The organism is Rhizobium sp. 01T437 (genome assembly GCF_056398505.1).
In genome coordinates this window covers 1-107983 of sequence record NZ_JBFTPM010000009.1, presented here as the reverse complement: position 1 = coordinate 107983, position 107983 = coordinate 1, and the positions used below count along the sequence as shown (strand labels likewise).

Below are 107983 nucleotides of genomic sequence, written 5' to 3'. Positions count from 1 at the left end.
CGTCGCGTATCTCAACGGCCATAACCATGTCGGCAATTACGGCAAGGCCGGTGGCTGCCACTTCGTCAATTTCAAGGGCGTGGTCGATACCGAGAGCGAAAACACCTTCGCCATCGTTGATGTTCATGCCGACCGGATGGAGATCCGCGGTTTCGGCCGCGAGGATAGCCGCACGCTCAACTACTAAGCCACTTCCGCTGCGATTGCCGCCGGCTGCGCCCGGTGCTCCAGCGCGTCCTTTTTCGGCGGCGTGCCGAACATGCGCGAATATTCGCGGCTGAACTGCGAGGCGCTTTCATAGCCCACCTGATAGGCGGCATTGGCGGCATTGATGCCATCGGCCACCATGAGCCGCCGCGCTTCCAAAAGCCGCAACTGTTTCTGATATTGCAGGGGGCTCATAGAGGTCAGCATCCTGAAATGCTGGTGAAAGGAGGATGGGCTCATCCTGGCTGCCGCCGCCAACTGCTCCACTCGCACCGGCGCCGTGAAATTGTCGCGCAGCAGGTGAATGGCATCTGCCACACGCCGCGTCTGGCTGCCGGGCAGCGCCAGCTTGCAGACCTCGCTGCCATTCTCGCCTGACAGCAGCCAGAAGCTGATCTCGCGCAGGATCGCCTGTCGCAGGATCGGGATAGATTTCGGTGTGTTGAGCATGCGCATCAGCCGCAGGATGCAATCCTGCAGCTCCGCCCCGAAATGCTGCACGAAAACGCCGGGACCGCCTTCACCCGAAGGCTTCGGCGGAGTTTCCATTGCCTCCAGAACGTCGCGCAGAATGGTGACATCGAGTTCCAGCGTCAGCGCGATCATCGGCCGTTCCACGCTTGCCTCGATCACTTGGCCGAAGGCCGGCATTTCCACGCTGATAACCAGCGCCTGCATGGCTGTATAGGTATAGAGCCGCTCTCCGAACATGATCTGCTTGGCGCCGTCGATGATGATGCAGAGCGCCGGCCGATAGATCRCAGGCTTCGGCATGGTCAGCGTGGAAGAACGCATCAGGTAGAAGCCGGGCAGGGCAGTTGCAAACAGCCCGTCGCCGCCACCATGGCTGTCCATGTACTGGTTGAGTACAGTCTTGATTTCATTGGACATCGTCATTCTCCGGGTAGCGGTCTTTGCCCGCCATCTTACTCCGTAGACCGGAGGCGACAACCTGTCTGGAGGAATAGGCAAGAAGTTCGAGGCTTTCGGCATTCAAGAAAAGGGGTGTCAGGACCTAGATTCCAGTCATCCGAACAAGGAGCAACCGAGATGACCGATCAGAACGCAAATTCAAAAATCGCAATCGTCACCGGCGGCAGCCGCGGCCTCGGCCGCAACACCGTCGTCAGCCTCGCCCGTGATGGCGTGGACGTGATCTTCACCTATAATTCCAACCGCGAAGAGGCCGACAAGGTCGTCGCCGAAATCGAAGCGCTCGGCCGCAAGGCCGCCGCCCTGCAGCTCGATACCGGCAATGTCGCCACCTTCGATGCTTTCGCGAACAATGTCCGCTCGGTGCTGAAGGGCTGGGGCCGCGAGCGCTTCAACTTTCTCGTCAACAATGCCGGCACCAGCTACCACGCCTCGATCCTGGAGACGACCGAAGAGGAAATGGACAGGCTCTACAACATCCATTTCAAGGGCGTCTTCTTCCTGACCCAGAAGCTCCTGCCCGTAATCGCCGACGGCGGCCGCATCGTCAATCTTTCCAGCGGCCTTGCCCGCGTCGCCGTGCCAGGCTCCTCGGCCTACGGCTCGCTCAAGGGCGCCGTCGAGGTGCTGACGCGCTACATGGCGAATGAGCTCGGCGCCCGCGGGATCGCCGTCAACACGGTCGCACCCGGCGCCATCGCCACTGATTTCAGCGGCGGCATGGTGCGTGACAATCCGGAAATCAACCGCAGGGTGGCCGCCATGACGGCGCTTGGCCGTGCCGGCGTGCCCGATGATATCGGCCCCATGATCGCCTCGCTGCTGACGGAAGCCAACCGCTGGGTCAACGCCCAGCGCATCGAAGTCTCCGGCGGCATGGCGCTCTGAGGTCTTGCTGGGTGGGGGAGAGCTTGGCTCACGCGTTGGCGGCCAATGGCTTCTCCGTCCAGCTCTCGGTCCACAGCGTGCGCAGACCGTCGCCTTCACCCTTGAAGAAGACGTCGGCTTCGGCACAGGCCTCCACCCGGTCACCGCGGAAATTGCGGATCGCCTGCCTGAGTTCGCACCAGGCGACGATGTTGGCGGTCTGGGAGTAATAGATCAGCGCGATCGGGCGGATCATCCGCTCGGTCGCGCGTCCCATTTCGTCGCGATAGTTGAGCGTGAGTTTGCGTTCGTCGCGGATCGCACGGCGCACAATGGCAAGGTCGACGCCTGCGGGCGCCTGGGCGACCGTGCCCCAGGCAAACAGCGCCTTGTTCTCCATCGCCTGGCGTAGCGGTGCGGGTACTGCGCCGGCAAGCTTCTGGTTGACGCGCCGGGCGGCAAGCTTCAGCTCTTCGTCGCCGGTACGCTCTAGGAGCGCCAGGGACAGCACGATCGCTTCCGTCTCTTCGATCGAAAACATCAACGGCGGCAGATCGAAGCCCGGCCGCATGATATAGCCAATGCCGCGCCCGCCCTCGATCGGCACGCGCATCGCCTGCAGGGCGGCGATATCGCGGTAGATCGAGCGCACCGTCACCTCCAGCCTCTCGGCCATGACGGCTGCGGTCATCGGCTTCTTTGCCAGCCGCAATATCTGGATGATCTCGAAAAGCCTGGAGGCCTTGCGCATTTGTCGCCCTTTCTCCAACGCTCCTGACAATACACTGTCAGTTGGCTTCCCGTATAGAGCCATCTATCGGATTGAAATTGATGCACTTCCTGAAAAAGCGCACAGAAATACGGGATGGACAACTGACATGGATTACCACGAAAGCCTCTGGCTCTACTTCACCCTTCTCTTCGGCATCATCATCGTGCCCGGCATGGACATGCTCTTCGTGCTCGCCAACTCGCTGACGGGCGGCACGAAGCGCGGGCTGGCCGCCACCAGCGGCATCATGCTCGGTGGGGCGGTACATTCGGCCTATGGTGCGGCGGGCGTCGGCATTCTCGTCGCCATGCTGCCGCAGACCTTCAACGTGCTGCTCTTTGCCGGCGTCGCCTATATGATCTGGATCGGCATTTCGCTGATGCGCAGCTCGATCAAGGTCGAGGCGGTCGGCCCCGGCACGGCGCGCTCCACCTGGAAGGCGTTCCGGCAGGGTGCGGTCACCTGCCTCGTCAATCCCAAGGCCTATATCTTCGTGCTCGCCGTCTATCCGCAATTCATAAAGCCGGAATTTGGGCCGATCTGGCTGCAGGGGTTGATCATGGGCATCATGACCGTGCTCACGCAGCTCGCCGTCTACGGCACGCTCGCGATGACGGCCGGTCGCAGCCGCGATCTCCTGATTTCCAACCCGAGGACGACTGCCGTCATCGGCCGTCTCGCCGGCCTGCTTCTGGTCGTCATCTCCGCGATCAGCCTCTGGCAAGGGTGGAAGACAGCCTGATCTTGCCTATTCTTATCACATTGTTTTTATGAGGATCCGGCTAAACGTGACTATGCGACCACATGGATTTTGTCATGATCCCGGTGCAGATTGCCCTCGACCGGCTTCGCCGGTGGAACAATGGAGAGAGAATCATGAATTGGAAAACAGTTGCGGCGGCTGTTGCGTTGGCCGGCATTGCCCTCGGTTCGGCCATGGCCGTCGACGGCACGCATGACGCACGTATTGGAATGATGAAGCAGATCGGTGGCGCAGCAGGCGCGCTGTCCGCCATCGCCAAGGGCACCAAGCCCTATGATGCGGATGCCGTGAAGACGGCGCTGACGACGATCGCCACCACGGCGAAGGCCTTCCCGGACCAGTTCAAGCCGGGCACCGAGACGGGCGACGAGGAAGCAAGCCCGAAGATCTGGGAAAACATGGATGACTTCAAGGCACGCGCCGCGAAGCTGTCTACCGACGCCGAAACCGTGCTCGCCCAGCTTCCGGCTGATGCTGCCGGCGTCGGCGCGGCGCTGAACACGCTCGGCGGCAATTGTGGTGGCTGTCATCAGCTCTATCGCATCAAGAAGGACTAGGCGATAGAGCTATTCCCGTATGATCTCGCGATCCGCATCGGCCCTTGCCGCCGGTGCGGATCGCCTTATTCTCCCCGGCAGCGGGGCCGGGGCCAGCGAACCCGGGAATGCCCCTTGATATCGACAGTAAGGAGAGGCGGCGCATGGTCCGCAGGTTCATCCGCTTTGTGCTCTGTCTCATCGGCGTCGTCGTGATCGGCGGCGCAGCCTTCTACTTTGTCACCGCGCCCGATCCGCTGCCGGAAAGCCACTGGGCCAATCTCGGCGCGCCCGACATTGCGAACGGCGAGAAGGTGTTCTGGGCCGGCGGCTGCGTCAGCTGTCATGCTGCGCCCGGTGCGAAAGACGATGCGAAGCTGACGCTGACCGGCGGTCTCGCTCTGACGAGCCCCTTCGGAACCTTCCATGTGCCCAACATTTCTCCGGATGAACAGGCCGGGATCGGCCGCTGGACGCTGGCCCAGTTCGGCAATGCCATGAAGCGCGGCGTCGGCGCCAATGGGCAGCATCTCTACCCGTCCTTCCCCTACGGCTCCTATACGCGCATGAGCGACAAGGACGTCAACGATCTCTTCGCCTATCTGAAAACGCTGCCGAAGAGCAGCAACGTCGCGCCGCCGCACGAACTGCCATTCCCCTTCAACATTCGCCTTGCGCTTGGTGGCTGGAAATTCCTCTATTTCAACGACCAGCCGCGCGTCGTGCTCGCCAATGCCGACGACAAGCTCAAGCGCGGCCAGTATCTGGTCGAGGGCCTCGGCCATTGCGGCGAATGCCACACCCCACGCGATTTCCTCGGCGGCTTCGTCCGCGACCAGTGGCTCGCCGGCGCGCCGAACCCGGAAGGCAAGGGCCGCATACCCGATATCACGCCGGGCTCGAAGAGCGTTGGCTCGTGGAGCGAGGCCGACATAACCAACTACCTGCAGACCGGCTTCACCCCGGATTTCGACTCCGCCGGCGGCCAGATGGTCGACGTGCAGCAGAACATCGCCCATCTGCCGCAGTCCGATATCGAAGCGATCTCAGCCTATTTGAAGGCCGTGCCGAGCAAGTAGCGTCTGCCTGGGGCAAGCGCCGCAGGCCACACTGCCACCATGAAGCACCCGACCCTTGAGGAAACAGACGCTGCGATTGCTCGCATGCAGGATCGGCTTGCCGCGCGCAATGCCGTTCTTGCGCGCTGGTTTTCCGATACGCTTGCCGTCATGGAGGCAAAAATCGCAAGCCGTCTCGATGATCCCGGCGATCTGGCGCAGGCAAGGGCTGCAGCCTTCCTGTTTGTGAAGAGAGCGCTTCACCAATGGGCAAGCCGCCCGGTGCATGAGGTGGTGCCCGGAGACAGCCTGCCGAAAGTGGCTCGACGGCTCAAATGATTGGCATGCTTGCTGGCGCTCAGGCCGCCTTCGGCTGATGCTCCGCACCAAAGATCTGCACATAGGTGTCGAGCTCTTCGCTGCCGAAGCCGAGCGCCCGGTAGATCTCTGCCGTAAAGGTAATCGGCGCCGAACCCGGCGCAGTGACGATCATGCCGGAGCGAACCGCCTGCGGTCCCTCACGGTAGTGCGCCTGGCCATGATAGCCCTCGGCGCCGGCGAGGAAATCGGGGGCGTTGCTGGTATGGGCAACCTGGTCAAGAGCACCGGCACGCGCCAGCGCCAGCGTTCCGCCGCAGATCGCAGCGGTGAGCTTGCCGCGTGCGATGAAGTCGTTGATCACGGGCGAAAGGTCCGGCGTCTTTTCTGTCTCCCAGATCGTGCCTCCGCAGATGACCAGTGCATCGAAGGCATCGCCATGCAGGTTCTCGGCTACCGCATCGGGTGCCACTCGCATGCCGCCCATGGAGCGCACTTCCGCGCCGCCGGGACTTGCCGTCACCACATCGAAACCGAAATGGGTGCGGGCGGAGGCAGCAAGCTGCCCCACTTCCCAGTCCGCGAAGCCTTCGGTCAGAACCACCGCCAGTCGGGTCATGCTTTCCTCCCTTACAAGATGACCGAGCGGCTGGAGCCACTCACGAAAGAGCCTGCATATAGCGCATGCCGGTGACCGGGCGAGGGGTGAAATCCATCTGTTCGTAGAAACGGTGAGCCTTGAGATTGCCGGTCGCAGCGCTGACGGAGAGGTAGTCGCAGCCCGCAATGCGTGCGGTTTCCCGGGCGCGGTCGACGAGAAGCTGGCCTGTGCCATGGCCGCGATGACCATCGCGTACGAAAAGGTGGTGCAGATCCATGCCGCGCTTGCCCTCCTGCGCCCTGTAAAGTGGAACGAGGATGGCGTAGCCGATCAGCCCGTCGCTACCGTCAGCGACGAGGGCCGAAATCCACGGCGTCGGGCCGAAGAGATCGCGTTCAAGCTGTTCAGGTGTCGAAGCCGAGATGTCGCCGTGATGGGCGGCAAGCAGGCCGATCATTTGGTGGAGTTCAGATATGTCGCGGGGTTTGGCGGCGCGGATCGTCACGACCGGCGGTCGCATGAGCGATATTTCGCTGTCTTCGATTTCAAGCATGGTCTTCGCGTCCTTTTTGAGTTTATGCCGCCAGGACGCTGCTGATACAACAAAGCCGCCTGACGGCGGCTTGTTGACATTATGATCTGTCTCGGCCGCCCTTTACAGGTACAGCCAAAAATACGAGCGATTATGGTGCGCGTTCTTGATCATGCACCATACATTCTCCGAAACCGCCCGTTTGTCAATGACAGATACAGGCCAATCAGGCCGCACCGGCGGGTATGGCACAGACACCTGTCGCGCAGCCTTCAGCCTTATCACCGGGCATCGCCGCTGGAATGGGTGCCGCCAGCGCCATGCCGATGCGCGCGCCGAGAGCGATATCGTCTTCGACCCCGAAGGCATGATGCAGGATAGCACCATCGCGGCCGATCAGTACGGAGGAGGGCGTTCCCTTGAAACCATAGCGGCGCATCGTCACCGGTATGTCGGAACGCCCGTCGGCCTGATCGACACCGATTGGCGAGGTCAGCCGATATTCATGGATGAAAGCCTTGAGCACGGTCGGTGTCATCGCTTCGTGATGCTCGAAGACCGTGTGCAGGCCGATGACCTGAAGATCCGTGTTGGCGAAGATGCGCTCGATGCGGCGCACCTGCGGCAGGCTTTCGGCCACGCAGCCGGGGCAGAGCAGCTGGAAGCTGTGCAGGTAAATCACCTTGCCACGCAATCCGGCGATGGAGAGCGGTTGCGGCGTGTTGAACCATTCGCTGACGGAAAGTTCCGGTGCAAGTGTCAGATCGGACATGTCGAAATCCTTGGTCGTTGGGCAGGCGCTTGCTTCGCCCGTTGCATCCGGGGCGCAATGGGATAATCCTGCGTGGTGTTTTCTCTTCTCTATTTGCCTGGAGAGAGGAAAGAGCCGGTCCGGCGATGGCAGTCGACGGACCGGCGACCCGCTCACTTTGCAGGCATGACCTTGCCCGGCAGGCTGAGATTGCCGGATGCGACCTTGAAGACATTGTCGACGCAGAGCAGCGGTGCATGCAGGTTGCCGTTGATCTTCAGCCCTGCCGTCACGCCGTCGTAGGAGGCGCCGGTGATGCCGCCGATGAGCGACAGCGGGATGGCGACATCGACACGATCGCCCTTGAGTACCGTCGGATAATCCGGGCTGTCGATCAGCAATGGAACGCCCGGCCAGGTGGCGGGAAGCTTCGGCTTGGCGCCGTCAGGAATGTCGGTCACTTTCAGACCGCCGGCGCAGGCCTTGTCCTCGTTGAGCACGACCCAATGCGGATGCCAGACGTCGCGGTTCTTGCCCTTGTAGGCAGCGTCGTCGAAATCCGGATGGAAGGTGACGGCAAGTGCGACGATGCCCTGATCCTTGTCGAAGCCGATATCGCCGCTGTTGAGCGAGGTCGGCCAGACATAGGCATAGACGCCGGAGCCCTCGAACTTGCCCGACGCCGCGGGCTTCTCAGTGCCGGCCTCGCCGCGCACGCGGGTCGAGAAGATCGCCTTGTCGCCCTTGGTGACGATTTTGGTTTCGATGATGTCGAACGGAGCCTTCACGGCGTCAGACGGTTCGGCCGTGACGGGATGGGCTACGGCTGAGCCGAGCCAAAGCGATAGCGTTCCGGCGATGGCTGCGCCGGTGATCAACTGCCTTAACATTTTGAACGTCCTTCTCTTTTTAGGTTGCCTGGAGAGTGCGCCTATCCTCTTTCAAAGGCGTCCCAGGTGGCAGCCCGGGTTGCCGGATCGGCGGTTTCATGGTCACGGCAGTCGATGCGCAGTTCATTCCTGCCGAAAGCCGCGTTCACGAAATTGCAGTGGTGCGGTTTGGCAGCACCAGAATGCTGGTAGGGGCGGAAGTAACGACAGCTCGTGCACATCCGCTGGATCGGTATGGCGTCTGCCTCCTGCAGATGCCGGATCATCTTGACGAGTGACAGCAGCAGGCCCTCCTGCTCGCCGGGAGAAAGCGAGCGGGCGGCCTCCATCGCCGCCGTTTCGATCGGCGAAACGGAGCTGAGTGCCGCCGTTCCCTCGACCGTGATACGGATCGCGGTGGCGCGCTTGTCGTCAGGAGCGCTCGCCTTGGCGACGAGCCCCTTGCGCTCCAATGCCGCAATCGAATCCGTCGCCGTCGGCTGCGAGACGCCGAGATGCGCCGCGATCTCCTTGACCCGCGCGCCATCGCGACCGGCGAGAAATTCGAGGATCGCAAGCTGCGTCGGCTTCAGCCCGGCCCTTTCGGCCTTCGACCATTCGTCGCTGCGCATTGCGATCGCGATGCGCGACAGGCCTTCGCCGATGCGGTTGTCGATCGATGTGGGGTCTTTAGGCGTTTCCATGCGCTTGATATATAGGACTCCTATGTAATTTCAAGGACTGCTGCGCTGTATTGCCGCTTTTGTTTCTCGAGTGAGTAATATAGGGTACCCCCCTATCCTACATTAGAGACTGCCATGTCCCATACGACCCATCAGAAGAAGAAACTCATCGCCCGTGTCAGTCGCATCCGCGGGCAGCTCGAGGCGGTCGAACGCGCGCTGGAGGGCGAGCGTCCCTGTGGCGAGATCCTCCAGCTTCTCGCCTCCGTGCGCGGCGCGCTGACGGGTCTCACGGGCGAGGTGCTGGACGACCATTTGCACGAACACGTGCTGCATGCCGCCGACGAGAAGGCGAGGGCGGAGGCGGTCGAGGAAATATCGGAAGTCTTGCGAACCTATATCCGCTGAACCGGATCGATAAGGAGCTGGCAATGAGTGCTGGAACGAATAGCTATGGGCATGACCATGTCTTCCTGGGGCAGGACCATGCCCGGAACGAACGCCGCATCTGGCTGGTGATTGCGTTGACGGCGGTCATGATGGTCGTCGAAATCGCCGCCGGCACCATTTACGGCTCGATGGCCCTGGTGGCTGATGGCTGGCATATGTCCACCCATGCCAGCGCGCTGCTCATTTCTGCGCTCGCTTATCTCTTCGCCCGCAAGCAGGCCCGCAACCCGCGCTTCACTTTCGGCACCGGCAAGCTCGGCGATCTCGCAGGTTTCGCGAGTGCCATCATTCTGGCGATGATCGCGCTGCTGATGGGCTGGGAAAGTTTCCTGCGCATCACATCGCCCGTGCCGATCAGCTTCAGCCAGGCGATTGCCGTCGCCGTCATCGGCCTTGCCGTCAACCTCGTCAGTGCCTGGCTCCTCAGCGGTAGCGGCGACCACCATCACGATCATCATCATGCCCATGGCCATAATCACCATGGCCATGCGGATAACAATATCCGCTCTGCCTATATGCACGTCATCGCCGACGCGCTGACCTCGGTGCTCGCCATCGCCGCGCTCACCTTCGGCAGCCTCTATGGCTGGCTTTGGCTTGATCCGCTGATGGGCATTGTCGGCGCTCTGATCATCGCCCAATGGTCCTGGGGGCTGATGAAGTCGTCAGGCGCGGTGCTGCTCGATGTGCTCTCGGAAGCGGAAACACTGCCGGATGAGATCCGCGGCGCGATCGAAGGCGACGGCGACCGCATCACCGATCTGCATGTCTGGCAGGTCGGTCCCGGCCACCATGCAGCGATCGTCGCCGTACTGACGCCGCAGCCGCGCGATACCGCCTTCTACAAGGAGAGGCTCGCGAGCCTGGACGAGTTGTCGCATGTGACGGTGGAGGTCACGCGCGCTGCCTGATCTCGCCAAAAAGCCGAGATGCCGCCGCAATCGGGCCTTACGCCTGTGATCCTGATTCCCCGGAGGTCTTCATGAATCACAGCCTCACCCGCCGCAGCTTCATGGGCTCCGCCTTGCTGCTGCCTGCGCTGGGCTTTGCCCCTCTCGCACGCGCCCAGCAGCAGGACGGCGATATCGACAAGCGGCTTGCGGCACTTGAAGCGCGCATCGGCGGGCGTCTCGGGGTTTCCGTTCTCGACAGCGACACGAATGTTTCCTTTGGCTATCGCGGCAGCGAGCCCTTCGCCATGTGCAGCACCTTCAAGGTTCTGGCCGCCGGCCTCGTTCTTGCCCGTGTCGACAAGGGCGATGAGAGCCTCGATCGGCGCGTCAAATACGGCAAGGAAAAGCTCGTCACCTATTCACCCGAGACCGAAAAGCATGCGGGCGGCGACGGCATGACGATGGCCGAGATCTGCAAGGCCGGCATTACACTGAGCGACAACACCGCCGGCAACCTCATGCTGGAGAGCTTCGGCGGCCCGGCCGCACTCACCGACTGGCTGCGCTCGATCGGCGACGGCACGACAAGGCTCGACCGCATGGAAACCGCGCTGAACGAGGCCGCGAAAGGCGATCCGCGCGACACCACGACGCCGGATGCAATGCTCGATTCGCTCGGCAATATCGCTCTCGGCTCGGTTCTGGCAGAAACCTCTGCAAATCAGCTGGTCGACTGGATGATTGCAAACACGACCGGCGGCGCGCGCCTGCGCGCAGGCCTGCCCAGCGACTGGAAGATCGGCGACAAGACCGGAACAGGCGATAACGGTTCGGCCGGCGATATCGCCATCATCTGGCCGCCGAAGCGCGGCCCCATCGTCGCCGCCGTCTATATGGCGGAAACGACGGTCAAGATGGACGAATTCAATCCCGTCTTCGCCGAAATCGGCAAGATGATCACCGAGATGGTGTAGGCCGCCAACAGCGTCGCGGTCGGTCGGACTCAACGAAAAAGCCGCAGCCCGGTTCGCGGCCTGCGGCTTTCGAAGATTTAGGTGATCGATCGGGGACGATCAGCCGTTTTCGGCCTGGTCGGTGGACTTCGTATTGCTTGCCTGCGCAGTCGTAGGATCAGTGGTGCCGTCTCCACCGCCTTCGATGCCGGCGAGCTCGCGCTTGATCTGCTCGGCGATTTCCTTCTCGATCGCCGCGCGCTCGTCGGCAGGCATCGCTTTCAGATCGTCTTCGGTGAGATTATGGGCTGCCAGATAGCGGGCGCGGATGAATTCTTCCGGCGTCATACTGCTCCATTCGGAGAATTCGTCGACTAGGCTCTTATGTGCTGCCTTGGCCTCCATTTCGGCATCAGAGGGCTGGTTGATATAGGTCTCGTTGCCGGCCTGCACCGCCCACATCGTATTGGCGATGGACGGCGGGGTGGTGCTCGGCTGCAGGCCGGCGCCGGACTGGTTGCGCGTGCTGCCGCCAAATTCTTCGGTCTGCCTGTTCTTGGATTTGCCCTGCTCGAAGAGCGAGCCGAGGCCAGAGTAAATTGAGAGGTTGCTACCGATTTCCATAAAAAATCCCCCTGAAAAATCGGTAGCAACATGACCGGGCAAGCCTGCTCGGAACTTGTGTCTTCCTTCGTGCTGCTACGGTAGCGTGTAGGCGATCACATAATCGCCCGGCTTGGTGCCAACAGAACCATGCCCGCCGGCGACCATGACGACATATTGCTTGTTGTCATCGGTCGTATAGGTCATCGGCGTTGCCTGTCCGCCGGCCGGAAGACGTGCTTCCCAGAGCTGGTGTCCGTTCGTCACGTCATAGGCGCGCAGATAGTTGTCGACGGCAGCACCCAGGAAGGCGACGCCGCCCTTGGTCACCATCGGCCCGCCGATGCCGGGCACGCCAACCTTGAAGGGAAGGGGCAGCGGCGTCATGTCGTGCACCGTCCCGTTCTTGTGCATATAGGCGATGCGGCCGGTGCGGAGATCCACGCCGGCGACATAGCCCCATGGCGGCGCCTGGCAGGGGATCTGCAGCGGCCCGAGGAACGGACCCATGAACACGCCATAGGGAGCACCGTCATTGCGGTTGAGGCCCTGTTCGCTTCCCTTCTCATCCTGTCCGCGCGGCGGAATATCGGCCGCCGGCACCAGGCGCGAGGTGAAGGCGAGGTAGGTCGGCATGCCGAACATCACCTGCCGCTCCGGGTCGACAGCGACCGAGCCCCAGTTGAAGGTGCCGAAATTGCCGGGATAGACGATGGTCCCCTGCAGCGACGGCGGCGTGTAGCGGCCCTCATATTTGTGGCGGTGGAATTCGATGCGGCAGGCAAGCTGGTCGAACAGCGAGACACCCCACATATCCTTTTCCTGCAGTGGCTCCGGCGAGAAGGTGAGATCGGAGATTGGCTGCGTCGGCGCCGTGTGATCCTCCGGGATCGCGCCATCAGGCGCCGGGATTTCCTTGAAGGGAATGATCGGCTGGCCGGTGCGCCGGTCGAGCACGTAGATATCGCCCTGCTTGGTGGATGCCACCAGCGCCGGCACCGCCGTTCCGTCCTGTTTCGTCAGATCAAGCAGCACCGGCTGGGCAGGGACGTCCATGTCCCAGAGATCGTGGTGGACGAATTGCTGCACCCAGCGCAGCTGGCCCGTATTGATGTCGAGCGCCACGACCGAAGAGGAGAACTTCTCGACATCGGCGCTGCGGTTCATGCCGAGCTGGTCCGGCACCTGATTGCCGAGCGGGATATAGACCATGCCGAGCTGGTCATCGACGCTGAAGACCGACCAGCTGTTCGGCGAATTCGTCGTGTAGTGCTGCCCCTCCGGCAGCGGCGTCGTCTGGTTCGGATTGCCCGAATCCCAGTTCCAGATCAGCGCGCCGCTGTTGATGTCATAGGCGCGAATGACGCCGGACTGTTCCTGCGTCGAATAATTGTCGTTGACCGCCCCGCCGATGATGATTTTTCCCGCAACAGCGACTGGCGGTGAGGTGGAGTAGTAATAACCGGCCGGATTGTACTGCATGCCGGCCTGCAGCTGCAGCACGCCCTGTTCTGCAAAGCCCGTGCAGACCTGTCCGTTGGTCGCATCGAGCGCGATCAGCCGCGCATCCGAAGTTGGCAGGTAGACGCGCTCCTTGCAGGGCTGCCCGGCAGGTATCGCCTCATCGCTGAAATAGGTGACACCGCGGCAGGTCTGGTGCTGCCGGTCCGGGTTCATGCCGGAATTGGCGTCATATTTCCATTTCTGCTGGCCGGTCCTAGCATCGAGCGCGATCGCCCAGTTGTGCGGCGTGCAGAGATAGAGCGTGTCGCCCACCTTCAGTGGCGTCACCTGATAGGTCGTTTCCCCGACATCGTCAGGCCGCTTCATGTCGCCGGTCTGGTAGCGCCAGGCCTCTTTCAGGGTGGAGACATTCTGCACAGTGATCTGGTCGAGCGGCGAATAGCGCTGGCCGTAGGGTGTGCGGCCATATTGGTGCCATTCGCCATCGGGCACATTGCCGCCGAAGGCGGGCGTTGTGGAAACCGTCTGTATCGGCAGATCGCCCGCGAGATCATGCGGATCCGTCGTCATCGAATAGGCAGCGACGATGATGGCAGCGATGACCGGAATGGCGAGCGGCCAGGGATTGGCGCCGTAATAAGTGCCGGTCGGGCTGCGAAAGCCGAGCGGCCGGCGGATCCAGGGCGTCAGCAGCCAGATCCCGAAGAGGATGATGAGGCCGCCGCGCGGACCGAGCTGCCACCAGTCGAATCCCACCTCCCAGATCGCCCAGGCGAGTGCAACGACCACGAGCACCGCATAGACCCAGAGCGCCACCGCCTTGCGCATGAGAAGCAGGCCTGCCGTCAGCAGGAACATCAGCCCCGCGAAGAGATAGAAGACGCTGCCGCCGAGCGTGACGAGCCAGAGCCCGCCGGTGCCCAGCGCCAGTCCGAAAATGATGAAGAGGATGGAGGTAATGACGATTGCCATAAGGCAGTCTCCCGCTGGTTAGCCGGATCGGAGAATGGCGAAAAATATACGCCGATCAGACAGATAGAGCGGGAGGCTTGCCTTTCAACCGCCACAATTGGCCGCGGTTGCGGTCGTCGTGTCAGGCTTTCGCAAGCTCGCGGTCGATCGCCGAGATGAGCCGGTTATCGTCAGCCGTCACGTCGGGGGCGAAACGGGCAACGACCTTGCCGTTGCGGCCGACGAGGAATTTTTCGAAGTTCCAGAGGATCTCGTTGTCGTCGGAGGCAAGACCGGCGCCCTTCAGCCGTTCGCGCATCGGTCCTTCGCCGGTCGTTTCCAGGTTGGAGCTCGTCAGGTTCTTATAGAGCGGATGTTTGTCTGGCCCCTTGACGGAAATCTTGGAGTACATCGGGAAATCGACGCCGAAGGTGCTGGTGCAGAAATCGAGGATTTCCGCGTCCGTGCCCGGCTCCTGGCCCTTAAAGTCATTGGCCGGGAAGCCGGCGATGACGAAGCCTCTCTCGCGCTTGTCGGCATAGAGCTTTTCAAGCCCTTCATACTGCACCGTCAGGCCGCATTTGGAGGCGACGTTGACGATGAGCAGCACCTGGCCGCGATATTCGTTGAGCGTCGTCTCGCGCCCCTGAACGGTCTTGACCGGAATGTCGAGAAGGTCGGTCATCATTATCTCCCTTTAGTATGGCCCAGTTGATATCGACTTGTCTGAAATCAGGTTCCGCAGAAGGTTTGGAGTACCCGCTCTTCGGGCTTCGGCGGGTCCATATAAGCCGCAAATGCCGGCTGCTCGTCATAGGGGTGCGAAAGAACTGTCAGCAGCGCCTCGAACAGCGAGAAATCGCCGTCCTGAACGGCTGCCTCGATCGCCTGCTCGACCCGATGGTTGCGCGGAATGAAGGCCGGGTTGACCTGCTTCATCGCGGCAGCCCGATCACCGGGCGTCTGCGGATCGCGCGAAAGCCTGTCACGCCAGCGCGTCAGCCATTCGGCAGTGGCAGTCGGCTCCCGAAAGGTCGAGGCGAAGGCAGCCTCCGCCGTCTCATCGCCTGCCAGAATTGAAAGCCGCCGGAAGGTCAGCGTAAAATCCGCGCCCTCAGCCTGCATCAGCGCCAGCAGCGACTGGATCAGTTCCAGATCTCCATCCTCGGCTGCGCTCAGGCCGATCTTGCAGCGCATGCCCTGCAGCCAGAAGGCGTGGAAGCGCTCGCCATAGGCCTTGATGACGGCGTTCGCGTGCTCGATCGCCTTGTCTTTGTCGGCATCGATCAGCGGCAGCAGCGCTTCGCCGAGCCGCGCCAGGTTCCATTGCCCGATGCCCGGCTGATTGGCATAGGCGTAGCGCCCGTGCTGGTCGATCGACGAGAAGACCTTCATCGGATCGTAGATATCCATGAAGGCGCAGGGACCGAAATCGATCGTCTCGCCCGAGATCGTCATATTGTCGGTATTCATCACACCATGGATGAAGCCGACCTGCAGCCAGCGCGCAATCAGCGCCGCCTGCCGGTCGCAGGCAGATTCGTAAAGCGCGAGATAAGGATTCTCCGCCGCCTTCAGCTCGGGATAGTGCCGTTCGATGACATGATCGGCGAGCGCCTTGACGCCATCCTCGTCACCGGTCGCGGCAAGATATTGGAAGGTGCCGACGCGGATATGGCTTGCCGCGACGCGCGTGAAGACGGCGCCCGGCAGTATCTCCTCACGCCGTACGCCTTCGCCTGTCAGTACGGCTGCAAGCGCCCGCGTGGCGGGAATGCCGAGCGCAAACATCGCCTCGCTGATGATATATTCGCGCAAGACTGGGCCAAGCGCCGCCCGCCCGTCACCCCGGCGGGAAAAGGGCGTCTGTCCCGCACCCTTGAGCTGAATGTCGCGGCGCTGGCCGCTGCGGTCGATCACTTCGCCGAGCAGGATCGCCCGCCCGTCGCCGAGCAGCGGCACGAAGTGGCCGAACTGGTGGCCGGCATAGGCCATCGCCAGCGGTTCGGCGCCTTCGGGCACGAGATTGCCGGAAAAGATCGCAGCGCCATCGCGCTTCAAAATATCGACATCGAGCCCGAGCTCTTTGGCGAGCGGTTCGTTGAGCTTGATCAGCCAGGGCTCCGCCACCTGTGTCGGCACTTGCGTGGCGAAGAAGCGCTGCGGCAACCGCACATAGCTGTTGTCGAAGCCGAAGGCCGTATCCGGCCGTTTTTTCTGCAGGGCGGAGGTCATGACTAATAGGTAGGGCCGCAGGTGCGGTCACGCAAGCCGATTTTGGCCCGAAACCACTCCCTTCACGAAGGCCAAAAAAGTGCAAGGAATAGTGATCTGCCTTTACCTCTCGGCAAAGCAGATGTGCCATAAAAGACATAGCGCCGCCATGATTGCAGGCGTATAGCAAAATCATCTCCTCTTGGCAGTTTTGCCATGTCATCCCCCGCGGCCCTGTCGCCCCGTGTGCTCCGCTGCGCCTTTGCGAGTGATCCCTGACGATGTCGGATCAGATTTATCATGCGCCGATGGTTCGGCGCGCAGCACCCAATTTCCGGGTGATCGCGATGATTGTCGCGAGTGCCATGCTCATGGAAAATGTCGACGCAACCGTGCTGGCGACCGCGCTGCCGACGATGGCGCGCGATTTCGGCGTCGACGCCCCGGCCATGTCGATCGCCCTGACCTCCTATCTGCTCAGCCTGGCGATCTTCATTCCCGCCAGCGGCCGCATGGCAGACAGTTTCGGTTCGCGCACCGTCTTCCGCTCCGCGATCGCCGTCTTCGTGATCGGCTCCATCCTCTGTGCCTTCGCGCCGACCTTGCCGTTCCTCGTGCTCGCCCGCCTGCTGCAGGGCATTGGCGGTGCCATGATGATGCCCGTCGGCCGTCTGGTGCTGATGCGCAGTGTCGACCGCAAGGATATGGTCAGCGCCATGTCCTGGCTTTTGGTGCCGGCGCTGATCGGCCCGATCGTCGGCCCGCCGCTCGGCGGCTTCATCGTCACCTATCTCGACTGGCGCTGGATCTTCTACATCAACGTGCCGATCGGCATCATCGGCATGATCTTCGTGTCGATCTATATCGACGAAGTGAAGGGCAAGGCTGCCGGCCCCTTCGATACGCTCGGCTTCATCCTGTCTGGTATCTCGCTCGGCTCGATGCTTTTCGGCTTCGAATTGTCGAGCCATGAAGGGCAGGGCTCGTTCGCGATCTTCCTGATTGCCATCGGCCTGCTGTTCGGCATTGCTTATCTGCGCCATGCTCGCAAGCATCCGGCCCCGATCATGGATTTCTCGCTGATGAAGGTGCCGAGCTTTGGCACCTCGGTCATCGCCGGTTCGCTGACGCGCATCACGCAGGGCGCACAGCCCTTCCTGCTGCCGCTGCTCTTCCAGATCGGCTTCGGTCTTTCGGCCGCTGCCGCGGGCCAGATCGTCATTTCCACGGCACTCGGTGCGTTGTTCATGAAGCCTCTGGCAAAGGCCGTCTTCCGCCGTGTCGGTTTCCGCCGAAGCCTTATTATCAACGGCATTCTCGGCACGATCGGTTACGGCCTCTGCGCCGCCTTCCGCCCGGACTGGCCGATGCCGCTGATCTTCATCGCCCTGGTGCTCAGCGCCTTCTTCATGTCGTTCCAGTTCAYGGCCTATAACACCATCGCCTATGATGAGATCAGCCAGGATCGGATGAGCTCGGCAACGAGCTTCTACACCACCTTCCAGCAGCTGATGCTCTCGCTCGGCATCTGCATCGGTGCATTGGCGCTGCATGCCTCCATGGCCTTCAACGGTGTCGAAACGCCCGAGCTTGGTGATTTCTCCACCGCCTTCATCGTGGTTGCGATCATTTCGATTAGCGCCACCATCTGGAACCTGCGCTTCTCACCGACCGCAGGCGAAGAGATCAGCGGCTATAAGGCCAAGCAGACGAAAGGCGCCGCAGCCGGAAGCTGAGGCGCCTTCCTCTTCGTTAGAGGCCGATAGGCTCCCGCAATCGCCGGCGCCACAATGGACGCCCCTTGCGTTGGTCCGCCTGAAGCCCATAGGCCATGCGGCTGTCGAGGTCCTCGAAGGCTGCAAGATCCATATCCTGCAATGCCACCTCCATAGCCGCTTCCGGTTCGGCTTGCGTCTGCCGCCCTGTGATCGCAAGCCACAGATCACGCCAGCTGCGCTGGCGCGTCATTGCCCCCCACCATCGTCACAATCATGCCCTCCCGCTTGCCCCGTCACGCCGCCTGCGGCAGGCAGGCCTCGCAGATCGCCGCAACATGGCGGTGGTCGGTGCCGCAGCAGCCGCCGAGCACGCGCACCTGCGGCATGCGGCGAAGGAGTTCGCGGTAGCGTCGGCCGAGATCGGCAGGATCGCCCGCATCCAGCACCTCGCTGTTATCGAGTTGCTCATGGCTCATGGTCGAGGCATTGGCGCGGATGCCGGAAATGCGCTTCACCCAGGCGCTGCCGTGATCGAGCGCCCCTTCGAAATGCGTCGGGTGGGCGCAGTTGATCATGTAATAGGCCGGCGATCCGCCGGTCGCCGCATCCGTCGTCTCGATCGCCTCCTGAATGCTGCGGCCGGTCACCAGCCTGCCGTTAGTCTCCAGCGTGAAGGAGATCGCGCAGGGCATGCCGCGCGTCCTGGCGGCACGGGCGATGCCGATCGCCTCGTCGATGTTGGTCAGCGTAAAGGCGGCGACCATATCGGCCTCCGTGCCGGCGAAGGTCTCGATCTGGAAGGCGTGGTAGTCCTCCGCCTCGTCGGAGCTCATCACGCCCGCCTTGTAGCCGTCGCCGCGCGGGCCGATGGCGCCGCTGACGACGATTGGCTGCTCCGGCCGCTCATAGGCGTGGCGTAAGCCCACGAGAAGCTCGACGGCTTGCTCGTTTGCCGCTTGCAGCGCCTCGGTCGTATAGTTGAGCTTCTGGCCCCAGTCGGGATTGGCACGCCATGTGGCGGTGTCGAGCACGAAACCCGTTCCGTGCCGCCGGGCGATATCAAGATAGCGGCGATAGTAATTCTTCGTGCGCTCTCGTCCGTCCTCGGAAGCCAGCAATACGAAGGAGGCGAAATGCGGAAGCTCGATGCCGTCGTGGAAGATCATCGTGGTTTCCATGCCGCCATCGCTAATGAAGGTGCCGCCCTTTAGCTGCGGCAGCCCATGCCTGTACTTTGCCATTGTGAAACCTCTCCTGTCGCGGCGCCTGTAATGGCTGCCGTCGATGGTGATGTTCTGCCGCTTAATCTGATGCCAAACTAGGCGACTTGCGGTATACTATTGCGGGTTTCGAATTTTGCGGATTGAAATCAATCCCTTGCATGGGCCGATGCTGCCGGGGGCGGAGCCAGGCCCGATCTTGCTGCGCAGAAAACTGTACCGCGGGTACAGGAGGGGAACATGCGAAAGGGCGAGGAAACGCGGAATCGCATCCTTGATGTGGCAGAAGCAGCGGTCTTGCAGAAGGGTTTCGGCGGCACGTCCATTGAGGAACTGATCGTCGAGACGGGCATTACCAAGAGCGGCTTCTTTTACCACTTCAAGGACAAGAACGAGCTCGCGAAAGCGCTGCTCAACCGCTACATCGAGAACGACGAACGCATCTATGACGAGATCTTCAGCCGCGCGCGCGATCTGATGGATGATCCGCTGCAATCCTTTCTGCTCGGCTTGAAGCTGCTCTCCGAACTGGTGGCCGACCTGCCGAACGGCCATCCGGGCTGCCTCGTGGCGACTGTCTGCTACTACGAGCGGCTCTTCGACCGTGAGATCCAGGAGACCAACCGCAATGCCGTACTCGCCTGGCGCCGCCGCTTCGGCCGCATGTTCCGCGAGATCATGGCTGTCTATACGCCACGCGAGCCCGTGGATGTCGACCAGCTCGCCGATATGGTCTCTTCGGTGCTGGAAGGCGGTATCGTTCTCTCAAAGACGCTCAAGGAACCGAATACGCTCGCCGAACAGGTGCTGATGCTGCGCATCTTCGTGAGGATGCTCTTCCTGCCGGCCATCGAGTCGCCGCTGGTTGCAGTCAGGCACGACCAGATCTATGGCACGGTGAGGAGTGGCGGACAGCTTTAGTTAGGCTCTGCCGTCTTCCAGCTCAGCCGCCAAGTCGACGAGCTTGCGCACGGTATTGAGGTTGCGGGAGGTACCCGCCTTCAGCGCCGGCAGCTTCAGCTTCGATCGGCCGGAGCCGATGGGATAGTGCACATAAATCTCGCGCCCGGCGAGTTTCGCTTCCTCGCCATCGGGCGCCACCATCTTGCCCAAGGCATCTTTAGGTGCCGCTTCCGGCAGGAAATAGACCAGCAGAAAATTGGGCTTGGCCTCGGGAAAGGGCGCATGGGCTATGATGCCGTCTAGTTCCTTTCGGCTGCGCACCATCACGCCCGGCCGCTTGCCTAACGTCTTGCCCAGCGCGTCATCGAGCTTCTCCTCGACTGCCTTTTCGGCCTCATCAGAGCGGAACAGGACGTTGCCGCTCTGGATGTAGGTCTTCACATCGGAAAAGCCGAGCCCCTCGCATATCGCCTTAAGCTCCGCCATCGGCAGGGAGCTCGTGCCGCCGACATTCACGGCGCGGAGCAGGGCGACATAGACGGCCATTTCTCCCTCCCTTGACTGCGTGGCGTGCGCAAGGCACGCCACATTCAACTTCTACATCTTGCCTGCCACCTTGACCGCAAACGCATATTCGAATGCGATTTCCTCAAGCCGCTGGAAGCGGCCGGAAGCGCCGCCATGGCCGGCATCCATGTTGGTCTTCAGCAGGATGGGTGCATTGCCCATCGTCTTGTCGCGCAGCTTGGCGACCCACTTCGCCGGCTCCCAATAGGTGACGCGCGGGTCGGTCAGGCCACCGAGCGCCAGGATCGGCGGATAGGGTTTCGCGCCGACATTGTCATAGGGCGAATAGGCGGCGATCTGCTCGTATTCTTCGCGGCTCTCGATCGGGTTGCCCCATTCCGGCCATTCCGGCGGGGTGAGCGGCAGTGTGTCATCGAGCATGGTGTTCAGGACGTCGACGAAGGGAACGGCGGCGATGAGACCGGCGAATTTCTCCGGTGCCATGTTGGCGACCGCGCCCATCAGCATGCCGCCGGCTGATCCGCCCTCGGCGATAATGTTCGCGTAAGACGTGAACTTCTCCTGATTCAGATAATCAGCGGCAGCGATGAAGTCCTTGAAGGTGTTGGTCTTCTTGTCCATCTTGCCGTCTTCGTACCAGGCAAAGCCCTTGTCCTTGCCGCCACGGATATGGGCAATGGCATAGACGAAGCCGCGATCGGCAAGCGACAGGCAGTTGGTGTTGAAGCCGGCGGGAATGGTGATGCCATAGGCGCCGTAGCCGTAGAGCAGGCAGGGCGCGGAGCCGTCAAGCGGCGTATCCTTGCGATAGAGCAGGGTGACCGGCACTTTCTCGCCATCCCATGCCGGCGCGAAGACGCGGCGGGTGACGTAGTCGTCAGGATTATGGCCCGAGGGCACTTCCTGCGTCTTCAGCAGCGTGCGCTCGCGGGTGACCATGTTGTAGTCATAGAGCTGCGAGGGCGTCGTCATAGAGGAATAGGAGAAACGGATGACGTCGGTCTCATATTCGGCCGCCCCCGAAAGGCCGAGCGAATAGGCTTCCTCGTCGAAGGCGATTGCATGCTCCTCGCCGCTCAGGCGGTCGCGGATCATGATCTGCGGCAGGCCGTCCTTGCGTTCCAGCCACAGCAGATGGCGGGCATAGGCCATGTGGCTAATGATCAATGTGCCCGGCTTGTGCGGCACGACCTCGCGCCAGTTTTCCTTGCCCGGCTTTTCAACCGGCGCTTCCATGATCTTGAAATCCTTGGCGCCGCCGTCATTGGTGAGGATGTAGAAGACGTCGCCGCCTTCCGTCAGCGAATATTCGATGCCTTCTTCTCGCACCGCCACCAGCTTCGGCTCGGCCGTCAGATCCTTGGTCGAAAGCAGCCGGTATTCGCTCGTTTCATGGTCGTGGATATCGATATAGATGAAGTCGTCGAGCAGCGAACCGCCGACGCCCATGAAGAAGCCCGCATCCTCCTCCTCGTAGACCAGACGGTCGTCGCTCTGCGGCGTGCCGAGAATGTGGTGGAACACTTTCGAGGGGCGGTGGTTCTCATCAAGCGCCGAATAGAAGAAGCTCCTGCCGTCAGGCGCCCAGACTCCGCCGCCGCCGGTATTCTCGAGCACGTCGGACAGGTCTTCGCCGGTCGCCAGATCACGAACCCTCAGCGTGAAGAATTCCGAGCYCTTGTCGTCGTAGCCCCAGATGCCGCGGCTGTGGTCCGTGCAATGGTCGAGGCCGGCGAGCCGGAAATAGGCCTTGCCCGCCGCTTCCTTGTCGCCGTCGAGAAGGATGGTGCGGATCGCCTCGTCCTTCACGTTGCCGTCGCGCGGAATGCGGAAATAGCGCGGTTGCTCGCCGCCGGTGACAAAGGAGGTGCCGTAGGCATAGGCCCCATCCTTCATCGGTACTGAGCTGTCGTCTTCTTTGATGCGGCCGCGCATCTCGGCAAACAGCGTCTTCTGCAGCGGCTTGGTGTCTTCCATGGCGGCATTCATGTAGCCGTTTTCGGCTTCCAGATGGGCGCGGATATCGGGGTCGAGGATGGAGGGATCCTTGAACATGGCCTGCCAGTTGTCGGCCCGCAGCCAGGCATAATCGTCGGTCCGCGTTATGCCGTGGCGCGTGTTGGAGACCGGTCTTTTTTCAGCGGCGGGCGGGGCAGGCAGGTTCTTGAAAGCGGTCAAGGAAAACTCCGTAAGGGCGGTGTCGGTGGGCAAGAGATAGAGGTGCTGCAGGTCAGGATCAAGCGTCAGCCGGTGAACCTTATTGAGACAAGATGACCGGCGTGTCGCCTTGATGTCACCACATTGTTTAAGAATGTCCGCTGCATTGCGCGAAAATTGCACCCGCGTCAGGTCCCGGCAAGCGGTCGGCGGCAGTGTGACGAGTACATGACAGTAAAGGTTTCCCCGTAATGCCGAAACGTCTGGTCCTGTTTATGTCGCTTGCGGGCCTTGCCGCCTCGTCCGCCGTTGCGGTCGATCCCGCCATCAAGAAGCAGCTCGAAAAGCTCGATCCGGCCACCCGCCTCGAGCAGAGCTGCGATACCGAAGCCATGAGCCGCATCAACAGTGACGGCACGGGCTTCCGGCCGGACAAGGTCATCGCCTATACCTTCAAGGACCCGATCCCGAGCGACGATCGGCTCGAAGCTCCCGGCGCCGTCTTCCGCAGCAAGGGCGACTGGTATCACCTTTCCTACACCTGCATCACCGGCCCGCAGCACATCAATGTGCGCGACCTGAAGTACAAGATCGGCGACAAGGTGCCGAAGGACAATTGGACCAAATATTATCTTTACGATTGAGCCCTTGGCCTCTTCTTGGCTCTTCCGCATTCCCGTGACAGGCACAGGAATGCGGGCAGATTGAGACATGACCCGTCCTCGCCGGGCGGCATCAGGCCACATAGCCGCTTCATTTCTTTGTTTTATACTGGCTGAAACATCAACTGAATCTGATTCTTCATGAAACGCTTTCTTCTTGGTTCTGCGCTGCTGTTCGCTGCCGCCTCATCGGCTTTTGCCGCCGAAGCGCTTCCCGCCGCCGTGCCCGGCCATCCGCCAGGGGCAGTAGGTCCGAAGCTGGTAGAGCCGCACCTGCACATCGCTCGCTCCAACATATCTGGCCACGCGCGCATTGCGCTGACCTTCGATGCCTGCATGGGCGAGGCCGATGAGCGCATTCTCTCGACGCTGGTCAACGAGCGCATCCCGGCGACGATCTTCGTCACTGCCCGCTGGCTGAAGCGCAATCCGAAGGCGGTTGCCGTCTTCCTGCAGAACCCCGATCTCTTCGAATTGGAAAATCACGGCGAGAAGCATATTCCGGCAATCGACAAGCCGGTGCTGGTTTATGGCATCGCATCTGCCGGTTCGCCCGATGCCGTCAGGCAGGAAGTGGAAGGTGGTGCTGCCGCTATGGTCGCGTCGGGCATTCCGGCGCCCCGCTGGTTCCGTGGCTCGACCGCCAAGTATGATCTCTCGGCCATCGCCCAGATCCGCGCCATGGGCTACCGCATCGCCGGCTATTCCGTGAATGGCGACGGCGGTTCGCTGCTCGGTGCCGCGGTCACCGAAAAGCGTATTTCCTCGGCCAAGGATGGCGATGTTGTCATCTCTCACATCAACCAGCCAACCCATGCGGCCGGTGCGGGCGTCGCCAAGGCGCTTGTCGATCTCAAGGCAAAGGGCACGGAGTTCGTCCGTTTGCAGGATGTTGCTGATACGGGCGACGACAAGACGACGGAGTAGAGCAATTCCAGCAAAAGTGTGCAGCGGTGTTGCGTCCGGAATTGCGTGAAAACCCCGAATTGCGTGAAAACAAAGAGATAGAGCATTTTCGTGATTCGAAGAAAAACGGAAATGCTCTGGAACGAAGCTTACCTCAGTTCGTCTCCGGTCCGTATAGTATCCGCCATGAAACTCCGCACAGTCGGCGCATCCCTGTCGAGGGCGAAATCCTCGAACCAGTCGCGATACATGCCGGCGAACATTGCGCCGATCATCTGCGCGGCGAGGTAGGAGAAGGTGATGCCGTTGCCGCCATAGCCGTGGGCGGCATAGACGCCAGCCATGCCGGGCACCGGGCCGATCAGCGGCAGGCCGTCCGCCGTCTCGCCGAATGTGCCGCACCAGGTATGCTCCACCCGCGTATCCGCCCTCGGCCACATCCGTTTCAGCTTTTCCCGGATCGCCATGACCTTCCCCGGCAGCTTGCGGTCGCGCTCTTCGGGCTCGGTGGTGTCGTCGTCCTCGCCGCCGACGATGATACGGTTGTCATCAGTGGTGCGCACATAGAGATAGGGATGGCTGTCTTCCCAGAGCAGCATACCGTCGCGCCAGAGATCATCAGGCTTCTGCGGCACGGTGGCGAGTGCCCAGCTGGAACTGGTGCGATGCAGCTTCGGCATGTCGAGGCCGGGCATGGAATAGCCGGTCGCCAGTACCACATGCCGCGCCTCGATTACATGGGCGCCGTTCGTCTCAGCCGTCACATGTCCGCCTTCGCTGTGAAGCCTGGTCACCGAGGCGTTGATCAACCGCGCACCGCGCGAAAAGGCAATCTGCAGCAGGGCCCAGGTGAGCAGCAGCGGGTCGGCCTCCGCTGAACCCGGCGAGAGGATCGCCGCATCACGGTCGAACTCGTATTGGGTGAGGAGATCGGGATGTTCGAGATAATGGCCCGGCAATCCCGCCCGGCGGCGAAGCTGCCGTTCCTCCATCAACTCGCGCGCACCCTCGTGATTATTGGCGAGATAGAGCGTGTTGCGCGGCTGGAAACCGCAGGTAATGCCGTGGGCCGCAATCAGCTTGGCAAGCCCCGCGACACAGGCAGCACTGCGGCGATAAATGCCGGCCGCCCGCTCGAAGCCGTAAAGGGTTTCCAGCTCACCAAGTGTGCGGTCGATCTCCCATTGCAGCATGGCCGTGCTAGCCGCGGTGCTGCCGAGCCCCGGCTGCTCGCGGTCGATGACGACGACCGAAAAGCCGCGCGCCGTCAGATGCTCGGCGGTGAGCGCACCGGTTATACCCCCGCCGATGATGGCGATATCGATCTTGAAGCTTTGTTCCAGGGGTTGATAGGTCGGCTGCACGCCGTTCCTACCCCAGAGCGAGCGGCCGCTTACGAGCGCATCGTGGCTGGCTTCGTTGAGATGCAGGTCGGATGCCATAGGCCTATCTCCGGTCGCTATCGGTTACTTCGGCAGTTGCGGCTGCGGCCTTTCCTCGATCACCAATTCCTCGATGATGGTCATGACGATGAGCGAAAGCGGCAATGCCAGCATCGCGCCGACCGCACCCCACATCCATGTCCAGAAGATGATCGCCAGGAAGATGATGAACGGGTTGATCTCCAGCCGCCGGCCCATGACCGCGGGGAAGATCAGGTTTTCCATCACAAGGTGAACAGTGAAGAAGGCTGCAGCCGGTATAAGACCGATAATGATACCGTCATGGGCGATGACGCCGGCAATGGCTACCGCAACGGTCATCATCGTGATGCCGAGATAGGGAATGAAGCTTGAAAGAAAGGCAAAGAAACCCCAGAGGACGGGCATGGACAGCCCGCCCGCATAGGCGATAACAGTCATCACGACGCCGAGCGCCACATAGATCAGCGAGGCCGTGGCGAAATAGAAGCCAAGCGCCTGCTCCACGGCATTGATGACGCGGATTGCTGCCAGCCGCTGCGCACGTTCGCGAAAGGTCATGATGATCGTCTTGCGCAGGCTCACGCGGCTTGCCAGAAAGAGCAGCAGCGCCGCAAAGAAGATCAGCCCCTGCACCAGCGCCGGCGTCAGGTTCGTTGTCACGACATGCAGCACGTTTCCGGTGTTTTCGAGCAGCGCATCGATGGACATCGGCCCGCCCTGGAAGGTCGCAGGCGTGATGTGCAGCCATTCGATCCGCTCCAGATAGGGCATGATGCGCTGGGTGGTGCGCTCGATGAAATCAGGCGCTTCATTGGCAAGCATTGCCAAGGGACCGGCAAGCGAATTGATCAGCAGGACGATGACCAGCGCGACAGTGGAGGAAAGGATCGCCGCATTGGCAAGCCGCGGCACGCCCATCTTCGAAAGCTTTTCTGCCGCCATGCCGAGGATCATGCCGACGACCACGGCGAGCGTGACCGGGATCAGGATCAGCGACATCATATAGACGGCAGCAAGCCCAAGGATGCCGAAGATGCCGATGATGGCCCAGGCCATGCTGACATCGAGCCCGTCCTTCTCGACGCGCCGCATCGGTGCCGGTGGAAGTTCTTCGGCAGCTTCCTGAAGTGTTCGTGCCCATGTGCTGGTGTGGCGTTCGCCGAGGCGGATCTTGTTTGCCTGTTTCCGGATACCGTTGGCGATTCCCATGTGCGATGTGTCCCCGAAGCCCTATTGCTCCGGCAATCAACGCGCGGGGTTGCTACAGGTTCCCCACCGGTATCGAGGCGGCTAGGCAGGCCGCCGCCGCCCAACGAAATCCACGAAGGCGCGCAGCGGCGGCGGCATCTGGCGCCGGCTCGGATAATAGAGATGGAAACCGGGGAAGGGCGGCGTCCAGTCATCCAGCATGCTCACGAGGCGGCCGGCGGTGATATGTTCCGCCACGTGATAGTCGAAGAGATAGCCGATGCCGACGCCATCGAGCACGGCCCGCAGCATCAGGTCGTTGTCTGTGGTGCTGAGTGGCCCCGAGACGGCCACTTCGAGCTTCTCGTCGCCGCGTTCGAATTCCCAGTGATAGAGGCTGCCATCCGTCGGCCAGCGGGAGACGACGCAAGAGTGGTCGCGCAGGTCTCGCGGCGTGTCCGGCAGGCCGTGGCGTGCGATGTAGTCGGGCGAGGCGACCACGACGAGCCGCATCTCGCCGCCGAGCTTCACGCTCACCATGTCCTTTTCCACCATTTCGCCCAGCCGGATGCCGGCATCGAAACGATCGGCGACGATATCGGAGAGTTTGTCATCCACGATAATGTCCATGACGATATCGGGATAGGCCGCATGGAAAGGCGCAATCAGCGGCGCCAGCCTGTGTACGATCGCGACCCGCGGCGCGTTGATGCGCAACAGGCCGGCCGGCTTATCGCGCAGCGCCGCAACATCCGCCACTGCCTGGTCGAGATCGGCAAGTGCCGGCAGGAGCCGGGCAAGCAGCCGCTGGCCCGCCTCACTCGGCGCCACGCTGCGCGTCGTGCGGTTGAGCAGTCGGATGCCCATCCGCTCCTCGAGTGTGCGGATCGTCTGGCTGAGTGCAGAGGCCGATATGCCGAGCCGGGCGGCCGCACGGGCAAAATTGCCGTGCTCGGCGACCGCAGCAAAAGCCCTGAGTTCGGCATAGTCGCTGCCGCGCATTATGCTCTCTTTTCTAAAGAAGTCATGCCGATAATGTAGCATTGTTGTCAGTATCAGCAAGGCGCATCTTCTGTCTGCAACACAGGAGATCATCCATGACTGATACATTGTCCCTTGACCGCTACCGTCTCCTCGGCCGTTCCGGCCTGCGCGTTTCGCCGCTGTCGCTCGGCGCCATGACCTTCGGAACAGACTGGGGCTGGGGCGCTGACGAGCAGGAGTCTCGCCGCATGTTCGACGCCTATGTCGATCGCGGCGGCAATTTCATCGATACCGCCAATCAATATACGGGCGGCACGTCCGAAACCCTCGTCGGCCGCTTTGCCGAAGGCCGCCGCGACGAACTGGTGATTGCCACCAAATACACGATCACCTCGCGCCCCAGGGATCCGAACTCCGGCGGCAATCACCGCCGCAGCATGGTCCGTTCGGTGGAAGACAGCCTGAAGCGGCTGAATACCGATTACATCGATCTCTTCTACCTGCACGCCTGGGATTTCACGACCTCGGTCGAAGAGGTCATGCGCGGGCTGGACGATCTCGTCACCGCCGGCAAGATCGTTTATGCCGGCATTTCCGATACGCCGGCCTGGCAGGTCGCGCGCATGCAGACGCTGGCCGACCTTCGTGGTTGGGCGCCGCTGGTGGCTCTGCAGATCGAATACAGCCTGATCGAACGCACGGTGGAGCGCGAACTGATCCCGATGGCCGCTGAACTCGGCCTCGGCGTCATCCCCTGGTCGCCGCTCGGCATGGGTGTCCTCACCGGCAAATATAGTCGTGCCGACCTCGAGATCGGCGGTGGCACCGCAAGTGCCGTCGGCACCCGCAAGAATGTCGCTGCCGGCAACGGTTCGCTGACCGAGCGCAGCCTCGGCATCGCCGRGGTCGTAAAGGAAATCGCTGCCGAGATCGGCAAGACGCCGGCGCAGGTGGCGATCGCCTGGACGCTCACCAATCCGGCAGTGACTTCGCCGATCATGGGCGTAAAGACGATGACCCAGCTCGAAGACAATCTCGGTGCGCTCGATGTTGCGCTGTCGGATGAACATCGCACCCGCCTCGCCGAGGCAAGCGCCATCGTTCTCGGCTTCCCGCATGATTTCCTCGCCAAGCCGCTGACGCGCGGTGTCATGTTCGGCGAGGTGACCATCGAGCCCCGTCATTGAAGTCTGAGGCATACAAATGAGAAAATGGCGCCGGAAACGGCGCCATTTGTCGTCGGGATGTTTTGCTTCGAAAGCGCAGTCCCTGCGCGTTCCAATCGCCGTTCGTGCCGCTCCGAGAAGTCACCGCCCAAGCGCGATCGAGAGCGGGACGGTAATGTAGCCTGACGGCGGTGCCGTCTCCCCTCCGGCCGGTGCGAGTACCGGCGGCGGCAGATTTTCATCTATTTTCGCCGGGCCGATACGGTTCCAGTCGTAGAGGAAGATTTCCTCGTAGAATTTGGCGATTTCGGCATCATAGAAGATCAGGCTCGCATCCCGGTTGAAGCCGGTGCCGGCTGTGGTCCAGTTGTGGCTGCCCATCAGTACGGCTTCGCTGTCGATGATGATTCCCTTGGTATGGCAGTTCTTCTGTTTGCGGATCTTATTGGTATCGAAGCCGTAATCCTTGGCGTTGCTGATGACGTCGCGATCCTCGGAGCCGAAGCTGCGGAAGATGATGCGCACGTCGAGCCCGCCCTTCTGCTTTTCGAGCAGCGCATCCAGCAGCCGGCGATAATTGTCGCCCACCGTTCTGGTGTTGAAGCTCTGGTTCTGGAAGTAGATCCGGCTCTTGGCCGATTGAATGAACGGCAGCACCACGTCGATATAGTTGTCGGGTGTCAGGATCGGCTGCACGTCGATTGTGCGCTCGCCGGTCAGCGGCTGGAAATAGCGCGGCTTTTGAGGCGCTTCGAGCGTGTCCATGGCGAGGTTGGCGGGCAGGAAGACCAGTTGTTCCGACACGATGCCGGCCTCCGTTACCGTCTTGGCCTCTTCGAGATCGCGCAGAATATGATCCTCGTAGAGTTTGCTGAGCTCAGCGTTTTCAAGGATGGCATGCCATTCGCGATTGTAGAGCCGGAGCGCCGATGGAGCGTCATCCTTGTTTGTCAAAGGCGCCACATTGGGCTGGTTGGAGCTCTGCCAGTTGCCGCTCGAAAGCCACATGGCATTGTGGTCGCGCACGGCGACCTTGATATGGTAGGCGGAATCGAAGATGCCGTTCGCCCCGACGCTCGCGGGCGCGAAATCGAACTTGTTACCCTTTGCATCGCGGATCTGCGCGACCGCTTCCGCATCCGTCAGATCGCCGTCATGCACCTTGCCGCCCATCTGCAGCACCATGGAGATGGTTTCGGCCTGGCCCTTGACCGCATCCAGCACGCCATTGGCGACATTCGTCGCTCCGAAATCATACATGGCAACGACCAGCGACTTCCGGGTCTTCGACAGGAATGGACCAAGCTGCGGCCAGCTCGCGTCGGGTCCGGTATGGATGACGAATTTGCCATTGACCGGGCGCCGGGTCAGCGGCAGATCGGGGCGCGGCTTGTAATTCGTATGCCAGCTCGCCGTCGCGGCCTCGTCTATATCAATGCCGAAGAGATCCTCCGCCGAGGCGACGGTGACGTCGGTGCGAACGCCATCGATATAGTCCGGCAGCTTCGTGCGGCCGCGCGATTCCAGGGCACCCAACTCGAGCTTGCGATTGACGGCGATCACGACGGCGCGCTGATCGGTGATCTCGCCATTCTCGAAGCGATAGCCTGGCTTGATTGCAACGACGTCGTCGCGGTTGGCAAACTGGGATCTTGCGCTGCGGACCGCTGCAAATACCTGCTCCTTGGTCGGCATTGCGATCGGCGAGGGGGACGGCGGATTGGGACCGGAACCGGTCGCGCTCACCACGATGGACGGCCCGGAAGGCGCGTTCGCCGGTCCGCCTGCGAGCGAGGCTTGCAATGCTGCAGTGTCCAGTTCGACGGTAATCTTCAGCGGTACCGTGAATGTCACCTTGCCGCCGCCGCTGCTGGTGCCGCTTCCGCTTTCCTCGTTATTGCTCACAATGACCTCCCCGTTCAATGGCTGTAGCAGTCCTCGGGCCCGCTGCAGGCAACGCCGCAGAACGGCTGCCGGCACCGCGTCATTCTCGATGAATTCGGTTCCGCTGTAGTGAAGCCCCATCACCCTGCCGGTGCCGATGTCGAGCAACGGAGAGCCGGAATTGCCGCCGAGGGTGGAGCAGGAATGGGTGACACGGTTCTCGTCGGCGGCCAGCAGGTTGCCGACTGCAAGCCGCTTCTTGGTGAAAACGCCGCCAAAAATCTTTTCGGCAAGTCTCTGATCGGAGAAGCGGGAATCGCTGGCGGGATAGCCGATTGCGGCAACCGGCAGGTTGCGCACCGGCACCTCGGAGGCAAGGTCGAGCTTCAGACGGCCGACCGGCGAGGATTTCTGTTCCAGCTTCAGGAAGGCAACATCGGGTCCGTTTTCAGGCACCACCCAGACGACACGTTCGATCTTCACTTCGTCGCTGGTGGCGTTTCCGAATTCCTCCAGGAAGTCGATATTGACGCCGATCTCGCGGCGCGCGTCGAAGCCGATCTTGAACTTGAAGCCGGTGCCGCTTGCTTCCGCAAAAAGGTTGGCCACGTGGCGGTTGGTGATGACAAGACCGTCATCGATCACCCATGCCGTTCCGGCATAGTCGCGGTCGGCATTGGTGACGTCGACGCGGCCGATCGAAACCATCGCCCGGTCCACGTTCGCAGCGTTGTCCGTGAGGATGCGGCGCCAGGCCTTCGCTTCCTCTCGGGCGCTGTCGATGTCGACGGCATTGTTCCTGACAAGGAAAACCGGCGTACCCACGGCAAAGACGATCGTCTCCAGGTCGCCGACCGGAGGTGGGCCGATATCGACCCCTTCTTCGACTGGCTGATCTCGGTTCATCAATGCGCGCACGCCGCCGTAACGGACGTTCATGGCGCGGCCGGCTTCATCAAGCCAGCCAGGCTTTTGCGCGCTGCTCATCAGCGCGTTGATATCTGCTCGAACATCTGGCGAGCTAGCGGCCGCAACCTGCTCCGCCACCTGCCGGACGCGCTGGGAGTCCTCCACTGTCATTCTGCCTCCTCCGTCCGATGGCGGACATTTCGTCGGTGTACGATGGGGATTGGCTGTGAAATCTATTGAGGGTTGTAAAATGGGAAGATACGTCCAGTTTATTACAGCCGCATGATGGCGTCGAGCCCAGCGCTTGCGCGACCGTTCGGTCGTCCTGAAAGCAAATATCCAGAAATATGCCGCGACTGTTTTGGGAGTTCCCTGAAAACAGAAAGGACCGTTTCGGTGAAATACCAAAACAGTCCTTTCTGATTGCCTTAAAAGATATTCCTTCAGGCCGAAAGCGTAAGCCCGATGCCCCACGGATCCCTAAGGAAGACGCCGCCGTCGCGCTTCTCGCTCTTGATCTCAAGCTCGTCGAGCTTGGAAACGGCCTTGTCGAGCGTTTCCTTGTCATTGAAACGGATCTTGTAGTCGGAAAGGCCGGTCATGTGATCGGCGCGGGTGCCGGCGCCGCGGCTGTTCCAGATATTGGCAGCGAGATGGTGGTGATAGCCGCCGCTCGCAAAGAAGCTCGCGCTCGGATAACGCGCCATTACCTTCAGGCCAAGCACGTCGCGATAGAAGGCATCCGCCTGCGGAATGTCGCCGACCTGCAGATGGATGTGGCCGATCGCGGTGCCGTCAGCCATGCCGGTCCAGGTATCCTCTGGTGCGCTGTTGTAGAGTGCCTGCAGGTCGAGGCGCAGCGTCGCCATTTCTACCATGCCGTCCGGATGGAACTTCCAGCTTTCATGCGGCCGGTCTGCATAGATTTCGATGCCGTTGCCTTCAGGATCGGAAAGGTAGATCGCCTCGCTGACCAGATGGTCGGACGCGCCCTCGAGGGTGACATTGTTGTGCGCGGCATGGCGCAGCCAGCGGGCAAGTTCGATGCGGTTTGGCATCAGGAAAGCGGTGTGGAAGAGGCCGGCGGCATTGCGGGGGGCCTCGCGCGCATTGCTATCCGTCGTCAGCGTCAAGAGCGGCAGGCCGGCAACGCCGAGAACTTCGCCGCTTGTGGTCTTTTCAAGCACCGAAAGGCCAAGCATCTTCTGATAGAAACCGGAGACCGCGGCTAGGTCTTTCACGACCAGATGCGAATGGTCGATATAGGCAGGGCGCGTCAGCGCATAGGATGTTTCTGATGACGTCATGGAATGATCTCCTGCCCTGGAATTGAAAGGCGTACCGGCGGTGGCGGCAAATGTGCCGCCCGTAGCGAGCGCGAGGAATTTTCGCCGGTCCATTCGCCTGTAAGCTCCTCTCGGCTGCTGTACTTGATCCCTATATGGCGCATTCTCATTGTTCACAGAAGGCTCGTTTTTGACGATGAAGCGTTCTGCAAACGTTGACGATGGCTCGCGCCCCACTTGATATCAGTCAATGCGCTTTATCTATCTAGGGAGGAGATCGATGACGAAGATCAACACCTCAAGGAGGATCGCATGTACAAGAAGATCATCGTTCCAGTTGAAATCGGCGGCATCGAAAAAGGCGAGAAGATTTTCCGCAAGGCGGCAAAGCTGCTCGACAATGGCGGTGAGATCATCCTCCTCAATGTCGTCGAGGATATTCCAACCTATGTCGCCATCGAATTGCCGGGAAATGTCGTCGAGGATGCCATGAAGGAAGGCCGCGACCGGCTGAATGAACTCGTCGCCAAGACCGGCATTCCGGCCACCGTCGAAGTCCGCAACGGCCCGCCCGCCAACGGCATTCTTGCCGCTGCGGAAAGCCATGGCGCCGATCTCGTCATGATCGCCTCCCACATTCCCGATATCTACAATTATTTCATCGGTGCCACCGCCGACCGCGTGGTGCGCCACGCCAAGTGCTCGGTGCTGGTGGATCGGTAGGACGTGAAGCCATGGATATGAAACTTCAGGAAAAGATTCTGCGCGACCGCTGGCACGAGCTGACAGCGCGCCTGCGCAAGATCGACACGGACCTTAGCCGCACCAAGGCGGCCGATGACGACGACCGCGCCATCGAGAACGAGAATGACGAAGTGCTGGAAGGTCTCGGCCAGGCCGGCGAGGATGAGTTGCACGCCATCGACGCCGCCCTCGAACGCATCGCCAAGGGCACCTACGGCACCTGCGCCCGCTGTGGTGCCCGGATATCGGAAGCTCGCCTCGCGGTGCTGCCGCAGACGCCGCTCTGCGAAGATTGCGCGGCAGGCAAGTAAGTGTGTCATCAAGAACGAGCATGGCTCGTCACAAAGATTTAACCTGACGCCACCGGGCGTCCGGTTGCGCCTTGGCCAATTCAATGCGACGATCCCTTCTGCTGAGTAGGGGTGCGCGCATGGGCGAAATCAACGGCATTCGCTGGGCCTACGACAGATATGAGCTAATCGCGGACGGCATCGTCCACGGCGTCGGACTGTTCTTTGCCCTGATCGGCGTGACCGTGCTGATCTTCTACGCCACCCTCTGGAGCCCCGCCGGTGCGCTGGTTGCCGCCTGGGTTTACGGCGTCGGGCTGGTGCTGACCCTCGGCATTTCCTTTTCCTATAATATCTGGCCGGTTTCGCGCACCAAATGGTATCTGCGCCGGCTTGACCACTCGGCGATCTTCATCCTGATCGCCGCCACCTATACACCCTTTCTGGAGCGCGGCGCCGACGATCCGCTGCTGTCTGGCATGCTGATCGTCATCTGGCTGATTGCCGCCTTCGGCATCTTCGTCAAATGTGTCTTTCCGGGCAAATATGATCGGCTGGCGATCCTGCTTTATCTCGCCATGGGCTGGAGCGGCGTCTTGGTGGCCGAGCCCGTCGCCTCGCGCATTCCCTATGCTTCCATGCTGCTGATCGTCATCGGCGGTATCATCTATTCGCTGGGCGTCATCTTCCATGTCTGGGAGAGGCTGCGCTTCCAGAACGCCATCTGGCACGGCTTCGTGGTGGCCGCCGCCGCCGTGCATTATTCGGCCGTGTTGACCTGCGTCAGCCTCTCGGTCCCCGCCTTCTGATATCTGGCGTTTACATCGGCCCGCGCCCGGCGTATGCCCCGGCGGAAGACCATTCCGAACCGGGCCTGCCAAATGACCGATACCGTTCTCATCCGGGACGCCGCCGAAGCCGATCTTCCCGCTATCAGAGATATCTACAATCACGCCGTCGAGCACACCACGGCAATCTGGAACGAAACGCTCGTCGATCTCGACAACCGGCTGGAATGGTTCAAGGCGCGCAAGGGCAGGGGCTTTCCGGTCATCGTCGCCGAAATGGACGGCAAGGTCGCCGGCTACGCCTCCTATGGTGATTGGCGCGCTTTCGATGGCTACCGCCACACGGTTGAGCATTCTGTCTATGTCGACAAGGATTGCCGCGGTGCCGGCATTGGCGAAAAGCTGATGCGCGCATTGATCGAGCGTGCGAGCGCCGGCAATATCCACGTCATGATCGCCGGCATCGAGGCCGAAAATGCCGCCTCCATCAAATTGCACGCGAAATTCGGCTTCCGCATCGCCGGCACATTTTCCGAGGTTGGCATCAAATTCGGCCGCTGGCTGGATCTCACCTGCATGGAATTGCGCGTACCGAAAGCCTGACAGGGCCATCTCCAGATTGATTGCTGGCGGGGACTAACCATATTTTTATCGTAGTCTGCGCCTTGTAGAAATCTCTGATGGCGCGACTCGCGGAGGAGAGGTTGATGTTTGGACGCTCGGTGCTCGGTCTTTCGGCTTTTCTAGCCATGGCAGCCTATTCGCTGCCGGTGATGGCGGCCAGTTGCGGCAGCACGGCTTCGCCGGAGCTCGACTGGCAGGAGTGCAACAAGAAGAATCTGATGCTTCAGGGCAGCGACCTCCAGGGCGCCAATCTGGCTGGCACGGATTTTTCGCTGACCGACCTCGGCGGCGCCAACCTAAAATCCGCCAATGCCGAAAAGGCGACCCTCGTTCGCGCCTCGCTTGAAGGCGCTACCGTGCAGGGCGCGAACTTCGGAAAAATCGAAGCCTATCGATCGACTTTTGCCAGGGCCATCGCCGATGGTGCAAGCTTCGCCGGTGCGGAGTTGCAGCGGGCCGATTTCACCGGGGCGCAGCTGACGAAGGCCAACTTCGAGAAGGCCGAGCTGGGTCGGGCCAATTTCGACAAGGCGGTGCTGACCGGCGTCAGCTTCGCACTCGCCAATCTTTCCCGCGCCGATCTGACGGGCGCAACCTTTGAAGGTCCGATCACCTTCGACCGAGCCTTCATGTTTCTGACCCGCATCGAGGGGCTGGATCTGTCCGCCGCCACTGGCCTGCAGCAGGCGCAGATCGACCTTGCCTGTGGCGATTCCTCGACGAAGCTGCCTTCGGGGCTTTCTATCCCCTCAGGCTGGCCTTGCCCGCAGGAGCAGGACTAGCGCCTTTCCAGCAAAAGTTTGCAGCCGGGCTTTGCGTCCGGAATTGCGTGAAAACAATAAAGCCTTTCCTGCTCAGGCGAGACGACCAACCGGAATGATCTCCCGCGACCGCGCATGGAAGGGGTTGCCTTCCCAGTCGCCATACCATGCATCGATGGTGAGCCCGGCGTCGCTGATCATTCTCGCAAGCTTGTCGCGCGGCGTGTAGAGGATTTGCGAGCGCCCGGCGAAGTGCTCGCCGGTCGAGAGCACCCGATAGCCGTTCTCATAGGAAAGAATGCCGGTCGCCTCATCGTAATGAGACTCGTCCGAGGCCTCTATCGCACCGAGTTCCGCATGTTCGAGCTGGCGCACGCTGCTATGACGTACGTCGCGCTCCGCGTAAAAGCCGGGATTGCGCGTATCGAACACGAAGCGGCCGGCAGGGCTGAGATGTGCTGCGATCGTCGCAAGGGCGCCGCGCTGGTCCTCTTCCGTCAGGAACACCTGGAACGCATGGCCCGTCAGCACGACGAGATCGTATCTCTTCCTGAGGCGAACGGTGCGGGCGTCACCCTCGATCCATTCCACCTTGTCGCCGCCCGGCCGCGCCCTGCCGATGTCGAGCATCGCGGCAGCGGGATCGACGCCGGTGACGTTGCGCGTCGCGGCGAGCGCTGCCGTCAGCTCACCCGTCCCGCAGCCGAGGTCGAGCGCGGAATTGGCGTCTTCCGCCAGCTTCATGCAGAAGTCGAAATCCGGTCCCCAGCGATTGGCCGTATCGTAGAATTGTGCAAGTGAAGGATCGCGGTAGAGAGGATCGTCGGAACTCGTGCTCATGCGCCTCAAATCTTCTCGCTGATGTAGAGATAGCGTTCCACTGTCTCGCCGGCTGCATTCTGCTTGCTGAAGACCTCCCGTCGCTGATGCACCCGCCCGGCGACCTTCTGCGAGGGAAGATTTTCCAGGCTGACGATACTGACGAGGCGCGACAGTCCCATGACTGAGAAAGCATGGTCGCGGCAGGCAAGGGCGGCCTCGGTGGCAYAGCCCTTGCCCCAATAATCCGGCCAGAGATGGTATCCAAGCTCCAGCTCCATTCCGCGCGATGTGTCCTGCAGCGTGATCCCGCAGTCGCCGAGCAGATCGCCGCTCTCGCGATCGATCATCGCCCAGAGGCCGAAACCATTTTTCTCGTAGCTTCCGAAGGCGAGCCTGTCGAAGAAATCGCGCGTTGCGGCGGCATCCTTCACGGAAGGGTAATACCGCATGCACAGCGGATCGGCGAAGATGCGCTCGAGCGCCGGCAGGTCCGCGACGGTGATTTCGCGCAACACCAGCCGGTCGCTGCGCAGGATTTCCCGGATGATGGACATTGTTTCATCCCTCTGTCATGGAGCGTGCCTAAGCCGCGCCTACCTCTTCCTCCCGATTTATACGAGAGCTCCCGCCATGGCATCTGCAAAGATACGCGTCATCATTATCGGCGCCGGTATTGTCGGCGCTTCGCTCGCCTTCCATTTCGCCCGGCGTGGAGCCACTGTCCATCTGGTAGAGGAGAATGTGCAAGCCGGCAGCGGCGTGACGGCACGTGCCTTCGGCTGGGTGAATATCATCAACGTCGCGCCGGGAGCAGTCAATTACCGCCTGGTGCAGGAAGCGCTCGCCGACTATAGCCGCCTGCAGGCCGATCTACCGGATGCCTTTACAGCCGCACGTCCCGGCTCTCTGTTCTGGCTCAAAGGTACTGCCGAGACCGAGGCCTTTGCCGCAGCCCATCGCGCCGCAGGCACGGATGTCGAACTGGTCGATGCCGCAGCGATTGCTGCATGGGAGCCCAATCTGCGCCAGCCTCCCGCCTGCGCGATCTTCTCGCCCGGCGATCTCGCGCTCGACCCTGCAAGGCTGTCACGCGACCTTATCGATGCCGCCGGCGTAACCGCCACCTTTGGCCGTAAGGTCGAAAGCCTCATCCTTTCGGGCGACCGGGTGAGTGGCGTGCGTCTGGCCGATGGCACGATCGAGGCCGATCTCGTGATCCTCGCAGGCGGAACAGCGGTCGACCGCCTGACGGAAGGCCTGGGCTTCCGAACCGGCGTCGAAGCCTCGCCCTCGATCATCCTGCGCTATGCCTGCGCGGAGCCTGTCGTGAACCGTATCCTCCGCGGCCCCGGCCTGGAAATCCGCCAGTCGACGGACAACATGCTGCATGTCGCCAAGGGTTATATCGACGATACCTCGGAAAACGCGCCGGAAATGGTCGGCCAGCGGATCTTGAAGGTCATGCATGAGCGCCTGCGCCTGCCCGAAGGCGTGTCACTGGTCGAGGCGGCCGCCGGTTACCGGCCCTTCTTCTCCGATGGAATGCCGCGGCTCGGTTTCCTGCCCGGCATCGCGGGCGCCTATGTCGCCGTCGGCCATCCCGGCGTCATTCTCGCGCCGCTGCTCGGGCGGCTTGCCGCCGAACATGTCCTGGAAGACCGGCGCTCGCCGCTCATCCCATCCGCTGGGCTGATATGAAAAAAGCGGACCTGGTTGGGTCCGCTTTTCTTTTATTTACAAGGCTTTACTTGCCGGGCTCGAAAACCATTGCGTGCCCGTTGATGCAGTAGCGCAGGCCGGTCGGCGGCGGTCCGTCCGGGAAGACGTGACCGAGATGGGCCTCGCAGGCGCCGCAGCGGATTTCCGTGCGCACCATGCCGTAAGTGCTGTCGCGGTGCTCGGTCACTGAGTCAGGCGAAACCGGTTCGAAATAGCTCGGCCAGCCGCATCCTGCATCGAACTTGGTGTCGGAGCGGAAGAGCGGCGCATTGCAACTGACGCAGCGGTAGAGTCCGGTCTCGAAGGAATCCCAATAGGGACCGGTAAAGGCGCGTTCGGTGCCGTGCTGGCGCGTTATGCGATACTGCTCGGGGGTCAGCAGTTCCTTCCATTCGGCATCGGTCTTGTGAATTTTTGGTGTGGTGGTCGTTTCGGCCATGGAGTGCTCCTTTCGCCGATGGGGGCAATCTCTTTCGTGCGCAAATGTGGTGCGCTGAGCACGATTGATCAAGTCTGGGATCAGGCCTCAGGATCAAACCTGCCGCGTCAAGGCCCCAATTACCATCTACCCAATTCGGGGGAAGACGACGAATCACCCGTGCTTTATCTTTAGTGTGCCATTAAGCTTAATGCTGCGTGTTTCGGGGACAAACGGTGTTTCATACTCTGATGATTGTTCTGTACGGCGCAGTCGCCGCAATCGCCCTGGGCGTGACCCTGCTGGAAGGCTGGGTCAATCACGACCGTTGGACGGTGCATCGCATTGCCGGCCTGATCGCCTGCATTCTCTGGCCTTTGCCGCTTGCTTTCTTCGTCCTGCACGGCTCCTTTTCCCGTCTCGTCACGCGCCTTTCCTGAACGTCAAGCCTGTGAAAACCGCCGCCTGCATCCATTGCGGGTTGCCGAAATTGCTTGAGGCTATCAGCCGATTCGCCTAAGCCTTGGAAAAGGCTGCTTGCCGGCTTTCATCCGTGCTCACGGGGAGGGGACATGGCCGATGTCACGGCTCTGACATTTCTGGCCCTGTGTCTGCCGTTGATCGGCGCTCTCGCGGCTCCCTTCATCATTCGCGCCTTCGGCGCAGGCGGCGCCTGGCTGCTTGCCGTCGCCCCTTTGCTTGCCTTCCTGCATTTCCTGCGTCTCGTGCCGCAGATCGCTCATGGCGAAATCATAACCGGCGGTTATGACTGGGTGCCGGGCTTGGGCCTGCGCTTTTCCTGGTTCCTTGACGGGTTGTCGCTCACCTTCGCCCTGCTCATTACCGGAATCGGCACGCTGATCGTGCTTTATGCCGGCGGATATCTGAAGGGCCATCCGGATCAGGGCCGGTTCTTCTCCTTCATCTTCCTCTTCATGGGCGCGATGCTCGGCGTCGTGGTGTCGGACAGCTTCCTGATGTTCTTCATCTTCTGGGAGCTCACCTCGATCACCTCCTTCCTGCTGATCGGCTTCGACCATGAGCGGGAGGCGGCACGACGCGCCGCTTTGCAGGCACTCGTCGTCACCGGCGGGGGAGGGCTGCTGCTGCTTGCCGGCTTGCTCCTGCTCTGGGGACTGACAGGCGTTGCGCAGCTATCAGAGCTGCTGCAGTTCGGCGATGTCGTCAGGGGCAGCCCGCTCTATTTCACCACCCTGTTGCTGGTGCTCGGCGGTGCCTTCACCAAATCGGCACAGTTTCCATTCCACTTCTGGCTGCCGAATGCCATGGAAGCGCCCACACCCGTTTCCGCCTACCTGCATTCCGCCACCATGGTGAAGGCCGGCGTCTACCTGCTGATGCGGCTGAACCCGGTCATGGGCGCGACGCCCGCATGGGAGGTCCTGCTGCCCGTCTTCGGCGGCCTGACGCTCGTTACCGGCTCGGTGCTTGCGATCCGCCAGACGGATCTGAAGCTGCAGCTCGCCTATACGACCGTCTCTTCGCTTGGCCTGCTGGTGCTGCTGACCGGCTTCGGCTCGGACTCATCCATCGAGGCGGCTGTGCTCTATCTGGTGGCACATTCGCTCTTCAAGGGCGCGCTCTTCATGATCGCCGGCATCATCGACCATGAGGCTGGCACGCGTGATATCACCCGGCTGCGGGGGCTGCGAAGGGCCATGCCGCTGACCTTTGCGATCGCCATGGCGGCCGCCCTTTCCATGGCCGGTCTGCCGCCGTTCTTCGGTTTCCTCGCCAAGGAGGAAATCTACACGGCTCTCGCCGGTGGCGATCTTTATTCCATCCTCGTCACGGCCATCGCCGTCTTCGGCAATGCCCTGATGTTTGCGATCGCCTTTGCCGTGGCGCTGAGGCCCTTCCTCGGCCGGCCGATAGAAACACCGAAACATCCGCATGAGGCGCCGGTCCTACTCTGGTTCGGCCCGGCGATTCTCGCTGTCGCGGGGCTGCTCGCGGCGCTCTTTTCCGGTTTCACCCATGCCATGATTTCCTCGCCCATGGCCTCTGCCGTTGCGGGTGAAGCTACGGCCATCTCCATTTCTCTGGCTCCGCATATCGGTGTGCCGCTTGCCCTGTCGCTGCTGACGATAGTGTTCGGCGTCGCCGTTTATTGGCATCTCGACCGCGCCCGCGCGCTTGTGGCCCATGTTCTGCGCTCCGCCCTTGGTCCCGATCGCGGTTTCGATCACGTCATCTCCGGGCTTGTACGTTTCGCGCACCGCTTCATCGGTATCGTCCAGCCGAGACGTCTCGATATCTATGTCGCCTGCACCTTTGTCTGTGTGGCTGCGATCCTGCTCGTGCCGCTCGTCATCCATGACGAACTGCCGCTAGGCTTTGCCTGGCCTGCAGACCTGCGCCTGCGCGAAGCGGGCATCATGCTCATCGCCATGCTCGGCCTCGTCGCGGTGCTGATCGCCCGCGACCGGTTGACGGCGATCGTCTCGCTCGGCATTCAGGGTTTTGCTGTCGCCCTGATCTTCCTGCTCTTCGGCGCCCCGGATCTCGCTTTCACCCAGTTCATGGTCGAAACGCTCGCGGTCGTCATCCTCGCCCTCGTCATGACCCGGTTGCGCCTGTCGCCGACCGATCCGCGCCACGGCGCCCGCCGTCTCTTCGATATCGCGCTTTCACTCGCCTGCGGCCTCGGCTTCGCGCTGCTTTTGATGCGTGCCACGGAAGCACCGTTCAACACGGCGCTCAGCGATTTCTTCAACACTCATTCGAAGCTGATCGCCCATGGCGCCAATGTCGTGAACGTCATCATCGTCGATTTCCGCGGCACGGACACGCTCGGCGAAATCGCCGTCGTGGCGGTGACGAGCCTCGCCATCCTCGCGCTCATCCGCATCCGCGGCAATACGGAGCGCCGGCTGGCGACGAACGATCCGGATGCGGAGGAGGCATGAGGCGGGTCTTCGCAAAACCTGTCGGCGTCGGCATCCGCCTTCTCGTGTCTGGCCACCCGGCCACGCAGAGAAGCGGAGGCGCCGCATGAACACAGTCATCTTCCGCACGATCGCTCCCTTTATCACCGCGCTGATGCTGCTCTTTTCCGTGTTCATCCTGCTGCGCGGCCACAATGAGCCGGGTGGCGGCTTCATCGGCGGGCTGATTGCCGCTTCGGCTCTGGCGATCTACGGCATTGCCTTCGGCGTTGAGGCAGTACGCCGGGCGATCCGCTTCCACCCGCTGGCGATTGCCGGCTTCGGTCTGCTGCTCTCCTGCCTCGCCGGCCTGATCTCTATCCTCTTTGCCGTGCCCTTCATGACCGGCCTCTGGGTCTATCCCGTCGTGGCAGGCGTGGAGGTACCGCTCTCCAGCGTCATGCTCTTCGATCTCGGCGTCTATTTCGTGGTGCTCGGCGCCGTCGCCTCGATCGCGCTGGCGCTGGAAGAAAGGGAGGTGGACTGATGGAGGCGCTCTTTGCCATCCTCGTCGGCCTGTTCTTTTCGGCCGCCATCTATCTGATCCTGTCGCGCTTCTCGATCCGTATCATGCTCGGCATCGCCATTCTCGGTAACGCCGTGAACCTGCTGATCTTCACGGCAGGAAGGCTGACCCGGGTAGTGCCGCCGATCATACCCGCCGGGGCCGACATGCTGCCATCAGGTGCGGCCAATCCGCTGCCGCAGGCGCTGATCCTGACGGCGATCGTCATCTCATTTTCCTTCCTCGCTTTCCTGCTGGTGCTGACCTACCGCGCCTATCAGGAGCTCGGCACCGACGATACGACCCGCATGCATGATGCCGAACCCGAAGACCGGCCGCTGCCGCCTGTGGGGTATTGAGGATGGTTGTGCGGATGCTCACCCCCCTCTGCCCGTCGGCTACCAAGGGAGGCACCTCCTGATGGCCGTTCCCATCACTGATCTCGCGGCCGCCATGGTCACCACCCCGGTCCCGCCGGCCCGTTGGCTGGCGATCCTGCCGGTCGTGCTCTGCATCAGCCTCGGCGCGCTGCTCCTGATGCTGCGGGACCTTCCCCGCTTGCAGGCATGGATCGCCATCGCCGGCCTTGCCGTCCTGCTGCTTCTCGACGCCGCTCTCCTGCGGCAGGTCGTCGAACACGGTCCGCTCACCATGGTCATGGGCCGCTGGCTGCCGCCCTTCGGCATCGCTTTCACGGTCGATGTCTTCAGCGCGCTGATGGCGCTCGCCGCAGCGGTCGCGGCCCTTGCCGCCGGCATCTATGCGCTCTCGGATACCACCGAAAGCGGCCGGCGCTACGGTTTTTTCCCGCTGCTGATGCTGCTGATGGCTGGTGTCACCGGCGCATTCCTGACCGGCGATATTTTCAACCTCTATGTCTGGTTCGAGGTGCTGCTCGTCTCCTCCTTCGGCCTGCTGATCCTCGGTTCCGAACGGGCGCAGATCGATGGCGCGCTGAAATATGCGGTGCTGAACCTCATCGCCACGACACTGTTCCTCATCGCTGTCGGCATCCTCTATGCGAGCTTCGGTACGCTCAACATGGCCGATATTGCCGAGCGGGCAGCCGGCTTGAGCGGCACGGCGCCGCTGATGACGCTCGCCTGCCTCTTCCTGCTCGCCTTCGCCATGAAGGCCGCGGCCTTTCCGGTGAATTTCTGGCTGCCGGCCTCCTATCACACGCCGCGCATCGCCGTTTCCGCGCTCTTTGCCGGCCTGCTGACCAAGGTCGGCATCTATGCGCTGCTGCGCGTTCTGGTCATGCTGCTGCCGGCCGAGCGCGATGAGCTCAGCCTGCTGATCGCAATCGTCGGAGCCCTGACCGTTCTCGTCGGCGCATTGGGTGCGCTCGCCGAAACCGATCTGCGTCGTCTGCTCGGCTATGTGGTGATATCAGGCATCGGCAACATGTTGGTCGGTGCCGCACTCGGCACCGCCGATGGCCTCGGCGGGGCGGTCTTCTATGCGCTGCATTCAGTGGTGCTGATGACGGCGCTCTATCTTCTGGCCGGCGAAGCGGGCAGGCGGGGCGGCTCCTTCTCGCTGGCCGCGCTCGGAGGCCTTTATCGCCAGAGCGGCTGGTTTGCCGCGATTTCGCTCATGCTGCTCCTGGCCGCCTGCGGCCTGCCGCCCTTTTCCGGCTTCTGGCCGAAGGTGCTGCTGGTCAAGGCCTCGCTCGATGTTGGCGCCTGGTGGCTGGCGGGCGCGATCCTGCTCGGCGGCTTCCTGCTGACGATCGCCTGTGGCCGCGTCTTCCTGTTTGCTTATTGGCGCCCCGCCCCCCTGGCGCTCCCGCCGGTGCGAACCGGGTGGACGGTCGGCCTGCCGCTTGCTGCATTGACGATCCTCGTCATCGGCTTCGGCGTCCTGCCGGAGCAATTGCTTCAACTTGCCCGATCGGCCGCGGACGGGCTTGCCGATCCCTCCGCCTATATTTTTTCCGTCTTTCCGGAAGGGACTATACGATGATTGTCCTGTTCCTCAGTCTGCCGCTTGCCATTGCCTGGGTCGCCGTGACCGGCAGCGCCTCGCCGCATAATTTCGTTTTCGGCCTCGTCCTGTCGCTACTGTCGCTCGCCGTCGTGCGCGAGGCCTTTGCCGACCGTTCGCCGCCGCGCCGTATCCGCCCGCTGCACATCCTCCTGCTTGCCGGCCTTTTCCTGAAGGAATTGGCACTTTCAGCCTGGCGGGTGGCGCTGACGGTGCTTTCGCCGCGTATGCAGCTTACTCCGGGCATTCTCGCATTCCCGTTGACGGTGACGAGCGATTTCCAGATCACTCTACTTGCCAACCTCATCACGCTCACGCCCGGCACGCTCTCGGTCGATGTGTCAGCGGATCGGCGCACGCTCTATGTGCACGCGCTGGACTGTGCCAATCCGCTGGCTGTCAGACGCGATATTGCTGACGGATTCGAGCGCCGTATCATGGAGGCCTTCGGATGATAACGCCCGCCGCCATCGTTTCCACTGCCGCAATCGCAGCGCTTGGCATCCTATGCGTGGCGCTCCTCATAACGGTTTGGCGGGTCATTGCCGGCCCCAGCCTGCCGGATCGCATCCTGGCGCTCGACATGCTGACGGGCATCGCCATCGGCTTCATCGCTGTCGTCGCGGTGCGCACCGGCTTCTCGCTTTACATCGATATCGCCATTGCGCTCGGCCTCGTCGGCTTTCTGGCAACCGTCGCCTTCGCCCGTTTCGTGCTCTCGCGCGGAGACGCTGGCCCTGAGACGCGAAAGAGGAGCGAATAATGATGGACTATGCGCTTGCTATAGTCACCGCCGTCCTGCTGCTGGCAGGCGCCTTCTTCGCGCTGGTGGCCGCGATCGGTATCGTGCGCCTGCCGGATCTCTATACGCGCATGCATGCCGCTTCCAAGGCCGGCACGGTCGGTTCCGGCTTGTTGTTGCTTGCCGCCGGGCTTTACTCGGGCGAACTTGCTGTGCTTGCAAGAGCGCTGGCCGGTTTCCTCTTCTTCATCCTGACGGCACCGGTTTCTGCACACCTTCTTGCGAGAGCTTCGCATATATCAGGGCATTTCCCGGCCGATATCTCAGTACGTGACGATATGCGAATGCGATGATGGCGGGGCTACTCAGAATTTTAAGCAATTTTACGCAAACTTATGCACCGGAAGCACGAGTAAAGCTTGCTGAACTGCTGACCAATTCTTTGTGATGGATTTTTTTTCTAGGAAAATCACAATTAATAATTGGCCTTTTGCGAAAACGATGCTATTTGAAAATCCAAGTAGAGTTCTGATTGTGAATTAGAAACGTACTGCTTCCAAGTCCCTTAGCCTTGATTACCAATGTCTAACTGGGTGACGGCCTGGAAGAATACGTAGTAGCTCACCTTCAGGCAGTATTGGTGCAGAGTACGGTCTTCGGAATCTAGGGGTGGATTCCGGTTTTTCGAAACAAAGGCTCTAACCTGCTCTTTTGCTGTTTGGCTCTACGACGAGGGTTCTTCGTCTTTTGGGAGAAGGACCGTTTGAGCATGCTAACAGGAGAAAGAATATGACGGATATGGCGACCGGCAATGCGCCGGAGCTGCTTGTGGAACTGACGGCCGATATCGTCGCGGCCTATGTCAGCAACCACGTTGTCCCGGTCAGCGACCTGGCCAATCTGATTTCCGATGTACACTCGGCATTGAGCAACACATCCGTACCGCAGCCGGTGGCAGCGGTCGTCGAAAAGCAGAAGCCCGCAGTCTCTGTCCGCAAGTCCGTACAGGACGAGCAGATTACGTGCCTGGAATGCGGCGGCAACTTCAAGTCCTTGAAGCGCCACCTGATGACGCATCACAATCTCGCGCCGGAAGAATATCGCGAGAAGTGGGACCTGCCTGCCGATTATCCGATGGTAGCCCCGGCCTATGCCGAAGCGCGTTCGCGCCTCGCAAAGGAAATGGGTCTGGGACAGCGCCGCAAACGCGGCCGCGGCTGAGGCTTCTCACACCGCTGGACGATACGAAGAGCCGGGCCTGGTGCCCGGCTTTTTTGTATTCGCTCTCCGAAAATGACGATCCCCCTTCAATGATCTCATCACCGCTGTGTGCAAGGCGGAAAAATTATGTGGTCTATTGGCCGCTCTTCGGCGAGCGGTTCTTCAATCGATGATGAACCGGCCTCGCGCGCAGAATTCCTGATAGTCTCCATGAAACAGGGGCACAGGACTGGGGATTAATCGCTTCACTGATTGAAACCTGCAAACTCAATGCCGTCGATCCGCAAAAGTGGCTGACCAGCACTCTCACAGCAATCGTCAATGGGCACAAACAGAGCCAAATCGAACAACTGCTGCCATGGAATTATGCGAACAAAATACCATTATCTTTCCAATAAAATTCGATAAGGGAGTCACTCATTGATTTCGTTAAGACCGATGCGAGAAACTGAGTTTTCAGCTTATCTCGACTATTTTATTCCTGACTATGCATCCGAGATCGCCTCTAACTACCGGCTTTCCGACAGTGAGTCTTTTGCACAAGCGAAACGGGAAATCGCATCTGACTTACTAGACGGCGTCCATACGATCGGTCACATTTTGCTGTGCCTGGTCGATCCGACCGAAAGCCCTGATAAGGTTGTTGGGTACCTATGGTACAAGCAGGATCCGGCTATGCAAGTTGCATTCATCTGCGATTTTCACATCCTTCCTGAATACCAGGGTCAAGGCTTGGGTAAACGGGCGTTGGAAGTTTTGGAAAACGAGGTAAAACGCAAAGGTTTTCAACAAATAAAGCTTCGAGTGGCTGACGATAATAAACGTGCTAGGCATGTTTATGAGGCTACAGGTTTTCGGGTGACCGGAATCAATATGAGCAAACCGCTCGTGTCCAGGTGAACTTAGGGCGAGTCCATACCGACGACAACTGCGAGATCGGGGATGACGACGCACAGAATATGCATAAATTTGCCACCTCAAAATCGTCGTTCTATTCAGCCTGTTGAGATAAAATATCGCAACAGCCTCAATCGTTGCTGGTCTTCTTAAAACCGAGAAACTCCTTTCGGCACTTCTGTGAAGTGCTCGTCCGCATAAAGCGAAATAACTACGTGCGAATAGAACACCGGTTACTCTTCGAATGACTTTCGGCCACTGTCATCTACCTTCAAAAAAAGCGCGGCAAAAAATGTCGGCGCGGCGATAGCCCATCCGTCTCTAGGGCAGGCAGGCGCTCATGCCGCCGTAATAAGAGGAGAAGAGACAATGCGTGTAATGGTCATCGTCAAGGCGACAGCAGACAGTGAAGCGGGCGTCATGCCCTCGACTGAGCTTCTGGAGGCCATGGGCAAGTATAACGAGGATCTGGTCAATGCCGGCATCATGCTGGCGGGCGAGGGCCTGCATCCGTCTTCCAAGGGAAAGCGCGTTGCCTTCGATGGCCCGAAGCGCCTCGTCATCGACGGTCCCTTCGCCGAGACCAAGGAACTGATCGCCGGCTACTGGCTGTGGCAGGTCAAGGACATGGATGAGGCGCTGGAATGGATCAAGCGCTGCCCCAATCCGATGCCTGGCCCGAGCGAAATCGAGATCCGACAGGTCTTCGAAGCCGCCGATTTCGGCGAAGCCTTCACGCCGGAGCTTGCCGAACAGGAAGAACGCCTGCGCGAAAGAATGGCTGACGGCAAATAATCCCATCAGGGGATATTATACTCGGGCGCCCGGCGGATTTCCTCCGGGCGCTCAGCCGTATGTGATCGCAGCTCTGTATTATACCGATCACGCGCCCTCAGGCGGCAGCGCGTACACGCGCTTCCTCGCGGATGCGGTTCACCATCGAGCGCAGCCCGTTGGAGCGTTGCGAGGAGAGGTTTTCGGTGAGCCCGATCGTGGAGAAGATCTCGAAGGCATCCAGCGAAGTGATTTCGGACGCCGTCTTGCCGGAATAGGTGGCGAGCACAATGGCGACAAGACCGCGCACGATATGCGCATCGGAATCGCCTTCGAATGTCATGACCGGATTGTCGGGATTGCCTAACGTATGCGTCACCAGCCACACCTGGCTGGCGCAGCCCATCACCTTGTTCTCGGAAGTCTTCTTCTCGTCGGCCAAATCAGGCAGCGCCTTGCCGAGTTCGATGACGTACCGGTAACGGTCTTCCCAATCATCCAGGAAGGAGAAGTCGTCGATGATCTGGTCGAGGGTCGCCATGCTGTCAGGCCTTTCACTGTTACTGGATGATATAGGTGAAACGACCGCAGATTTGAACTGTTAAAAAGAAACGCCGTGAGGGATGGGCATCCTCACGGCGCAGCAAAGTGCTGAAATAAACAGGGCAGGCACGTCAGGCATGGGGCATCTCCGCGTCATGCGGACCACCGATGCAAGCTTGGGGGCGGGCGGATGCCCGCGAAATTCGTCAGATCGCCGGCTTCGGCGTCGGCAGCGGGATCGTGCCGGCCGGAATGGTGCCAGCCGAGATAGTACCAGTCACGACCCGTTCGGCCGAGGCACCGTCATCGACCGGCGGGCGGTAGGGCTGCGGCAAGTGCGGCATCGGCTGGTTCAGCGCGGCCTGTGCCTCGCGCACCGTGTTGGTGACGGCCTCCGGCAGGGAAGGAACGGCGAGTGCCACAGGCGCCGGCGGCACGGCCGTCTTTGCGGAAGCCATTTTGGAGCTGTCATCCCTAAACTGGCTGTCGAGCAGTTCATAAGCGACACGGGCGCCTTCGCGGGCCCGGTAGCCGAGAGCCGTCAGGGTTTCCCCACCCTTGGTGCAGACGTCGGGCTTTTCGGAGCACATGCCGGTCATATAGTCATAGGCGCCGCTTGCCGCCGTGAAGGCGTCGGAAAGCTGCAATTGCGGGTGGCCGGCATTGTCGAAGCTCTCCGAGCTGAAAACGGAGAGAGCGACGAGCACAAGGCCAAACCAGAATGATCCTTTGATCAGAAACCACATTGTCTTGCCCATCCTGTTTTCCCGTCCGGTCTTGTCGCCGAATCGGGCCGGTTGTCCGGTGTGTTTGCACCCTACCGCCAAGTTGCGAATGCCGCTTTTCGAAACTCACTGGCATTTGCGGCAAATTTGTCTCGAATTTTAATGATCGGTATTTTCGGGGCATTTCAGTCAATTTCTACCTGATGTCGTTAAGCATGGTGGCAGCCGCCGCCTGCAATCGTTGGGCTTTTGGCCCGCCGCTCTGCCACAAGAGTTAACGCAATGCTGAAATATGAGGAAAATCCGTCGCTTACCTACTATTAACCACAAAATTCAAAGAGCCATACGGATGGCCCAAAACGGGACTTTTAGCGTTTTTGGGCTGTGGAAGGCGACTTTGCCTTATCCTTTCCTTAAGCCGAGGGGGCCTATTGTCCGGGGTAATGAAAGGCCTTTTCGGGCAGGTATTGCGTGCGTGTATTGAGTGACATTGGCGGTCGGGCGACAGCCCTCGTGGACCGGGCAGCGGCAGGCTGGCTCTCCCGGACGAGCGGTGGCGAAGCTGTGCGCCAGAGCGAGCTCGCGATTCTGCGCCGCCTCGTCTTCCTGTCTTCTGCCGCTCTTATTGCCGCTCCGGTCGGCCTCTCCATCGTCACCAGCCCAGCTGTTGCGCTGCCGGCCGGTGTCGCCACCGTCTGCGCCGCCTTTCTCTTTTCCGCCGTCGGCAGCATCGCGCTGGCCCGCCAGGCTATCCCCCAGCACGTGGCGGCAGCCAGTGCCGACGATCTCTTCCTTGAGATGAGCCCGGGCCTCGTGCTCTTCCTCGATCCGCATGGCAGCGTGACCATGACGGGCGGCCGCGACAAGCGCGATTATCTCGCCTGGATGCGCGACCTGAAAGGCCGAGGCTTCTTCGAGCAGGTGCATGTTTCCGACCGCATTCTTTTCCTGCAGGCGCTGGATGCACTACGCCAGGGCGAAGAAAAGGCAATCGTCGATCTCAGGCTGGAGCGTCCCTCGGTCTCGCGCGATAACAGGCAGTTCGCTTACCTGCGCATGGATATGACCGCGCGGCGCGATATCGACGGCATGCTTTCGGCAGTCGTTGCCCAGTTGCATGATGTTTCGGTAGAACAGCGGCTTCGCGCCGAGGCGCAGGCGCGCGCGACCGATGCGGAATCGGCCAATGACGCCAAATCCCGCTTCCTTGCTGCCGTCAGCCACGAACTACGCACGCCGCTGAACGCCATCCTCGGTTTTTCGGATATCCTCATCGGCGAATATTTCGGCAAGTTCGAGAACGAGCGTCAGCGTGAATATGCCGGCCTGATCCGTGAATCCGGCGCGCATCTGCTCTCCGTCGTCAACACGATGCTGGACATGAGCAAGATCGAGGCCGGCCGCTACGAGCTGATGCTCGAGCCTTTCGATATCGGAGCATCGATCCGCTCCTGCGAATCGATGCTGGCTCTGCAGGCGAAAAGCAAGGGTGTCACTCTGACGAACCGTGTCCAGCGCGGTATCGGAGAGGTCGTGGCCGACCAGCGCGCGCTGCAGCAGATCCTCATCAATCTCGTCGGCAATGCCGTGAAATTCACCGAAGCTGGTGGTGTGGTCACCGTCGATGCGGCCATGCGCGACGGCATTCTCAAGCTGACGGTCAGCGATACCGGCATCGGCATTCCGGCCGACAGGCTCGCCACACTCGGCCAACCTTTCGTCCAGATCCAGAATGATTATACCCGCCGATTCGAGGGCACGGGTCTTGGCCTCTCGCTGGTCAAAGGCCTGGTCGCCCTGCATGGCGGTCATTTCGCCATCGCCAGCCAGCCGGGCGAAGGCACGATCATCACCATCGAGATCGCCGCTGATGGTTCCGGCGCCTGCACCGGCGAGGATACCGGCCAGACGGGGGCCGTCGAGTTTCCGCCGCGACTGAAGGGTGCGGTGGTCGCCGCAGAACTGGAGGAGGGGCTCTTCGATGGCCGCGCGCAAGCGAAAATCGCCTAAAGGTAGGAAAGGGCGGCAGCAGCCGGGCCTTTTGATGACCGGTGTGGCGGCGCTCGGCGGTGTCGGCCTGCAGGGCGCGACCGCGCTCGGTGGCCTCGGTCTCCAGGGTGCTGGTGCGCTCGGCGGCGTCATCGGCCGCAATCCCTCCATTGCCGGCGGCACGATCGCTTTTGTCGTCATTTTCTCTTTCGTCGCCGCCAATGCGCTCTGGTATCAGCCGGGCGCGCACCCGCATCCGATCTTCCGCACGCGCGATCCGGGCGCGCCAACCGCCATCGGCTTTCGTCCGCAGGCCGAGCCGCAAGGCGATGTCACCACGTTCCGCATCGAGCGGCCGGACGATGCCACCGCGACGACCCAGACCACGCCGCCACCTGCCGTGGCCGGCCAGCAGCCGAACCAGCTCGTGATGGATATCCAGAAGGAGCTGATCCGCCGCGGCCTCTATAACGGCAATGCCGATGGCGTCATCGGCCCGCGCACCAGTGCCGCCATCCTCTTCTTCGAGGAAACGGTCGGCATGGCGCAGAGCGGCGATGCGACGCCCGAAGTGCTCGCAGCGCTCAGAACCGATGCCGCCGGCCCCTCGACCATACCCGTCGAAAAGCCGCGGGAGGATGTGACGTCGAAGGCGACGGAGGAGGATCCGGTTGCAGCTGCCATCCGCAGCGCCGAAAAGACCGTCAAGACGGCGCCGTCCGCGCCGAAACAGGTTCCGCTGTCAGGCATTTCCAATGTCGATCTGGTGCTGAAGATCCAGAAGGGCCTCACCAACATGGCCTACGCCAATGTCGGCGTCGATGGTGTCGCCGGCGAACAGACCCGCGCTGCTATCAGACACTTCCAGAAGCACTATAATCTTCCGGAAAATGGCGAGCCGAGCGAAGCCGTGCTGAAGAAGCTCAAGGAAATCGGCGCGCTTTAAAGCAATCCCAGCAAACGTGCGCAGCGGTTTTGCTTCCGGAAAAAAGACGAACCAAAACTGGCTGCTGATGGCGACAACCCAGTCGTCAAACCTGGCGCGCAAGGGACGATGGCTGGTTCGCCAGCCGCAGGAGCCGGTAGTCCACCGTCGGCACCCGTCCTTCCACATCCACTACTTCCTCGATCGGGCCGATATTGATGGCAGCCGAGGTCCGATAGCGCTTCGGCGCAATGCCGGTTACGCGCTTGAACGCATTGCTGAAGGCGCTTTCCGATGTATAGCCGAGTGAAAGAGCGAGCGAGGAGACGGGCATCGAGCCCTCGCGCAGCGCCCGTTCTGCAAGGCGCATGCGCCAGGCGGTGAGATAGGTGAGCGGAGCGACGCCCGCGACCGTCTTGAAGCGCAGCGCGAAGCTGGTGCGCGACATGCCGGCCGATTTCGCGAGCTCTCCAAGCTGCCAGTCATGGGCCGGGTCCGAATGCATCAGTCGCAGCGCCGGCGCGATTTTCTCGTCGCCGAAGGCGCGCAGCCAACCGACCGTCAGCGGCTCCGATGTCATGATATGGGCGCGCAGCACCTGTACGAAGATGAGCTGCGAAAGCTGGGTGGAGGCAAGCATTGCGCCCGGTCTGCCCGCCGCCATTTCCCGCACCAGCTGATCCAGCAGCCAGCGCAGCACGCCGGCCTCAGCAAGGGTCGCCCGCACATGGATGACCGGCGGCAGCACGTCGAGCAGCAATGCCGTGCCGGTCGGTCCAAGCGCGATATGCCCGCCGATATAGAGGAAATCCTCGCCCATGCCATGCCGCGCCATGCCATTGACCTTCTTCTCCTTGAAGGTTGTGACGGCATCGGCCGGCGTCACCGCAAGATCGGTTGCCAGCACGAAGGAATGCTTGCCATTGAGCAGCACGACGTCGCCGGCTTCGAGCAGGATCGGCTCGCTGCCATTGTCGAGCACCAGCCAGCAGCGGCCTTTGGCCACCGCGCTGATCTTGATGCGGTTCGGCTGCGGAAAGGCAAGCGCCCAGGCGCCGCCGGCAATCAGCCCGCCGGCCATCAGGCAGCGGGCATCGAGTAGGCTGAGCATTTCGGAGAGGGGATCACTGGTCATCTTTGTACGATGGCGCAAGAAATCGGGATTTACAAGCATTCAGAATCCCGCCCGCCAGACATAGATGTTCTCCGACTAGAAAGGAGACATCCTATGTCCACTCCCCAAGCTCCTGTAGGCTCCACCTTCGGCGCCGCTTCCACGGCGGAAGAGGTGATTGCCGGCCATGATCTCACCGGCAAGGTGGCGATCGTCACCGGCGGTTATGCCGGCCTCGGCCTCGAAACTGCCCGCGTACTGGCCGCCGCCGGCGCCAAGGTCATCGTTCCCGCCCGCAATATCGAGAAGGCGAGGGCCGCAGCTGAAGTCGTTCCCGGTCTGAAGCTCGACTACATGGATCTGATGGATCCTGACACGATCGATGACTTCGCCGACCGCTTCCTGGAGAATGGCGAACCGCTGCATTACCTCATCAACAATGCCGCCGTCATGGCCAACCCGCTGACGCGCGACAGCCGCGGTTACGAATCGCAGTTCTCCACCAATCACCTCGGCCACTTCCAGCTCGCCGCCCGCCTCTGGCCGGCGCTGGTGAAGGCGGAAGGCGCCCGCGTCGTTGCCGTCTCCTCTCGCGGCCATATCCGCGCCGGCATCGATTTCGACGATCCGATGTTCGAGAAACGCGAATACCAGCCCTATGTCGCCTACGGCCAGTCGAAGACGGCGAATGCACTTTTTGCCGTCTCGCTGGATGCTTTGGGCGCAAGAGAGGGCGTGCGCGCCTTCTCGCTGCATCCGGGCGGCATCGTCACGACCGATCTCATCCGCCATCAGTCGCGCGAATATCTTCTGGCGAGCGGTTATATGGATGCCGATGGTAATCCGGTCATCGACCCCGAGAACAACAAGAAGACCATCGCCCAGGGTGCGGCAACCACCATCTGGTGCGCCGTCAGCGATGAGCTGGAAGGCATGGGCGGCGTCTATTGTGAGAACTGCGATATCGCCAAGGCCGTGCCTGGTGACTCCGAGGAGTTGCTCGGGGTGCGGCCCTGGGCGACCGATCCGGAGCTCGCCGAGCGTTTGTGGCAGATGAGCGAAAGATTGACGGGACTGACGCAGAGCTGAAGACGGAGCCCGCACTTGACGCCATCCTCGGCCTTGTGCCGAGGATCTGCTGCCAGCAGATGCTGGGGACAGACCCAGAATAACGGAAAAGCATAGGCCCTAAGACCTAAGTCTAAGCCCGATATTCTTAGACAATTGTTAACCATGTTGCTTGAAGGTTCTCTAATGTAGCTTGGGGGAGCTCGATCATGCAGGCGTTGAAGGCAGTGGAGGAGCATGCCGCAAGTCCGGCCCATGGACCGGATGGACCGGATCGCGACGCTCTGCGCCATATCCTCTCGCGCCTTGCGGAAGAGGCCTCCACGCTCGGTGTCGACCTCGTCGATATAGCCGGCGCCATCCAGGACATGGCGGCGATGTCCGCCCGCCATGCCGCCGCCTTCGACGACGTCACCCGCACAGCCCTTTCGATCGCCGAGACCAACCGTTCCGTCGCCGTTTCGCTGCGTGAGACGGACAGTACCGCCACACAAGCGCGCCGCATGCTGAAGGAATCGGCCGACTGTCTGTCCGGTTCGGTCGAGGAAATCCGCCATATGGTTCAGTCATCGGAAGAGATCAGCACGGAAATCTCCGGCTTCTCCCGCTCACTGAGCGACGTCGACAAGGTGGCGGCCGAAATCAGCACCATCGCCCGCCAGACCAATCTTCTGGCGCTCAATGCAGCGATCGAGGCCGCCCGCGCCGGCGAGGCGGGCAAGGGCTTTGCCGTCGTCGCCTCTGAGATCCGCGCTTTGTCGCTGCAGACTTCCAAGGCGACGGGCTCCATTCAGGAAACGCTGGAGCAGCTTGGCGTCAAGATCGATCGTCTCTCGACTGTCGGCGGCGGCGCGCGCAAGAGTGCTGCTGGCGTCAGCGAAAAGTCCGAGGCAATGCGCGGCGCCTTCGAAAGCATGGAGCATGTCATCACCCGCATCCTCGATTCATCCGCCGTCATGGCCAATACGACCGAGGCCGTGGACCGCGATTGCGCCGGCTTCGTTGCCAAGCTCGGCGAAATGTCCGCCGAGGTGCTGGATTCCAACGGCCGCCTGCAGCAGGCGGCAAAACGCGTCGACAGCGTCGTCGGTCTATCGGAAACGCTGATCCAGCTGACCGCGAGCGCCGGCGTGGAAACCGCCGACCGCCACTGGATCGAACAGGCACAATCCGTCGCTGGCCGGATATCGTATGCTCTGGAGTGTGCCGTTGCCGAAGGCGCAATCGGCATGGAGGGCCTGTTCAACCGCCAGTACCAGCCGATATCAGGCACCGATCCGGTGCAGATGATGGCCCCCTTCACCGATCTCACCGACCGTCTGCTGCCGTCGATTCAGGAGCCGGTGGCCGGCTCCGACCAGCGCATCGCCTTCTGCGCCGCCATCGATGAAAATGGCTACCTGCCGACCCATAACCGCAAGTTCTCTGAGCTGCAGCGGCCAGGCGATATCGTCTGGAATACTGCGAACTGCCGCAATCGCCGCATCTTCAACGATCGCGTCGGCCTTGCCGCCGGCAGGAGCACTGCGCCCTTCCTCGTCCAGACCTACCGGCGGGACATGGGCGGCGGCAATTTCGTCATGATGAAGGATATTTCCGCCCCGATCACCGTCCGCGGCCGGCATTGGGGCGGGCTGCGGCTGGCGGTCAAGGTATAGCGTTGCCGCCACCTGCCGCACGGTCTATACCGCGCCCATGAGACTCCGCGCCGATATCTACGTTTCCGCTCTCGTCCGCAGGGTTTTCTCAGCGGGCGATTTTGCTGCCGTGGAGAAGAAGGGTGCGGAGGAAGCCGGTGCCATCTTCATCCGCCAGCGCTTCCGAGACGGCCTCGAAACCCTTTATGCGCCTGCCCCGCAAAGCTTCTTCGACGAGGAGAGCAGCGGTGATCGCCTGTTCGAAGTCAGGCTGGAGCGCGCCGAGCCGGACAAGGTGCGGGAGATGCTGGACCGCGAGCGCAAGTTCGACCCCGATCTCTGGATTGTCGAGCTGGAGACAGACAAGGTCTCGGAACTCATCTCGATGGCCGGCTGACGGCCTGCCTTGAATTTACGCCAATTCCCGCCTAGTTTACCGCCATCCGCAATACCAACAGGACGGTGCAAAATGGATTCCAACCTGATCGCAATGCCAATTCGCCTTGCCATCGGGGATTTCCATGCCTGCATCCATTACACTTTCCAATCTTTCGTGGTCCACGCCTGATGGCCGGCCGCTTTTCTCCAATATCGATCTGAGCTTCAATGCTGAGCGCACCGGCCTCGTCGGTCGCAACGGTGTCGGCAAGACCACGCTTCTGAAGCTGGTCGCCGACGAGTTGCAGCCGCAGACCGGCTCTGTCGCCGTATCCGGCACCATAGGCATACTGCGCCAGAGTGTGCAGGTCGGGCCGGATGAAACGGTCGCCGATCTCTTCGGTGCGGCGCAGGCGCTTGCCATTCTCCACCGCGCCGAAAGTGGCGAAGCGAGCGCTGACGAGCTTGCCGTTGCCGACTGGACGCTCGAAGCCCGCATGGAAGCCGCACTGGAACGTGCCGGCCTCGCCGCCGGGCCGCAGACGCTGCTGACAGCGCTCTCCGGCGGCCAGCGCACCCGTGCAGCATTCGCCGCCCTGATCTTCGAAGATCCGGATTTCCTCATCCTCGACGAGCCGACCAACAATCTGGACCGGGATGGGCGCGGAGCGGTGATCTCGCTTCTCGGCGGCTGGCGCCACGGTGCTTTGGTCGTCAGCCATGACCGCGAACTGCTGGAGACGATGGACGCCATTGTCGAGCTGACGACTTTGGGCGCCACCCGCTACGGCGGAAACTGGAGCGATTACCGCGCCCGCAAGGCGCTGGAACTCGCCGCCGCCGAGCACGATCTGGCGGACGCCAGGAAACGTGTGGCGGAGGTCGCCCGCAGCGCGCAGGAAACGGCTGAACGCAAGGCCCGCAAGGACAGCGCCGGCAAGAAGAAAGCGGCCAAGGGCGACATGCCGCGTATCGTTGCCGGCGGCCTGAAGCGGCAGGCGGAGAATACCAGCGGCGAGAATGCCCGCCTCGCCGAACGGCGTCACACACAGGCGCTCGAGGACGCCGAGGAGGCGCGCAAGCGCATCGAGATATTGCAGCCGCTCTCCGTCAAGCTGCCCTCGACCTGCCTGCCGCCAAGCAGATCGGTGCTGAAGGTCGACGCCGTCACGGCCGGTTACGAGACGGACGAACCCATCATCCGCAAGCTGTCTTTCGATATCACCGGCCCCGAACGTATCGCCGTTACCGGCCCGAACGGCTCGGGCAAGACGACGTTGCTTGCGCTGATTTCAGGCGATCTGCAGCCGTGGGAAGGAACGGTCCGTGTGCTGACCTCCGTCTCGATGCTCGACCAGCGCGTCAGCCTGCTCGACCCCGCGACCTCGATCCGCGACAATTTCCGGCGGCTGAACCCGCAATCGGATGAGAATGCCTGCCGCGCAGCACTCGCCCGCTTCATGTTCCGGGCGGACGCGGCGCTGCAGATCGTCTCGACTTTGTCTGGCGGTCAGCTTCTGCGCGCTGGCCTTGCCTGCGTCCTCGGCGGCGCGACGCCGCCGGCGCTGCTGATCCTCGATGAACCGACCAACCATCTCGACATCGATTCCATCGCCGCCGTCGAAGCGGGTCTCCGGGCTTATGACGGTGCGCTGCTGATCGTCAGCCATGACGAGGTGTTCCTGGAGATGGTCGGTATCACGCGCCGGCTGGAATTGCCTGCTAGATAGTTACGCGAAGGAGATGCCGAGCAGCTTTTCGCTGAGCGACCAGAGCCGCTCGGCAGCTCTGAGTCGGTCAGCGAAAAGCGCGAAGAGCGCCTTCAGGAATGCCTTCAAGCGCATAATATCGTGTCGCGCCGCAGCGCGGCCGACGCGATTGTTTGACAGTTAGCGCGCCCGGTTGACGCTTTTGAGATCGCGCACCGGCGCCTGCCGGATGAAGCGATAGGCCGGCGCGGCCTGTGGCTGTGCTGCGGGTGCCGGCTGGGCTGCAGCCGGGCTTTGCGGATTGTAGGTGTAGCTGTCGGCGCGGCGCCATGCTTCGACACGGGCATGGCATTCTTCCGGGTCCAACGCATCGAGAACAAGGAAGGCGCGGCTGACATTGTGCTGCACTTCTGCAAGATGCGGATAGAGCTTTTCCAGCACGAAGACGGAATCGAGAAAGCCCATGCCGAGGCTCGTCAGCGTCGTGGCGAGCTGCTGGCCGGAGAGGTCGAGCATGATGCGCTCGGCAAGCCAGCGGCTGGCAGACAGCGCATCGGCAAGTGCGGTGGCGAAATGCGTGGCTTCCCGCGAGCGGGCAAAGCGCACCAGCAGCGCCTCCTGAATGTCGGACAGCGAGCGAAGGCCGAGCCGGTCCTCATCATTGCGGCCGAGATGGCCGGCAAGGCCGCGGATGCGCTCGCGCAGCGCCTCTTCATTGGCAATGCGTTGTGCTTCCTCGTGGTCCAATTCGGGTGCAGCAGGCATCGGCGAAAGCGGCATGGCCGGCTGCTCGGCCGGTGCGGCGGAGGATGGGCGCGGCTCGGCCTGGCGCAGCGCTACCAGCGCATCGATGACCTTCGGCGACAGGGAATCCCGGCTGACGATCGCCTTCACATGCGCAGCACCATGGGTGCGGGCAATGGTGATCAACGTATCGTCGCTGATTGCCTTGGAGGCAGCGAGGAAAGGAGCGGCGACTTCGATCGGCTGGTTGCCGATGAACAGTGCAACTGCAGCCGGCATGTTCTCGCATTGGGAAAGAGCTGCTACGGCCTGGCGCCTTGCCTCTTCGGAGGAGGCCTGGAAAAGCGGCATGAAAAGTTCGGCAAACTGGCGCAGTTCGGAGCGTGTCGGATGTGACAGGTTCTCGAAACTGCTGACAGTCGCCATTAACACCACGTCCTTCTTCCTGATGGCCATGGGGCCCTCTAGGTCTCGAAACCGGTCACGCACAAGAACACCCCGAAAACGCAGAACAAGCGGGAGACCGTGGGCCGACAAGCGCTGGCGGGACGCATGTCAGACATACGGTTATGAACAAATCCTACACCGGCACGGTTAATGGATGCTGAAGATTCTATTAAAATGCAACAGAAATATACACGTTTCGCGTGTCGTGGATTGATGAGCCGGCAAAATAAAATCAAACGCCCCGGAAGCGGGGCGATTTCCAGTTTTTAAAAATGTGGATAAATAGCCGGCAAATAATCTAGAGGCCCTTGTGGCCTCTGAGTGCCGACAGCAGTTTATCGTGATCGTCATGGCCCGACTGGTAAAGGTCGAGCGCGGTCGAAGTGGCAAACTGCGCTTCGACGCTTCTGATGTCGATCTGCTTTTCCGCGCACCACGCATCCAGCGCGCTACGCAATATATCCAGATCTTCTGATGTGAATGGGGCGCTATATAAAAGGGGCATGGGTTGCTCTCCGTATGGCAGCAAGAGCACGTATAATCTCCCAGGCGGCCAACGCCTTAAACTTTTGGCCGATGGGGTGAGAATACACCCATCTACCCTTGCAGCAATTAATATTTTTGTGACGCATATTTGCAACACCCGCAGCGCATCTGCCTCTTCAACGGGGAAGAGCTGTTAACTATGTGAATTGTTTCCAATTTTATCCGGCGGCTTCCGGCCTGTCTTTTCTTTTCCGCGACTGAAACCAAACAACCATTCTGCGCGTTATCTCAGTGCCGAGCAGACTGCCCAAAGCAGTGGCTGAATATTAGTAATCTGTTAACGGTCGTGTGTCTCAATTCGGACAGGAACGACGCGATTTGGGAATATGGATCGTGGAAGCTCCGCAACATCACGGTATTTCGGTCAGGTGCCGTGAGAAAGGCGCGAATGCCCTCGGTCCGGTTCATCCGGCGCTTGAGGACGCGCTGGCCCGCAGCATGGCGGGCAGGGTGAAATCCATCGCAAGTTCATCCGTCTCGGGCAGTGCATGGAGACGAGAATGGCAATTGTAGTCGCATTGGCGGACCGGCTGCGTGAGGAGCCGCGCCACACGGGTAAAGAGCCCCGCGAAGCAAAAATCCTCTGGTTCACCGGCGTCCGTTATGAACGGATCGTCGAAACCCCGAAGAAAAATCCGGCGCATTCTGCGCCGCGCGTCAACAACAAGTAACTCACGAAAACAACCCTAGCGGGCTTCGAGTTCATCGCAGGCCGCTTCCGTCAGGAAAGCTCGCGCGGCTTCGTCGAAGCTTGCCTGCGGCGCCAGCGTGCGCAGCACTGCATATCCCTCAGGATGTGCCATCTCCACCATGATCGTCTGCTGCAGTTCCTGCGGCAGGTTCTTGCGGAGGTCCGTCAATTGGATCGGGCTTGCCGCAACAACGTCGAGCGCGCCGCCAACGGAGGTGCGGTCGTTCATGCTGAAGACCTCGTTCGAGGCGCTGTCATAGATCGCGATCGACCAGAAGGGCACATTGCCCTTGGCGGTGAAATGCACCGGAACCTCGCTCACATCGAAGGAGCAGACGGCGGTGCGCACGAAGGGATCGCCATTGGCGAGCCCTGCCTCGTCATAGCGGCCGGTAAGCAGATAGAAACTGTTCGGATCGCCCTCCGCCTCCACGCGCGTCGCCGCATCGCGGCCGGTGAAGTGCGGCAGAGCGAGAATGATGACGAGGTGCAGAAGTGCTGCGCCGAAAAGCCCGGTGAGGAGGGCGAAGAACACCCTAAGCATTGCCACATCCGATCTTGGTCAGCTTCGGCATCGAAAGGTCGATCACGCCAGAGCTGCCGGCAGTCGGCGTATCGAACAGGGTCAGCACCAGCCGGAATGTGCCGGCCTGCGGCAGCGCCAGCCAGTTGCCGGGCTTAGCGCGTGCGGCAATGTCGATGGTGAAGCTGCTATCGGGCTGTCGCAGCACCGTCCATGAATTCAGCGCTGCCGGCAGGGTCGCCTGCAACGAGGCGGGATTGCCGGCATTGTCGGCGGTAAACAGCGTCCACAGCCGCGCCGGCGGCGTCTGGCCGATGATGCGGTAGTGGCAGGCGGCATTGAGCCGCTCGCCGCTATCGTCGACGCTTGCTGTAAAGGTCAGGCCTTCGGCACTGCCATAGAGCAGCTTACCTGCGCGCGCACGATGCGACTTTGCGTAGGGGTCCGCGTCGACGGTCTGGAGTTCCGGAAAGGCCTCCCAGGCCCCGAGCTTGATCGCCCCGAATCCCTGCGTTGCATCCAGCGCATAAAGCGAAATCATGATGCCGCCGCCGAAGGCGACGATCAGCGTGATCAGGATGAAAAGGGGAAACCGAAACACCTTGCGCCCTTGAAGATCAAATCAGTTGAAAGGGTTACCACTGATTCTGGCAGGGTGGAATGCCATGAGGCGATGTGTCCCCCAGTCTTGGCAAACCAGATATGTCGGTTTGACTAAAACAGCGGAAGCATCACTCCGCGCTCGCGACCTTCTGTACTTCGAGCGGTGCAGCATCCTTCAGCTTCTCGCCGATGCCCTTGAGAATGTTTGTCGATTGCACTGAGAGCATGCGCGGGCGAATGAGGGTCGGTGCGCCGTCCTTCGGCTTGCTGGCCTGGGCCTTGGCGACATCCTTTTCGGACGGCAGCGGGTTTTCGATGCCGGGGATGGGGCGCAGCGCGACACCCTGATGGGCATAGTCCATGGCGCGCTTGAAGGTCATGGCGGGCAGCGAGCCGCCGGTCATGTTGTTGGTCGACGTGTAGTCGTCGTTCCCGAACCAGACGGCGCAGGTGTAGTTGCCGGTAAAGCCCACGAACCAGGCATCGCGATAGGCCTGCGTCGTGCCCGTCTTGCCAGCGGTGACGACGCCGTTGTCCAGCGCCGCCTTGCGCGCCGTACCCACATAGGGCACCCGCGACAGCATCTGGTTCATGTAGCTGTCCGCCTGTTCGGAAAGCACCCGTTGGGCGGGCGGTTCGTCACGATCGAAATCGTAGAGGACATCGCCGTCATAATCGAGAACCTGCGTGATGCCATGGCGGCGGGACTGGTAGCCGCCGGTCGGGAACACCGCATAGGCCGTTGCCTGATCAAGCACCGTCACCTCGGACGTGCCGATCGGGATCGTCACGTCGTCGCGGATCGGCGTTTCGACGCCCATGGCTTTGGCCATGGCACGGATCGGCTGGATGCCGAGCTTTTCCTTGGCCAGGCGCACCGGAATGGTATTGATCGACTGGGCGACCGCGGTTTCCAGCGTGATGCGGCCCGCATAATGGTTTGCGTAATTGTGCGGGCTCCAGTTGCCCCAGGAGATGGGCGCGTCGATGATCGTCGTCTTCGGCGTCATCCCGCTCTCCATGGCCACCGAATAGGTATAGACCTTGAAGGAGGAGCCCGGCTGGCGCAGCGCCTTAGTGGCGCGGTTGAACTGGCTCTCGCCATAATCGCGTCCGCCGACCATGGCGCGCACGGCCCCGCCATTCTCGATCATCACCATCGCGCCCTGCTTGGCGTGATAGGCTTCGCCATATTCGCGCAGCGATGTCTCGATGGAATCGTCCGCCGCCTGCTGGATGCCCATGTCGATCGTGGTGCGCACGATCAGCGAGCGCTGGTGGAAGCGCGGCGAAAGGCGCTGCACCTCGTCGAAAGCCCAGTCGAGGAAGAAGTCCGGCGATTCCACCTCGTTGCGGTCGACGACGGTGGCGGGATTGCGCCGCGCGGCGATCACCTGCCCCTCGGTCATCAGTCCGCTCTGAACCAGATTGGTCAGCACCTCGTTGGCGCGGCCGCGCGCTGCCGGCAGGTTGACGTGCGGAGCATATTTTGCCGGTGCCTTGAAGAGGCCGGCGAGCATCGCGGATTCGGCAAGGTTCACGTCGGTGATGCTCTTGCCGAAATAGAATTGCGCTGCAGCCGCCGCACCAAATGTGCCGCCGCCCATATAGGCGCGGTCCAGATACGTGGCGAGGATCTCTTTCTTGGAAAGGTTGGCTTCCAGCCAGAATGCCAGGAAAGCCTCGGTAATCTTGCGGTCGATCGAGCGCTCGTTGGAGAGGAAAAGGTTCTTGGCGAGCTGCTGCGTCAGTGTCGAGCCACCCTGCACGACTTCGCCGGCCTGGGCATTGGTGACCATGGCGCGGAAGAGGCCGATGACGTCAATACCGAAATGATCGAAGAAGCGGCGGTCTTCGGTCGCGATGACGGACTTGATCAGCGAATCCGGCAATTCGTCGATCGGCACGGAATTCTGATGGATCACGCCGCGATGGCCGATGACGTTGCCATAGCGGTCGAGGAAGGTGATCGCGAAATCGCCGCGGTTGCGCCAGTCTTCCTTGGTGGCCTCGAAAGCCGGCTGCGCGAGCGCCAGCATCAGCACGAAGCCGACGGCCCCGAGTGTCAGCCCTTCGCCGGCGAGTTCGAACACCGCACGTTTCCAGCCGCGAACGCGGAAGCGGCGGAAGAAAATGGTGGTGTCTTCCCAGATTTCGGCAGCGCGGAAGCCGGCATTCCAAACGGTCGAGTCGATCCATGAATCGATACGCAGCAACAGGTGTCGGTTTTTCGACTGCTGCTTCTGAGGCTTCTTGCCTTGCCCGTTTTCGGGCTCGTCTGGCCCATTATCTGGGTTGTCCGGATCCTGCACGTCCTATATTCCCGCCTGAGCACGCTCGGCGGCCGTGAAACCCGGACGCAGGAGCGGGGCCTGAAAGGGGCCGCAACTCTCCGGATAGCCGGAGCATGTTGAATGATTGGTTGATTTTGCGCACAAGAACAAGAGAGTTGAACGGTCGTCACGCGAATTTGCGGGCGGCTGTTGCAAGAAACGAACGATGAACGATCTGCCCTTCTGGAAGCGCAAGACGCTTGCCGAAATGAATGCCGAGGAGTGGGAAAGCCTCTGCGACGGCTGCGGCCTCTGTTGCCTCAACAAGATCGAGGAATGGGATAGCGGCGACGTCTATTTCACCTCGGTCCGCTGCAAGCTGCTCGACAGCGAGAGCTGTCAATGTTCCAGCTATCCGAACCGTTGGGATTTCGTGCCTGATTGCGTTCAGCTCACCAAGGAGAACGTCTCCGAGATCGCATGGCTGCCGCCGACCTGCGGCTATCGCCTCGTCAATGAGGGCCGTGATCTCTACTGGTGGCACCCGCTGGTATCAGGGGATCCGGAAACCGTCCACGCTGCCGGCATCTCGGCCCGCGGCCGCACCATCAGCGAAAACGACGTCGATGTCGATGATTTCGAGGACTATGTCGTCGACTGGCCGCTGACGGTTGGAGAGGACGCCGAAAAAACCCGGGAAGCCGAGGAAAAGGCCGGCTGACCGCTACGACCATGTGCTATGGGGAATCTGGAACAGATGCCGGATGCGCGTCGTCAGCGTCGTCGGATGGCTGCCTTCAGCCGATACGCCGGCGCTGAAGTGATGTTTCTCGGATTCGATCCGGCGCGACAGCAGCAGTCCCAGCTCTTCGGCAAGCGCCGGCCGCTCCTGCATGATCGCGGCGAGATGGTCCTTGGCGATTTCATAGACGATGACGGATGTGAGCGCGCGGATATTGGCCGGCTCGAGTGCACCCATCAGCACGCCGCGTTCTCCGAACAGATCGCCGGGCGCAATTCTGGCGAGTTCGATGATCTCGTTGCCCTCGATCCGTTCCACGACGGCAACGCCGCGCCGCACGACTATCAGGGAGGTCAGCGAGGTATCCTGCGTCGCGATCAGCGCATCCTTGCGGAAGTTCAGCCGTTTCATGTCGGCCGCGAGCGACTCCTTTTCGTCTTCCGTCAGTGTTGAGAAGAGCGGGATGGCGTTCAGCAGCCGCCAGGCCGAATTCGGGTGCTTTCCGGCCGCTTCCAGCGGATCGGCAACCGGGGGAAGCGTCGATCCGGCAGGTGGCGCAAGCTGCAGGCCTGACGCCTTGGTGTGACGATAGACGAGATCGTAGACTTCGTTCCGTGCAGCGGTCGCTTCGCCCAGTCCGGAGACACGGAAAGAGAGCTCAAACTCGATGGCATTGCTGTCGAGCCCCGTGACGCTGACAACAGGGGTAGGGGATTTCAGGATGGCGTTGCTGCTCAAAAGTACCGTGCGCATCGTCTCTTCGATGGTCGCCGGTGGGATCGAGGGAACAACCCGGATCTTCAGCGAGACGCCATGGGCTTCTTCAGGGCTCGTCAGGTTCGTCAGCCGCGCCTTGGCGAGCGCGCTGTTGGGAACGATGACGAGGTCGTTGGTGCCGTTCAGAAGATGGGTTGAACGCCAGTTCGTCTCCACCACGCGGCCCTGCACGCCATCGTCGAGGACGATCCAGTCGCCGACGCTATAGTGCCGGCCGAGATTGAGTGCGATGCCCGAGAATACGTCATTCAGTGTGCTCTGCAGCGCAAGACCGAGCACGATGGCGAAGACACCCGATGTAGCAATCAGCGTGCCGATCGGCGCGCCGAAGACATAAGCCACGACCGAAAGCCCGGCGCCGAGATAGATGATGCCGACGACGAGGTCCTGCAGCAGCCGTGCCTCGCGCGGCTTGCGCTCGAAGATCAGGAAGAGCCGCACCGAACTCGCCAGCACCATCGCGCCGCCGATCCACCAGACGGCCTTGGCGACCCCGACGAAGATGCGCCGGAAGAGATCGTCGGCCTTGCCCATATCGGACGTATAGGGGGCAATCTCGTGCTTCACGAGCAGCAAGGTCAGCAGCGCGAAGAAGATGAAGTTGGCGATCAGCCGGAAGGCAGGTTCCCGTCCGAAAATGAACCGCGCCGCGGCACTGGCCAGAACGAGAACAATAAACTGATACAGCGGATCTTCCAGCATCTGCCATGACATGCAGTACATCCTGATTGGGCGTTGGACCCTATATCACGGAAGAAGAAGTCCTGTCCTCTGACACGAATGGATAGGGTGTCGTGACCGTTGATAATACCGGCCGGGATTTTGCCCGACCGGCCATTTGGGCTATTTCGCCGCGTAAGCTTCCAGCGCCTGGACGAGCTTCTGCCCCGCTTCGGCGCGGACCGTGTTCGGATAGTTCCGGTTCGCCAGCACCGTCAGGCCGATATGCACCTTCGGCACCAGCACGACATAGGCGCCGAAACCGTTCGTCGACCCGGTCTTGTTCATCAGCACTGCGCTTTGCGGCGCAAGCGGCTTCGCCCGCTGTTTGACCGGCTGGCTTTCCAGGCTCATCTTGGCCGAGTTGCCGTCGAGGAGCTTCTTGAGCGCCACGGGCCAGGCATATTGTTCCCAGACCATGTCCTGCGTGTAATAGGCCGTATCGAAATAGCCCATATGCGTCTTCTCGATCGCGGCCTTGAATTCGGGTGCCAGAGCACTCGGCTTCAAATTGAGTTCCAGCAGATGCACCATGTCGCGGGCCGTGGTCTTGATGCCATAGGCCTCGTCGTCAAGGACGCCGGGTCCGACGCGGACCGGCTTATTGGCCTTGGAATAACCGAAAGCGTAGCGATCCATGACATCAAGCGGAACCGCGATGAAGGTGCTCTTGAGACCGAGGGCGGGAAACAGCTTGCCTTCGGCCGCCTGCCTGTAAGTGCCGCCAAAACGCTCACCGGAGATCCGCCCGAGAAGGCCGATGCTGACATTGGAATAGGAGCGCATGGTGCGTGCCTTATAGGCCGGCTTCCAGCTTTTCAGATAGGTCATCAGCCCGGCATCGTCATTCACGCTATCCGGCACCTGCAGCGGCAGGCCGCCTGACGTATGGGTGGCGAGATTGACGAGGGTGATCTTGTCGAAGGCGCCGCCCTTGAGCTCCGGCAGGTAGGTCGAAACCGGCTGGTCCATCGACAACAGGCCGCGCTGTTCGGCAAGTGCGGCAAGCGTGACATTAAAAATTTTGCTGACGGAGCCGAGCTCGAAGATCGTGTCGCTGGTGACGGGTGCTTTCGTCTCGCGCGAGGCTTCACCATAGGTGTAATAGAATTCCGAGCCGTTGATCGTCACGCCGACGGCCAGTCCCGGGATGTCGTATTCCCTAATCACCGGCTGAAAAACGCGATCGACTATTTCCTGGAACGCTTTATCCGTCATGTCTGCTGCATGGAGCGGGCTCGCCGACAAGGCGAGAGCGATGAGGCAGTGTCTCATATTCACTAGCGGTTCCTCTCTGTGCATCCGGCAATATGGCCGACACACGGTCGATAGCGTGGCCCTTTGTCCCTCCACAAACGATAAGAACTCGCAGGAGACCCTAGTTTATTTTGGGCTCGAGGGCGGCGAGAAAGAGCCGCAGTTCCCGCTCGACGTAGTCGGCCACAGCTCCCTCGGACAAGAAGCCCCACCAGAGCAGCGATCCCTGCCATTGCGAGAGCATCAGCCGGGCAATGGTCTGCGCTTGCCGCTGTCCCCCGAAACGCTCGGCCATCGCTGCCGTCAGGGCAGCACCCCAGGCCGCGCCACGGGCGCGCAGCACCGGATCGCGGAAATCCTCGCGCAGCAGAAGCAGGCCTTCCGCATAGGAGGCGGGATTATCGCCATAGTCCTGGGAGAGGCCGGTCAGCAGCGCGATCGCTCCGTCCGCGGTCTTCGGCAGCGTATCGGCAAGCCGCGCCGTTTCCGCGTCCAGCCGGTCCCAGGCGTAGAGCAGGGCGGCGCGCAGCATGCCGGCTTTGGTGGCGAAGCGCTGCACCAGCGTCGAGCCGGAAAGGCCGCTCGCCTTTGCAACTGCCGCAAAGGTTGCCGCATCCGGCCCCTCGGACTGGATAACGTCGAGAACCATCGAAAGCAGCTGTTCATCGGAAAGCGTGCGCGGACGCGGCATGAAATTTCCTCTTGCGTTCGTCATATTTATGAACGAACGTTCGTTTATATACAAGTGGGTCGACTTGGCCGGTTAGTTGTTTCTAGCGGGGAGGACAGTGAAGTGACAGCGAACTTAAAGGGAAAGGTGGCGCTTGTTGCCGGCGGAACGCGTGGTGCCGGCCGCGGCATTGCGGTGGAACTGGGCGCGGCAGGCGCGACCGTCTATGTGACTGGCCGTACGACCCGCGCGCAGCAATCCGAATATGGCCGGCCTGAGACCATCGAGGAAACCGCTGAACTGGTGAGCGCGGCGGGTGGGCGTGGCATTGCCGTGCAGGTGGATCATCTAGTTCAGGAGCAAGTCGAAGCGCTGGTTGCCCGCATCCGCGCGGAAGAGGGCAGGCTCGATATCCTCGTCAACGATATCTGGGGCGGCGAGCATCTGACGGAGTGGAACAAGCCGGTCTGGGAGCATTCCCTCGACAAGGGCCTGCGCATGTTGCGGCTTGCGATCGACACCCATTTCATCACCGCCCATTACGCGCTGGCACTGATGATCGAGCGGCCGGGCGGATTGCTGGTGGAGATGACCGATGGCACGGCGGAGTACAACGCCACACATTACAGGCTCTGCCCCTACTACGACCTCGTCAAGACGGGCACGAACCGTATGGCCTGGGCGCATGCCAAAGATCTGGCAGCGCATGGTGCCACTGCCGTCTCGCTCTCGCCCGGCTGGATGCGCTCGGAAATGATGCTGGAAATCTATGGGGTTAAGGAAGGAAATTGGCGCGACGGTACAAAAGTCCAGCCACATTTCGTCATATCGGAAACGCCGCGTTTCACCGGCCGGGCGGTCGCCGCACTCGCCGCCGATCCCGGCCGCAACAGATGGAATGGCCAGTCGCTCTCAAGCTTCCAGCTGGCAGACGCCTACGGCTTCACCGATCTCGATGGCACGCGGCCGGATTGCTGGCGTTACCTCGCCGAGGTGCAGGAACCCGGCAAGCCGGCGGATGACACTGGATATCGCTGATCGGACGCTGCCGCCCGAGGGATCGATCCCCATGCGAATCTGCTAGTCTCTCGACGAAGAGGGAGCTCGCATGGCTTTGCGTATCATTTCATTGAATGCCTGGGGCGGCAGCATCCACGCGCCACTGATCGACTATCTGGCAAATGTGGAGGCTGACGTCTTCTGCCTGCAGGAGGTGGTCCGGTCCGAAACCGATACGCCGGGATGGCTGGAATATCGCGACGGCAGTGTCGTGCTGCCGCAGCGCGCCCATCTCTATGACGAGATTGCCGCCGTTCTCCCAGATCATGACGGCTTCTTCTGTCCATTCGCGCGGGGGCATCTCTTTCACGGCGAGGCGGTCTTCCCGACCGAATTCGGCATCGCCACCTTCGTACGCAAGTCGCATGCGGTAATCGGCCAGGCGGTGGACTTCATCCATGGCAGTTTCTCGTCCAATGGCTGGGGCGAGCATCCGCGTTCGCGCAATGCCCATTGCATTCGCCTGTTCGATTATGCCGGCGGCTTTTCCGTCACCATCGCCCAGCTCCACGGCCTGCGTGACCCCGCCGGCAAGGGCGATATTCCAGCCCGGCATGCGCAGGCGGATGCGCTCGTCGAGCTGATCGAACGTGTCTGGCCGGGTGATGAACGCCTGGTCGTCTGCGGCGATTTCAACGTGCTGCCTGACAGCGTAACCTTCGAAAAGCTTGGCCGCCTCGGCCTCAACGATCTCGTCACCGGCAGGGGTTTTGCCGATACCCGCACCTCGCTCTATCCGAAGGATGGACGCTTTGCCGATTATATGCTGGTGACATCTGAGGTGGTGGTGGAGCGCTTCGAGGTAGTTGAACAGCCCGAAGTTTCCGATCATAGGGCGCTGTTGATTGATCTGGCCTAACGCAGCTTGAAGTGCTTCTCCAAGTCGGCGATCTGCTCGCTGTTGAGCTGGCGCACCTTCATGCCGCGCGTAATGATCGAAAGCTTCGCCGCCTCTTCCAGCTCTTCGATCGCGAAGACGGCGGAATCGAGCGTGGCGGCCGACACGATTGGCCCGTGATTTTCCAGAAGCACGGCGCTGTGCTCGCCAGCGATCTCGGCAATCAGCGGCTTTACGTCTACCGAGCCGGGCCGCGTATAGGGCACAACGGGCACCTTGCCGACGCGCATCACCGCATAGGGCGTCAATGGCGGAATGGCGTCCATGGGATCGGTATCGGCAAGGCAGGAAAGGGCAGTCGCATAGGTGGAATGCAGATGTACCACCGCGCCCGTCTGCGGCCGCTTCTCAAAGAAGGAGAAATGCAGCGGCAGTTCCTTTGTCGGCGCATCGCCCGAGAGATGCCTGCCGTCGCTGTCGAGCTTCGACAGCCGCTCAGGATCGAGGAAGCCCAGGCAGGAATTGGTCGGCGTTGCGAGATAGCCGTCCGTGGTCCTTACCGAGATATTGCCCGAGGAGCCGGCCGTAAGCCCGCGCTCGAAAAGCGATTTTCCCCAGCGGACGATGGCTTCGCGCAGCGCTGCCTCATTCATGGCCTGCAATCCTGTCCAGAGCCTTGGCGAAGAAATCCGGCGAGCCGAAATTGCCGCTCTTCAGCGCGAGTCCGATCGGCCGCGCCGGCCGGCCGCGCTCGGACACCAGAACCGGCACGCCGGGATCGATCTCCGCACCAATGGTCATATGCTTGAGGCCGAGTGCCTCAACAACCGCACCAGAGGTCTCCCCGCCGCCGACAACGATCTGGCATGTGCCGGAATCGGCGAGCCGCTTGGCAAGGCCGCCGAAGAAATCCTCAAGGATCTTTGCCGATTCCTCGCGGCCGAAGCGCTGCTGCACGAAGCTCACGACATCCGGCGAGGTGGTGGAGTAAACGATCGGATTGTCGGCCGCATTGGCGGCGACCCAGCTGGCGGCGCGCTCCACCGACATGGTGCCGCGCACGACGGCAGCCGGATCGATCGAAAGGCCTGGATGGTTCTCCAGATGACAGGCGACCTGGTTCTGCGAGGCGAGCGAGCAGGAGCCGCAGAGGACGACGCCCGGGCCAGTAACGACGGGCACTTCGGCGGGAACACCGGAAAGCGTGCCACGCTTGGCGAAATTGCGCACCAGCCCCTGCGCCAGTCCCGACCCGCCGGTTACCAGCGCATGGTCGGCGACGGCTTCACCGATGGTTATCAGATCGGCATCCTCGATGGCATCGACGACGACGAGGCGGTTGCCATCGGTCAGTTCGTCGCGCAGGCGGCTGCGGATGGCGCCCGAACCTTCGCGCACCGTATCGAGCGTGATGCTGCCGACACTGCCGCGCGTCTGGTGCCGCAACCAGCGGCGGATATCAGGGTCGGTCATCGGCGTCAGCGGATGATTTTCCATGCCGGATTCGCTGAGCAGCTTGCCCTTGACGAAGAGGTGGCCCATGAAGACCCGTCYTCCGGTCGCCGGAAAGGCCGGGCAGAAGACGGTGACATCGGCGCCTGTCAGTCGCTGCAGGGCCTCGGCCACCGGGCCGATATTGCCTTCACGCGTGGAATCGAAGGTCGAGCAATATTTGAAGAAGATCTGCTCGCAGCCCTGATCCAGTAGCCAGCGGGCCGCATCCATGGATTGCAACACCGCATCCTCGACCGAGATCGAGCGCGTCTTCAGCGCCACCACACCGGCTTCGCAATTCACCTTGCCGCGGCCGGGGCCGACGAACTGCATCGTCGACATGCCGCCGCGGGCAAGGGTATTGGCAAGATCGCTGGCGCCGGTGAAATCGTCGGCAATAGCTCCAAGCAGCATGTCAGGCAGGCTCCGGCAGTCTGTTGTTCAATTCGTCCTCGATATGGACGCGGATAATGTCGTCAAAGGATGTCTCGGCTGTGAAGCCGAGCGAAAGGGTGGGGCTGGCATCGAAACTCTGCGCCGGTCACAAGGATTTTCATTTGAAGCGGACCTTCCGACCGATGACGTGAACRCAAACCAAAACGCGCCGGCGCCTGAGTCGGCAGGCACAGTGCGTTTCTAGTTAAGACCAGCCGAACAAGGCTGTCACGCAATTTCGGGCGGAGGGTCCGGTTTGATTATGGGTTGGAACTGGCCGCCGGCCTTGCTCCGAGACCGGTTTCGCGGCAACAAGCATGGCATGAGCATCCCGACAGAATACCCTTTCGACTTCGACCCCACCTACGGCATGACGCTTGCCGACCTGCGGGCAATCCGCTCGCCGGAATCGCCCTCGGGATTCGATGCTTTCTGGCAGAAGCGTTATGCCAGGGCGCTGGCGGTGAAGCCTGAGCCGCGCTTGAGTCCAAGCAAGGATAGCCATCCGGACTGGCAGCTACGCGATATTGTCTACACTTCCACGGATGACATCAGCATCGGCGGCTGGCTGCTCACGCCCCGCAAGGGCGAGGTCAAGCGTGGCCTCGTCGTTGGCCACGGTTATGGAGGCAGGGACCAGCCTGAATTCGATATTCTGGTCGAGGATACCGCGATCCTCTTTCCCTGTTTCCGCGGCATGTCGCGCAGCGCCCATCCGCCGATTTCGCCCGACGCCCCCTGGCATGTGCTCCACGACATCGATGATCCCGATCATTACGTGATCGGCGGCTGCGTTGAGGATCTCTGGGTTGCGGTGTCGGCGCTGCTATCGCTCTATCCCGCGCTCGATGGCCATATCGGCTATAGCGGCATCAGTTTCGGCGGCGGCATCGGCGCGCTCGGCATTCCCTTCGATAAGCGTATTGCCCGCGGGCATCTGACAGTACCAACCTTCGGTAACCGCAAGCTATGGCTAACATTGCCGACGGTCGGCAGCGCCCATTCGGTGCAGGATTATGCAAAGACGCACGCGGGTGTTTTCGAAAAGTTGCGGCTCTTCGATGCCGCAACGGCAGCAGCCCGCATCACCGTGCCGATGCTGGCAGCCGTCGCGCTCTTCGATCCGGCCGTTGCACCCCCCTGTCAGTTCGCGGTGGCCAACGCTCTGCCGAAATCAAAATTTAATGAAATCTTCATCCTTGACGCCGGGCATTTCGACTATCCTGATAGTGCAGTGCAGCAAACTGCGCTGCGCGAACGAGTCGGGCGGTTTTTCAGGGGTCTATGAACCGAGAATATCTGCGCTGGTACAGCGATCGGCTCCATCGTGACATGGAGCTCCTGGTGTTCGGGCATGCCGGCGCCAAAGTACTGATGTTCCCAACGCGGGAAGGGCGCTTTTGGGAATATGAACATCTCGGTATCGTTGCCAGCCTGGCTGACAAGCTCGAGGCCGGTCAACTGCAGCTGTTCTGCATCGAGGGCCTCGCGGGCGAGACCTTCTACGACTTCGGCCGCCATCCGGCCGATCGTATCCGCCGTCATATCGCTTTCGAGGAATATGTGCTGAACGAGGTTCTGCCGCTGATGGAGAGCCGAAACAGCCACGAATGCACCATCGTTCACGGCTGCAGCCTCGGCGCCTTCCAGGCCGCCAGCCTCGTCTTCCGCCACCCGCATCTCTTCCGCAAGTTGGTGGCCTTTTCTGGCCGCTACGATCTGACGATGCGGGTGGAATCCTTCTCGGATCTCTTCGAGGGATATTACGACGAGACGGTCTATTTCCACACGCCAACGCATTTCCTGCCGGGCCTCGCCTCCGATTGGCGACTAGAAAAGCTGCGGCAGGTCGATATCGTGCTGACGATCGGCAACGAGGATCCGTTCCTCGATAACAATCGCTATCTCAGCCGCCTTCTCGCTGACATGGGTGTCGGCCATCGGCTGCATTTCTGGGATGGCAGGGCGCACCGCGCCGGTGCCTGGCGCCGGATGGCGCCCCTTTATATCTAGGCCTCGCCGGATGGCGCCGCTCGATATCTGATTTACTGCATCAACGGTTTCTTGAGGAAGCTGTTGCGGTCGGCCGATTTGATCCGCAGCCAGGCCTCGCGCCCGTTCCGCAGCACGCGTATCGGGATTTCAGCGCCTGCCGGACCACTCTTCCAGACCTTGCGGTAGAAATCGGCAAGCCCGTCCACTTCGCCGTCGCGGATTTCCGAGATCACGTCGCCCTGCTGCAGACCCGCCTGTGCCGCAGGACTGCCCTTGGCAACGCTCATGACCACAACTTCGCCGTTGCTTTCGGCCGAAAAGGCGCCGAGCCAGGGGCGCGGCGGCCTGTCGATCTGGCCGCGGTTAAGCAGGTCGTCGAGGATCGGCGGAAGAAGGTTGATTGGCACGGCCATGTTGATATCGGCGACCTCTTCGTCCTGCACCATCTGCAGGCGCAGCGAACCGATGCCAAGCAGCTTGCCGTCGTCACTGATCAGCGCCGCACCGCCCCAGGATGGATGGGCAGGTGCGATGAAGATCGCCTCGTCGAGCAGATATTCCCAATAGCCCGCAAATTCCTGCTTGGCGACGATATTGGCCTGCACGAATTCGCCGAGACCATCGGCAAAGATCACAGCATCGCCGACCGTCGTCTTGACCTTGTCGCCGATGTCGATGGCCGGCAGGTCGAGAGGCGCCAGCGACTGGATGAGGCCGAAGCCGGTTTCCTGGTCATAGGCCAGAGCATGGCCAGGCACGACCTTGCCGTCGTGGCGCGTCAGCCAGATTTCGTCTGCTTCGGTGATCAGGTAGCCGATGGTGAGCACCAGCCCGTTTTCCCTGATGACGACGCCGCTACCTTCCCGGCGGGTGCCCAGCGTGTTCGCAGTGAAGGCATCTTCGGGGATGGAGGCGCGAACGGCCACAACTGACCGCAGGATCCTGTCAATATTCATGGTTTCATCCTCGTAAGGCGGGCACAAAGGCTCGGAATGCAGCGAGGGCCGGCAAGGGCCGGACGCATACCATTCCTTCTATAGGTATGAAACGACAGTCGTTTCTGCAAGACCCGCAGCCTGCGGTCTTTTACCCTGCTGCTTCCCGGCTGTATTGCCGCGGCGAGCGCGCCATCACCCGCTTGAAGGCGGTGCTGAAGGCGCTTTCGGAATCGTAGCCGAGCGAAAGCGCAATCTTGCCGATCGGTTCGCTGCTGTTGGAGAGCCGCTCGCTCGCCAGCATCATACGCCAGCGTGTGAGATAGTCCATCGGCGCGGCTCCGACCTTTTCCTTGAAGCGCTCGGCAAAGGAAGAGCGCGACATGCCGGTCATGGCTGCAAGTTGCTGCAGCGTCCAGCGCCGCGCCGGCTCTGCATGCATGGCGCCGATCGCCATGCCGATCTGCCGGTCGGCGAGCGCAAAGAGCCAGCCGGTGCCTTCGGTATCGGGTGCTGAGAGATAGAGCCGCAGGATCTGCGTCAGCATGATATGCGCCAGATGCTCGGTCATCAGGAAGCCGCCCGGGTGGCGGCCGCGCAGTTCCCGCGCCATCTGGTCGATCGCAAAGCGCAGCACCGAGGCCTGATCCGAATGCTCGCTGACATGGACGACCGGCGGCAAGATGCCGACGAGGAGATCCGCGCCTGCGCCGGAAAAGCCGAAGCGGCTGCCGACGAGGAAAAAGGCGCCGCCGCCATTGCAGATCGCGACACCATCCTTCGCATGCGCATAGATGTCATTGGCGGGGATCGTCGGCAGGCTGCGGTCGCTCATCATCCGGAAGGGCCGGCTCTGCGTCAGCAGAAAACAATCGCCTTCCTCCAGCCGCACAGGATCGGCGACCCCATCCACCTCCAGCCAGCAGCCGCCCGAGAGGACGGCATTGAACTTGATGCCCTGCGGTGGCGGAAAATCGATCGCCCAGTCGCCGCCGGCATCGAGCCCGAGCGAGACGTAGCTCTTCGGCTTCAGGACTGCCAGCACATCGGAAAGCGGATCCATGGAAACGGAACTCATGCGGAAATCCGGACGATCGCAAACATATCATGGATTTTAACGCATAGATCGTATGGACGCCACCGCTTTAGTCTCCGGCCGAAAGCAGAAAGGAGACATCAATGGAAAACGCACAACACCCCATCGGCTCCGGTTTTGGCGCTCGCTCGACAGCCGACGACGTGCTCGCGGGCATCGATCTCACGCGCAGATTGGCAATCGTCACCGGCGGCCATTCCGGCCTCGGGCTGGAGACGACGAAGGCGCTATCGCGGGCCGGCGCGCATGTGCTGATCGGCGCGCGCCAGCCGGAAGCGGCGGCCAAGGCGCTCTCGGGCATCGCCAATGTCGAGGTCGACAGGCTCGATCTTTCCGATCTCGAAAGCGTAAGGCAGTTTGCCGAGCGCTTCGTCGCTTCCGGACGCAAGGCCGATATCGTCATCAACAGCGCCGGCATCATGGCCTGCCCGGAAACGCGGGTCGGGCCGGGCTGGGAGGCGCAGTTTGCCACCAACCATCTCGGCCATTTCGCACTCGTCAATCGCCTCTGGCCGGCGATAGCGAGGGGAGCCCGTGTGGTTGCCGTCTCCTCCGGTGCCCATGGCATCACGCCCATCCGCTGGGACGATGTCCAGTTCTCCAAGGGATATGACCGATGGCAGGCCTATGGACAGGCAAAGACCGCAAATGCGCTCTTTGCCGTTCAGCTGGACAAGCTTGCGCGGGATGCCGGCGCCCGCGCCTTCTCGCTGCATCCCGGCAAGATCCTGACGCCGCTGCAGCGGCACCTGGAGAAGGAAGACATGATCGCCGCAGGCTGGATCGATGCTGACGGCAATGCGGCCGACCCAACGTTCAAGACGCCCGAGCAGGGTGCCGCGACGCAGGTCTGGGCCGCAACCTCGCCGCAGCTTGCAGGCCTCGGCGGCCTTTATTGCGCCGACTGCGACGTCGCATCCATCTCGGATGACGGCGCAGAAACCAGCGTGCGCGCCTATGCCGTCGATCCCGACGAGGCGGCCCGTCTCTGGGCGCTCTCGGCGGAACTGACCGGTGTAGACGCGTTCAGCCGTTAAGCGTGGATGCCGGGCGCCTCATAGCCGGTGCGCTCGACATACTCCGTATAGCCACCGCCATATTGCTGGATGCCATCGGGCGTCAGCTCCAGCACGCGGTTGGAAAGGGCGGCAAGGAAGTGGCGATCGTGCGAGACGAAGAGCATCGTGCCCTCGAAATCGGCGAGCGCCTTGATGAGCATTTCCTTGGTGTCGAGGTCGAGGTGGTTGGTCGGCTCGTCGAGCACGAGGAAGTTCGGCGGGTCGAACAGCATGTGGGCCATGACGAGGCGGGCCTTCTCGCCGCCGGACAGCACGCGGCAGCGCTTGTCCACGTCATCTCCGGAAAAGCCGAAGCAGCCGGCGAGAGCACGTAGCGGCGCCTGGCCGGCAAGCGGGAAGGAATCTTCCAGCCATTCGAGCACCGTGCGTTCGCCATCAAGTAGGTCCATGGCATGCTGGGCGAAATAGCCGAGCTTCACGCTGGCGCCGAGCGCCACGCTGCCGGTATCCGGCTCTGCCGTGCCGGTTACCAGCTTCAGCAGCGTCGATTTGCCGGCGCCATTGACGCCCATGATGCACCAGCGCTCCTTGCGGCGGACCATGAAGTCCAGCCCTTCATAGATGGTACGGCTGCCATATTTCTTGTGCACGTTCTTGAGATTGACGACGTCTTCGCCCGAGCGCGGCGCCGGCTGGAAGTCGAAAGCCACCGTCTGGCGGCGCTTCGGCGGCTCCACGCGCTCGATCTTTTCCAGCTTCTTGACGCGGCTCTGCACCTGCGAGGCATGGCTGGCGCGCGCCTTGAAGCGCTCGATGAACTTGATTTCCTTGGCAAGCATCGCCTGCTGGCGCTCGAACTGCGCCTGCTGCTGTTTCTCGTTCTGCGCCCGCTGCTGCTCGTAAAAACCGTAGTCGCCGGAATAGCTGTTGAGCGAGCCGGCATCGATCTCGATGATCTTGGTGACGATGCGGTTCATGAACTCGCGGTCGTGCGAGGTCATCAGCAATGCGCCCTCATAGGTCTTGAGGAATTCCTCAAGCCAGATCAGGCTTTCGAGATCCAGGTGGTTGCTCGGTTCGTCAAGCAGCATGACGTCGGGACGCATCAGCAGGATGCGGCCGAGCGCCACGCGCATCTTCCAGCCGCCCGAAAGCGCGCCGACATCGCCGTCCATCATTTCCTGGCTGAAGCTCAGGCCGTCCAGAACCTCGCGGGCGCGGCCTTCCAGCGCATAGCCATCCAGTTCCTCGTAGCGCGCCTGCACCTCGCCGTAGCGCTCGATGATCTGATCCATCTCGTCCATGCGATCAGGATCGGACATGGCCGCTTCCAGCTCGCGCAGTTCTGCGGCGACGATGCTGACGGGGCCGGCGCCCTCCATCACCTCGGCAACCGCGCTGCGGCCGGCCATTTCGCCGACATCCTGGTTAAAGTAGCCAATGGAGACGTGCTTTTCGACCGAGACCTGGCCTTCATCCGGCAGTTCTTCGCCATTGATCATGCGGAAAAGCGTCGTCTTGCCGGCGCCGTTCGGGCCGACGAGACCGATCTTTTCGCCGCGATTGAGGGCGGCAGTGGCTTCGATGAAGAGGATGCGGTGGCTGTTCTGCTTGCTGATATTTTCGATACGGATCATGTCTTACGCGGGAGCTTGGGAGAATTTTGGCGCCCTTATGCCACGGCTTTTCGCTCGTGTCGCAGGTTTTCCGCGTCATCAAGCTGTGATCTTTGCAGCTGTGGCCATTCCGCACGACTGGAAATCGGGGGATGCTTCCTTATTATCCCCAAGGGGGAGGAGCCCATGGCCAATAAGATATCCAGCAAGCCGGCAAAACCGGCAGAGCCCAAGCTGCTATCCGGCGGCAATCCGCAGATCGCCAAAGGCGAGGGCGATGGCCCCGTGCAGGCCTATATCGCCGCCATGCCCGGCTGGAAAAGCAATGTCGGCCGCCACCTCGATGAATTGATCATGCGCACTGTTCCGGATGCCCACAAGGCCGTCAAATGGAACTCGCCGCTCTATGGCATGAGGGGTGACGGCTGGTTCCTCGCCATCCACTGCTTCAACAAATACATCAAGCTGGCCTTCTTCCGCGGCGCCGCCTTGCAGCCCATTCCGCCGGGAGAATCCAAGACTGCGGAAACGCGCTACTTCCACATCCATGAGAACGACCCGATCGACGAGGCGCAGCTCGCTGGCTGGATCAGGCAGGCAAGCCTGTTGCCGGGCGAGAAAATGTAAGGAGAGAGACCATGAAGAAGGCGGCGACGACGAAGAAGGAAACGGAACCGAAGGAAATCTCTCCCTCCGAACGCATCGATGCCAAGATCAGGGAATTGGGCGACTGGCGCGGCGAAACGCTCGCCCGTGTGAGGGCCATCATCCGCGAGGCCGATCCCGAGGTGGAGGAGGCGTGGAAATGGAGGGGCGTTCCGGTCTGGGAACACGCAGGCATCATCTGCACCGGCGAAACCTACAAGACCGTGGTCAAGCTTACCTTCGCCAAGGGCGCTTCCGTGGAAGATCCGTCCAGCCTCTTTAACTCCAGCCTTGAGGGCAATACGCGCCGCGCGATCGATATTCACGAAGGGGAGAAAATCGACGAGGCAGCCCTGACGGCGCTGGTGCAGGCCGCGGTGGCGCTGAACACGGCGCGCAAACCGGCATCGAAGAAAGCGAGCGCCTAGTCGGGGGCGAAAGGCATCCCGGCCACAACCGGTCATTGCCGATACCGCGGAGCGTCCTATGTGGGGCCTTGCGAGCTCATACGATTGAAACCCGATAAGACGGAGGCTCTCTTGAAGGATTACCTTCCCTATCTGGTCGGCGCACTGGCAGGAGTGCTCGTCGCCATTCTTCTGTCCGGCCAGTTGATGCTGACAGGAACGCCACAGCTCATCCTTTTCGCCCTGCTGCCCGTAGTCGGCGGTGCGGTCGCTGAACGCGTCGTCCAGCGCCGCTCAGGCAATTCGTGAGAGACGATGGGACGGCTGAAGGAAATCGTCATCGATTGTGATGTGCCCTCTCGCGTCGCCCGCTTCTGGGCCGAAGCGCTCGATGGTTATGCGGTCTTGCCCTACGATGATGAGGAAATCGCCCGCCTTGCCGTGCTTGGCCTGACACCGGAAACCGATCCGGTGGTGATGGTCGAAGGGCCGGGAACGCGCCTCTGCTTCCATCTTCGCCCGGGAGAGCGTCCGGCCCGCAATCGCGTCCATCTGGATATTGCCGCCTCTGACCGTGAAAGGGAGGTCGCGCGCCTTATCTCTCTGGGCGCGACCTTTGTGCGTGAGGCGGCCGATTACACCGTGCTGAACGATCCCGAAGGCAACAATTTTTGCGTCACCTCCGATTAGTCAGCGTCAGACAGACTTCACCTCGCCGCCATCCATGCGAAGCGTCGTGCCGGTCATCCAGTGCGCACCCGGCGATACGATGAAGGCCATGAGTTCGGCGATCTCTTCCGCCTCGCCGTAGCGGGCAATGCCAGCCTCCTTCGGAAATCTGGCCGTCGCCTCTTCCACCGTCATGTCATGCAGCGGCGCCCAGTGCTCCAGATAGCTGCGCCGGCGGCCGGTCATGACCGGGCCGGGCAGCACGCTGTTGACCTGCACGCCATCCTGGATGCCGCGATCGGAGAAAGCCTTGGCGAGTGCGGAAATCGCCGCATTGATCGTGCCGACGGCGGCATAGGCCGCCTTCGGAAAGACCGCCGAATTGCCTGATATCAGCACGACGGAACCCTTCGTTTCCTTCAGCGCCGGCCAGGCGGCGATGGTCAGGCGTCGTGCCCCATGCAGCTTCAGCGCCATGCCGTCATCCCATTGTCGGTCGGTCATCTCGAACACGTCGATCTGCGGCACGGCGCCGGCAATGTTGAGCAGCGCATCGATCCGCCCGAAAGCGGCAAGCGCCTTGTCGACGACGGCCTGTGCCGCGGCCGGCTCCGCAAGGTCGGCATCGATGACAAGCGTCTTGGCACCCGCCGCTTCGACTGCTTTCGCCGTCTCCGCGAGATTGGCCTTGTTGCGGGCAACGAGCACCAGCTTGGAAAAATCCTTTGCAAGCCGGATGGCCGTTGCCTGGCCGATGCCCCGGCTGGCACCTGTGATGATGGCCACTTTATCGGACATGGTGCTTCTCCTGTTCGCGGGATTATCAGCCGAGGAAATCGCGGATTGCAGCGGCAATTTCATCCGCATGTGTTTCGAGCGCGAAGTGGCCGGTATCGAAAAACTTGATCACGGCGTCAGGAATATCGCGGGCGAAGGCTTCCGCGCCCGTCGGCAGGAAGAAGGGATCATTCTTGCCCCAGACGGCAAGCAAGCGCGGCTTGTGGGTCCGGAAGTAGTCCTGGAAGGTCGGGTAGAGCGCCACATTGCTCTTGTAGTCGCCCATGAGATCAAGCTGCACGGTCTCGGCACCGGGACGCGAAAGGTAGAAATTGTCGAGCGAATAGCCGTCAGGCGAAATCCTGGTCGCATCGGCAACGCCATGCGTGTACTGCCAGACCGTCGTCTCCGGCCCGAGGAACCCCTTCAGCACGGCGCGGTTTTCTGCGCTGGCGTCCTGCCAGTAGGCCTGCACCGGGTTCCATGCGTCGCTGAGGCCATCGACATAGGCATTGCCATTCTGCGAAATGATGCCCGTGATCCGCTCGGGATGTTTGACCGCCAGGCGGAAGCCCGTCGGCGCACCATAATCGAAGACATAGACGGCATAGCGATCGAAGCCGACGATCTCGGTGAAGCGATCAATCGTGTCTGCAATGCTGTCGAAGCTGTTGACCGCGGGATCGTCCGACTGGCCGAAGCCCGGAAGATCCGGCGCGATGATGTGATAGCGATCGGCCAGCAGCGGGATCAGATCGCGGAACATGTGGCCGGAGGTCGGGAAGCCATGCAGCAGCAGGAGCTTCGGAGCGCCTTTGGTACCGGCCTCGCGATAGGCGATCTTGATGCCGTCGACGGTGGTATTGCGGTAGCTGATCTTGGTCATGGTCATGTTTCCTTCAGTTGAGATGAATGGCGATGTGTTGGGAGATATGTCGGTCATTCAAGCTGCGGCCACTTTTGCTGCCGCCTCGCGGATAACCTGCAGCACAGTTTCCGGCGCGGTGACCATTGCAGTGTGATCGACCGGGAAGGGCCGTTGCATCGCCTGCATACGCTCAGCCATGAAGCGCTGATTGGCGGCAGCGATCATCCGGTCGTCCTCGGCGACCAGGAACCAGGAAGGGCGATCCTTCCAGAGCGGCCGCCCGACCGGTGCCGTGATGCAGGCAGGCGAGATCGGCCGTTGCACGGCCGAGAGCACCGCCAGTTCTTCATTCGTGGCATTCTGCGCATAGGCCGCGGCAAAGGCCTCATGCGGATAATAGATCAGGCCGTTTTCATCAGGCGCTAGCTGCGGCGCCCCCGGATCGAGTTCAGTGCGATAGAAGACATCGGCAACCGTCTCTCCTTCATCGGGGGCGAGAGCAGAAACATAGACCAGTGCCTTCACATTTTCATTCCGCACGCCGGCGATAACCGCTCCGGCATAGGCATGGCCGGCAAGAACCACTGGCCCATCCACACGGTCCAGCGCCTGCTCAAGGGCTTTGACGTCATCGGCATAGGAGGTCATCGGTAGCGGCGCTGCTGTCACCGCAAAACCCTCGGCGACAAGCGGCGCGATGACCTTGGCCCAGCCGGAGCCGTCGGCCCAGGCGCCGTGGACGAGCACGATATGCATAGTCTGCTGATCAATCGACTGCGACGACATCTGCCTTCTCCTTCGTTCGGTTTGTAACCGTTTCAAGCGACATAGAACGGTTACTATTTGGGAAGGTAACTTGTCAACAGCCTTTTGACAGGTTACATAGGAGTCAAGTTTTCAAGAGCAAGCTGCCTTCCAGCTATGGTCGGCAGCCGGAATAGGACTTGCTATGGATCACCACTCTCCCGCCCTGTTTCTGGGTGATGCGCTGGCACTGGATTTCCTGAATTCGGTGGCGACGCCCATCGACACGCCTGTCGATTGGATAGAGGACGGGGAGGGACTGCTGCGCTGGCTCGAGCAGGCAAACCTCGTCCCGCGCGAAACGCTCGAAAGCCTGCGTGCCCAGGCGTTGCCGGGCGAACTCGACAACGTCGCCGATCAGGCGAGGAACCTGCGCGAATGGTTCCGGACTTTTGTCCGCGAGCGCAAGGGAAAGCCGTTGAAGCCCGATGCCTTGGCCGAGCTGGAACCGTTGAACCGCCTGCTCGAACGCGACGAAGGTTTCGGCCGCGTCGTGGCGCGCCGGACGGATCAGGGCGAGGTTTTCGAATTCCAGCCGATGCGCAAATGGCGCTCGCCGGAAGCATTGCTGCTACCGGTCGGCGAGGCGCTCGGGCGCTTCGCCTGTACCGAGGATTTTTCGAATGTGAAGGCCTGCGAAGGACCAGTCTGCACCCTGCTGTTTGCCGACCATACCCGTGGTCATCGCCGGCGCTGGTGCAGCATGGCGATGTGCGGCAATCGCGCCAAGCAGGCCGCACACCGCGACCGGATCAGGCAGGCATAACCTTCATTTCTTCAACAAGCCGGTCGAAGCCGATACCCGTGCCGCTCTCTCTGATATCGCTGTCTCCAGGGTCGCCGAAGACGGCCTGCTCGGTAAAGGTCATCAGTGTCGTGGCGCCGCATCCGGTGAATTCCACCGTCACCAGTGACGAAGAGATGCTCCTGCCTGCCGTCAGCATCGTATAGGCATAGACGATGCGTTCGCGTGGGTGGATTTCGAGATAATAGGCGCGCATCGCCTGTTCCGTCCCGTCGGGCATTCGCCATGTCATGCGCTCGCTCCCGCCGACTTCGAAGTCGAAATGATCTTCCATCACCTGCCAGTCGGGATGGCAGGCGGTCCAGCGCCGTTTCAGCGCATGGTCCGACCAGAAGCGGAAGGCATGCGCCACGCTGCCGGGCAGGTCGCGCTCGATGACGAAGGTGCGATGATTGACGCTGACACCCATCAGTGATCCTTTTCCTCAGGAGTTTCCGCCATCAAGAGGGCGAGGCGGTCGAAGGCGGCGTGCATCTCAGCCTGACGCTGCTCGATCCACCGGTTGATGGCGCCGAATGCCTGCTGCTGCATGCGATAGGTGCGCACGCGCCCCACCTTTTCCGAAATGACGATGCCGCTTTCTTCCAGAATCCGCAGGTGTTTCAGCACCGCCGGCAGCCCGACATCGGCGGGCTCCGCCAGTTCCGTGACGGAGGCCGGCCCCCTGGCAAGCTGCTCTACGAAGCCACGGCGATAGGGATCGGCGAGCGCCTGAAACATCCGGTCGAATTCGGCTGGCCCCAGTTCTGCCATCACATGCCTCAAGATGTCGCGGCTTCAAGATAACGCGCTGGCATCGCCTCCCGATAGGGAAACATCGAGAAATAGGGCTGCGCTTCGGCCRGCACGCGTTTGACGGAAGCACGTTGTAACAGACGCTCCAGATAAGAGGAAAGCGCCTGCTGCTCAGCTGTGAAAGGATGCACGATGGACGCAAAGAACAACCCCGGCAAAGCCGCGCAATCGGCCATGGTGAAATCGTTGCCAGTCGCCCAGAGCCTTCCCTGCATATGCGCCTCGATCATCTTATAGGCCTGATCAAGCATCCCTCTCGCTTCAGTGACGCCATGCGGATCATGGGCGCCCACCGGCCGGATTCTGTCGGTGACGATCTTCTGCATCGGCACGCTGACATAGAGGTCGTAGAACCGGTCCCAGAGCCGCACCTGCAGCAGTGCTTCCGGGTCATCGGGCAGCATCCGCACCGGCCCTCGGTAATGGGCCTGCAGGTATTCGATGATGATGCTCGTCTCCGGAACCGTACGCCCGGTTGCCTCATCATGCAGGATCGGAATCTTGCCGACCGGCCATTTGTCGAACAGGGCCGCAGCCGAGTCCGGATCGGCAAAATTGACGATCCGGCTGTCGAACGCGGTCTCGTTCTCATAAAGCGCGATCAGCACCTTGTGACAGAAGGAGGCCAGCGGATGCAGATAAAGGGTCAGCGTCATACGGCACCTATAGTTTCCAATTTCGGAAACTATATCTCGGTCGCTATTGTCACGCAAGATACTTTCCAAAATTGGAAAGTTTTTGAGGGGCCTATGCGTACACCACCCATCCCCTGAAGCTGAAGGCGGCGTAGAACAGGCTGACATCCGAAAAGCCTGCCGCGCGCAGCATGGCCTCCTCATCTTCTGGAGCGAGGATATGCAGCCTTTCCCGCATGGCCTTGCGCGCATTCTCTTGCCGGGAAGGGTCTGTTCCGTCAGGAGCGCCATAGGCGATATGGCGATCGATCCACATCGACCGCCCCGGCTCGTCTTGCGGGAAACTCATATGCGCAACAACAAACGGTGCACCGGCTTTCAGTCGGCGGCGAATTTGCTGAAGTATTTCAGGTCGTTGCTCGACGGGGATGTGATGGAAGGTCAGCAGGCAGACGGCGGCATCGAAGGGGCCTTCGGGCGCGATATCGATGCCGCCCCGGTGAAAACCGATGCGACTGCCGTGTTCTCCGGCAACCTGCCGCGCCAGTTGCAGCATGTCGGTAGAGGGATCGATGCCATCAAAAATCCAGCCCGCATGCGCCTCGGCAAAGGCTTTGAGTTCCAGTCCGCCGCCGGCGCCGAGCACGAGCACGCGGCCATTGTCGGGCGTCCGCTCCGCCATCAGCATCACCGCCATCCGGTGCAGGCTTGAGAAGCCCGGAACCTGCCGCGGAGGGCCTTCGAGATAGGATTTGACGGCATCGCCGGTAAAGGCAGATGCCGTCTTATGAGGTGTGGGCAGGCTCGGGTAATCGTGATCTCGCATCATGTAACTTTAATTATTGCAATATGCCAGAGCTGTCAATTTTCGACCTATTTCGCAAACTTCCGTGCCCCGGCCACGCAGAGAATGACAGCGACGGTCACCGCAAGCATGGACCAGCTTACCGTCTCGCGCAGCAGTGTCGCGGCAAGCGCAAGGCCAAAGAAGGGCTGCAGAAGTTGCAGCTGGCCGACGGCAGCAATGCCGCCCTGCGCAAGGCCGCGATACCAGAAGATGAAGCCGATCAGCATGCTGAAGAGTGAGACATAGGCAAGACCCAGCATGGCCGGCGTCTGGATCTCGGCAAAGCTCGGCGGCCTGTAGAGGATGGCTGCGACGATCATGACCGGCAACGACACCACCAGCGCCCAGGAGATCACCTGCCAGCCGCCGAGCCGGCGCGAAAGCCGAGCACCCTCGGCATAGCCAAGCCCGCAGACGATGACTGCGGCCAGCATCAGCGCATCGCCAACAGGCGAGGCGGTCAGCCCCTGCGCCAGCGCAAAGCCCGCTACCAATGCGCTGCCGAGCAGTGAGAAGAGCCAGAAGGCCGGCTTCGGCCTTTCGCCACCCCTGATGACCCCGAAGATCGCAGTCGCCAGCGGCAGCAGGCCGATGAAGACGATGGAATGCGCCGAGGTCACATGCTGGAGCGCCAGCGCCGTCAACAGCGGAAAGCCGACGACAACGCCGAGCGCGATGACAATAAGCGAAATGAGATCCTGCCGCGAAGGCCGTTTCTCACGGAAAGCGATTAGCAGGCAAAGCGCCAGGATGCCGGCAATCGCCGCTCGCGCCACCGTCAGGAACACCGGATCGAGCTGCATGACGGCCACGCGGGTGGCCGGCAGCGATCCGCTGAAGATGAGCACGCCGATAAAACCATTGATCCATCCGGTCGCTGTGCGATCCATGTGGGCACTCCTTTGTTTGCCCCATGCTTATCCGCCGTTCGCACTGGTACTGCCAGCCACAGTTCGATACAGTTGGCTGAAACTGTTATGGTTGGGGAAGCAGTACGGATGGACGAGCAAGTACAGGCAAGCAGCCGGGTCGGGATGGTCATGGCGACCATCCGCCAACGCATTGCCGGCCGCAGCCTTACGCCCGGCGCCAAGTTGCCTTCGATCCGCAGCCTCTCGGGAACCTTGAAAGTCTCAGCCTCGACCGTGGTCGATGCCTACGAGCGGCTGGTGGCCGAAGGTGCGATCCTCTCGCGCCCCGGTTCCGGCTTCTATGTCGCGAGCCAGGCCGCGCCGCTGTCGCTTGCCGATATCGGCCCGAAGCTCGACCGCGCCGTTGATCCCTTCTGGGTGTCGCGGCAATCGCTGGAGGCACAGGCAAGCGACCTCAAGCCCGGCTGCGGCTGGCTGCCGCCCGCCTGGCTTCCCGAGGAGGCCATTCGCCGGACGCTGCGATCCCTGTCGCGCGCCGATGCCGCAAGCCTCTCCGATTACGGCTCGCCCCTCGGCCTCAAGCCGCTGCGCCAGCTGATTGCACGCCGCATGGCCGAGCGCGGCATCGAGGCCTCGCCCGATAAGATCATGCTCACCGAATCCGGAACCCAGGCAATCGATTTCCTCTGCCGTTTTCTCATCGAGCCCGGCGATACAGTGCTGGTCGACGATCCCTGCTATTTCAATTTCCATGCGCTACTCAGAGCCCACCGTGCCAGGGTCGTCAGTGTTCCCTACACGCCCTCAGGCCCAGATATCGAGCTCTTTGCCGCAGCCCTCACCGAGCACCGGCCGCGCCTCTACATCACCAATTCCGCCATCCACAATCCGACCGGCGCCACGCTCTCGCCGGTCACGGCGCACCGATTGCTGAAGCTTGCCGAACAACACGGCCTGACCATCATCGAGGACGATATCTTCGCCGATTTCGAACTGACGCCGGCGCCCCGCCTTGCCGCCTTCGACGGCCTCGACCGCGTCATCCATATCGGCAGCTTTTCGAAAACGCTCTCGGCCGCCGCACGCTGCGGCTTCATCGCGGCGCGGCCTGAATGGATAGAAGGCTTGATCGACCTCAAGATCGCCACCTCCTTCGGCGGCGCCCGGCTGAATGCCGAGCTGGTGCTGAGCGTGCTCAGCGACGGCAACTATCGCAAACATGCCGAAGGCTTGCGCAGCCGACTCTCCAAGGCGATGTTCGAGGTGACGACCCGGCTGAAGAGCTTGGGCATTCGCCCCTGGCTGCAGCCGCAGGCCGGCATGTTCCTCTGGTGCCACCTGCCGGATGGTCTTGATGCGGCTGCGGTGGCGCGTGCCGCGCTCGCCCAGAACGTCGTGCTCGCGCCGGGCAACGCCTTCAGCCTGTCGCAATCGGCCACCGGCTTCATGCGCTTCAACGTCTCCCAGACACTCGACAACAGAGTGTTCGAGGTACTGCGGGATGCACTCAAGCAGGCGTCAATTGGCCAGCCTGCCACTCCATGAAGACCTTGCCGATCACCTTGCCATCCTCTTCCCGCCGCAGTCGGCAAAAAGACCGTTGCCGGTCGGGTGAGAGCCCCATCAATTCCACCCGCACGGCTTCGCCCGCCCGGATATTGCCGGAAAAGAATATCTCTCGCCGAGACATCTGCGAAAACTCCGGAAACCACCGCCCGAAGGCGCGATCGGTGAGCGCCTGAAATTCGGCGAAGTAGAACAGCCCGGCGCCATTGAACTCCTGCGACGCATCCGGCTCGAAGCGAAAGCCGCGCAATGCCTTGGCCGGGTTGGCAGGCAGGCCGAAATGCGTCTCCAGCGTGCCGGCGCGCAGCAATGCTGCCGTCCTTGCCAGCGCATTGTCCTCCACAGCCGCCGCCAGTCCGGGCAGGGGAACGCGCGCGATCGAATAATTGTCGCCCTCCCGCATGCGGCAGACGAAAGTGGAAATAAGCTCCACCTCGCCGATCAGGTTGCCACGCACGAAAAGCCGGTGGCGGGTCGAAACCTGCGTGCGCGAGACGGGCGACAGCGTCGAGCGTATCGTCAGTACGTCATTGGCGCGAACCGCGCCGAAGTTCGCATGCTCCAGCGACGTCGCGCAGATTGCCGCATAGGCCTCGCCGCCATCGGGCGCGCGGAAATCGGCATTCTCCATGCCGAGATGGCGCGCGAGCATCAGCCAGTGCCGATGCCCGAGCTCCTTCATCGCCCACGTTTCCGACAGGCCTGATGGCGTCAGGTGCGGCATGCCGACGAGCATATGCGGCGCGAGCGCCTGCTCCATCAGCTCGCGCGCTGACGGCTCAGGTGGATGAAAATCGAGGATCGCGACATTCATGTTCAAGCGCTGGCCGCCTGTTTCAGGACCGGATGGGCGACCTCAAGATGGCCGGCGAGGTGGTTCACCACATGCTCGGCATCTTTGCCGACGGCCAGGAACCGGCCGGAACCCCAGGTCCAGAGCCAGGGCAGGCCGAGAACATAGACGCCGTCGATGCCGGTCACGCCGCGCCGCTGCACCGGATAGCCGGTGCCGTCGAAGATCGGCAGGCCGACATAGGACCAGTCAGGCGAAAAGCCGGTTGCCCAGATCACCGAAGTGACACCCTCCGCCCTGAGATCGAGTTCCACCGGTTCGCTTTCCGGCTCCCAGAGCGGCGCGTAGACGCTGGCCGGCGGCGCATCGATACCCTTTTCGTCAATATGCCGGTCGATCAGCGCATTGATGCCGTTATAGACGCGGTCGGCATTGTCGAGATTGGCCTTCAGATTCGGCTCGAACAGCATCCGCCCACTCGAAACACCCTCCATGCGCCCATAAAGCGACATGCCCTCCAGCGCGAATTTGCGCAGATCGATATCGCGCCCGCCGTCGCGGCCGGTCAGATAGTGGTTGGTGTCGTGCTTCTTCTTGGTCATGCCGTCATGTTCGACAGTGATGTCGTATTGGCCGACATCGGCGAGCCAGTCGACCACGTCGCGGCCGCGATAGAAACGGGCGCAGCGTGGTGCATTGCCGGTGACCATATGCACCTTGCGGCCGGCAAGATGCAGGTCTTCGGCGATCTGGCAACCGGACTGGCCGGAGCCGACGACGACGACGGCGCCCTCCGGCAGCTGGCCGGGATTGCGATAGTCAGCGGTGTGGATCTGCAGGATATCATCAGGCAGGCGCTCGGCAGCGCGCGGAATGGCAGGCGCGCTGTAGAGGCTGGTGGCGATGATGACGCTGTCGGCGGTAAGCGACCCCGCCGAAGTCGAGAGCCGGAAGAGATCGCCGGCCTTTTCCAGCGAGGTGACCGTCGTGCCTTCCAGCACGGGCGCATTCACCTTTTTCACGAAACGGTCGACATAGGCGAGGATCTCGTCCTTGACCATGAAACCATTGGGATCATCGCCGTCATAGGGGTGGTCCGGCAGCTGGCACTGCCAGTTGGGCGTCACCAGGCAGAAGGCATCCCAGCGCTCGTTCTTCCATTTGTGCGCCACGGTCTTCTTCTCGAAGACGACATGGTCGATGCCGTATTTCTTGAGATAGTGGCTGGCCGAAAGCCCGGCCTGACCGCCGCCGATGACGACGGCGCTGTAATGCGGCTTGAGGGAAAAGGTCATGGGTCGGGTTCCTTTTAGAGAATGAAGCTTTCGCAGCGCACGCGGGCATCGACGTCGACAAGAAACAGGGAGCCCGCCTCCTCGATGCGGGCGAGCTGGCCGCGGGCGAGCGAACACGGGTAGCCGTATTTCGCCTCCACCCGGTCGCTGGCGATGGTCAGCGCCTTGCGGCTGCGGTCGAGAAAATCGCGGATCGGGTAGGTCTGGCCTTCCTCGAAGAAATCCCGGATGACGAGCGAGGGCGAATAACAGGTCTCCTCGCGGCCATCCGGCCAGGCGATGACGAAACGCATTTCAGGCATGGGCACGCTCCTTCAATGTCTCGTAGGCTTGGAGATGCGCGGCAGCCGTACGCTGCCAGCTGTGATGGGCGGCAAGTTTCAGCCCGCGCGGGATAAGCCCGGCGCGCACCGGCGGCATGAGCGAAATCGCCATGGCCTCGGCGATAGAGGCGGCATTGTGTGGATCACACCAGACGACGTCTTCAGGGCCGAGATATTCGGTAAAGGGCGCGATCGAGGAGACGACAACGGGAACGCCGCTCGCCATCGCCTCCAGCACCACGAGGCCGAAACCTTCCTTGACCGAGGCGAAGACGAGCGTATCGGCAAGCGGGTAAAGCGCCGGCATATCCTCGTCCGCAATGGTGCCGAGGATATGGACGGCAGCCGCATGTTCGCCGAGCGCAGTCAGCACAGCGCGGAACTCACCCTGATAGCCGCGATGATCGAGCAGCGAAGCACCGCCGGCGATGACGAATTGCGCATCCGGGTGAATCGCGCGCACTTGGCCGAAGCCTTCCAGCATAGCGATCGTATTCTTGCGCGCCTCGATGCCACCGACAGCGAGGAAAACAGGGCCATCCGGCAGGGCGAGTTTGCTGCGTAGCGCGCCGCTGTCGACGGTGGGTGAGAAGCGCTTGGTATCGACGCCATTGCCGACGACAGTGGAGAGGATGCCGCGCGTCTCCCAAAGCGTCTTGCGCCACATCGAGCTGACGGTGAAAAACAGGTCGGCCCAATCGATGGAGCGGTCCTGCAGCTCCATCAGCCGCGGATCGGCGAACTGATCGATATGGTGGACGGTGCGCGCGAAAGCGGGGATCAACCCGCGCTCCTTCAGTGTCGCCAGCGCATTACCGGAAATGCCGTCATGGGCGTGGAAAATATCGAAGTTACGGACAGCAGGATTTTCGAAGTAGCTGATGTAATCGGCGATCCGCTGCTCGACCATCGTGGTCATCTCTGAGGTCGCGATTGTGGTGTTCCCGCTGCTATCTATGGCCGGGGCCTCCTCATCCGACCCTTCGGGCCACCTTCTCCCCGCTGGGGAGAAGGGAGAAACTGCCGCAACCGGCACATACACAGCACCACAAGCCGGCGTGCGGAAAAAGCCAGTGCCCTTGGCGTCCGGCGCATGCAGCACAACCTCATGGCCGTGTCCAACAAGCGCCTCGGAAAGCTGCATGGCATGCATCACGCCACCGCGCGGATTGGTGGAATGGGAGAGCATGGCGATGCGCATTGGCCTGCTCATGCGGCATCTTCCTGCCGACCGAGCTGCAATAGCGGTGTTTCCGAGTATTCACGGATCACGACACGGTCCGTTCCGTCGGTGACAGCCACTTCACTGCCGGCAGTGACACTGCCGATCACGGCAGAGCTGATGTTGCGGGCGGCAAAGCGCAGGATCACCTCGTCGGCCTTTTCAGGCGTGGTGGAGATCAGGTAGCCGAAGCTTGGAAAGGTCGCGAGCCAGCGCTCGAGCGCCACGCCATCCGGCAGCGGGATTGCCGAGATATCGATATCGATGCCGACCCCGGAACATTCCGCCAGCATGATTGCCGTACCGATAATTCCGCCCTGGCTGATATCCTTGGCGGCCAGTGCCAATCCGGCTTCGGCAATATTGGGCAGGATCTCCAGATCGCCGCGCAGCCGGGCGGACGGGGCATCGGTTGCCGCTTCCCAATTGTTGAAGGGTTCGCGATAACGGCCGCGATGATCGATCGCGGTGATCAACACATCGCCCACCTTCGCATCGAAGCTCGTCAGCAGCTTTTTCGCCCTGCCGAGAATGGCGACTGAAAGCTGGCCGCGATCGGTGCGGATATTCGTATGGCCGCCAACGATCGGCACCCCGAACGTCCTGGCGGCCGCCCGCATGCCCTCGAGCACCGGTGCTGCCCCTGCCTCGCCATTCGCCCAGACGGCATCGACGACGGCAATCGGTCGGCCACCCATGGCGGCGACATCTGATATATTGACCATCACCCCGCACCAGCCGGCAAACCAAGGATCGGCGGCGACGAATTCGTTGATGAAGCCCTCGATGGCAAAGAGCAGGTATCCGTCGCCATCGGGCAGCGCTGCACAATCGTCGCCCACCGCTATCTGCTGACCGGCAAGGCCAAGGCTCGCGGTGACCATGCCGATATCCGCCTTGGCGGCGATGCCGGAGGAGGCGGAAAGCTTGGCTGCCAGCGCCGTGAGATCGATCCTTTCGCCCATCACGCCGCCTTCCTGGCGAGCGCCACCAGCCCGGTTTCCGGCGTCGGACAGGGCGGGTACCAGGCAAGGTCCGCCTTCATCCTGAGATGCGGCTTGCCGTAAACCTCGAATTCCTCGATCACATCCCAATGCAGTCGCCGGAACAGCAGCCCGTTCTGCACCTGCACATTGGCGAGAAACGTGTGGCAGCCCATCGCATTGGCGGAGGAGACGGCAAGCCGGATCAGCGTTGCGCCAAGCGCGCCGATCTTGCGGAAATCCTCGTGTACGGCGAGCCGCGAACCCCACCAGAGACCGGGCTCTTCCTGATGAATGCGCACCGTGCCGACCAGCCGGTCGGCGGCGACACCCATCATCGACAGCGCCACGATCGGGATGGCGTGATCGTCAGTCGCATCGCGGTCGTCGCCCTCGAAGATCTTCTGCTCCTCGCAGAAAACGGCGCGGCGCAGCGCATGCGCTTCCTGCCGTTCCCACTCCGAGGTCGAAAATTTCACCTGGAATTCGCTGGCGCGATAGGGCGAGAAGGGCTCCAGCATCATTTGGTCAGCATCCTTTCATAGGAGGAAAGGGCAGAGCAGGCGCCGCACTTGCCGCAGCCGGCCTTGATGTCGACGGCCTTCAGACCGCTATCGACCAGCATCTTGGAGAGTGGGCCGAGGATCGAATGCATGAAATCAGGCTTCGGTGCCGGATGGCTTTCGAGCGGCGTTCCCGAAATCGGCACGAAGGGGACGACGAAGGGATAGACGCCGATCGCGACCAGTTTTTCGCAGATATCGAGGATCGCCTCGCGCGTATCGCCGAGACCGGCGAGGATATAGGTCGAGACCTGGCCGCGTCCGAAGACTTCGACGGCGGCCTTGAAGGACGCCATGTATTTTGAAATCGGCACCTGCGCCTTGCCGGGCATGATGCGCTCGCGCAGTTCCGGCGTGACGACTTCCAGATGCATGCCGAGTGCGTCCACGCCGGCTTCCTTCATGATCGAAAACCAGATGTCGTCTTCCGGCGGCTCGCACTGCGCTTGGATCGGCAGATCGACAGCCGCCTTGATGGCGCGGGCGCTGTGGGCAAGGATCGATGCGCCGCGATCCGGTCCCCTCGGTGTGCCTGTCGTCATCACCATATGCTTGACGCCGTCGAGCTCGACAGCAGCTTTCGCGACTTCCGCCAGCTGCTCCGGCGTCTTGTGGGCAACGGTGCGGCCGGCCGCCAGCGACTGGCCGATGGCGCAGAACTGACAGGTCTTGGTGCGGCTCTGATAGCGGATGCAGGTCTGCAGCACCGTGGTCGCCAGCACGTCGCGGCCATGCAGCACGGCAATCTGCGAATAGGGAATGCCATCGGCGGTGCTGCGCTCGTAGAAGCGCGGGCGCAGCGGGAAGGACACTTCACCGAGCACGCGCCCATCGCGGCTAATGCGGCTCTTGCCCGCCTCGTCGGGCTTGTCGACCAGATAGGGGCTCTCGAAGGCCGGCGCGGTATGAACTGGCACCATCACGGTCATGCCGTCGATGGTCAGCGCCTTGTGGTCGGACGGGCCGGCGCCGCCGCGGCGGCTCTCATGGCCGGCCTTGGGATCAACGAGCCTGGCTCCGAAGGACTGCAACTCGTTGATCAGAGTCTCGGTCGGAAGAAACGTCGTATTCTCCATCACTCTTGGTCCTTACATCTGATGTTTCGAAGGAATTGGCGGAGGTGACCATCGGCTGGGTGGCGCGACCGTCCATGACGAGATGCAGCAGTTCGGGCCGGGCATAGTGGCCGACCGAATCCATCATCCGCTTGCGCTTGGTGATCAGGCTCATGTCGAGATCGGCAATCAGGATGCCTTCGCCCTCGGTGATCGGTGGCGCCAGGTGCTTGCCCTCGGGCGAAATGATCGCCGTCATGCAGCCGCCGCGCAGCGCCTTCTGCAGCCCCTGGTCGGCCGTGATGGAATTGATCTGCTCATCCGTCAGCCATCCCGTGGCATTGACGACGAAGCAGCCGCTTTCGAGCGCGTGATGGCGGATCGTCACCTCCATTTGCTCGGCAAAAATCGGACCGACCATCGAGCCCGGAAACTGGGCGATGTGGATTTCCTCGTGCTGTGCCATCAGTGCGTAGCGGGCGAGCGGATTGTAATGCTCCCAGCAGGCAAGCGCGCCGAGTCGCCCGACGCGACTGTCGACCACTTTCAGCCCGGATGCATCGCCCTGACCCCAGATCATCCGCTCATGATAGGTCGGGGTGATCTTGCGGCGCTTGAGGATGAGCCTGCCATCGGCATCGAAGAGAAGTTGGCTATTGTAGAGCGAGCCGCGATCGCGCTCGTTGACGCCGAGCGCCACGACGATGCCGTGTTCGCGAGCAGCAGAGGCAACCGCATCGGTCGCCGCACTCGGAACGGTGACGGCCTCCTCATAAAGGCGCAGATGCTCGCAGCCCGATAGAACCGGCGGCAGCACGAAGGAGAAATAGGGATACCAGGGAACGAAGGTCTCCGGAAAGACGATGATTTCGGCACCCTCGGCGGCCGCCTCGGCAATGGTCTCCAGCACACGTGCCAGCGTCTTTTCGCGCGAGGTCAGATCCGGCGCGATCTGCGCAGCTGCGGCCCGGACGGTCTTATTCTTCTCCATGACGAAATCCTTCTGAGGGTGTGAGGGAGGCGGAGGAGGGGTGCTCCGCCTCCCGAACGCGGCTGACGACGGTGTTGCTTCCGGGTCAGAGCGTCCAGGTATCGAGGATGAAGGCGCCGTCGCGGCGGTGGATCAGGATCAGGTCCAGCACATCGAGCGGACTGATCGGGCGGATGCCGGGGATCAGGGCTTGTTCGCCATGGCCATAGAGCGCCTGCAGCGCGAAGCGGCAGGCATAGACCTTGCCACCTTCTTCCAGGAATCCCTTGATCTGATTGTTGAAGTTCAGATGGCCGGGGAAGGCTTCCGCGCCGAGTTTGGGAAAGCCGCGCTGCACGCCGAGCGTGACGCCAGGACCATAGAGAAGCACGGAGGTTTCGAAGCCCTTGCGCTTCAGGCGCTTGGCCTGCAGCAGGTTCACAAGGCCGATAGACCCTTCGAAGGCGACGGTGTGGAAGGTGATGAGGGCTTTGTCACCCTCCTTGGCCTGGACGTCTTCAAAGACCTTCTCCTCGTAATCGACGAAGAAGTCTCCATCTGCGTGGGCCGGTGCGGTAACTGCGGGCATGAATGGCTCCTGTGTTTGAAGTCAGGCCCCTCTCGCGGGGTACAGCCATTCAACTGCAAGCACCGTGCCAAATTGACTTTGCACAAATAGCAGTCAATTCATGCCAGAAAACATTCAATTATACATTCAATTTTGGGGAGAAGTGAATTTCGCGCCGATTAGGCGGGCATTTACGTGCAAAAAATGATTGCACAAGAGATCAAAATGAATGCAGTCAAAATGCTATCAATATATTGATGCTATGCGCGATGCCGACTATATCATACTTGCATGCGGCATTCAGTCGTCTGGCGCACGCAGGCGCGACGCTGTTTTTGCGTGACAGACGAAATATGCAACAATATACGGTCAATGTCGACGGGAATCCCCCTCTGCGTCGATCACGAATTGCGGAACATGAAATGAAAGACTGGCATCCCGATCTCAGCCGCTCCTCCAGCCCCCGTTACATGGCAATTGCCGATCTGATCGAGATGGATCTGAGAAGCGGCGTGCTGGCGGTTGGAGACCGGCTGCCGCCGCAGCGCGAGCTCGCAAAGCGCCTCAGCATCGATTTCACCACTGTGGCGCGCGGTTATGTGGAGGCGCAGAAGCGTGGCCTGGTGGATTCGCATGTCGGTCGCGGCACCTTCATAACCGGCGGGAAAGACAGGGAGCGTCGCGGTTTCGCCTCCGATGCCGCACCTGATCCGCGCCGCGCCTCCGTCGTCGACTTCTCGATGAACCTGCCGCCGGAACCGGATGATCAGGAACTGATCGCCCGCATGCGCGAGGGCATGTCGGCGGTCGCGACCAATCTCATTCCGTTGCTCCGCTACCAGGGTTTCGGCGGTTCAGGCATGGACAAGGAGGCGGCTGCCGCCTGGCTCAGCCGTCGCGGGCTCGTACCGTCGCAGGAGCGCATCTTCGTGACGCCGGGCGCCCATCCGGCGCTGCTGGCAATCTTCGGCCTGCTGGCGAAGCCCGGCGAAACAGTGTTGTCGGAAAACATCACCTATCCCGGCATGCGCTCGATCGCCGCCCAACTCCGGCTCAATCTCTCCGGCCTGCCGATGGATGACGAGGGCATCCTGCCCGACACTTTCGCGGAAGCCTGCGAGCGCTTGGCCCCGAAGGCACTCTATCTCAATCCGACTCTGCAGAACCCGCTGACGCTGACCATTCCGGAAAAGCGCCGCGAGGAAATTGCCGCCGTCGCCCGCAAATATCATGTGCCTGTTGTCGAGGACGACGCCTATGGCTTCATCCCGCTGCACGGGCCGCCGCCGCTGGCCGCCATTGCGCCCGATCTCACCTGGCATATCGGCGGCCTCGCCAAATGCATCGGCGCCGGCTTGCGCCTTGCCTATGTGGTGGCGCCGGACACCAAGGCGATCTGGCCCTTCGTCAGCGCCATGCGCGCCAACAATGTCATGGCCTCGCCGATGACCGTGGCGCTTGCGACACGCTGGATCGAGGATGGCACGGCAGACACGATCCTGCGCTTCATTCGTGCAGAGGCGGGTGCCCGCCAGCAGATGGTGGCGAATATCCTGCCCGAGGGCAGCTACAAGGCCGATCCGATCAGCTTCAACATCTGGCTCCCGCTCACCAATGGCTGGACCCGCTCCACCTTCGGCAGCCACATGCGCTCCTCGGGCATCGGCGTGGTGGCAAGCGACGCATTCACCGTGGAGGGTGCGGCCCCCGAAGCCGTGCGCGTTTGCCTCGGCGGGCCGATCACCCGCGAAAGGCTGAAAGGCGCGCTGGACTTCATGGCCCATGCCCTGGAAGGCCCGCCGGAAATGTCCGCTTCGTTCTTCTGATTACGTTGAAGTGAGGGTAGGTCCTCACTCCTCTCGTCAAATCCATGAATAAGGACCCCGCCCCACAAGGGGGAGGGGCTTAATCTGCCGTGCTCGCCTGCCACTTCTTCAACGTTTCGGGGCCGGGTAAGGCGGTGCCGCAGGTTAGTCCCTCCCCTTGTGGGGAGGGGTTTTGGCGAGCGCGTAACCTCTTCCGCGCAGTGATCGAGTACTCCCGCCATCCGCTTCCTCACACCCCGCAAGCCCGGTTCAAAAAAATCTCTGCGTCATTCTAACGAATAGACTGGCAATCCGCTTTCAATGTAATTATATTGTATGCATACATTATGAGGCATTGAATGGATTCCGCCAATGCCTCGCAACGTCGAAAAGCGAGATCGCCATGGACACCGAATATCCTCCTCTCCCTCCGATGCAGACCGGCATCAGGGGCCGCTGCCCGCGCTGCGGACAGGGGCATATGTTCAAGGGTTTCCTCACACTGAAGAAGGAATGCGAAGTCTGCGGGTTGGACTATTCCTTCGCCGATCCGGCCGATGGCCCGGCCTTCTTCGTAATCTGCTTCGCCTGCGTGCCGAGCGTGCTGCTTGGTGTGTGGCTGGAAGTTGCCTTCTCCGCGCCGCTCTGGGTCCAGCTGCTGGTCACCGGCCCCTTCATGTTCGCCACCTGTATTCCGCCGTTGAGGCCGCTGAAGGGATGGCTGGTCGCAAGCCAGTATTTCTACAAGGCCGAAGAGGGCAAGCTCGCCTGATCTCGGGCAATCAACGATCGCGTACGATGCCCTGATCTCTACGTATAAAAGGCCGTTCGGAACGTCGAGCGGCCTTTTTTGCTGTGCGGGCGGCCGTCGTTCCCTCTAAGCCAAAATGCCGCAGGAAACGGGGACCAAAGTCTCTTGCGCTTCATGTACCGATCGGTACAATGCATGACGAAAGGTACAATTTAATCAAGGAGACCAGACATGCCTGCACCGCTTCCCCCTTTCAGCCATGAAACCGCAACCCAGAAGGTCCGCCTTGCCGAGGACGGCTGGAACAGCCGCGATCCGCAGCGCGTATCGCTCGTCTATACGCCCGACAGCCAATGGCGGAACCGCGCCGAATTCGTCACCGGCCGCACCGAGATCGTCGCCTTCTTGACCCGCAAGTGGGCGAAGGAGCTCGATTACCGGCTGATCAAGGAGCTCTGGGCCTTCACCGACAATCGCATCGCCGTGCGTTTTGCCTATGAATGGCATGACGACAGCAACAACTGGTTCCGCTCCTATGGCAACGAGAATTGGGAATTCGATGCGGAGGGCTTGATGCAGCGCCGTTTCGCCTGCATCAACGATCTGCCGATCAAGGAATCGGATCGCAAGTTCCACTGGCCGCTCGGCCGGCGGCCCGATGACCATCCGGGCCTTTCCGACCTCGGCCTTTGAGGCCTGCAGGTGACCCAAAGGTGAATTGTGAAGACCGTTTATGAACGTGCCGATGTCGTGCCGCTGCTTGCGGAGATCTTCCGCGAGCTCGGCTACGAGGGCACGACGCTCAGCCGCATTACCGAGCGCACTGGCATCGGCAAAGGCAGCCTCTATCATTTCTTCCCTGGTGGGAAGGAGGAGATGGCGGCCGCCGTCCTTGCTGATGTCGACGGCTGGTTCGAACGCGCTATCTACGAGCCGTTGCGGCGTGACGATCCCAGGGCGGCGATCGATGCGATGTGGGCGAATGTGAGGGACTATTTCCGCTCCGGCAGCCGCATCTGCCTCGTCGGCGCCTTTGCGCTGGACGAAACGCGCCAGCGCTTTTCGCCTGTCATCCGGGATTATTTCGTCCGCTGGATCGAGGCGCTGCGCCAGGCGCTGGTCCGCGCCGGCTACGCCGAGGATGACGCACTTGCCGTGGCCGAAGAGGCCGTCTCCGGCATTCAGGGCGCGCTGGTGCTCTCGCGGGCGCTGGATGACAAGGATATGTTCCGCAGAACCCTGGATCGGCTGACCGGCAGGCTGGCTGCGACGAAACGTGGGGGATAGGCGGTGGCCGCTGCCTTGGCAGGAGCACGAATACCGGCAGCGCGGGAAGCTGCGGGTGAGGGGTTCAGGACGTCCTCACCCGTCAGGATTGTGCTTAAGAGTCGTTCTGGGAGGGCAGGCGGACCGGGCGCGGATTCTCGCGCTGCGTGCGCACCTGGCGCCACTCGTTTTCCATCTGGTCGACGACGTGCTGGGGGATCTTGGTCGGAGTTTCTGCGGTGGTCTGCATCGTATGCCTCTCTTCCTCAGCAAGGGTGTGCTTACGGATTGATGCATCGCACAACAAAAACCGCGTGTAAATCTACGCCGGTCACACTTGAAACGATTAAATTAATTTCAATCGATTAAGCCGACGTTAACCACAGCAGGCCTCAGAGAAGCGTATCATGACAGTCCCACTCGACCGGCAATTCTTCTTCGATACCGTGCAGAACGCCCTCTTCAAGGGCAGTCTCACTTCTGCCCAGATAGAAGGCATGAACGCGATCCTCGACTACTGGGACGCGAATTTGGCTACCGCCGATCGGCGCTGGCTGGCCTATATATTGGCGACTGCGTTTCATGAGACGGCTTACACGATGCAGCCTGTACGTGAGACGCTGGCAACGAGCGATTCGCGCGCCGTCGAGATCCTCGAGACCGCCTTCGTGTCCGGCCGGCTCTCCTGGGTGAAGTCGCCTTACTGGCGGCCGGATAAGGATGGCAAGTGCTGGCTTGGCCGCGGGCTGGTGCAACTCACCCATAAGCGAAACTACGAGGCGACGAGCGAGGTGACCGGCATCGATCTCGTCGCTCATCCCGACCGCGCCATGGAGATGACGCCCGCCGTGACGATCCTGATCGAGGGCATGCTGCGCGGCAGCTTCACCAGCCACCGGCTTTGTGATCACCTCAATGAAGACAGGGAAGACTGGGTCAACGCGCGCCGCATCGTCAACGGCACCGACAGGGCCGAGAAGCTCGCCGAATATGGGCGGACATTCCTTGCCGCCATGTGCAAGCCATCCTAGCGCGGCATTGTGGCCCGGTTGAAGGCCTGGGCGGCGCGTGTTATCGCCCGGCCTAAGCTCAGAGAATTGCCACAGGAGTGTCCGCGTGATCCGCCATATCGTCTTCTTCACCGTGCCGGAGGAAAACCGCGAGGCGGTGCGCAAGGGGCTCTCCATACTGACAGGCATTCCGCACGCGCTGAAGCTGGAGATCGGCGAGAACGTCAAGACGGACCAGTGGGGCAACGCGGTCGATTTCGTCGTCTACGGCGAATTCGAAAGCGAGGAAGCGCTCGCCGCCTACAAGGCGCATCCCGATTATGATCTCTCCACCCGCACGGTAAAACCGCTTCGGGATACGAGGACTGCGGCCGATTTCGATAACAGCAAAGCGGTCACCAGGCCCCTGCAGGATTGACGACGACGATCGCGCCGCCTGGGGTGAAGATCTATCTCATTGAAACTGAATAAGTATTTTCTAGTGCTGGCCTATTTTGCCGTGATTTCGCGGCTAAGTCATTGATAATGTTTAAGTGACTCACCAGGCACAAAAATCTTTTAATAATTCGATTTCGGCAAACGCGGCTTCTGATTTTGAAATTCCTTATGCGAAGTTTTGAGGTAAGTGGATCACTTATTCAGGATCAATGACTTAGCGCCAAAAACACTACACTAAAGGCCAATTTTGAAAATTCTTATTCATTTTCAAATGGATAGGAAGAGGTTGGAATCGGTGCCGGTTGCAGATGAATCAATCTGTAAAGGGCCGGAAGCAAGTGTTGAGAAAAAAGCTGCAAATGATTCAGAAGCTTAACGGATTGACAGCCCTTGACGCCGCATGAGCGCGGCTCCTCCGCCTGACGACAGGGTGCCGGTTCTCACTTCCACCGTGAGAACAAAAAATGGCGAACCTCGGAAGTGAAGCTAGCCTTTGACAGGCGAGGGCCGCTTTACCCACCGCCGGTCAGGCTGGCTGCACGCTCGGCCTTGCGCTGCGCACCAGTGCCATCAGCATCAGCACGAAAACCATTGCGATGGCTGCAAGCACCGCGCAGGTGATGACCGTCGGACCGGCGCCGGCGCGATCGAGGATGGCTGTGAAGATGACGGGTGCGATGGCATTGGCAAGGTTCTGCGGCATCGACAGGCGCGCCGCCTGCAGCCCGTATTCCTTGGCCGAGAAGAGGGCAAGCGGCATTAGCGCGCGGGCGACCGCCAACACGCCGGAGCCGAAGCCGTAGAGCAGCACGAAGGTGACGAGCAGCGGCGTCGATGGCGGCACGATGAAGAGCATCAGGAAGCTGAACAGCATCAGGCTGACGCCCATCACGGATGTCAGGATCGGATTGCCGCGCTTGCCGAGCAGCATGTCGAGTGCGCGTGCCGAAATGCCGATGACGCCGCGGGCCGAGCCGAGTTGCAGGGCGAGGGCTGACGATGCGCCGGACTGGCGGAAGATTTCGAGCAATGACGGCGAGACGCCGAAGGTGATGAAGGTGCCGAGCGTGGTGGAGATAGCAATCAGCAGGAAGGCCTTGCGCCGGTCGGCAGGCGAAAGCTCCACCGGCGGCGTTTCGGCGGCAGTGCCCTGCGTGTGGCTCGCAACCGGCTTCGGCAGGCCGAAGAGATGCAGCGGCAGGCAGACGAAGAACTGCAGGCAGGCGCTGACGACGAAGGTGACACGCCAGCCGAAATTCTCGTTGAGCAGCGTCAGGATCGGCCAGAAGATGGTGGCCGAAAGACCCGTGAACAGCATCAGGATGGCGATGACGCGCTTGCCGTTCGCACCCTCGCGTTCGACAACGGCGGTATAACACGGCGCCGAGAGGCCGAGCGCGCCGCCGAGCCCGATGACGACCCAGGCAAGGCCATAGACGACGATATTGGTGGCGGCGGCAAGCAGCAGCAGACCGATCGCAAAGGTGAGCGACGAGGCGGCCAGCACTTTCGCGGCACCATAGCGGCCGAGCCAGCGCCCGGTGGCTGGACCGGCAAAGGCACTGATGACCATCATCACCGTCAGACCGGCAAAGATCACCTCATTCGGCAGCCCGAGCGATGGCGCGATGACGCGGCCCATGACGCCGAGCATATCGAAAGTGGTGCCCCAGCCGATAAGCTGGGTGACTGCGAGCACGCCAACTGTCTGCGCCGTACGAAGCGAAAGTGATTTTTGCATGGATTCGAAAATGAAATGGATTAAGGGCGGCCGAGCGATAGCAGTTTCAACCAGATGGTGAAAGGCTTGATCGAACAAATCCAGTACGGATTTGCCTTGTGTCGGGATTTTCGCAGTGGCAGAAGGCCTTAGCGGCATCATTCAGAAATCACGTATATTTCGCGCAATAGTCGAGAATTGTTCTAAAAACCCTGCGTTACCGTGCATTCATTTGCCATTCAGGTCGCGTGAGTACATATTCGGGACAAGTTGGCATTACATTGAAAGCACAGCACATGGCCTCTCCTCTGAGCGTCGCAGCATTGGCCGCCGGCCTGGCGGTTTCGGCGCCCTCACCGGACGATACGCACACGCTTGTCTTGCGTGTGGCGGGCGATTGCAGCGCCGCAGCCCAGCAGGTCGTGGAAGAGACGGGCGGCCAGCTTCTTTCCGTGCAGCCGGTGGGCAATGCCTGCATCATCACCGTTCTCGTTCAGGGCAATGGCCAGCGTCCGCGCAAGGTGACGGTAAAGGTTCCGATGTAGGCGGAATCGGCTTATTCATGACATTAGTGATTTGCAGCGGATGAAGGCGAAGCGATGCGCATTCTGGTAGTCGAAGACGACGTCAATTTGAACCGGCAGCTGAGCGACACGCTGAAAGAGGCGGGTTATGTCGTTGATCAGGCGTTCGATGGCGAGGAAGGCCACTTCCTCGGCGATACCGAACCCTATGACGCCATCATTCTTGATATCGGCCTTCCTGAACTGGACGGCGTGACCGTTCTGGAAAAATGGCGCGGCGCCGGCCGCACCGTGCCGGTACTGATCCTGACCGCTCGTGACCGCTGGAGCGACAAGGTGGCCGGCATCGATGCGGGCGCCGACGATTATGTGACCAAGCCTTTCCATGTCGAGGAAGTGCTGGCCCGCCTCCGCGCGCTGATCCGCCGCGCGGCCGGTCATGCCTCCTCCGAAATCGTGTGCGGCCCGGTGCGGCTCGACACCAAGACCTCGAAGGCGATCGTCAACGGTGTGGCGCTGAAGCTCACCTCGCATGAATACCGTCTGCTTGCCTATCTCATGCATCACATGGGCGAGGTGGTGTCGCGCACGGAACTGGTCGAGCATATGTACGATCAGGATTTCGACCGCGATTCCAATACGATCGAGGTCTTCGTCGGCCGCCTGCGTAAGAAGATGGGCGTCGATCTGATCGAAACGGTGCGCGGTCTCGGTTACCGCATCCAAACGCCGACCAATGCGAATTAAGTCGCTCACCGCACGCGTGCTGCTTCTGACCACGGTCTGGTCGACGGTGGCGCTGGTGGTGATCGGCCTGTTGATCTCGACCCTCTATAGACGCAGCGCCGAGCGCGGCTTTCAGGACCTGCTGCGCGCGCAGCTCTACAATGTCATCAATTCCGTCACGATCGGCGATCAGGGCGCGCTGTCGGGCAGCCCGCAACTCGGCGACCTGCGCTTCGCCCAGCCGAAGACCGGCTGGTACTGGGTAGTCGAGCCGCTCGGCACCTATACGACCGCGCCGCTCGTCTCGCCTTCGCTAGGCTCCGCGACGATCCCGGTTCTCTCGGTCGTCGAAGCCCCCTTCGACAAGAATTACGAGCGCTACTACCAGGTCACGGACGCCTCCGGTAACCGGGTGCAGGTGGCCGAAACCGAAGTGGTGCTCGATACCGACGGTCGTGCCGCGCGCTTCCGCGTGACAGGCAATGTCGATGTCGTCGAAGACGACGTCCGCAACTTCTCCCACCGGCTCTATCTGGCGCTCGCCGGCTTCGGCGTCGGCAGTCTCATCGTCAATGCGCTTGCCATTCTCTACGGCCTTAAGCCGCTCGACAAGGCGCGCGCCGCCCTGGAGCGCATTCGCGCCGGTGAAAGCGAGCAGTTGAAGGGTGATTTCCCCCGCGAAATCCTTCCGCTTGCCAATGAGGTCAATGCGCTGATCGACAGCAACCGCCGCATCGTCGAGCGGGCGCGCATGCAGGTCGGCAATCTTGCCCATTCCCTGAAGACGCCGATAGCCGTGCTGCTCAATGAAGCGCGTGTGCTTGAGAGATCGCATGGCGACCTGGTGCGCAATCAGGCCGAAGCCATGCAGGGGCAGGTGCAGTCCTATCTTAACCGCGCCCGTATTGCCGCCCAGCGTGAATCCGTGCTTGCGCGCACCGATGCCGAACCGGCGCTGGAGCGGCTGGTGCGCGTCATGCGGCGCCTGAATGTCGATACCGAATTCGAGCTGATCGTCCAGCCGCCGCATCTGGCCGTTGCCATGGAGCAGCAGGATCTCGAGGAGACGGTCGGCAACCTGCTGGAAAACGCTGCGCGTTTTGCCAAGAGCAAGGTGCGCCTCTCGGCAGTCGAAGCCGGCGATGACGTGAAGGGAACAGAAGCCAGCGCCAGAAAACACTGGGTGGAGCTTGCCGTCGAGGATGACGGGCCGGGCCTGGAGCCTGACCAGATCCGCGAAGCGCTGAAGCGCGGTCGGCGTCTGGATGAGAGCAAGCCCGGAACCGGCCTTGGCCTCTCGATCGTCACCGAAATTTCCAACGAGTACCAGGGCCGCCTGGAACTCACGCGCGGGGAGTGGGGCGGACTGAAAGCCAAGCTTATCCTGCCAGGTGTGACAAAGGATGTTGCATGAGCAACTGCTTGATGTCACAAAGATAGTGGCAAATGTATAGCATGCTTTGCCTTAATGCTGACACGGGGACGCTGCACTTCGATCGGCTCATTTTGACACCCCTGATCGTGGTTCGATTGCAATGACTCTACGTTCGCAAGGCATGATCGTTTCTTCCCTTCTCGTCGCCGTTGCGCTCTCTGGCTGCACGACGACGAAGGGAGCCACAACGCGTGGTCTCTTTGGCGGCGGCAAGCCCCCGGCTTCGGCCGCTTTCATCTCTGCCTTGCAGGGTGGCATCGTCGGACGCACCGGCGTAGAGCTTGATGACAGCGATAAGCAGCGGGCGCTGGAAGCCGAATACCGCGCGCTGGAAAGTGCAGCCGTCGGGCAGCCGGTCACCTGGACTGGCCGCGATGCCAATGGCAGCGTCGTGGCCGCAGCACCCTATCAGGTGGGCTCGCAGAACTGCCGTCAGTACACCCATACGGTGACGGTCGATGGCAAGAATACGCTTGCGCGCGGTGCCGCCTGTCGCAATGAAAACGGCACCTGGTCGCCGCTCGGCTGAGCGCCCTTGCTCGTTATCCTTGCGGCCAAAAGCCTCAAATCTTCGTCATTCCGGCATTGGCAGTTGGAATGAGGGCGCGCTTCAAGTAATTGGGCCGATATGCTGTTCTGGATTCTCGTTGCCGTCCTGACGGCGGCTGTTGCCGCCATTCTGCTTTACCCTCTTTTGCGTGGAGCGAAGGCGGCCGAGGATACGCGCGCCGGTGAGGCTGCCGTCTATCGCGACCAGTTGCGCGAACTCGACAGGGATCTCTCGGGCGGCCTGATCAGTGCCGATGAGGCCGATTACGCCCGCGCGGAGATCGGTCGCCGGCTGATTGCCGTTTCCGGTGTTGCTCCGGCCGAAGAACGCAAGCCTGCAAGGCATCACCGCCTGACCGAAGCCTTCATCGTGCTGCTCCTGCCGGTCATCGGGCTCTGTCTTTACGTGAATACCGGCAGGCCGGACCTGCCGTCCCAGCCGCTGGAGGCGCGGCTTGCCAACCCCGGGAATGATATGGCCGTTCTCGTCGCCAAGGCGGAGCGGCATCTGGCGCAGAATCCTGGCGACGGCAAGGGCTGGGATGTGTTGGCGCCGATCTATTTCAGCACCATGCGCATTTCCGATGCCGAGACCGCCTATCGCAACGCCATCCGCTTGCTTGGCCCAAGCCCCGCGCGTCTCGACGGCCTTGCAGAAACGCTGATGGCGATGGCCGAAGGCGTGGTGACCGAAGATGCGCGCAAGGTGCTGGAACAGTCGTTGTCGCTTGAGCCGAACAACCCGCGTGCGCGCTTCTATGTTGCGCTGAGCCTTGAGCAGTCGGGCCAGCCCGATCAGGCGCGCACGGCCTTCGAGGCGCTCGCCAGGCAATCGCCTGATGATGCACCCTGGCTGCCGCTGGTCAACGAGCATATCGCCAGGAACGGCGGCACGGCGGTCGCCCCTGCCGCCGGGCCAGAAGCCGCACCGGGCGGACCGACGGCGGAGGATGTCGCGGCGGCTCAGACGATGAGCAGCGGTGACCGGCAGCAGATGATCCGCGGCATGGTGGAAAGCCTGGATGCCAAACTGACTGATGATCCCGACAATTTCGAGGGCTGGATGCGTCTCGTCCGCTCTTACGCCGTATTGAACGACAAGGATCGCGCCGCCGGCGCCTTGAAGCGGGGGGG

At 61.5% G+C, this 107983-nt stretch carries 118 protein-coding genes and 3 pseudogenes (1 of these 121 cut by a window edge); 62 read left to right on the top strand and 59 right to left on the bottom strand.

Annotated features, from left to right (window positions below; translation table 11 throughout):
- On the top strand, window positions 1–187 hold the end of the coding sequence (locus AC1DM5_RS20015; RefSeq protein ID WP_477975478.1) for a metallophosphoesterase. It extends 659 nt beyond the left edge of the window; the window shows 187 of its 846 coding nt (coding positions 660–846); the start codon falls outside the window, past its left edge; the stop codon is at window positions 185–187.
- On the opposite strand, the gene AC1DM5_RS20010 is transcribed toward AC1DM5_RS20015, so the two are convergent.
- Window positions 184–1098, bottom strand: coding sequence for an AraC family transcriptional regulator (locus tag AC1DM5_RS20010; RefSeq protein ID WP_477975476.1), 915 nt, complete (start codon window positions 1096–1098; stop codon window positions 184–186). The two genes, AC1DM5_RS20015 and AC1DM5_RS20010, sit on opposite strands and share 4 nt — an antisense overlap.
- A 159-nt stretch (window positions 1099–1257) precedes the next feature.
- On the opposite strand from AC1DM5_RS20010, the gene AC1DM5_RS20005 reads away from it, so the two are divergent.
- Complete coding sequence (locus tag AC1DM5_RS20005; protein ID WP_477822078.1) at window positions 1258–2028, top strand: SDR family NAD(P)-dependent oxidoreductase; 771 nt, start codon at window positions 1258–1260, stop codon at window positions 2026–2028.
- Window positions 2029–2056: 28 nt separating this feature from the next.
- Here the strand turns inward: AC1DM5_RS20005 and AC1DM5_RS20000 are convergent, their stop codons facing one another.
- A complete protein-coding gene (locus tag AC1DM5_RS20000; RefSeq protein ID WP_477822077.1) occupies window positions 2057–2758 on the bottom strand; it encodes a helix-turn-helix transcriptional regulator in 702 nt (233 codons plus the stop codon).
- A 127-nt stretch (window positions 2759–2885) separates the two neighbouring features.
- Here AC1DM5_RS20000 and AC1DM5_RS19995 point away from each other — a divergent pair, with 127 nt between their 5' ends.
- The 4 genes from AC1DM5_RS19995 to AC1DM5_RS19980 all read left to right on the top strand — a co-directional run bounded on the left by AC1DM5_RS19995 (window position 2886) and on the right by AC1DM5_RS19980 (window position 5475).
- A complete protein-coding gene (locus tag AC1DM5_RS19995; protein WP_477822076.1) occupies window positions 2886–3521 on the top strand; it encodes a LysE family translocator in 636 nt (211 codons plus the stop codon).
- Window positions 3522–3655: 134 nt separating this feature from the next.
- Window positions 3656–4099, top strand: coding sequence for a c-type cytochrome (locus tag AC1DM5_RS19990; RefSeq protein WP_477822075.1), 444 nt, complete (start codon window positions 3656–3658; stop codon window positions 4097–4099).
- A gap of 143 nt (window positions 4100–4242) precedes the next feature.
- Complete coding sequence (locus AC1DM5_RS19985) at window positions 4243–5157, top strand: cytochrome c (protein WP_477822074.1); 915 nt, start codon at window positions 4243–4245, stop codon at window positions 5155–5157.
- A gap of 39 nt (window positions 5158–5196) precedes the next feature.
- Entirely contained in the window at window positions 5197–5475 is a 279-nt protein-coding gene (locus tag AC1DM5_RS19980; RefSeq protein ID WP_477822073.1) for a hypothetical protein, read from the top strand.
- A 19-nt stretch (window positions 5476–5494) separates the two neighbouring features.
- Here the strand turns inward: AC1DM5_RS19980 and AC1DM5_RS19975 are convergent, their stop codons facing one another.
- The 5 genes from AC1DM5_RS19975 to AC1DM5_RS19955 all read right to left on the bottom strand — a co-directional run bounded on the left by AC1DM5_RS19975 (window position 5495) and on the right by AC1DM5_RS19955 (window position 8911).
- Window positions 5495–6073 (bottom strand): type 1 glutamine amidotransferase family protein, encoded by a 579-nt coding sequence (locus AC1DM5_RS19975; RefSeq protein WP_477822072.1) that lies wholly within the window; start codon window positions 6071–6073, stop codon window positions 5495–5497.
- A gap of 40 nt (window positions 6074–6113) precedes the next feature.
- Window positions 6114–6608, bottom strand: coding sequence for an N-acetyltransferase family protein (locus AC1DM5_RS19970; protein WP_477822071.1), 495 nt, complete (start codon window positions 6606–6608; stop codon window positions 6114–6116).
- 205 nt (window positions 6609–6813) lie between these two features.
- Window positions 6814–7359 carry a redoxin family protein gene (locus tag AC1DM5_RS19965; protein WP_477975474.1) on the bottom strand — a complete coding sequence of 182 codons (546 nt, stop codon included), beginning with the start codon at window positions 7357–7359 and terminating at the stop codon, window positions 6814–6816.
- A gap of 152 nt (window positions 7360–7511) precedes the next feature.
- Window positions 7512–8228, bottom strand: a complete 717-nt coding sequence (locus tag AC1DM5_RS19960) for a hypothetical protein (RefSeq protein WP_477821648.1) — start codon at window positions 8226–8228, stop codon at window positions 7512–7514.
- A gap of 41 nt (window positions 8229–8269) precedes the next feature.
- Window positions 8270–8911 (bottom strand): MarR family winged helix-turn-helix transcriptional regulator, encoded by a 642-nt coding sequence (locus AC1DM5_RS19955; protein ID WP_477821649.1) that lies wholly within the window; start codon window positions 8909–8911, stop codon window positions 8270–8272.
- 114 nt (window positions 8912–9025) lie between these two features.
- On the opposite strand from AC1DM5_RS19955, the gene dmeR reads away from it, so the two are divergent.
- The 3 genes from dmeR (at window position 9026) to bla (ending at window position 11207) form a co-directional block, all read left to right on the top strand.
- Window positions 9026–9298: a Ni(II)/Co(II)-sensing transcriptional repressor DmeR gene (gene dmeR / locus AC1DM5_RS19950; RefSeq protein ID WP_007816163.1), complete on the top strand. Its 273-nt coding sequence runs from the start codon at window positions 9026–9028 to the stop codon at window positions 9296–9298.
- Between the two features lie 23 nt (window positions 9299–9321).
- Window positions 9322–10251, top strand: coding sequence for a CDF family Co(II)/Ni(II) efflux transporter DmeF (dmeF, locus tag AC1DM5_RS19945; RefSeq protein WP_477821650.1), 930 nt, complete (start codon window positions 9322–9324; stop codon window positions 10249–10251).
- A 71-nt stretch (window positions 10252–10322) separates the two neighbouring features.
- Window positions 10323–11207 (top strand): class A beta-lactamase, encoded by an 885-nt coding sequence (gene bla, locus AC1DM5_RS19940; protein ID WP_477821651.1) that lies wholly within the window; start codon window positions 10323–10325, stop codon window positions 11205–11207.
- Window positions 11208–11306: 99 nt separating this feature from the next.
- Here bla and AC1DM5_RS19935 read toward each other — a convergent pair whose 3' ends face one another.
- The 4 genes from AC1DM5_RS19935 to AC1DM5_RS19920 all read right to left on the bottom strand — a co-directional run bounded on the left by AC1DM5_RS19935 (window position 11307) and on the right by AC1DM5_RS19920 (window position 16439).
- A complete protein-coding gene (locus AC1DM5_RS19935) occupies window positions 11307–11810 on the bottom strand; it encodes a hypothetical protein (RefSeq protein ID WP_477821652.1) in 504 nt (167 codons plus the stop codon).
- A gap of 75 nt (window positions 11811–11885) precedes the next feature.
- Entirely contained in the window at window positions 11886–14225 is a 2340-nt protein-coding gene (locus AC1DM5_RS19930; protein WP_477821653.1) for a glucose/quinate/shikimate family membrane-bound PQQ-dependent dehydrogenase, read from the bottom strand.
- Window positions 14226–14346: 121 nt separating this feature from the next.
- Window positions 14347–14892, bottom strand: a complete 546-nt coding sequence (locus AC1DM5_RS19925; RefSeq protein ID WP_477821654.1) for a glutathione peroxidase — start codon at window positions 14890–14892, stop codon at window positions 14347–14349.
- Between the two features lie 44 nt (window positions 14893–14936).
- Window positions 14937–16439: a protein adenylyltransferase SelO gene (locus AC1DM5_RS19920; protein WP_477821655.1), complete on the bottom strand. Its 1503-nt coding sequence runs from the start codon at window positions 16437–16439 to the stop codon at window positions 14937–14939.
- Window positions 16440–16699: 260 nt separating this feature from the next.
- Between AC1DM5_RS19920 and AC1DM5_RS19915 the strand changes: the two genes are divergently transcribed.
- Window positions 16700–18154 carry an MDR family MFS transporter gene (locus tag AC1DM5_RS19915; protein ID WP_477975472.1) on the top strand — a complete coding sequence of 485 codons (1455 nt, stop codon included), beginning with the start codon at window positions 16700–16702 and terminating at the stop codon, window positions 18152–18154.
- A 16-nt stretch (window positions 18155–18170) separates the two neighbouring features.
- Here AC1DM5_RS19915 and AC1DM5_RS19910 read toward each other — a convergent pair whose 3' ends face one another.
- Window positions 18171–18386 (bottom strand): hypothetical protein, encoded by a 216-nt coding sequence (locus AC1DM5_RS19910; RefSeq protein ID WP_477821657.1) that lies wholly within the window; start codon window positions 18384–18386, stop codon window positions 18171–18173.
- 43 nt (window positions 18387–18429) lie between these two features.
- Window positions 18430–19377: a homocysteine S-methyltransferase family protein gene (locus tag AC1DM5_RS19905; RefSeq protein ID WP_477821658.1), complete on the bottom strand. Its 948-nt coding sequence runs from the start codon at window positions 19375–19377 to the stop codon at window positions 18430–18432.
- 219 nt (window positions 19378–19596) lie between these two features.
- Here AC1DM5_RS19905 and AC1DM5_RS19900 point away from each other — a divergent pair, with 219 nt between their 5' ends.
- Window positions 19597–20277: a TetR/AcrR family transcriptional regulator gene (locus tag AC1DM5_RS19900; protein ID WP_477821659.1), complete on the top strand. Its 681-nt coding sequence runs from the start codon at window positions 19597–19599 to the stop codon at window positions 20275–20277.
- Here the strand turns inward: AC1DM5_RS19900 and AC1DM5_RS19895 are convergent, their stop codons facing one another.
- Both AC1DM5_RS19895 and AC1DM5_RS19890 read right to left on the bottom strand, forming a co-directional pair.
- A complete protein-coding gene (locus tag AC1DM5_RS19895; protein WP_477821660.1) occupies window positions 20278–20805 on the bottom strand; it encodes a DUF1697 domain-containing protein in 528 nt (175 codons plus the stop codon).
- 51 nt (window positions 20806–20856) lie between these two features.
- Window positions 20857–22965 (bottom strand): S9 family peptidase, encoded by a 2109-nt coding sequence (locus AC1DM5_RS19890; RefSeq protein ID WP_477975470.1) that lies wholly within the window; start codon window positions 22963–22965, stop codon window positions 20857–20859.
- Window positions 22966–23195: 230 nt separating this feature from the next.
- Between AC1DM5_RS19890 and AC1DM5_RS19885 the strand changes: the two genes are divergently transcribed.
- Together AC1DM5_RS19885 and AC1DM5_RS19880 are read left to right on the top strand one after the other, a co-directional pair.
- Window positions 23196–23588 (top strand): DUF930 domain-containing protein, encoded by a 393-nt coding sequence (locus AC1DM5_RS19885; RefSeq protein ID WP_477821662.1) that lies wholly within the window; start codon window positions 23196–23198, stop codon window positions 23586–23588.
- 159 nt (window positions 23589–23747) lie between these two features.
- The gene (locus tag AC1DM5_RS19880) at window positions 23748–24533 is read left to right on the top strand and encodes a polysaccharide deacetylase family protein (RefSeq protein ID WP_477821663.1); all 786 of its coding nucleotides are present in this window, start codon (window positions 23748–23750) and stop codon (window positions 24531–24533) included.
- A 128-nt stretch (window positions 24534–24661) separates the two neighbouring features.
- Here AC1DM5_RS19880 and AC1DM5_RS19875 read toward each other — a convergent pair whose 3' ends face one another.
- From AC1DM5_RS19875 to AC1DM5_RS19865, 3 genes are all read right to left on the bottom strand, one after another.
- Window positions 24662–25954 carry an NAD(P)/FAD-dependent oxidoreductase gene (locus tag AC1DM5_RS19875; RefSeq protein WP_477821664.1) on the bottom strand — a complete coding sequence of 431 codons (1293 nt, stop codon included), beginning with the start codon at window positions 25952–25954 and terminating at the stop codon, window positions 24662–24664.
- Between the two features lie 24 nt (window positions 25955–25978).
- Window positions 25979–27145: an AI-2E family transporter gene (locus AC1DM5_RS19870; RefSeq protein WP_477821665.1), complete on the bottom strand. Its 1167-nt coding sequence runs from the start codon at window positions 27143–27145 to the stop codon at window positions 25979–25981.
- An 81-nt stretch (window positions 27146–27226) separates the two neighbouring features.
- Window positions 27227–28126 carry a LysR family transcriptional regulator gene (locus tag AC1DM5_RS19865; RefSeq protein WP_477821666.1) on the bottom strand — a complete coding sequence of 300 codons (900 nt, stop codon included), beginning with the start codon at window positions 28124–28126 and terminating at the stop codon, window positions 27227–27229.
- 95 nt (window positions 28127–28221) lie between these two features.
- On the opposite strand from AC1DM5_RS19865, the gene AC1DM5_RS19860 reads away from it, so the two are divergent.
- Complete coding sequence (locus AC1DM5_RS19860) at window positions 28222–29295, top strand: aldo/keto reductase (RefSeq protein ID WP_477975468.1); 1074 nt, start codon at window positions 28222–28224, stop codon at window positions 29293–29295.
- 120 nt (window positions 29296–29415) lie between these two features.
- Here AC1DM5_RS19860 and AC1DM5_RS19855 read toward each other — a convergent pair whose 3' ends face one another.
- Both AC1DM5_RS19855 and AC1DM5_RS19850 read right to left on the bottom strand, forming a co-directional pair.
- Window positions 29416–32238 (bottom strand): phospholipase D-like domain-containing protein, encoded by a 2823-nt coding sequence (locus AC1DM5_RS19855; protein ID WP_477975466.1) that lies wholly within the window; start codon window positions 32236–32238, stop codon window positions 29416–29418.
- A 272-nt stretch (window positions 32239–32510) separates the two neighbouring features.
- Window positions 32511–33467, bottom strand: a complete 957-nt coding sequence (locus tag AC1DM5_RS19850) for a VOC family protein (protein WP_477821669.1) — start codon at window positions 33465–33467, stop codon at window positions 32511–32513.
- 198 nt (window positions 33468–33665) lie between these two features.
- On the opposite strand from AC1DM5_RS19850, the gene AC1DM5_RS19845 reads away from it, so the two are divergent.
- The 5 genes from AC1DM5_RS19845 to AC1DM5_RS19825 all read left to right on the top strand — a co-directional run bounded on the left by AC1DM5_RS19845 (window position 33666) and on the right by AC1DM5_RS19825 (window position 36581).
- Entirely contained in the window at window positions 33666–34076 is a 411-nt protein-coding gene (locus AC1DM5_RS19845) for a universal stress protein (RefSeq protein ID WP_007821491.1), read from the top strand.
- Between the two features lie 11 nt (window positions 34077–34087).
- Window positions 34088–34408 (top strand): TraR/DksA family transcriptional regulator, encoded by a 321-nt coding sequence (locus AC1DM5_RS19840; protein WP_477821670.1) that lies wholly within the window; start codon window positions 34088–34090, stop codon window positions 34406–34408.
- Window positions 34409–34527: 119 nt separating this feature from the next.
- Window positions 34528–35196, top strand: a complete 669-nt coding sequence (gene trhA, locus AC1DM5_RS19835; RefSeq protein ID WP_477821671.1) for a PAQR family membrane homeostasis protein TrhA — start codon at window positions 34528–34530, stop codon at window positions 35194–35196.
- 72 nt (window positions 35197–35268) lie between these two features.
- Window positions 35269–35778, top strand: a complete 510-nt coding sequence (locus AC1DM5_RS19830; RefSeq protein WP_477975464.1) for an N-acetyltransferase family protein — start codon at window positions 35269–35271, stop codon at window positions 35776–35778.
- Between the two features lie 104 nt (window positions 35779–35882).
- Window positions 35883–36581 (top strand): pentapeptide repeat-containing protein, encoded by a 699-nt coding sequence (locus AC1DM5_RS19825; RefSeq protein WP_310377943.1) that lies wholly within the window; start codon window positions 35883–35885, stop codon window positions 36579–36581.
- A gap of 72 nt (window positions 36582–36653) precedes the next feature.
- On the opposite strand, the gene AC1DM5_RS19820 is transcribed toward AC1DM5_RS19825, so the two are convergent.
- Both AC1DM5_RS19820 and AC1DM5_RS19815 read right to left on the bottom strand, forming a co-directional pair.
- A complete protein-coding gene (locus AC1DM5_RS19820) occupies window positions 36654–37400 on the bottom strand; it encodes a class I SAM-dependent methyltransferase (RefSeq protein WP_477821673.1) in 747 nt (248 codons plus the stop codon).
- A 5-nt stretch (window positions 37401–37405) separates the two neighbouring features.
- The gene (locus AC1DM5_RS19815) at window positions 37406–37936 is read right to left on the bottom strand and encodes a GNAT family N-acetyltransferase (protein WP_477975462.1); all 531 of its coding nucleotides are present in this window, start codon (window positions 37934–37936) and stop codon (window positions 37406–37408) included.
- A gap of 76 nt (window positions 37937–38012) precedes the next feature.
- Here AC1DM5_RS19815 and AC1DM5_RS19810 point away from each other — a divergent pair, with 76 nt between their 5' ends.
- Window positions 38013–39080, top strand: a complete 1068-nt coding sequence (locus AC1DM5_RS19810; protein WP_477821675.1) for an NAD(P)/FAD-dependent oxidoreductase — start codon at window positions 38013–38015, stop codon at window positions 39078–39080.
- Window positions 39081–39126: 46 nt separating this feature from the next.
- Here the strand turns inward: AC1DM5_RS19810 and msrB are convergent, their stop codons facing one another.
- On the bottom strand, window positions 39127–39540 hold the full coding sequence (msrB, locus tag AC1DM5_RS19805) for a peptide-methionine (R)-S-oxide reductase MsrB (protein WP_477821676.1): 414 nt from the start codon (window positions 39538–39540) through the stop codon (window positions 39127–39129).
- A gap of 215 nt (window positions 39541–39755) precedes the next feature.
- Here msrB and AC1DM5_RS19800 point away from each other — a divergent pair, with 215 nt between their 5' ends.
- From AC1DM5_RS19800 to AC1DM5_RS19745, 12 genes and pseudogenes are all read left to right on the top strand, one after another.
- Window positions 39756–39959 carry a hypothetical protein gene (locus AC1DM5_RS19800; RefSeq protein ID WP_477821677.1) on the top strand — a complete coding sequence of 68 codons (204 nt, stop codon included), beginning with the start codon at window positions 39756–39758 and terminating at the stop codon, window positions 39957–39959.
- A gap of 132 nt (window positions 39960–40091) precedes the next feature.
- Window positions 40092–42449 (top strand): putative monovalent cation/H+ antiporter subunit A, encoded by a 2358-nt coding sequence (locus AC1DM5_RS19795; protein ID WP_477821678.1) that lies wholly within the window; start codon window positions 40092–40094, stop codon window positions 42447–42449.
- A gap of 85 nt (window positions 42450–42534) precedes the next feature.
- Window positions 42535–42954: a Na+/H+ antiporter subunit B gene (locus tag AC1DM5_RS19790; RefSeq protein ID WP_477821679.1), complete on the top strand. Its 420-nt coding sequence runs from the start codon at window positions 42535–42537 to the stop codon at window positions 42952–42954.
- Entirely contained in the window at window positions 42954–43331 is a 378-nt protein-coding gene (locus AC1DM5_RS19785; RefSeq protein WP_037105229.1) for a Na+/H+ antiporter subunit C, read from the top strand. The genes AC1DM5_RS19790 and AC1DM5_RS19785 overlap by 1 nt, the downstream gene beginning before the upstream one ends.
- A 61-nt stretch (window positions 43332–43392) precedes the next feature.
- Window positions 43393–44940 (top strand): Na+/H+ antiporter subunit D, encoded by a 1548-nt coding sequence (locus tag AC1DM5_RS19780; protein ID WP_477821680.1) that lies wholly within the window; start codon window positions 43393–43395, stop codon window positions 44938–44940.
- Window positions 44937–45416, top strand: a complete 480-nt coding sequence (locus AC1DM5_RS19775; protein WP_037105224.1) for a Na+/H+ antiporter subunit E — start codon at window positions 44937–44939, stop codon at window positions 45414–45416. Before AC1DM5_RS19780 ends, AC1DM5_RS19775 begins: the two co-directional genes overlap by 4 nt.
- Window positions 45413–45724: a cation:proton antiporter gene (locus tag AC1DM5_RS19770; protein WP_477821681.1), complete on the top strand. Its 312-nt coding sequence runs from the start codon at window positions 45413–45415 to the stop codon at window positions 45722–45724. The genes AC1DM5_RS19775 and AC1DM5_RS19770 overlap by 4 nt, the downstream gene beginning before the upstream one ends.
- Window positions 45724–46056 carry a monovalent cation/H(+) antiporter subunit G gene (mnhG, locus tag AC1DM5_RS19765; RefSeq protein WP_477821682.1) on the top strand — a complete coding sequence of 111 codons (333 nt, stop codon included), beginning with the start codon at window positions 45724–45726 and terminating at the stop codon, window positions 46054–46056. The genes AC1DM5_RS19770 and mnhG overlap by 1 nt, the downstream gene beginning before the upstream one ends.
- Window positions 46057–46492: 436 nt before the next feature.
- On the top strand, window positions 46493–46924 hold the full coding sequence (locus AC1DM5_RS19760) for a Ros/MucR family transcriptional regulator (protein ID WP_007821525.1): 432 nt from the start codon (window positions 46493–46495) through the stop codon (window positions 46922–46924).
- A gap of 209 nt (window positions 46925–47133) precedes the next feature.
- Window positions 47134–47322 (top strand): annotated as a pseudogene (locus tag AC1DM5_RS19755) (transposase domain-containing protein); the annotation flags it as partial.
- Window positions 47323–47344: 22 nt separating this feature from the next.
- Entirely contained in the window at window positions 47345–47824 is a 480-nt protein-coding gene (locus AC1DM5_RS19750) for a GNAT family N-acetyltransferase (protein WP_477975460.1), read from the top strand.
- A gap of 366 nt (window positions 47825–48190) precedes the next feature.
- The gene (locus AC1DM5_RS19745; RefSeq protein ID WP_113301598.1) at window positions 48191–48616 is read left to right on the top strand and encodes a YciI family protein; all 426 of its coding nucleotides are present in this window, start codon (window positions 48191–48193) and stop codon (window positions 48614–48616) included.
- A gap of 97 nt (window positions 48617–48713) precedes the next feature.
- Here the strand turns inward: AC1DM5_RS19745 and AC1DM5_RS19740 are convergent, their stop codons facing one another.
- Entirely contained in the window at window positions 48714–49136 is a 423-nt protein-coding gene (locus tag AC1DM5_RS19740) for a SufE family protein (RefSeq protein ID WP_477821684.1), read from the bottom strand.
- A gap of 208 nt (window positions 49137–49344) precedes the next feature.
- The gene (locus AC1DM5_RS19735; RefSeq protein ID WP_477821740.1) at window positions 49345–49884 is read right to left on the bottom strand and encodes a DUF5330 domain-containing protein; all 540 of its coding nucleotides are present in this window, start codon (window positions 49882–49884) and stop codon (window positions 49345–49347) included.
- Between the two features lie 450 nt (window positions 49885–50334).
- Here AC1DM5_RS19735 and AC1DM5_RS19730 point away from each other — a divergent pair, with 450 nt between their 5' ends.
- Window positions 50335–51873 carry a sensor histidine kinase gene (locus AC1DM5_RS19730; protein WP_477821685.1) on the top strand — a complete coding sequence of 513 codons (1539 nt, stop codon included), beginning with the start codon at window positions 50335–50337 and terminating at the stop codon, window positions 51871–51873.
- Window positions 51845–52798: a peptidoglycan-binding domain-containing protein gene (locus AC1DM5_RS19725; protein WP_477821686.1), complete on the top strand. Its 954-nt coding sequence runs from the start codon at window positions 51845–51847 to the stop codon at window positions 52796–52798. Before AC1DM5_RS19730 ends, AC1DM5_RS19725 begins: the two co-directional genes overlap by 29 nt.
- An 85-nt stretch (window positions 52799–52883) precedes the next feature.
- On the opposite strand, the gene AC1DM5_RS19720 is transcribed toward AC1DM5_RS19725, so the two are convergent.
- Window positions 52884–53951 (bottom strand): AraC family transcriptional regulator, encoded by a 1068-nt coding sequence (locus AC1DM5_RS19720; RefSeq protein WP_477821687.1) that lies wholly within the window; start codon window positions 53949–53951, stop codon window positions 52884–52886.
- 54 nt (window positions 53952–54005) lie between these two features.
- Between AC1DM5_RS19720 and AC1DM5_RS19715 the strand changes: the two genes are divergently transcribed.
- The 4 genes from AC1DM5_RS19715 (at window position 54006) to AC1DM5_RS19700 (ending at window position 58704) form a co-directional block, all read left to right on the top strand.
- A complete protein-coding gene (locus AC1DM5_RS19715; protein WP_477821688.1) occupies window positions 54006–54980 on the top strand; it encodes an oxidoreductase in 975 nt (324 codons plus the stop codon).
- A gap of 188 nt (window positions 54981–55168) precedes the next feature.
- Window positions 55169–56617, top strand: a complete 1449-nt coding sequence (locus tag AC1DM5_RS19710; RefSeq protein WP_477821689.1) for a methyl-accepting chemotaxis protein — start codon at window positions 55169–55171, stop codon at window positions 56615–56617.
- A 37-nt stretch (window positions 56618–56654) separates the two neighbouring features.
- Window positions 56655–56993 (top strand): DUF1491 family protein, encoded by a 339-nt coding sequence (locus AC1DM5_RS19705; RefSeq protein WP_477821690.1) that lies wholly within the window; start codon window positions 56655–56657, stop codon window positions 56991–56993.
- A 124-nt stretch (window positions 56994–57117) separates the two neighbouring features.
- A complete protein-coding gene (locus tag AC1DM5_RS19700; protein WP_477821691.1) occupies window positions 57118–58704 on the top strand; it encodes an ABC-F family ATP-binding cassette domain-containing protein in 1587 nt (528 codons plus the stop codon).
- A gap of 159 nt (window positions 58705–58863) precedes the next feature.
- Here AC1DM5_RS19700 and AC1DM5_RS19695 read toward each other — a convergent pair whose 3' ends face one another.
- Window positions 58864–59916: a DUF2336 domain-containing protein gene (locus AC1DM5_RS19695; RefSeq protein WP_477821692.1), complete on the bottom strand. Its 1053-nt coding sequence runs from the start codon at window positions 59914–59916 to the stop codon at window positions 58864–58866.
- 256 nt (window positions 59917–60172) lie between these two features.
- On the bottom strand, window positions 60173–60379 hold the full coding sequence (locus tag AC1DM5_RS19690) for a hypothetical protein (protein WP_477821693.1): 207 nt from the start codon (window positions 60377–60379) through the stop codon (window positions 60173–60175).
- Window positions 60380–60920: 541 nt separating this feature from the next.
- On the opposite strand from AC1DM5_RS19690, the gene AC1DM5_RS19685 reads away from it, so the two are divergent.
- Window positions 60921–61091, top strand: coding sequence for a hypothetical protein (locus AC1DM5_RS19685; RefSeq protein WP_477821694.1), 171 nt, complete (start codon window positions 60921–60923; stop codon window positions 61089–61091).
- A 15-nt stretch (window positions 61092–61106) separates the two neighbouring features.
- Here AC1DM5_RS19685 and AC1DM5_RS19680 read toward each other — a convergent pair whose 3' ends face one another.
- From AC1DM5_RS19680 to AC1DM5_RS19670, 3 genes are all read right to left on the bottom strand, one after another.
- Entirely contained in the window at window positions 61107–61655 is a 549-nt protein-coding gene (locus AC1DM5_RS19680; RefSeq protein ID WP_477821695.1) for a DUF1254 domain-containing protein, read from the bottom strand.
- Window positions 61648–62235, bottom strand: a complete 588-nt coding sequence (locus AC1DM5_RS19675) for a DUF1214 domain-containing protein (protein WP_477821696.1) — start codon at window positions 62233–62235, stop codon at window positions 61648–61650. The genes AC1DM5_RS19680 and AC1DM5_RS19675 overlap by 8 nt, the downstream gene beginning before the upstream one ends.
- Before the next feature lie 130 nt (window positions 62236–62365).
- Entirely contained in the window at window positions 62366–64549 is a 2184-nt protein-coding gene (locus AC1DM5_RS19670; protein WP_477821697.1) for a transglycosylase domain-containing protein, read from the bottom strand.
- A gap of 187 nt (window positions 64550–64736) precedes the next feature.
- Here AC1DM5_RS19670 and AC1DM5_RS19665 point away from each other — a divergent pair, with 187 nt between their 5' ends.
- Complete coding sequence (locus tag AC1DM5_RS19665) at window positions 64737–65231, top strand: YcgN family cysteine cluster protein (RefSeq protein WP_477821698.1); 495 nt, start codon at window positions 64737–64739, stop codon at window positions 65229–65231.
- Window positions 65232–65234: 3 nt separating this feature from the next.
- Here the strand turns inward: AC1DM5_RS19665 and AC1DM5_RS19660 are convergent, their stop codons facing one another.
- From AC1DM5_RS19660 to AC1DM5_RS19650, 3 genes are all read right to left on the bottom strand, one after another.
- Window positions 65235–66743 (bottom strand): mechanosensitive ion channel family protein, encoded by a 1509-nt coding sequence (locus AC1DM5_RS19660; protein WP_477821699.1) that lies wholly within the window; start codon window positions 66741–66743, stop codon window positions 65235–65237.
- Window positions 66744–66872: 129 nt separating this feature from the next.
- On the bottom strand, window positions 66873–68024 hold the full coding sequence (gene ampC, locus AC1DM5_RS19655; protein WP_477821741.1) for a class C beta-lactamase: 1152 nt from the start codon (window positions 68022–68024) through the stop codon (window positions 66873–66875).
- Between the two features lie 103 nt (window positions 68025–68127).
- Window positions 68128–68697 carry a TetR family transcriptional regulator gene (locus AC1DM5_RS19650; RefSeq protein ID WP_477821700.1) on the bottom strand — a complete coding sequence of 190 codons (570 nt, stop codon included), beginning with the start codon at window positions 68695–68697 and terminating at the stop codon, window positions 68128–68130.
- A 102-nt stretch (window positions 68698–68799) separates the two neighbouring features.
- On the opposite strand from AC1DM5_RS19650, the gene AC1DM5_RS19645 reads away from it, so the two are divergent.
- Both AC1DM5_RS19645 and AC1DM5_RS19640 read left to right on the top strand, forming a co-directional pair.
- Window positions 68800–69714, top strand: coding sequence for an SDR family oxidoreductase (locus AC1DM5_RS19645; protein ID WP_477821701.1), 915 nt, complete (start codon window positions 68800–68802; stop codon window positions 69712–69714).
- Window positions 69715–69784: 70 nt separating this feature from the next.
- A complete protein-coding gene (locus AC1DM5_RS19640) occupies window positions 69785–70594 on the top strand; it encodes an endonuclease/exonuclease/phosphatase family protein (protein ID WP_477821702.1) in 810 nt (269 codons plus the stop codon).
- On the opposite strand, the gene otnC is transcribed toward AC1DM5_RS19640, so the two are convergent.
- From otnC to AC1DM5_RS19625, 3 genes and pseudogenes are all read right to left on the bottom strand, one after another.
- A complete protein-coding gene (gene otnC / locus AC1DM5_RS19635; RefSeq protein WP_477821703.1) occupies window positions 70591–71226 on the bottom strand; it encodes a 3-oxo-tetronate 4-phosphate decarboxylase in 636 nt (211 codons plus the stop codon). The genes AC1DM5_RS19640 and otnC overlap by 4 nt on opposite strands.
- Window positions 71219–72481, bottom strand: a complete 1263-nt coding sequence (gene otnK, locus AC1DM5_RS19630; RefSeq protein WP_477975457.1) for a 3-oxo-tetronate kinase — start codon at window positions 72479–72481, stop codon at window positions 71219–71221. The genes otnC and otnK overlap by 8 nt, the downstream gene beginning before the upstream one ends.
- 1 nt (window position 72482) lies before the next feature.
- A pseudogene (locus AC1DM5_RS19625) lies at window positions 72483–72602 on the bottom strand (D-erythronate dehydrogenase); the annotation flags it as partial.
- 222 nt (window positions 72603–72824) lie between these two features.
- On the opposite strand from AC1DM5_RS19625, the gene AC1DM5_RS19620 reads away from it, so the two are divergent.
- Both AC1DM5_RS19620 and AC1DM5_RS19615 read left to right on the top strand, forming a co-directional pair.
- On the top strand, window positions 72825–73790 hold the full coding sequence (locus tag AC1DM5_RS19620; RefSeq protein ID WP_477975455.1) for an acetylxylan esterase: 966 nt from the start codon (window positions 72825–72827) through the stop codon (window positions 73788–73790).
- Window positions 73787–74515, top strand: coding sequence for an esterase family protein (locus AC1DM5_RS19615; protein WP_477821706.1), 729 nt, complete (start codon window positions 73787–73789; stop codon window positions 74513–74515). The genes AC1DM5_RS19620 and AC1DM5_RS19615 overlap by 4 nt, the downstream gene beginning before the upstream one ends.
- 32 nt (window positions 74516–74547) lie before the next feature.
- On the opposite strand, the gene AC1DM5_RS19610 is transcribed toward AC1DM5_RS19615, so the two are convergent.
- A complete protein-coding gene (locus tag AC1DM5_RS19610) occupies window positions 74548–75453 on the bottom strand; it encodes a S1C family serine protease (RefSeq protein ID WP_477975453.1) in 906 nt (301 codons plus the stop codon).
- Between the two features lie 130 nt (window positions 75454–75583).
- Window positions 75584–76495: an AraC family transcriptional regulator gene (locus tag AC1DM5_RS19605; RefSeq protein ID WP_477821742.1), complete on the bottom strand. Its 912-nt coding sequence runs from the start codon at window positions 76493–76495 to the stop codon at window positions 75584–75586.
- A 116-nt stretch (window positions 76496–76611) separates the two neighbouring features.
- Between AC1DM5_RS19605 and AC1DM5_RS19600 the strand changes: the two genes are divergently transcribed.
- On the top strand, window positions 76612–77565 hold the full coding sequence (locus AC1DM5_RS19600) for an SDR family NAD(P)-dependent oxidoreductase (RefSeq protein ID WP_477821708.1): 954 nt from the start codon (window positions 76612–76614) through the stop codon (window positions 77563–77565).
- On the opposite strand, the gene AC1DM5_RS19595 is transcribed toward AC1DM5_RS19600, so the two are convergent.
- Window positions 77562–79184 (bottom strand): ABC-F family ATP-binding cassette domain-containing protein, encoded by a 1623-nt coding sequence (locus tag AC1DM5_RS19595; RefSeq protein WP_477821709.1) that lies wholly within the window; start codon window positions 79182–79184, stop codon window positions 77562–77564. The two genes, AC1DM5_RS19600 and AC1DM5_RS19595, sit on opposite strands and share 4 nt — an antisense overlap.
- A 165-nt stretch (window positions 79185–79349) precedes the next feature.
- Between AC1DM5_RS19595 and AC1DM5_RS19590 the strand changes: the two genes are divergently transcribed.
- From AC1DM5_RS19590 to AC1DM5_RS19575, 4 genes are all read left to right on the top strand, one after another.
- A complete protein-coding gene (locus tag AC1DM5_RS19590; protein ID WP_477821710.1) occupies window positions 79350–79790 on the top strand; it encodes a DUF1801 domain-containing protein in 441 nt (146 codons plus the stop codon).
- 11 nt (window positions 79791–79801) lie between these two features.
- Entirely contained in the window at window positions 79802–80236 is a 435-nt protein-coding gene (locus tag AC1DM5_RS19585; protein ID WP_477821711.1) for a DUF1801 domain-containing protein, read from the top strand.
- A gap of 111 nt (window positions 80237–80347) precedes the next feature.
- A complete protein-coding gene (locus AC1DM5_RS19580; protein WP_477821712.1) occupies window positions 80348–80524 on the top strand; it encodes a hypothetical protein in 177 nt (58 codons plus the stop codon).
- A 6-nt stretch (window positions 80525–80530) separates the two neighbouring features.
- Complete coding sequence (locus AC1DM5_RS19575) at window positions 80531–80905, top strand: VOC family protein (protein ID WP_477821713.1); 375 nt, start codon at window positions 80531–80533, stop codon at window positions 80903–80905.
- Window positions 80906–80911: 6 nt separating this feature from the next.
- On the opposite strand, the gene AC1DM5_RS19570 is transcribed toward AC1DM5_RS19575, so the two are convergent.
- Genes AC1DM5_RS19570 through AC1DM5_RS19560 form a run of 3 tightly spaced genes read right to left on the bottom strand, consistent with a single transcriptional unit; the run spans window position 80912 to window position 83315 of the window.
- Window positions 80912–81682 (bottom strand): SDR family oxidoreductase, encoded by a 771-nt coding sequence (locus AC1DM5_RS19570; protein ID WP_477821714.1) that lies wholly within the window; start codon window positions 81680–81682, stop codon window positions 80912–80914.
- 25 nt (window positions 81683–81707) lie between these two features.
- Complete coding sequence (locus AC1DM5_RS19565; RefSeq protein ID WP_477821715.1) at window positions 81708–82547, bottom strand: alpha/beta fold hydrolase; 840 nt, start codon at window positions 82545–82547, stop codon at window positions 81708–81710.
- A 57-nt stretch (window positions 82548–82604) separates the two neighbouring features.
- Window positions 82605–83315: an alpha/beta fold hydrolase gene (locus tag AC1DM5_RS19560; RefSeq protein WP_477821716.1), complete on the bottom strand. Its 711-nt coding sequence runs from the start codon at window positions 83313–83315 to the stop codon at window positions 82605–82607.
- A 163-nt stretch (window positions 83316–83478) separates the two neighbouring features.
- Between AC1DM5_RS19560 and AC1DM5_RS19555 the strand changes: the two genes are divergently transcribed.
- Window positions 83479–84099: a CGNR zinc finger domain-containing protein gene (locus AC1DM5_RS19555; RefSeq protein ID WP_477821717.1), complete on the top strand. Its 621-nt coding sequence runs from the start codon at window positions 83479–83481 to the stop codon at window positions 84097–84099.
- On the opposite strand, the gene AC1DM5_RS19550 is transcribed toward AC1DM5_RS19555, so the two are convergent.
- The 5 genes from AC1DM5_RS19550 to AC1DM5_RS19530 all read right to left on the bottom strand — a co-directional run bounded on the left by AC1DM5_RS19550 (window position 84086) and on the right by AC1DM5_RS19530 (window position 87305).
- On the bottom strand, window positions 84086–84547 hold the full coding sequence (locus AC1DM5_RS19550; RefSeq protein ID WP_477821718.1) for an SRPBCC domain-containing protein: 462 nt from the start codon (window positions 84545–84547) through the stop codon (window positions 84086–84088). The two genes, AC1DM5_RS19555 and AC1DM5_RS19550, sit on opposite strands and share 14 nt — an antisense overlap.
- The gene (locus tag AC1DM5_RS19545) at window positions 84547–84891 is read right to left on the bottom strand and encodes an ArsR/SmtB family transcription factor (protein ID WP_477821719.1); all 345 of its coding nucleotides are present in this window, start codon (window positions 84889–84891) and stop codon (window positions 84547–84549) included. Before AC1DM5_RS19545 ends, AC1DM5_RS19550 begins: the two co-directional genes overlap by 1 nt.
- 8 nt (window positions 84892–84899) lie before the next feature.
- Complete coding sequence (locus AC1DM5_RS19540) at window positions 84900–85589, bottom strand: glutathione S-transferase family protein (protein ID WP_477975451.1); 690 nt, start codon at window positions 85587–85589, stop codon at window positions 84900–84902.
- Window positions 85590–85680: 91 nt separating this feature from the next.
- Window positions 85681–86397 (bottom strand): class I SAM-dependent methyltransferase, encoded by a 717-nt coding sequence (locus AC1DM5_RS19535; RefSeq protein WP_477975449.1) that lies wholly within the window; start codon window positions 86395–86397, stop codon window positions 85681–85683.
- Between the two features lie 44 nt (window positions 86398–86441).
- Window positions 86442–87305 carry a DMT family transporter gene (locus AC1DM5_RS19530; RefSeq protein WP_477821722.1) on the bottom strand — a complete coding sequence of 288 codons (864 nt, stop codon included), beginning with the start codon at window positions 87303–87305 and terminating at the stop codon, window positions 86442–86444.
- Window positions 87306–87392: 87 nt separating this feature from the next.
- On the opposite strand from AC1DM5_RS19530, the gene AC1DM5_RS19525 reads away from it, so the two are divergent.
- A complete protein-coding gene (locus AC1DM5_RS19525) occupies window positions 87393–88832 on the top strand; it encodes an aminotransferase-like domain-containing protein (protein ID WP_477821723.1) in 1440 nt (479 codons plus the stop codon).
- Here AC1DM5_RS19525 and AC1DM5_RS19520 read toward each other — a convergent pair.
- The 9 genes from AC1DM5_RS19520 to AC1DM5_RS19480 form a co-directional block, all read right to left on the bottom strand.
- Window positions 88795–89667, bottom strand: a complete 873-nt coding sequence (locus AC1DM5_RS19520; RefSeq protein WP_477821743.1) for a Pnap_2097 family protein — start codon at window positions 89665–89667, stop codon at window positions 88795–88797. The genes AC1DM5_RS19525 and AC1DM5_RS19520 overlap by 38 nt on opposite strands.
- Before the next feature lie 2 nt (window positions 89668–89669).
- Window positions 89670–90941, bottom strand: coding sequence for an MSMEG_0569 family flavin-dependent oxidoreductase (locus AC1DM5_RS19515; RefSeq protein ID WP_477821724.1), 1272 nt, complete (start codon window positions 90939–90941; stop codon window positions 89670–89672).
- A 14-nt stretch (window positions 90942–90955) separates the two neighbouring features.
- Entirely contained in the window at window positions 90956–91243 is a 288-nt protein-coding gene (locus tag AC1DM5_RS19510; RefSeq protein WP_477821725.1) for an MSMEG_0570 family nitrogen starvation response protein, read from the bottom strand.
- Window positions 91236–92477, bottom strand: a complete 1242-nt coding sequence (locus AC1DM5_RS19505) for an MSMEG_0565 family glycosyltransferase (protein WP_477975447.1) — start codon at window positions 92475–92477, stop codon at window positions 91236–91238. The genes AC1DM5_RS19510 and AC1DM5_RS19505 overlap by 8 nt, the downstream gene beginning before the upstream one ends.
- On the bottom strand, window positions 92474–93451 hold the full coding sequence (locus AC1DM5_RS19500; RefSeq protein ID WP_477821727.1) for a sll0787 family AIR synthase-like protein: 978 nt from the start codon (window positions 93449–93451) through the stop codon (window positions 92474–92476). Before AC1DM5_RS19500 ends, AC1DM5_RS19505 begins: the two co-directional genes overlap by 4 nt.
- The gene (locus AC1DM5_RS19495; RefSeq protein ID WP_477975445.1) at window positions 93451–93993 is read right to left on the bottom strand and encodes an MSMEG_0567/Sll0786 family nitrogen starvation N-acetyltransferase; all 543 of its coding nucleotides are present in this window, start codon (window positions 93991–93993) and stop codon (window positions 93451–93453) included. Before AC1DM5_RS19495 ends, AC1DM5_RS19500 begins: the two co-directional genes overlap by 1 nt.
- Complete coding sequence (locus AC1DM5_RS19490; RefSeq protein ID WP_477821729.1) at window positions 93990–95108, bottom strand: MSMEG_0568 family radical SAM protein; 1119 nt, start codon at window positions 95106–95108, stop codon at window positions 93990–93992. The genes AC1DM5_RS19495 and AC1DM5_RS19490 overlap by 4 nt, the downstream gene beginning before the upstream one ends.
- Window positions 95035–96078, bottom strand: coding sequence for a Nit6803 family nitrilase (locus AC1DM5_RS19485; protein ID WP_477821730.1), 1044 nt, complete (start codon window positions 96076–96078; stop codon window positions 95035–95037). Before AC1DM5_RS19485 ends, AC1DM5_RS19490 begins: the two co-directional genes overlap by 74 nt.
- 85 nt (window positions 96079–96163) lie before the next feature.
- A complete protein-coding gene (locus AC1DM5_RS19480) occupies window positions 96164–96646 on the bottom strand; it encodes an MSMEG_0572/Sll0783 family nitrogen starvation response protein (protein WP_007821628.1) in 483 nt (160 codons plus the stop codon).
- A gap of 401 nt (window positions 96647–97047) precedes the next feature.
- Here AC1DM5_RS19480 and AC1DM5_RS19475 point away from each other — a divergent pair, with 401 nt between their 5' ends.
- From AC1DM5_RS19475 to AC1DM5_RS19460, 4 genes are all read left to right on the top strand, one after another.
- Complete coding sequence (locus AC1DM5_RS19475; protein WP_477821732.1) at window positions 97048–98451, top strand: aminotransferase-like domain-containing protein; 1404 nt, start codon at window positions 97048–97050, stop codon at window positions 98449–98451.
- Between the two features lie 382 nt (window positions 98452–98833).
- Window positions 98834–99202, top strand: coding sequence for a DUF983 domain-containing protein (locus tag AC1DM5_RS19470; protein ID WP_037105104.1), 369 nt, complete (start codon window positions 98834–98836; stop codon window positions 99200–99202).
- A gap of 210 nt (window positions 99203–99412) precedes the next feature.
- A complete protein-coding gene (locus AC1DM5_RS19465; RefSeq protein WP_477821733.1) occupies window positions 99413–99874 on the top strand; it encodes a nuclear transport factor 2 family protein in 462 nt (153 codons plus the stop codon).
- A gap of 27 nt (window positions 99875–99901) precedes the next feature.
- Window positions 99902–100468 (top strand): TetR/AcrR family transcriptional regulator, encoded by a 567-nt coding sequence (locus AC1DM5_RS19460; protein ID WP_477821734.1) that lies wholly within the window; start codon window positions 99902–99904, stop codon window positions 100466–100468.
- Between the two features lie 94 nt (window positions 100469–100562).
- Here AC1DM5_RS19460 and AC1DM5_RS19455 read toward each other — a convergent pair whose 3' ends face one another.
- Window positions 100563–100697 (bottom strand): hypothetical protein, encoded by a 135-nt coding sequence (locus AC1DM5_RS19455; protein WP_477821735.1) that lies wholly within the window; start codon window positions 100695–100697, stop codon window positions 100563–100565.
- Window positions 100698–100854: 157 nt separating this feature from the next.
- On the opposite strand from AC1DM5_RS19455, the pseudogene AC1DM5_RS19450 reads away from it, so the two are divergent.
- Together AC1DM5_RS19450 and AC1DM5_RS19445 are read left to right on the top strand one after the other, a co-directional pair.
- Window positions 100855–101475: pseudogene (locus tag AC1DM5_RS19450) on the top strand (hypothetical protein); the annotation flags it as partial.
- A gap of 88 nt (window positions 101476–101563) precedes the next feature.
- Window positions 101564–101875 (top strand): Dabb family protein, encoded by a 312-nt coding sequence (locus AC1DM5_RS19445; protein WP_477821736.1) that lies wholly within the window; start codon window positions 101564–101566, stop codon window positions 101873–101875.
- Between the two features lie 546 nt (window positions 101876–102421).
- On the opposite strand, the gene AC1DM5_RS19440 is transcribed toward AC1DM5_RS19445, so the two are convergent.
- Complete coding sequence (locus tag AC1DM5_RS19440; protein WP_477821737.1) at window positions 102422–103636, bottom strand: MFS transporter; 1215 nt, start codon at window positions 103634–103636, stop codon at window positions 102422–102424.
- 275 nt (window positions 103637–103911) lie between these two features.
- Between AC1DM5_RS19440 and AC1DM5_RS19435 the strand changes: the two genes are divergently transcribed.
- The 5 genes from AC1DM5_RS19435 to ccmI all read left to right on the top strand — a co-directional run.
- Window positions 103912–104160: a hypothetical protein gene (locus AC1DM5_RS19435; RefSeq protein ID WP_113324137.1), complete on the top strand. Its 249-nt coding sequence runs from the start codon at window positions 103912–103914 to the stop codon at window positions 104158–104160.
- Window positions 104161–104214: 54 nt separating this feature from the next.
- Window positions 104215–104886, top strand: coding sequence for a response regulator transcription factor (locus AC1DM5_RS19430; RefSeq protein ID WP_477821738.1), 672 nt, complete (start codon window positions 104215–104217; stop codon window positions 104884–104886).
- Window positions 104876–106279, top strand: a complete 1404-nt coding sequence (locus AC1DM5_RS19425; protein WP_113324135.1) for a sensor histidine kinase — start codon at window positions 104876–104878, stop codon at window positions 106277–106279. Before AC1DM5_RS19430 ends, AC1DM5_RS19425 begins: the two co-directional genes overlap by 11 nt.
- A gap of 121 nt (window positions 106280–106400) precedes the next feature.
- The gene (locus tag AC1DM5_RS19420) at window positions 106401–106829 is read left to right on the top strand and encodes a hypothetical protein (RefSeq protein ID WP_113324134.1); all 429 of its coding nucleotides are present in this window, start codon (window positions 106401–106403) and stop codon (window positions 106827–106829) included.
- 99 nt (window positions 106830–106928) lie between these two features.
- On the top strand, window positions 106929–107983 hold a 1055-nt coding region (gene ccmI / locus AC1DM5_RS19415), incomplete at its 3' end, for a c-type cytochrome biogenesis protein CcmI (RefSeq protein ID WP_477975442.1).

Coding starts and splice junctions, on each gene's coding strand:
- AC1DM5_RS20005 (WP_477822078.1), top strand. CDS start 1,258: ATGACCGATCAGAACGCAAATTCAAAAATCGCAATCGTCACCGGCGGC.
- AC1DM5_RS20000 (WP_477822077.1), bottom strand. CDS start 2,758: ATGCGCAAGGCCTCCAGGCTTTTCGAGATCATCCAGATATTGCGGCTG.
- AC1DM5_RS19995 (WP_477822076.1), top strand. CDS start 2,886: ATGGATTACCACGAAAGCCTCTGGCTCTACTTCACCCTTCTCTTCGGC.
- AC1DM5_RS19990 (WP_477822075.1), top strand. CDS start 3,656: ATGAATTGGAAAACAGTTGCGGCGGCTGTTGCGTTGGCCGGCATTGCC.
- AC1DM5_RS19985 (WP_477822074.1), top strand. CDS start 4,243: ATGGTCCGCAGGTTCATCCGCTTTGTGCTCTGTCTCATCGGCGTCGTC.
- AC1DM5_RS19980 (WP_477822073.1), top strand. CDS start 5,197: ATGAAGCACCCGACCCTTGAGGAAACAGACGCTGCGATTGCTCGCATG.
- AC1DM5_RS19975 (WP_477822072.1), bottom strand. CDS start 6,073: ATGACCCGACTGGCGGTGGTTCTGACCGAAGGCTTCGCGGACTGGGAA.
- AC1DM5_RS19970 (WP_477822071.1), bottom strand. CDS start 6,608: ATGCTTGAAATCGAAGACAGCGAAATATCGCTCATGCGACCGCCGGTC.
- AC1DM5_RS19965 (WP_477975474.1), bottom strand. CDS start 7,359: ATGTCCGATCTGACACTTGCACCGGAACTTTCCGTCAGCGAATGGTTC.
- AC1DM5_RS19960 (WP_477821648.1), bottom strand. CDS start 8,228: ATGTTAAGGCAGTTGATCACCGGCGCAGCCATCGCCGGAACGCTATCG.
- AC1DM5_RS19955 (WP_477821649.1), bottom strand. CDS start 8,911: ATGGAAACGCCTAAAGACCCCACATCGATCGACAACCGCATCGGCGAA.
- dmeR (WP_007816163.1), top strand. CDS start 9,026: ATGTCCCATACGACCCATCAGAAGAAGAAACTCATCGCCCGTGTCAGT.
- dmeF (WP_477821650.1), top strand. CDS start 9,322: ATGAGTGCTGGAACGAATAGCTATGGGCATGACCATGTCTTCCTGGGG.
- bla (WP_477821651.1), top strand. CDS start 10,323: ATGAATCACAGCCTCACCCGCCGCAGCTTCATGGGCTCCGCCTTGCTG.
- AC1DM5_RS19935 (WP_477821652.1), bottom strand. CDS start 11,810: ATGGAAATCGGTAGCAACCTCTCAATTTACTCTGGCCTCGGCTCGCTC.
- AC1DM5_RS19930 (WP_477821653.1), bottom strand. CDS start 14,225: ATGGCAATCGTCATTACCTCCATCCTCTTCATCATTTTCGGACTGGCG.
- AC1DM5_RS19925 (WP_477821654.1), bottom strand. CDS start 14,892: ATGATGACCGACCTTCTCGACATTCCGGTCAAGACCGTTCAGGGGCGC.
- AC1DM5_RS19920 (WP_477821655.1), bottom strand. CDS start 16,439: ATGACCTCCGCCCTGCAGAAAAAACGGCCGGATACGGCCTTCGGCTTC.
- AC1DM5_RS19910 (WP_477821657.1), bottom strand. CDS start 18,386: ATGACGCGCCAGCGCAGCTGGCGTGATCTGTGGCTTGCGATCACAGGG.
- AC1DM5_RS19905 (WP_477821658.1), bottom strand. CDS start 19,377: ATGGCAAAGTACAGGCATGGGCTGCCGCAGCTAAAGGGCGGCACCTTC.
- AC1DM5_RS19900 (WP_477821659.1), top strand. CDS start 19,597: ATGCGAAAGGGCGAGGAAACGCGGAATCGCATCCTTGATGTGGCAGAA.
- AC1DM5_RS19895 (WP_477821660.1), bottom strand. CDS start 20,805: ATGGCCGTCTATGTCGCCCTGCTCCGCGCCGTGAATGTCGGCGGCACG.
- AC1DM5_RS19885 (WP_477821662.1), top strand. CDS start 23,196: ATGCCGAAACGTCTGGTCCTGTTTATGTCGCTTGCGGGCCTTGCCGCC.
- AC1DM5_RS19880 (WP_477821663.1), top strand. CDS start 23,748: ATGAAACGCTTTCTTCTTGGTTCTGCGCTGCTGTTCGCTGCCGCCTCA.
- AC1DM5_RS19875 (WP_477821664.1), bottom strand. CDS start 25,954: ATGGCATCCGACCTGCATCTCAACGAAGCCAGCCACGATGCGCTCGTA.
- AC1DM5_RS19870 (WP_477821665.1), bottom strand. CDS start 27,145: ATGGGAATCGCCAACGGTATCCGGAAACAGGCAAACAAGATCCGCCTC.
- AC1DM5_RS19865 (WP_477821666.1), bottom strand. CDS start 28,126: ATGCGCGGCAGCGACTATGCCGAACTCAGGGCTTTTGCTGCGGTCGCC.
- AC1DM5_RS19855 (WP_477975466.1), bottom strand. CDS start 32,238: ATGACAGTGGAGGACTCCCAGCGCGTCCGGCAGGTGGCGGAGCAGGTT.
- AC1DM5_RS19850 (WP_477821669.1), bottom strand. CDS start 33,467: ATGGACCGGCGAAAATTCCTCGCGCTCGCTACGGGCGGCACATTTGCC.
- AC1DM5_RS19845 (WP_007821491.1), top strand. CDS start 33,666: ATGTACAAGAAGATCATCGTTCCAGTTGAAATCGGCGGCATCGAAAAA.
- AC1DM5_RS19840 (WP_477821670.1), top strand. CDS start 34,088: ATGGATATGAAACTTCAGGAAAAGATTCTGCGCGACCGCTGGCACGAG.
- trhA (WP_477821671.1), top strand. CDS start 34,528: ATGGGCGAAATCAACGGCATTCGCTGGGCCTACGACAGATATGAGCTA.
- AC1DM5_RS19830 (WP_477975464.1), top strand. CDS start 35,269: ATGACCGATACCGTTCTCATCCGGGACGCCGCCGAAGCCGATCTTCCC.
- AC1DM5_RS19825 (WP_310377943.1), top strand. CDS start 35,883: ATGTTTGGACGCTCGGTGCTCGGTCTTTCGGCTTTTCTAGCCATGGCA.
- AC1DM5_RS19820 (WP_477821673.1), bottom strand. CDS start 37,400: ATGAGCACGAGTTCCGACGATCCTCTCTACCGCGATCCTTCACTTGCA.
- AC1DM5_RS19810 (WP_477821675.1), top strand. CDS start 38,013: ATGGCATCTGCAAAGATACGCGTCATCATTATCGGCGCCGGTATTGTC.
- msrB (WP_477821676.1), bottom strand. CDS start 39,540: ATGGCCGAAACGACCACCACACCAAAAATTCACAAGACCGATGCCGAA.
- AC1DM5_RS19795 (WP_477821678.1), top strand. CDS start 40,092: ATGGCCGATGTCACGGCTCTGACATTTCTGGCCCTGTGTCTGCCGTTG.
- AC1DM5_RS19790 (WP_477821679.1), top strand. CDS start 42,535: ATGAACACAGTCATCTTCCGCACGATCGCTCCCTTTATCACCGCGCTG.
- AC1DM5_RS19785 (WP_037105229.1), top strand. CDS start 42,954: ATGGAGGCGCTCTTTGCCATCCTCGTCGGCCTGTTCTTTTCGGCCGCC.
- AC1DM5_RS19780 (WP_477821680.1), top strand. CDS start 43,393: ATGGCCGTTCCCATCACTGATCTCGCGGCCGCCATGGTCACCACCCCG.
- AC1DM5_RS19775 (WP_037105224.1), top strand. CDS start 44,937: ATGATTGTCCTGTTCCTCAGTCTGCCGCTTGCCATTGCCTGGGTCGCC.
- AC1DM5_RS19770 (WP_477821681.1), top strand. CDS start 45,413: ATGATAACGCCCGCCGCCATCGTTTCCACTGCCGCAATCGCAGCGCTT.
- mnhG (WP_477821682.1), top strand. CDS start 45,724: ATGATGGACTATGCGCTTGCTATAGTCACCGCCGTCCTGCTGCTGGCA.
- AC1DM5_RS19760 (WP_007821525.1), top strand. CDS start 46,493: ATGACGGATATGGCGACCGGCAATGCGCCGGAGCTGCTTGTGGAACTG.
- AC1DM5_RS19745 (WP_113301598.1), top strand. CDS start 48,191: ATGCGTGTAATGGTCATCGTCAAGGCGACAGCAGACAGTGAAGCGGGC.
- AC1DM5_RS19740 (WP_477821684.1), bottom strand. CDS start 49,136: ATGGCGACCCTCGACCAGATCATCGACGACTTCTCCTTCCTGGATGAT.
- AC1DM5_RS19735 (WP_477821740.1), bottom strand. CDS start 49,884: ATGTGGTTTCTGATCAAAGGATCATTCTGGTTTGGCCTTGTGCTCGTC.
- AC1DM5_RS19725 (WP_477821686.1), top strand. CDS start 51,845: ATGGCCGCGCGCAAGCGAAAATCGCCTAAAGGTAGGAAAGGGCGGCAG.
- AC1DM5_RS19720 (WP_477821687.1), bottom strand. CDS start 53,951: ATGCTTGTAAATCCCGATTTCTTGCGCCATCGTACAAAGATGACCAGT.
- AC1DM5_RS19715 (WP_477821688.1), top strand. CDS start 54,006: ATGTCCACTCCCCAAGCTCCTGTAGGCTCCACCTTCGGCGCCGCTTCC.
- AC1DM5_RS19710 (WP_477821689.1), top strand. CDS start 55,169: ATGCAGGCGTTGAAGGCAGTGGAGGAGCATGCCGCAAGTCCGGCCCAT.
- AC1DM5_RS19705 (WP_477821690.1), top strand. CDS start 56,655: ATGAGACTCCGCGCCGATATCTACGTTTCCGCTCTCGTCCGCAGGGTT.
- AC1DM5_RS19700 (WP_477821691.1), top strand. CDS start 57,118: ATGCCTGCATCCATTACACTTTCCAATCTTTCGTGGTCCACGCCTGAT.
- AC1DM5_RS19690 (WP_477821693.1), bottom strand. CDS start 60,379: ATGCCCCTTTTATATAGCGCCCCATTCACATCAGAAGATCTGGATATA.
- AC1DM5_RS19685 (WP_477821694.1), top strand. CDS start 60,921: ATGGCAATTGTAGTCGCATTGGCGGACCGGCTGCGTGAGGAGCCGCGC.
- AC1DM5_RS19680 (WP_477821695.1), bottom strand. CDS start 61,655: ATGCTTAGGGTGTTCTTCGCCCTCCTCACCGGGCTTTTCGGCGCAGCA.
- AC1DM5_RS19665 (WP_477821698.1), top strand. CDS start 64,737: ATGAACGATCTGCCCTTCTGGAAGCGCAAGACGCTTGCCGAAATGAAT.
- AC1DM5_RS19660 (WP_477821699.1), bottom strand. CDS start 66,743: ATGTCATGGCAGATGCTGGAAGATCCGCTGTATCAGTTTATTGTTCTC.
- ampC (WP_477821741.1), bottom strand. CDS start 68,024: ATGAGACACTGCCTCATCGCTCTCGCCTTGTCGGCGAGCCCGCTCCAT.
- AC1DM5_RS19650 (WP_477821700.1), bottom strand. CDS start 68,697: ATGCCGCGTCCGCGCACGCTTTCCGATGAACAGCTGCTTTCGATGGTT.
- AC1DM5_RS19640 (WP_477821702.1), top strand. CDS start 69,785: ATGGCTTTGCGTATCATTTCATTGAATGCCTGGGGCGGCAGCATCCAC.
- otnC (WP_477821703.1), bottom strand. CDS start 71,226: ATGAATGAGGCAGCGCTGCGCGAAGCCATCGTCCGCTGGGGAAAATCG.
- AC1DM5_RS19620 (WP_477975455.1), top strand. CDS start 72,825: ATGAGCATCCCGACAGAATACCCTTTCGACTTCGACCCCACCTACGGC.
- AC1DM5_RS19615 (WP_477821706.1), top strand. CDS start 73,787: ATGAACCGAGAATATCTGCGCTGGTACAGCGATCGGCTCCATCGTGAC.
- AC1DM5_RS19610 (WP_477975453.1), bottom strand. CDS start 75,453: ATGAATATTGACAGGATCCTGCGGTCAGTTGTGGCCGTTCGCGCCTCC.
- AC1DM5_RS19605 (WP_477821742.1), bottom strand. CDS start 76,495: ATGGATCCGCTTTCCGATGTGCTGGCAGTCCTGAAGCCGAAGAGCTAC.
- AC1DM5_RS19600 (WP_477821708.1), top strand. CDS start 76,612: ATGGAAAACGCACAACACCCCATCGGCTCCGGTTTTGGCGCTCGCTCG.
- AC1DM5_RS19595 (WP_477821709.1), bottom strand. CDS start 79,184: ATGATCCGTATCGAAAATATCAGCAAGCAGAACAGCCACCGCATCCTC.
- AC1DM5_RS19590 (WP_477821710.1), top strand. CDS start 79,350: ATGGCCAATAAGATATCCAGCAAGCCGGCAAAACCGGCAGAGCCCAAG.
- AC1DM5_RS19585 (WP_477821711.1), top strand. CDS start 79,802: ATGAAGAAGGCGGCGACGACGAAGAAGGAAACGGAACCGAAGGAAATC.
- AC1DM5_RS19575 (WP_477821713.1), top strand. CDS start 80,531: ATGGGACGGCTGAAGGAAATCGTCATCGATTGTGATGTGCCCTCTCGC.
- AC1DM5_RS19570 (WP_477821714.1), bottom strand. CDS start 81,682: ATGTCCGATAAAGTGGCCATCATCACAGGTGCCAGCCGGGGCATCGGC.
- AC1DM5_RS19565 (WP_477821715.1), bottom strand. CDS start 82,547: ATGACCAAGATCAGCTACCGCAATACCACCGTCGACGGCATCAAGATC.
- AC1DM5_RS19560 (WP_477821716.1), bottom strand. CDS start 83,315: ATGTCGTCGCAGTCGATTGATCAGCAGACTATGCATATCGTGCTCGTC.
- AC1DM5_RS19555 (WP_477821717.1), top strand. CDS start 83,479: ATGGATCACCACTCTCCCGCCCTGTTTCTGGGTGATGCGCTGGCACTG.
- AC1DM5_RS19550 (WP_477821718.1), bottom strand. CDS start 84,547: ATGGGTGTCAGCGTCAATCATCGCACCTTCGTCATCGAGCGCGACCTG.
- AC1DM5_RS19545 (WP_477821719.1), bottom strand. CDS start 84,891: ATGGCAGAACTGGGGCCAGCCGAATTCGACCGGATGTTTCAGGCGCTC.
- AC1DM5_RS19535 (WP_477975449.1), bottom strand. CDS start 86,397: ATGATGCGAGATCACGATTACCCGAGCCTGCCCACACCTCATAAGACG.
- AC1DM5_RS19530 (WP_477821722.1), bottom strand. CDS start 87,305: ATGGATCGCACAGCGACCGGATGGATCAATGGTTTTATCGGCGTGCTC.
- AC1DM5_RS19525 (WP_477821723.1), top strand. CDS start 87,393: ATGGTTGGGGAAGCAGTACGGATGGACGAGCAAGTACAGGCAAGCAGC.
- AC1DM5_RS19520 (WP_477821743.1), bottom strand. CDS start 89,667: ATGAATGTCGCGATCCTCGATTTTCATCCACCTGAGCCGTCAGCGCGC.
- AC1DM5_RS19515 (WP_477821724.1), bottom strand. CDS start 90,941: ATGACCTTTTCCCTCAAGCCGCATTACAGCGCCGTCGTCATCGGCGGC.
- AC1DM5_RS19510 (WP_477821725.1), bottom strand. CDS start 91,243: ATGCCTGAAATGCGTTTCGTCATCGCCTGGCCGGATGGCCGCGAGGAG.
- AC1DM5_RS19505 (WP_477975447.1), bottom strand. CDS start 92,477: ATGAGCAGGCCAATGCGCATCGCCATGCTCTCCCATTCCACCAATCCG.
- AC1DM5_RS19500 (WP_477821727.1), bottom strand. CDS start 93,451: ATGGGCGAAAGGATCGATCTCACGGCGCTGGCAGCCAAGCTTTCCGCC.
- AC1DM5_RS19495 (WP_477975445.1), bottom strand. CDS start 93,993: ATGATGCTGGAGCCCTTCTCGCCCTATCGCGCCAGCGAATTCCAGGTG.
- AC1DM5_RS19490 (WP_477821729.1), bottom strand. CDS start 95,108: ATGGAGAATACGACGTTTCTTCCGACCGAGACTCTGATCAACGAGTTG.
- AC1DM5_RS19485 (WP_477821730.1), bottom strand. CDS start 96,078: ATGGAGAAGAATAAGACCGTCCGGGCCGCAGCTGCGCAGATCGCGCCG.
- AC1DM5_RS19480 (WP_007821628.1), bottom strand. CDS start 96,646: ATGCCCGCAGTTACCGCACCGGCCCACGCAGATGGAGACTTCTTCGTC.
- AC1DM5_RS19475 (WP_477821732.1), top strand. CDS start 97,048: ATGAAAGACTGGCATCCCGATCTCAGCCGCTCCTCCAGCCCCCGTTAC.
- AC1DM5_RS19470 (WP_037105104.1), top strand. CDS start 98,834: ATGGACACCGAATATCCTCCTCTCCCTCCGATGCAGACCGGCATCAGG.
- AC1DM5_RS19465 (WP_477821733.1), top strand. CDS start 99,413: ATGCCTGCACCGCTTCCCCCTTTCAGCCATGAAACCGCAACCCAGAAG.
- AC1DM5_RS19455 (WP_477821735.1), bottom strand. CDS start 100,697: ATGCAGACCACCGCAGAAACTCCGACCAAGATCCCCCAGCACGTCGTC.
- AC1DM5_RS19440 (WP_477821737.1), bottom strand. CDS start 103,636: ATGCAAAAATCACTTTCGCTTCGTACGGCGCAGACAGTTGGCGTGCTC.
- AC1DM5_RS19435 (WP_113324137.1), top strand. CDS start 103,912: ATGGCCTCTCCTCTGAGCGTCGCAGCATTGGCCGCCGGCCTGGCGGTT.
- AC1DM5_RS19430 (WP_477821738.1), top strand. CDS start 104,215: ATGCGCATTCTGGTAGTCGAAGACGACGTCAATTTGAACCGGCAGCTG.
- AC1DM5_RS19425 (WP_113324135.1), top strand. CDS start 104,876: ATGCGAATTAAGTCGCTCACCGCACGCGTGCTGCTTCTGACCACGGTC.
- AC1DM5_RS19420 (WP_113324134.1), top strand. CDS start 106,401: ATGACTCTACGTTCGCAAGGCATGATCGTTTCTTCCCTTCTCGTCGCC.